Source organism: Acidovorax temperans (genome assembly GCF_006716905.1).
GTDB lineage: Bacteria > Pseudomonadota > Gammaproteobacteria > Burkholderiales > Burkholderiaceae_C > Acidovorax > Acidovorax temperans.
In genome coordinates, this window is the sequence record NZ_VFPV01000002.1 from 886,473 (window position 1) to 1,001,815 (window position 115,343).

At 63.7% G+C, this 115,343-nt stretch carries 94 protein-coding genes and 5 pseudogenes (1 of these 99 only partly in view); 69 read left to right on the top strand and 30 right to left on the bottom strand.

Features of this window, described 5'->3' with window-relative positions; translation table 11 throughout:
* Window positions 1–171, top strand: partial view of a response regulator transcription factor gene (locus BDD18_RS12350; RefSeq protein ID WP_066698448.1) — the end only. The gene continues 741 nt to the left of window position 1, outside the view; only the last 171 of its 912 coding nucleotides appear in the window; its start codon lies off the left edge, out of view; its stop codon occupies window positions 169–171.
* A 46-nt stretch (window positions 172–217) separates the two neighbouring features.
* Here BDD18_RS12350 and BDD18_RS12355 read toward each other — a convergent pair whose 3' ends face one another.
* Window positions 218–1,048, bottom strand: coding sequence for an urease accessory protein UreD (locus tag BDD18_RS12355; RefSeq protein ID WP_142083484.1), 831 nt, complete (start codon window positions 1,046–1,048; stop codon window positions 218–220).
* A 432-nt stretch (window positions 1,049–1,480) separates the two neighbouring features.
* Between BDD18_RS12355 and BDD18_RS12360 the strand changes: the two genes are divergently transcribed.
* The 5 genes and pseudogenes from BDD18_RS12360 to BDD18_RS12380 all read left to right on the top strand — a co-directional run.
* Window positions 1,481–1,963, top strand: coding sequence for a GreA/GreB family elongation factor (locus tag BDD18_RS12360; protein ID WP_142083486.1), 483 nt, complete (start codon window positions 1,481–1,483; stop codon window positions 1,961–1,963).
* Window positions 1,964–2,221: 258 nt separating this feature from the next.
* Window positions 2,222–2,455 (top strand): hypothetical protein, encoded by a 234-nt coding sequence (locus tag BDD18_RS22510; RefSeq protein WP_142083488.1) that lies wholly within the window; start codon window positions 2,222–2,224, stop codon window positions 2,453–2,455.
* A gap of 110 nt (window positions 2,456–2,565) precedes the next feature.
* On the top strand, window positions 2,566–3,129 hold the full coding sequence (locus BDD18_RS12370; RefSeq protein ID WP_244939078.1) for a histidine phosphatase family protein: 564 nt from the start codon (window positions 2,566–2,568) through the stop codon (window positions 3,127–3,129).
* A 244-nt stretch (window positions 3,130–3,373) separates the two neighbouring features.
* Window positions 3,374–4,086 (top strand): annotated as a pseudogene (locus tag BDD18_RS12375) (IS5 family transposase).
* Between the two features lie 15 nt (window positions 4,087–4,101).
* A pseudogene (locus tag BDD18_RS12380) lies at window positions 4,102–4,581 on the top strand (FAD-dependent oxidoreductase); the annotation flags it as partial.
* 71 nt (window positions 4,582–4,652) lie between these two features.
* Here BDD18_RS12380 and BDD18_RS22110 read toward each other — a convergent pair.
* The 4 genes and pseudogenes from BDD18_RS22110 to BDD18_RS12395 all read right to left on the bottom strand — a co-directional run bounded on the left by BDD18_RS22110 (window position 4,653) and on the right by BDD18_RS12395 (window position 7,729).
* Entirely contained in the window at window positions 4,653–4,823 is a 171-nt protein-coding gene (locus tag BDD18_RS22110) for a hypothetical protein (RefSeq protein ID WP_170207405.1), read from the bottom strand.
* Between the two features lie 260 nt (window positions 4,824–5,083).
* Window positions 5,084–5,473, bottom strand: a pseudogene (locus BDD18_RS12385) (IS5-like element ISAav2 family transposase); the annotation flags it as partial.
* Window positions 5,474–5,597: 124 nt separating this feature from the next.
* Window positions 5,598–6,572 (bottom strand): IS5 family transposase, encoded by a 975-nt coding sequence (locus BDD18_RS12390; RefSeq protein ID WP_142081348.1) that lies wholly within the window; start codon window positions 6,570–6,572, stop codon window positions 5,598–5,600.
* 77 nt (window positions 6,573–6,649) lie between these two features.
* Window positions 6,650–7,729 (bottom strand): IS630 family transposase, encoded by a 1,080-nt coding sequence (locus BDD18_RS12395; protein ID WP_005801445.1) that lies wholly within the window; start codon window positions 7,727–7,729, stop codon window positions 6,650–6,652.
* Between the two features lie 302 nt (window positions 7,730–8,031).
* Between BDD18_RS12395 and tnpA the strand changes: the two genes are divergently transcribed.
* A complete protein-coding gene (tnpA, locus tag BDD18_RS12400; protein WP_026437438.1) occupies window positions 8,032–8,463 on the top strand; it encodes an IS200/IS605 family transposase in 432 nt (143 codons plus the stop codon).
* Window positions 8,464–8,747: 284 nt separating this feature from the next.
* Window positions 8,748–10,487, top strand: a complete 1,740-nt coding sequence (locus tag BDD18_RS12405) for a bifunctional aminoglycoside phosphotransferase/ATP-binding protein (RefSeq protein ID WP_244939079.1) — start codon at window positions 8,748–8,750, stop codon at window positions 10,485–10,487.
* On the opposite strand, the gene BDD18_RS12410 is transcribed toward BDD18_RS12405, so the two are convergent.
* Window positions 10,484–10,954 carry a YqaA family protein gene (locus BDD18_RS12410; RefSeq protein ID WP_211360751.1) on the bottom strand — a complete coding sequence of 157 codons (471 nt, stop codon included), beginning with the start codon at window positions 10,952–10,954 and terminating at the stop codon, window positions 10,484–10,486. The two genes, BDD18_RS12405 and BDD18_RS12410, sit on opposite strands and share 4 nt — an antisense overlap.
* A gap of 162 nt (window positions 10,955–11,116) precedes the next feature.
* Between BDD18_RS12410 and BDD18_RS12415 the strand changes: the two genes are divergently transcribed.
* From BDD18_RS12415 to BDD18_RS12450, 8 genes are all read left to right on the top strand, one after another.
* Window positions 11,117–11,677, top strand: a complete 561-nt coding sequence (locus tag BDD18_RS12415; protein WP_142083493.1) for a M15 family metallopeptidase domain-containing protein — start codon at window positions 11,117–11,119, stop codon at window positions 11,675–11,677.
* A 180-nt stretch (window positions 11,678–11,857) separates the two neighbouring features.
* On the top strand, window positions 11,858–12,904 hold the full coding sequence (dusB, locus tag BDD18_RS12420; RefSeq protein WP_142083494.1) for a tRNA dihydrouridine synthase DusB: 1,047 nt from the start codon (window positions 11,858–11,860) through the stop codon (window positions 12,902–12,904).
* Window positions 12,901–13,134 carry a Fis family transcriptional regulator gene (locus tag BDD18_RS12425; protein WP_044398839.1) on the top strand — a complete coding sequence of 78 codons (234 nt, stop codon included), beginning with the start codon at window positions 12,901–12,903 and terminating at the stop codon, window positions 13,132–13,134. Before dusB ends, BDD18_RS12425 begins: the two co-directional genes overlap by 4 nt.
* 93 nt (window positions 13,135–13,227) lie before the next feature.
* Window positions 13,228–14,847 carry a bifunctional phosphoribosylaminoimidazolecarboxamide formyltransferase/IMP cyclohydrolase gene (gene purH / locus BDD18_RS12430; RefSeq protein WP_211360752.1) on the top strand — a complete coding sequence of 540 codons (1,620 nt, stop codon included), beginning with the start codon at window positions 13,228–13,230 and terminating at the stop codon, window positions 14,845–14,847.
* 33 nt (window positions 14,848–14,880) lie between these two features.
* The gene (locus BDD18_RS12435) at window positions 14,881–15,363 is read left to right on the top strand and encodes a c-type cytochrome (protein ID WP_142083498.1); all 483 of its coding nucleotides are present in this window, start codon (window positions 14,881–14,883) and stop codon (window positions 15,361–15,363) included.
* 619 nt (window positions 15,364–15,982) lie between these two features.
* Complete coding sequence (locus BDD18_RS22515; protein ID WP_233099922.1) at window positions 15,983–16,129, top strand: hypothetical protein; 147 nt, start codon at window positions 15,983–15,985, stop codon at window positions 16,127–16,129.
* A gap of 22 nt (window positions 16,130–16,151) precedes the next feature.
* Window positions 16,152–16,421: a translation initiation factor IF-1 gene (infA, locus tag BDD18_RS12445; protein ID WP_066699070.1), complete on the top strand. Its 270-nt coding sequence runs from the start codon at window positions 16,152–16,154 to the stop codon at window positions 16,419–16,421.
* A 65-nt stretch (window positions 16,422–16,486) separates the two neighbouring features.
* Window positions 16,487–16,801, top strand: coding sequence for an RNA recognition motif domain-containing protein (locus BDD18_RS12450; RefSeq protein ID WP_066699068.1), 315 nt, complete (start codon window positions 16,487–16,489; stop codon window positions 16,799–16,801).
* A gap of 244 nt (window positions 16,802–17,045) precedes the next feature.
* Here BDD18_RS12450 and pobA read toward each other — a convergent pair whose 3' ends face one another.
* Window positions 17,046–18,230 carry a 4-hydroxybenzoate 3-monooxygenase gene (gene pobA / locus BDD18_RS12455; RefSeq protein ID WP_142083499.1) on the bottom strand — a complete coding sequence of 395 codons (1,185 nt, stop codon included), beginning with the start codon at window positions 18,228–18,230 and terminating at the stop codon, window positions 17,046–17,048.
* 216 nt (window positions 18,231–18,446) lie between these two features.
* Between pobA and BDD18_RS12460 the strand changes: the two genes are divergently transcribed.
* Entirely contained in the window at window positions 18,447–19,226 is a 780-nt protein-coding gene (locus tag BDD18_RS12460) for an IclR family transcriptional regulator domain-containing protein (RefSeq protein WP_142083501.1), read from the top strand.
* 51 nt (window positions 19,227–19,277) lie between these two features.
* On the opposite strand, the gene BDD18_RS12465 is transcribed toward BDD18_RS12460, so the two are convergent.
* The 3 genes from BDD18_RS12465 to thiD all read right to left on the bottom strand — a co-directional run bounded on the left by BDD18_RS12465 (window position 19,278) and on the right by thiD (window position 23,408).
* Window positions 19,278–20,939: an alkaline phosphatase D family protein gene (locus BDD18_RS12465; RefSeq protein ID WP_142083503.1), complete on the bottom strand. Its 1,662-nt coding sequence runs from the start codon at window positions 20,937–20,939 to the stop codon at window positions 19,278–19,280.
* 221 nt (window positions 20,940–21,160) lie between these two features.
* Window positions 21,161–22,471 (bottom strand): glutamate-1-semialdehyde 2,1-aminomutase, encoded by a 1,311-nt coding sequence (gene hemL, locus BDD18_RS12470; protein WP_142083505.1) that lies wholly within the window; start codon window positions 22,469–22,471, stop codon window positions 21,161–21,163.
* The gene (gene thiD / locus BDD18_RS12475) at window positions 22,455–23,408 is read right to left on the bottom strand and encodes a bifunctional hydroxymethylpyrimidine kinase/phosphomethylpyrimidine kinase (RefSeq protein ID WP_142083507.1); all 954 of its coding nucleotides are present in this window, start codon (window positions 23,406–23,408) and stop codon (window positions 22,455–22,457) included. The genes hemL and thiD overlap by 17 nt, the downstream gene beginning before the upstream one ends.
* Before the next feature lie 94 nt (window positions 23,409–23,502).
* Between thiD and BDD18_RS12480 the strand changes: the two genes are divergently transcribed.
* The 6 genes from BDD18_RS12480 to BDD18_RS12505 are packed head-to-tail and all read left to right on the top strand — an operon-like array spanning window position 23,503 to window position 33,521.
* Window positions 23,503–23,676, top strand: coding sequence for a rubredoxin (locus BDD18_RS12480; RefSeq protein ID WP_142083509.1), 174 nt, complete (start codon window positions 23,503–23,505; stop codon window positions 23,674–23,676).
* 51 nt (window positions 23,677–23,727) lie between these two features.
* Entirely contained in the window at window positions 23,728–24,126 is a 399-nt protein-coding gene (locus tag BDD18_RS12485) for a response regulator (RefSeq protein ID WP_044398823.1), read from the top strand.
* Window positions 24,126–24,491: a response regulator gene (locus tag BDD18_RS12490; RefSeq protein ID WP_066694660.1), complete on the top strand. Its 366-nt coding sequence runs from the start codon at window positions 24,126–24,128 to the stop codon at window positions 24,489–24,491. The genes BDD18_RS12485 and BDD18_RS12490 overlap by 1 nt, the downstream gene beginning before the upstream one ends.
* Window positions 24,492–24,506: 15 nt before the next feature.
* Window positions 24,507–25,034 carry a chemotaxis protein CheW gene (locus BDD18_RS12495; RefSeq protein ID WP_066694658.1) on the top strand — a complete coding sequence of 176 codons (528 nt, stop codon included), beginning with the start codon at window positions 24,507–24,509 and terminating at the stop codon, window positions 25,032–25,034.
* Between the two features lie 21 nt (window positions 25,035–25,055).
* On the top strand, window positions 25,056–27,338 hold the full coding sequence (locus BDD18_RS12500; RefSeq protein ID WP_142083511.1) for a methyl-accepting chemotaxis protein: 2,283 nt from the start codon (window positions 25,056–25,058) through the stop codon (window positions 27,336–27,338).
* A gap of 45 nt (window positions 27,339–27,383) precedes the next feature.
* Window positions 27,384–33,521, top strand: a complete 6,138-nt coding sequence (locus tag BDD18_RS12505) for a hybrid sensor histidine kinase/response regulator (protein WP_142083513.1) — start codon at window positions 27,384–27,386, stop codon at window positions 33,519–33,521.
* 64 nt (window positions 33,522–33,585) lie between these two features.
* Here BDD18_RS12505 and BDD18_RS12510 read toward each other — a convergent pair whose 3' ends face one another.
* Complete coding sequence (locus BDD18_RS12510) at window positions 33,586–34,917, bottom strand: IS4 family transposase (protein ID WP_142083514.1); 1,332 nt, start codon at window positions 34,915–34,917, stop codon at window positions 33,586–33,588.
* A 198-nt stretch (window positions 34,918–35,115) separates the two neighbouring features.
* Window positions 35,116–36,588 (bottom strand): cryptochrome/photolyase family protein, encoded by a 1,473-nt coding sequence (locus BDD18_RS12515; RefSeq protein WP_142083516.1) that lies wholly within the window; start codon window positions 36,586–36,588, stop codon window positions 35,116–35,118.
* 21 nt (window positions 36,589–36,609) lie between these two features.
* On the opposite strand from BDD18_RS12515, the gene BDD18_RS12520 reads away from it, so the two are divergent.
* The 6 genes from BDD18_RS12520 (at window position 36,610) to BDD18_RS12545 (ending at window position 41,450) form a co-directional block, all read left to right on the top strand.
* Window positions 36,610–37,209 (top strand): YqgE/AlgH family protein, encoded by a 600-nt coding sequence (locus tag BDD18_RS12520; RefSeq protein ID WP_044398812.1) that lies wholly within the window; start codon window positions 36,610–36,612, stop codon window positions 37,207–37,209.
* Window positions 37,206–37,643 (top strand): Holliday junction resolvase RuvX, encoded by a 438-nt coding sequence (ruvX, locus tag BDD18_RS12525; RefSeq protein ID WP_142083518.1) that lies wholly within the window; start codon window positions 37,206–37,208, stop codon window positions 37,641–37,643. The genes BDD18_RS12520 and ruvX overlap by 4 nt, the downstream gene beginning before the upstream one ends.
* Entirely contained in the window at window positions 37,640–38,161 is a 522-nt protein-coding gene (gene pyrR / locus BDD18_RS12530) for a bifunctional pyr operon transcriptional regulator/uracil phosphoribosyltransferase PyrR (protein ID WP_142083520.1), read from the top strand. Before ruvX ends, pyrR begins: the two co-directional genes overlap by 4 nt.
* Before the next feature lie 2 nt (window positions 38,162–38,163).
* Window positions 38,164–39,126, top strand: coding sequence for an aspartate carbamoyltransferase catalytic subunit (locus BDD18_RS12535; protein ID WP_044398807.1), 963 nt, complete (start codon window positions 38,164–38,166; stop codon window positions 39,124–39,126).
* Window positions 39,127–39,339: 213 nt separating this feature from the next.
* The gene (locus BDD18_RS12540) at window positions 39,340–40,635 is read left to right on the top strand and encodes a dihydroorotase (RefSeq protein ID WP_044398804.1); all 1,296 of its coding nucleotides are present in this window, start codon (window positions 39,340–39,342) and stop codon (window positions 40,633–40,635) included.
* Between the two features lie 71 nt (window positions 40,636–40,706).
* Window positions 40,707–41,450 (top strand): lysophospholipid acyltransferase family protein, encoded by a 744-nt coding sequence (locus BDD18_RS12545; RefSeq protein ID WP_066788778.1) that lies wholly within the window; start codon window positions 40,707–40,709, stop codon window positions 41,448–41,450.
* Window positions 41,451–41,532: 82 nt separating this feature from the next.
* On the opposite strand, the gene BDD18_RS12550 is transcribed toward BDD18_RS12545, so the two are convergent.
* Window positions 41,533–43,155 (bottom strand): methyl-accepting chemotaxis protein, encoded by a 1,623-nt coding sequence (locus tag BDD18_RS12550; RefSeq protein WP_142083522.1) that lies wholly within the window; start codon window positions 43,153–43,155, stop codon window positions 41,533–41,535.
* A 253-nt stretch (window positions 43,156–43,408) separates the two neighbouring features.
* The gene (locus BDD18_RS12555) at window positions 43,409–44,476 is read right to left on the bottom strand and encodes an ABC transporter ATP-binding protein (protein ID WP_066788782.1); all 1,068 of its coding nucleotides are present in this window, start codon (window positions 44,474–44,476) and stop codon (window positions 43,409–43,411) included.
* A gap of 131 nt (window positions 44,477–44,607) precedes the next feature.
* Between BDD18_RS12555 and BDD18_RS12560 the strand changes: the two genes are divergently transcribed.
* Complete coding sequence (locus tag BDD18_RS12560) at window positions 44,608–46,236, top strand: ABC transporter permease (protein WP_066788787.1); 1,629 nt, start codon at window positions 44,608–44,610, stop codon at window positions 46,234–46,236.
* 160 nt (window positions 46,237–46,396) lie between these two features.
* On the opposite strand, the gene BDD18_RS12565 is transcribed toward BDD18_RS12560, so the two are convergent.
* The 5 genes from BDD18_RS12565 to BDD18_RS12585 form a co-directional block, all read right to left on the bottom strand.
* Window positions 46,397–48,037: a PepSY domain-containing protein gene (locus BDD18_RS12565; protein ID WP_142083524.1), complete on the bottom strand. Its 1,641-nt coding sequence runs from the start codon at window positions 48,035–48,037 to the stop codon at window positions 46,397–46,399.
* Window positions 48,038–48,053: 16 nt separating this feature from the next.
* On the bottom strand, window positions 48,054–50,195 hold the full coding sequence (locus BDD18_RS12570) for a TonB-dependent receptor (protein ID WP_211360790.1): 2,142 nt from the start codon (window positions 50,193–50,195) through the stop codon (window positions 48,054–48,056).
* 274 nt (window positions 50,196–50,469) lie between these two features.
* Window positions 50,470–50,829 (bottom strand): DUF2946 family protein, encoded by a 360-nt coding sequence (locus BDD18_RS12575; RefSeq protein ID WP_142083527.1) that lies wholly within the window; start codon window positions 50,827–50,829, stop codon window positions 50,470–50,472.
* A gap of 54 nt (window positions 50,830–50,883) precedes the next feature.
* On the bottom strand, window positions 50,884–51,633 hold the full coding sequence (locus BDD18_RS12580) for a LytR/AlgR family response regulator transcription factor (RefSeq protein ID WP_142083528.1): 750 nt from the start codon (window positions 51,631–51,633) through the stop codon (window positions 50,884–50,886).
* Complete coding sequence (locus tag BDD18_RS12585; RefSeq protein WP_142084083.1) at window positions 51,630–52,826, bottom strand: sensor histidine kinase; 1,197 nt, start codon at window positions 52,824–52,826, stop codon at window positions 51,630–51,632. The genes BDD18_RS12580 and BDD18_RS12585 overlap by 4 nt, the downstream gene beginning before the upstream one ends.
* 49 nt (window positions 52,827–52,875) lie before the next feature.
* Between BDD18_RS12585 and argH the strand changes: the two genes are divergently transcribed.
* Both argH and BDD18_RS12595 read left to right on the top strand, forming a co-directional pair.
* Entirely contained in the window at window positions 52,876–54,345 is a 1,470-nt protein-coding gene (argH, locus tag BDD18_RS12590) for an argininosuccinate lyase (protein WP_142083530.1), read from the top strand.
* Window positions 54,346–54,394: 49 nt separating this feature from the next.
* A complete protein-coding gene (locus BDD18_RS12595; RefSeq protein ID WP_066693943.1) occupies window positions 54,395–55,390 on the top strand; it encodes a Bug family tripartite tricarboxylate transporter substrate binding protein in 996 nt (331 codons plus the stop codon).
* A gap of 148 nt (window positions 55,391–55,538) precedes the next feature.
* Here the strand turns inward: BDD18_RS12595 and BDD18_RS12600 are convergent, their stop codons facing one another.
* Together BDD18_RS12600 and BDD18_RS12605 are read right to left on the bottom strand one after the other, a co-directional pair.
* Complete coding sequence (locus BDD18_RS12600; RefSeq protein ID WP_142083532.1) at window positions 55,539–56,147, bottom strand: hypothetical protein; 609 nt, start codon at window positions 56,145–56,147, stop codon at window positions 55,539–55,541.
* A gap of 29 nt (window positions 56,148–56,176) precedes the next feature.
* Window positions 56,177–58,303 carry a catalase gene (locus BDD18_RS12605; protein WP_142083534.1) on the bottom strand — a complete coding sequence of 709 codons (2,127 nt, stop codon included), beginning with the start codon at window positions 58,301–58,303 and terminating at the stop codon, window positions 56,177–56,179.
* 234 nt (window positions 58,304–58,537) lie between these two features.
* On the opposite strand from BDD18_RS12605, the pseudogene BDD18_RS12610 reads away from it, so the two are divergent.
* Window positions 58,538–59,610: pseudogene (locus tag BDD18_RS12610) on the top strand (rhomboid family intramembrane serine protease).
* Between the two features lie 859 nt (window positions 59,611–60,469).
* Here the strand turns inward: BDD18_RS12610 and BDD18_RS12615 are convergent.
* Window positions 60,470–61,816, bottom strand: a complete 1,347-nt coding sequence (locus BDD18_RS12615) for a tetratricopeptide repeat protein (protein ID WP_142083536.1) — start codon at window positions 61,814–61,816, stop codon at window positions 60,470–60,472.
* A 335-nt stretch (window positions 61,817–62,151) separates the two neighbouring features.
* Here BDD18_RS12615 and BDD18_RS12620 point away from each other — a divergent pair, with 335 nt between their 5' ends.
* From BDD18_RS12620 to BDD18_RS12635, 4 genes are all read left to right on the top strand, one after another.
* On the top strand, window positions 62,152–68,175 hold the full coding sequence (locus BDD18_RS12620) for an alpha-2-macroglobulin family protein (RefSeq protein ID WP_142083537.1): 6,024 nt from the start codon (window positions 62,152–62,154) through the stop codon (window positions 68,173–68,175).
* An 86-nt stretch (window positions 68,176–68,261) separates the two neighbouring features.
* Window positions 68,262–70,523 (top strand): penicillin-binding protein 1C, encoded by a 2,262-nt coding sequence (gene pbpC, locus BDD18_RS12625; RefSeq protein ID WP_142083539.1) that lies wholly within the window; start codon window positions 68,262–68,264, stop codon window positions 70,521–70,523.
* 239 nt (window positions 70,524–70,762) lie between these two features.
* Window positions 70,763–73,048 (top strand): bifunctional diguanylate cyclase/phosphodiesterase, encoded by a 2,286-nt coding sequence (locus BDD18_RS12630; protein WP_142083540.1) that lies wholly within the window; start codon window positions 70,763–70,765, stop codon window positions 73,046–73,048.
* A 212-nt stretch (window positions 73,049–73,260) separates the two neighbouring features.
* On the top strand, window positions 73,261–74,427 hold the full coding sequence (locus BDD18_RS12635; RefSeq protein WP_142083542.1) for an alpha-hydroxy acid oxidase: 1,167 nt from the start codon (window positions 73,261–73,263) through the stop codon (window positions 74,425–74,427).
* 85 nt (window positions 74,428–74,512) lie between these two features.
* Here the strand turns inward: BDD18_RS12635 and BDD18_RS12640 are convergent, their stop codons facing one another.
* Window positions 74,513–75,079, bottom strand: coding sequence for a DUF3455 domain-containing protein (locus BDD18_RS12640; protein WP_142083543.1), 567 nt, complete (start codon window positions 75,077–75,079; stop codon window positions 74,513–74,515).
* Here BDD18_RS12640 and BDD18_RS12645 point away from each other — a divergent pair.
* From BDD18_RS12645 to BDD18_RS22930, 12 genes and pseudogenes are all read left to right on the top strand, one after another.
* Window positions 75,078–75,278 (top strand): hypothetical protein, encoded by a 201-nt coding sequence (locus BDD18_RS12645; RefSeq protein WP_142083545.1) that lies wholly within the window; start codon window positions 75,078–75,080, stop codon window positions 75,276–75,278. The two genes, BDD18_RS12640 and BDD18_RS12645, sit on opposite strands and share 2 nt — an antisense overlap.
* 79 nt (window positions 75,279–75,357) lie before the next feature.
* Entirely contained in the window at window positions 75,358–75,933 is a 576-nt protein-coding gene (locus BDD18_RS12650; RefSeq protein ID WP_142083547.1) for a sigma-70 family RNA polymerase sigma factor, read from the top strand.
* 13 nt (window positions 75,934–75,946) lie between these two features.
* Window positions 75,947–76,732: an anti-sigma factor gene (locus tag BDD18_RS12655; protein ID WP_142083548.1), complete on the top strand. Its 786-nt coding sequence runs from the start codon at window positions 75,947–75,949 to the stop codon at window positions 76,730–76,732.
* A gap of 104 nt (window positions 76,733–76,836) precedes the next feature.
* Window positions 76,837–77,778: a DUF3034 family protein gene (locus tag BDD18_RS12660; protein WP_142083550.1), complete on the top strand. Its 942-nt coding sequence runs from the start codon at window positions 76,837–76,839 to the stop codon at window positions 77,776–77,778.
* Between the two features lie 32 nt (window positions 77,779–77,810).
* Window positions 77,811–78,266, top strand: coding sequence for a group I truncated hemoglobin (locus BDD18_RS12665; RefSeq protein ID WP_142083552.1), 456 nt, complete (start codon window positions 77,811–77,813; stop codon window positions 78,264–78,266).
* A 107-nt stretch (window positions 78,267–78,373) separates the two neighbouring features.
* A complete protein-coding gene (locus tag BDD18_RS12670) occupies window positions 78,374–78,991 on the top strand; it encodes a cupredoxin domain-containing protein (protein ID WP_244939080.1) in 618 nt (205 codons plus the stop codon).
* An 89-nt stretch (window positions 78,992–79,080) separates the two neighbouring features.
* Window positions 79,081–79,350 (top strand): hypothetical protein, encoded by a 270-nt coding sequence (locus tag BDD18_RS22280; RefSeq protein ID WP_211360753.1) that lies wholly within the window; start codon window positions 79,081–79,083, stop codon window positions 79,348–79,350.
* On the top strand, window positions 79,337–81,319 hold the full coding sequence (locus BDD18_RS12675; RefSeq protein ID WP_211360754.1) for an EAL domain-containing protein: 1,983 nt from the start codon (window positions 79,337–79,339) through the stop codon (window positions 81,317–81,319). The genes BDD18_RS22280 and BDD18_RS12675 overlap by 14 nt, the downstream gene beginning before the upstream one ends.
* The gene (locus BDD18_RS12680; RefSeq protein WP_170207406.1) at window positions 81,316–82,446 is read left to right on the top strand and encodes an ABC transporter substrate-binding protein; all 1,131 of its coding nucleotides are present in this window, start codon (window positions 81,316–81,318) and stop codon (window positions 82,444–82,446) included. The genes BDD18_RS12675 and BDD18_RS12680 overlap by 4 nt, the downstream gene beginning before the upstream one ends.
* 11 nt (window positions 82,447–82,457) lie before the next feature.
* Window positions 82,458–84,812 (top strand): ATP-binding protein, encoded by a 2,355-nt coding sequence (locus BDD18_RS12685; protein WP_142083556.1) that lies wholly within the window; start codon window positions 82,458–82,460, stop codon window positions 84,810–84,812.
* Window positions 84,813–85,286: 474 nt separating this feature from the next.
* Window positions 85,287–85,535: pseudogene (locus BDD18_RS22520) on the top strand (EAL domain-containing protein); the annotation flags it as partial.
* 62 nt (window positions 85,536–85,597) lie between these two features.
* Entirely contained in the window at window positions 85,598–85,738 is a 141-nt protein-coding gene (locus BDD18_RS22930) for a hypothetical protein (RefSeq protein WP_420837327.1), read from the top strand.
* 19 nt (window positions 85,739–85,757) lie between these two features.
* On the opposite strand, the gene BDD18_RS12695 is transcribed toward BDD18_RS22930, so the two are convergent.
* Complete coding sequence (locus tag BDD18_RS12695; protein WP_142083558.1) at window positions 85,758–86,654, bottom strand: LysR family transcriptional regulator; 897 nt, start codon at window positions 86,652–86,654, stop codon at window positions 85,758–85,760.
* A 297-nt stretch (window positions 86,655–86,951) separates the two neighbouring features.
* Here BDD18_RS12695 and amaB point away from each other — a divergent pair, with 297 nt between their 5' ends.
* The 8 genes from amaB to BDD18_RS12735 all read left to right on the top strand — a co-directional run bounded on the left by amaB (window position 86,952) and on the right by BDD18_RS12735 (window position 97,067).
* Complete coding sequence (gene amaB / locus BDD18_RS12700; RefSeq protein ID WP_142083559.1) at window positions 86,952–88,487, top strand: L-piperidine-6-carboxylate dehydrogenase; 1,536 nt, start codon at window positions 86,952–86,954, stop codon at window positions 88,485–88,487.
* Window positions 88,487–89,662, top strand: a complete 1,176-nt coding sequence (locus BDD18_RS12705; RefSeq protein WP_211360756.1) for an NAD(P)/FAD-dependent oxidoreductase — start codon at window positions 88,487–88,489, stop codon at window positions 89,660–89,662. Before amaB ends, BDD18_RS12705 begins: the two co-directional genes overlap by 1 nt.
* Window positions 89,663–89,714: 52 nt before the next feature.
* A complete protein-coding gene (locus BDD18_RS12710; protein ID WP_142083563.1) occupies window positions 89,715–90,632 on the top strand; it encodes an amino acid ABC transporter substrate-binding protein in 918 nt (305 codons plus the stop codon).
* Window positions 90,629–91,855 (top strand): pyridoxal phosphate-dependent aminotransferase, encoded by a 1,227-nt coding sequence (locus BDD18_RS12715; protein ID WP_142083565.1) that lies wholly within the window; start codon window positions 90,629–90,631, stop codon window positions 91,853–91,855. Before BDD18_RS12710 ends, BDD18_RS12715 begins: the two co-directional genes overlap by 4 nt.
* Before the next feature lie 23 nt (window positions 91,856–91,878).
* Window positions 91,879–93,564: a thiamine pyrophosphate-binding protein gene (locus BDD18_RS12720; RefSeq protein WP_142083567.1), complete on the top strand. Its 1,686-nt coding sequence runs from the start codon at window positions 91,879–91,881 to the stop codon at window positions 93,562–93,564.
* A gap of 283 nt (window positions 93,565–93,847) precedes the next feature.
* The gene (locus BDD18_RS12725) at window positions 93,848–95,038 is read left to right on the top strand and encodes a Y-family DNA polymerase (protein WP_142083569.1); all 1,191 of its coding nucleotides are present in this window, start codon (window positions 93,848–93,850) and stop codon (window positions 95,036–95,038) included.
* 93 nt (window positions 95,039–95,131) lie between these two features.
* Entirely contained in the window at window positions 95,132–96,694 is a 1,563-nt protein-coding gene (locus BDD18_RS12730) for a methyl-accepting chemotaxis protein (RefSeq protein WP_142083571.1), read from the top strand.
* 103 nt (window positions 96,695–96,797) lie between these two features.
* Window positions 96,798–97,067: a hypothetical protein gene (locus tag BDD18_RS12735; protein ID WP_066691534.1), complete on the top strand. Its 270-nt coding sequence runs from the start codon at window positions 96,798–96,800 to the stop codon at window positions 97,065–97,067.
* 15 nt (window positions 97,068–97,082) lie between these two features.
* On the opposite strand, the gene queF is transcribed toward BDD18_RS12735, so the two are convergent.
* The 4 genes from queF to BDD18_RS12755 form a co-directional block, all read right to left on the bottom strand.
* Window positions 97,083–97,931, bottom strand: coding sequence for an NADPH-dependent 7-cyano-7-deazaguanine reductase QueF (gene queF / locus BDD18_RS12740; RefSeq protein ID WP_142083573.1), 849 nt, complete (start codon window positions 97,929–97,931; stop codon window positions 97,083–97,085).
* 61 nt (window positions 97,932–97,992) lie between these two features.
* Entirely contained in the window at window positions 97,993–98,889 is an 897-nt protein-coding gene (locus BDD18_RS12745; RefSeq protein WP_066691536.1) for a 2OG-Fe(II) oxygenase, read from the bottom strand.
* Window positions 98,890–98,934: 45 nt separating this feature from the next.
* The gene (gene yaaA, locus BDD18_RS12750) at window positions 98,935–99,711 is read right to left on the bottom strand and encodes a peroxide stress protein YaaA (RefSeq protein WP_142083574.1); all 777 of its coding nucleotides are present in this window, start codon (window positions 99,709–99,711) and stop codon (window positions 98,935–98,937) included.
* Window positions 99,712–99,992: 281 nt separating this feature from the next.
* Window positions 99,993–103,022, bottom strand: a complete 3,030-nt coding sequence (locus BDD18_RS12755; RefSeq protein ID WP_142083576.1) for an Rne/Rng family ribonuclease — start codon at window positions 103,020–103,022, stop codon at window positions 99,993–99,995.
* Between the two features lie 581 nt (window positions 103,023–103,603).
* On the opposite strand from BDD18_RS12755, the gene BDD18_RS12760 reads away from it, so the two are divergent.
* The 4 genes from BDD18_RS12760 (at window position 103,604) to BDD18_RS12775 (ending at window position 106,894) form a co-directional block, all read left to right on the top strand.
* Window positions 103,604–104,614 (top strand): RluA family pseudouridine synthase, encoded by a 1,011-nt coding sequence (locus BDD18_RS12760; RefSeq protein ID WP_142083578.1) that lies wholly within the window; start codon window positions 103,604–103,606, stop codon window positions 104,612–104,614.
* 11 nt (window positions 104,615–104,625) lie between these two features.
* A complete protein-coding gene (locus BDD18_RS12765; protein ID WP_142083580.1) occupies window positions 104,626–105,297 on the top strand; it encodes an HAD family hydrolase in 672 nt (223 codons plus the stop codon).
* 43 nt (window positions 105,298–105,340) lie between these two features.
* Window positions 105,341–105,709 (top strand): Rieske (2Fe-2S) protein, encoded by a 369-nt coding sequence (locus BDD18_RS12770; RefSeq protein ID WP_142083582.1) that lies wholly within the window; start codon window positions 105,341–105,343, stop codon window positions 105,707–105,709.
* A gap of 117 nt (window positions 105,710–105,826) precedes the next feature.
* On the top strand, window positions 105,827–106,894 hold the full coding sequence (locus tag BDD18_RS12775) for a S49 family peptidase (RefSeq protein ID WP_142083583.1): 1,068 nt from the start codon (window positions 105,827–105,829) through the stop codon (window positions 106,892–106,894).
* Between the two features lie 91 nt (window positions 106,895–106,985).
* On the opposite strand, the gene BDD18_RS12780 is transcribed toward BDD18_RS12775, so the two are convergent.
* Together BDD18_RS12780 and BDD18_RS12785 are read right to left on the bottom strand one after the other, a co-directional pair.
* Window positions 106,986–107,810: an SAM-dependent methyltransferase gene (locus BDD18_RS12780; RefSeq protein ID WP_142083585.1), complete on the bottom strand. Its 825-nt coding sequence runs from the start codon at window positions 107,808–107,810 to the stop codon at window positions 106,986–106,988.
* Window positions 107,807–108,406 (bottom strand): Maf family nucleotide pyrophosphatase, encoded by a 600-nt coding sequence (locus BDD18_RS12785; protein ID WP_142083587.1) that lies wholly within the window; start codon window positions 108,404–108,406, stop codon window positions 107,807–107,809. Before BDD18_RS12785 ends, BDD18_RS12780 begins: the two co-directional genes overlap by 4 nt.
* Before the next feature lie 25 nt (window positions 108,407–108,431).
* On the opposite strand from BDD18_RS12785, the gene BDD18_RS12790 reads away from it, so the two are divergent.
* The 8 genes from BDD18_RS12790 to fabF all read left to right on the top strand — a co-directional run bounded on the left by BDD18_RS12790 (window position 108,432) and on the right by fabF (window position 114,774).
* Entirely contained in the window at window positions 108,432–108,983 is a 552-nt protein-coding gene (locus tag BDD18_RS12790) for a YceD family protein (protein WP_142083589.1), read from the top strand.
* 101 nt (window positions 108,984–109,084) lie between these two features.
* A complete protein-coding gene (gene rpmF / locus BDD18_RS12795) occupies window positions 109,085–109,267 on the top strand; it encodes a 50S ribosomal protein L32 (RefSeq protein ID WP_044397881.1) in 183 nt (60 codons plus the stop codon).
* 104 nt (window positions 109,268–109,371) lie between these two features.
* Window positions 109,372–110,424, top strand: a complete 1,053-nt coding sequence (gene plsX / locus BDD18_RS12800) for a phosphate acyltransferase PlsX (protein WP_142083591.1) — start codon at window positions 109,372–109,374, stop codon at window positions 110,422–110,424.
* On the top strand, window positions 110,424–111,401 hold the full coding sequence (locus BDD18_RS12805) for a beta-ketoacyl-ACP synthase III (RefSeq protein WP_142083593.1): 978 nt from the start codon (window positions 110,424–110,426) through the stop codon (window positions 111,399–111,401). The genes plsX and BDD18_RS12805 overlap by 1 nt, the downstream gene beginning before the upstream one ends.
* Window positions 111,402–111,451: 50 nt before the next feature.
* Window positions 111,452–112,396: an ACP S-malonyltransferase gene (fabD, locus tag BDD18_RS12810; protein ID WP_142083595.1), complete on the top strand. Its 945-nt coding sequence runs from the start codon at window positions 111,452–111,454 to the stop codon at window positions 112,394–112,396.
* Window positions 112,393–113,139 carry a 3-oxoacyl-ACP reductase FabG gene (gene fabG, locus BDD18_RS12815; protein ID WP_066696424.1) on the top strand — a complete coding sequence of 249 codons (747 nt, stop codon included), beginning with the start codon at window positions 112,393–112,395 and terminating at the stop codon, window positions 113,137–113,139. Before fabD ends, fabG begins: the two co-directional genes overlap by 4 nt.
* A gap of 103 nt (window positions 113,140–113,242) precedes the next feature.
* The gene (acpP, locus tag BDD18_RS12820; protein WP_044397886.1) at window positions 113,243–113,482 is read left to right on the top strand and encodes an acyl carrier protein; all 240 of its coding nucleotides are present in this window, start codon (window positions 113,243–113,245) and stop codon (window positions 113,480–113,482) included.
* Between the two features lie 47 nt (window positions 113,483–113,529).
* Window positions 113,530–114,774, top strand: a complete 1,245-nt coding sequence (fabF, locus tag BDD18_RS12825; protein WP_066696426.1) for a beta-ketoacyl-ACP synthase II — start codon at window positions 113,530–113,532, stop codon at window positions 114,772–114,774.
* The last annotated feature ends 569 nt before the right edge of the window (window positions 114,775–115,343 follow it).

Genomic DNA, 115,343 nt, shown 5'->3' on the forward strand with positions numbered 1-115,343 from the left:
GAGGTGCTGTCCTGGCTCGCCAAGGGCAAGACCAATCGCGACATTGCCGACATCCTCGGCATGAGCCCGCGCACGGTGAACAAACACCTGGAGCACATCTTCGAGAAGCTGGGGGTGGAAACGCGCACGGCGGCAGCGGCGATCGCGAGCAGCCTGCTGCAGGACGCCTGAGCCGGGGATTCCAGAGCTCCATCGGTCGCATCGTGCCGCAACAAGCTCAGGTCGCCCAGACCCGAGGTGCCACAGCGTCCATCTGCCACAGTGCCTGGCGCCACGCTGCACGGGCCGGGCGCAACAGTTCCAGTACCGGTTCAACCAGCGGAGCCAGTACCCGCAGCACCAGCACCTGTGGATGCGGGCTGGTAGCGCCGGCGCTGAGCCGCAAGGGATGCGCGTCGATCACCCGGCGCACAGCGTCGAGCGCGACGTCGCGGCGCTGACGCTCGATGGGCGTGCCTGCCATGAAAAAAAGCGTGGCCAGGCAGCGCTGGCCGGCCAGGCCCAGCGGGCTATTGAGCAGCCGAAGGTCGTCGGCTGCGATGCGGCCCTGCTCCAGCCAGACGCCCGGCACCTCGAGATGCTGCGTGAAGCAGCCCTCCGCAAAAGGCTGGTCTGCCGCGGGCAGGCCCAGCGCGGTGATATCCCAGCCCAGCAGTTCGGCACCGGGGGCAAGATCAAACACGGCACGGTTTTCAGCCTGGCATTGGTTATAGGCCAGGGCCTCCAGCGGCAGCCACTCTAGCCGTGCGTCAGCCTCCAGCCGGGCGTGCACGCGCTGACGGGCCGGCTCGCCCAACGAGCGGTAGAAACGGGTGGCGCCGGGTGTGGTGACGAGACCGTGCGCGCCGGGCGCCACCGACACCTGGGTCTCCACCGTGTCGCCCCCCACCAGACCGCCCGGCGGATGGACCAGTACGTTGTGGCAAACGGTGTCGCCCTCGGGGTAGAGGCTCCGCAGCACGCGCAGCGGCCCGTCATGGCGATAGCGGGCAACGGTACGCGCTGATTCCAAGCTGTAGTGCAGCTCCAAGCAGGCGCGCCAGCTCATGGGTATCGGGACACCACGTTGGACGGGTGCCGGATAAGTCTCAGGTGGGCGTGATAGGTCGGCATTTGCAAGACCATGCAAGTTTTGCGCCTAACTTGCGATGTGGCTGTTGTGCGCCCGACTGGCACCGCGAGTGGCTCACTCGGGTAACAGCAGGATCTCTGTTAAAAAAGCCAGTTCCTAGTACTCGCGCCTTCATCCCTGTCTCAATCTCGATGAGATATCGCTGGCGCAGGGCGCGGCATTGATGGTGCTGCACTCCATTCGAAGCCTTGAGCTTGCCTCATTGAAGCAGTCGCCCGAAGTTAATGTTCAGCCCTTGGGATAACAGAAGCGTTTCCATCCCAGTCTGCCAACCCAAGTATCGACGGCGGGCGGAGCCCTTCATAATTACGAGTTGCCTTCGCTTTTTTGGGATGCCTATCTTTCATCATGGATAAATTCTTGCTGCGGCAGCAAGTGCTGGAGCGACTAGCCGAGGACCTACTGGAAGTTGAAGAGGCAGTGCGAGTGGCCCATGAGGCGGCTACCCACGAAGAAAACATCGCCGAGAACAAATATGACACGTTGGGACTCGAAGCCGCTTACCTTGCGACCGGCCAAGCTCGGCGCGCAGAAGCCATCCGCCATGCGATGGCCCATTGGCGTCAGTTCCATCCGCGCCCCTATGACGCCAATCAAGGCATACAAATCGGTGCGCTGGTTTGCTTGGTTGATGCAAACGATAAGCAGCTGCAGCTTTTTCTCGGCCCGGAAGGAGGCAGCATGAAGTTGGTGAGAGGGGCTCACCTCGTTCAGGTCATCAGCAGCGAAGCACCTTTGGGCAAGGCCATTCTGGGTAAATGCGAGGGTGATGAGGTCTCGATACAGGTCTCTCCCCACCAACAGCAGTTTGAGGTGCTACGGGTTCACTGAGCCGCAAGGCTGTTTTGCACTGTAGGAGTCTTGACGATTCAGGCAGACCGTGCAGTCCGCCAGCCGAACTTGATGTTGGAAGCATTCCGCTAACGAACGCTATTTGCTGCGCTGTGGCTATTGGGCAGCAACAAGGTGTCACAGGTAAGGTGACGACTTCACAGTGCCCGCGCTCTGGCAGAGCAGGACGCAAGGTCGCATGGATGCGAGCTCGCTGTTTATGAAGTTATTTGGTGCGAACCATTGGAGTTTCTCAAAATGATTGATTGGGTCCCGGTAGCCTTCCTGACGTTCAAGGTTCTCATCTTCGGCGCCTGCATGTTTTTTGCCATCAAGTGGCATTACGACCAGGGCAACAAGGTGATGGACAGGCGCGCCCTGATACGTAGGGGCAGCAAGTTTTTCGCCATTTTCATGCTGGCGCTTTTGGGTGTGTTGGCCTTCACGTTCGGCCTTTCCTGGAAGCTTGGTATGGATTTGCGGCTCCCCTGAGGGCAAAAAATGGTCGGTTGATATCCAATCCTGAGCGGGGCGCTCAATCAGGCAGATGCGGATCGGCGATGCCAGGTTGTTTTGAGGCCCCAACGCTGGAGGCAGGAAAAATGGATCGACGCGCATGGCTGATCGGATCGGGGTTGTGTGTTCTGGGGCGTGCCGCCTTTGGTGCGCCATCGGCGCCGTCTCTTGCCATGATGGCGCGTGAGGGCGGTGTAGTGCTGATTCGCCACACCAGTACCGAGCCCGGGGTGGGCGATCCGCCGGGTTTTATCCTGGGTCAATGCAGTTCACAGCGCAATTTGTCCGAAGCCGGTCGGGCTGAGGCCATCGGCATCGGTGCTTGGTTCAGTCAGCACGGATTGCAGCCACGGGCGGTGTTGAGCAGCCAGTGGTGCCGTTGCCAAGACACGGCTCGGCTGGCCTTCGGCCGTTATGAGGACTGGCCCGCACTGAACTCCACTTTTTCTACACAAGACCAGCAAGCGCAGCAGCTCCAGATGCTGCGCAGGCGCCTACGGCAGCTCCCTTCGGGCGCGCTGGAGGTGTGGGTCACACACCAGGTGATCATGACCGGTCTGACGGGGGCCTACCCTGCGATGGGGGAAGGTTTCCTGGTGGATGCGGGGGGTACGTTGCGGGCTCGCGGGCTGATGCGGTCTGGCAGTTGAGGATGTTGAAGTCCTGCTTCTGAATGGCTTCTGCTTTTTGGGATGCTCGCTGCGCCGCCGGTGTTCCTGGCTGCCAAATGCTTCGGTCAGGCGTCTATGTGCGGGGCTCTAGGGTTGCCCCCCTTCCGCTGACTGCCCAGCTCTGCTAGGGGCTGTTGAGAATCAAGCACAACGGCTCGGAGGGCTGTGATGCAATAGGCGCATGAGCATTCGATGGGTACTGACAGACGAGCAATGGGCCAAGATGGAGCCTCAATGCCTTGGCAAGCCAAGTGATCCTGGACGCAGCGGCACAGACAACCGCCGCTTCGTTGAGGCAGTGCTGTGGATTGCCCGCACAGGCAGCCCCTGGCGAGACCTGCCGCCAGAGTTCGGCAAGTGGAACACGGTGTTCAAACGCTTTAGAGACTGGGTTAAGGCCGATGTGTTCCAACGTCTGTTCGATGCAGTGAGCGAGCAGCCGGACATGGAATATGCGATGGTGGATGCCACGATTGTGAAAGTGCATCGGCACGGCCAGGGGGCAAAAGGGGGACTTCGGGCCAGGCCATAGGCCACTCGAGGGGCGGCATGACCACGAAGATACTGGCGCTGACAGATGCATTGGGCAATCTGGTGAAGTTCGTCTTGATGCCAGGGCAGCGCCACGACACCAAAGGGGTCAGAGAGCTGATTGCCGATGTGCGCTTTGATGCCTTGCTTGCCGACAAGGCCTTCGATGTGAATTGGCTGATTCAGGAGTTGGGTAAGCGCGGGGCGCAGGTGGTGATCTCACAGATGCCCCGCAGGAGAGCGCCACTGGAGATTGACCTGGAGGTCTACAAATGGCGCCACTTGATCGAGAACTTCTTTTGCAAGCTCAAGGAGTTCAAACGTATCGCAATGCGCAGCGACAAGACGGATAGCAGCTTCGCAGCGATGATCTATCTCGCAGCTGGGGTTATCAACTCCCGTTGATTCTCAACGCGCCCTAGCCAACTGGGCGACCGGGTGAATGTGTACCCCGTCAAGGGCTATTCCATCACCGTGAACTTGCTGGACGAGGCCAGCCGCCGAGCCGCACCCACGGTCAGCCTGCTGGACGATGAGACCAAGCTGGTGACCAGCCGTTTGGGTGAAGACCGCTTCAGGGTGGCAGGCACCGCCGAGTTCAATGGCGTCAACCGCGACATCCGCGCTGATCGCATCCGGCCGTTGGTGGACTGGGTGCGGGAGTGCTTCCCAGGCGTGTCCACCCGGCAGGTCGTGCCTTGGGCTGGCTTGCGCCCGATGATGCCGGACATGATGCCGAAGGTAGGCCGTGGCCGCCAGGCCAACGTCTTCTACAACACTGGCCATGGACACCTGGGATGGACCCTCAGCGCTGCGACTGCAGACCTGCTGGGGGAACTGGTTGCAGGTGCCGCCGCCCCGACCGGTGTCCGCTTGCCGGTGACCGCGGCAGCGGTCTGAGGCAATTCCTTCTTGTTAGGTTGAGGGCCCGATGGGCCACTGGCCAGCGGGCAGAGTCATTCAAGATTTCGTCAGCTGGCTCTGCTGAGCCTGGCCGTTGCGGCTGAGGTGACGATGGGCTGGTTGCCGGTACGCGACTGGGCCTGAACCGCCTTGGCCTCGAACGAATACAGCGACATGGGGGCGCTGGTGTCGACGCCCAACTGCGGGGCACGGCTGTGCTGCCTCGCAGGCATTGTCATGCCAGCCATCCACGCGCCTGCCAAGGCACCGATTGGCACTTGAGTTGCGGTATGCCCTGGCCTGGCGCTAGCGGTGTGGCTGTGTGCCGGACGCGGTGGCGGTTGCCTGGCTACAGCTTCTGTTGCCGTTGCGTTCCTGAATACTTTGGCTCAGGCGCTATCTTGAGTATAAAAATTACCAATCGGTAACTTGTTATCCATCAAAGGGCTTTGTTGCATAAATCGGCCATAGGCCAAGGCATCCCCAATCCCAAAAAGATTTACGCAGCAGCGACCGTCTGGGGTGTGCCCAGATCGGTAAATTGATTGAGGATTGAAGCTCGGATGTGCAGCTCGGTCACCTGGCGCTCAAACGTCCTGGCCATGACCTTCTCGCCCAGGCGCTTGAAGCAATTCATCTTGGTCTCCACCAGTGACCTTCGGTGGTAGCTGCTCCAGCGTTTCCAGATAGCCCGCCCCAACTGCCTACACGCCTTGACCGCTTCATTGCGGTGAGCAAATGCCAGCCCTTTGCGCAGCTTCGCTCCTTTGCGCGGCGGGATGATTGGAATGGCTCCCCGCAGGTAGCACGCCTTATGTACATCCTGCGTGTCGTACGCCCCATCACCGGTAAAGCTAGCTATCTCTTCATTGCTTGGAATTTGACCTAGGGCAATGCTGAACAAGTAACGTCATATCCATCGCACAGCCATTTGAATGCCAAATGGCCCGCAAAGATACTGTGCTTTGCCCCACAGGGCCTGTTTCGGGAGCCTTTGAGCCCCTTTCGGACCCTTACGGGCGCACCTGTCCCTGCAGGCGCCCTCGGGCAAGGTAGATGTTGGCCAGCGCCAAGGCCGTGAACGCACGCGTGGCGTTCTTTTGCAGCCCGCGATAGCGCACCTTGGTGAATCCCCACAGGCGCTTTACCACCGCAAAGACATGCTCGACCCGAGCGCGCACCCGTGACTTGTTGCGGTTCTTGGCCCGCTGAACTTCGTCCACCTCGCCCGCACGGCGGGTGCGCTGGTTGGTGAAGTCCTTGGCCCTGGGGGCTTTGCTCGCTATCAGTGTTTTCTGGCTGGCATAGGCCGAGTCGCCGTACACGCGTCGCTCATTGCCATGCAGCAGATCGGGCAGTGGGTGTTTGTCGTGCACGTTGGCCGCCGTCACCACGGCGCTGTGCGCCAGCCCGCTTTGGCTGTCCACCCCAATGTGCAGCTTCATGCCGAAATACCATTGCTGGCCTTTGCGGGTCTGGTGCATGTCGGGGTCGCGCGCCTTGTCGGCGTTCTTGGTAGAACTGGGCGCGGCGATGATGGTGGCATCCACGATGGTGCCGGTGTTGACCTTGAAGCCGCGCTCCTGCAATTGCTGGCCTACCTTGGCAAACAGGGCTTCGCCCAGTTTGTGCTCATGGAGCAGTTTGCGAAACTTCAGCAGCGTGGTGGCGTCGGGCACGCGTTCGCGGCCCAGGTCAATCCCCACAAAGCGGCGCAGACTGGCACTGTCATACAGAGCCTCCTCGCACGCCAGATCGGCCAGGTTGAACCAGTGCTGCAGGAAGTGGATGCGCAGCATGCGCTCTAGGCCAATGGGCGGGCGGCCGTTGCCTGCCTTGGGGTAGTGCGGCTCTATCACCTGACACAGAGCGGCCCATGGCACTATTGTCTGCATGGTCCGCAAGAACTCTTCGCGTCGGGTGGGTTTGCGCGAATGCTCGAATCCGTTGTCTTGATCTGCGGCCATTGCCAGGGTCTGCTGCTTCATCTGCGGATAACGTTTGACCCCTCTCAATGGTGGACCTTAATCAGCGTTGCCCTAGTGTGGTGTCTCAAAAGTAAGCATCAAATAATGGTACTCGCTGCCCGCGCCACAGATGCCAAGATGGTGTCCGCACTTTTATGCCACACGAACGGCTTGGGATCCTCGTTGTGACGATCAATGTATTCCCGTATGGATTGCTCCAGCTGAGCAACGCTGGTGTGGGCGCTGCGCTTGATCCACTGCTCGCTGATCTGGCTAAAGAAACGCTCGACCAGATTGAGCCAGGACGCTGAGGTGGGCGTGAAGTGAACGTGGTAGCGAGGATGGGCTGCTAGCCAGGCCCGCACTGCCTGCGTCTTGTGCGTGCCGTAGTTGTCCATGATCAGGTGGATGTCTTGTTCGCCAGGCACCGCTGCATCGATGGCTTTGAGGAACTGCAGGAATTCCACACTGCGGTGACGGCGCTTGAGCTGTCCTATGACTTTGCCAGTGGCCACATCCAGCGCTGCAAACAGCGACGTTGTGCCATGGCGCTTGTAATCGTGCGTGCGCGTGCTGGGTTTGCCAAACGTCAGTGGTAACCCTGGTTGGGTGCGATCCAGAGCCTGGATCTGGCTCTTCTCGTCCACGCACAGCACCAAGGCGCGATCGGGTGGTGCCATATACAGCCCCACCACATCCCGTACCTTGTCCACGAAATGGGGATCCGTCGATAGCTTGAAGGTTTCTTGCAGGTGCGGCTTCAGCCCAAAGGCATGCCAGATGCGCTGCACCGTCGCGGGCGATACGCCAGCGTGCCGACTCATCTGGCGCACGCTCCAGTGCGTGGCGTTGTCAGGCTTGCTCTGGCGAACCTTGTCCACAATGAGCTGAACCTGCTCGTCGCCCACACTGCGCGGGCGGCCAGCGCGCGGGGCATCGGTCAAACCCGCCAGACGATACGCCCGGTAGCGCCGCCGCCACTTGGAGACAGTTTGCACCGTCGTGCCCAAGCGTTGGGCAATCATGGTGCCCGACTCCCCATCTGCGCAGCCCAGCACGATTCGCATGCGCAGCTTCTCGTCCTCGGGCGCTTTGCGTACGCGCAGTCGCGCATGCAGCTCTGCGCGCTCGGCATCGGTGATCTGCAGCTTCGTGGCGGGGCGTCCAGGGTGGGCCATCAGCGTAGTCTCCTATAAGGAAGCTGATTCGACCAACACCGGTCAAAATAGTTCTATCTATTTTTGAGACACCACACTAGTGATGCACTCGATAAATGTCGTACGTCGAAATCGTCGTTTACAGACGTGCGGCGATTTCCATCACTACTATTCGCTAGAAGAGCCTGAAATTGAGTGCTAGCTACCAAAAGGAGGCCCCCCGGCTCTGCCGGGGAGGCAGTAGAAGTTTGACTTTTCAGGAGGTTGTCCACCGTAGAGACTTTCAATCGTGAGCCGCCAAGCAAACGAAAGGAAGAAACACGATGGACAAGTATGAAAGTTTGAGTCACACGGCCTGGGATTGCAAATATCACGTGGTCTTCATCCCCAAGTGTCGAAGGCGAACGCTGTACAAGCAGCTACGCGAACACCTGGGTGAGGTATTCAGAAAGTTGGCCGCGCAAAAGGAATGCAGGGTTGAAGAGGGGCATCTGATGCCCGATCACGTGCACATGATGCTGTCGATCCCACCGAAGTACTCGGTGTCGCAGGTGGTGGGCTTTATCAAAGGCAAGAGCGCAATCCACCTTGCGCGGGTGTACGGAGAGCGAAAGCGCAACTTCGTGGGTCAGCACTTCTGGGCGCGAGGGTACTTCGTCTCGACGGTGGGACGCGACGAAGCGGTGATACGGGAGTACATCCGAAACCAGGAGAAGGAAGACGAGAGGTTGGACCAACTCGGTCTATGGAGGTGAGTAGCCACCGATAGGTGGCCCCAAGAATGAGGGGCCGCGTTAGCGACCCCTTACAGCCGCTTTGAGCGGCTCACATCCCGAATGCCCCCGGCTTTGCCGGGGGATGGTTACTGCTTATCTAGCAAGCGCAAGGTGCTATTTAATTGATAGCGTTTGACCAGGCTGCGGCAGGTATCGTGTCATCCACTGGCTCCCGGTTGGCGCAGCCGGGTTGACAGCCGCCGCACCACGCGCACACTGGGGGCATCTTGTTGCCTGGCTGCACGGCCTGCGGTCTTTTGCTCGTGTCTGACGTTTCCAACTCAACCCTTATCGTTCCTCCCGACTTCTCTGCGCAGCCGCGCGTTGTCAGGCCCGCATTGGAGGATGCCTACGCCGCTGCGCAACAACGCGTGCATCAACTGCAGCACCACCCGGAGGCCTGGGGCTATGCGGGCTGCACCGTGGAGTGCATCGAAACGCACATCTCGTGGCTACTGCTGGTGGGTGGGCATGTGTACAAATTCAAGAAGCCTTTGGCGCTGGATTTTCTGGACTTCAGCACCGCCGCACTGCGCTTGGCCGCGTGCCAGGAAGAGCTGCGCATCAACCGCCGCACGGCCCCGCACATGTACCTGGACGTGGTGGGCGTGGAGGGTGACGGCAGCGATTCCCGGCCCTGGCGGGTGAAGCCCTGGGCGGCAGGGGATGCCGCAGGGGCGGAGCCCGCGGTGCTGATGCGCCGCTTTGACCAGCAGGCCTTGCTCAGCCGCAGGCTGGAGGCGGGATGCGTGGCAGACGAAGACATGGACGCCCTGGCCGAGCAGGTGGCCAGGCTGCACACGCAGGCGGCTGTGGCAGACGTGGCGCAGCTGGGCGGGGCGCTGGCGGCGCCATCACCCGGGCATGCTGCCACCGCGCCGGTGCGTGAATGCCTGGCCGCGCTGGCCTTGGTGCTGCCGGAGGTGGCACCGGGGCAGATGGGCGACTTGCAGCGGCTGGAAGAGTGGTGCGCCGTGCAGCAGATCGCGTTGAAAGAAGTGTGGGCCCAACGTTGGCGCGGTGGCCATGTGCGCGAGTGCCATGGCGATCTGCACCTGGCCAACATTGCCTGGATTGACGGCCAACCGCAGTTGTTTGATGCGCTGGAGTTCAACCCCGATCTGCGCTGGATTGACTGCATGGCCGACCTGGCCTTTTTGGCCATGGACCTGCAAGCGCGTGGCCGGCCTGACCTGGCCTGGCGCTGCGTGAACCGATGGCTGGAGCACACGGGCGATTACGAAGGCCTGCAGGTGCTGGGCTACTACCGTGTGTACCGCGCGCTGGTGCGGGCCCGTGTGGCGGGCTTGCAGTGGACGCAGCTGCAAGCGCAGCGCGTCGATACCGTAGCACAGGCGGCCCATGCTGCGCTGAGGGATGAGGCGCAGCGCACGCTGCAACGCTACCTGGCGCTGGCCGTGGAGCTGACCCAGCCAAACGCAGTGGTGCTGTGGCTGGCGTATGGCTTGTCGGGCTCGGGCAAAAGCACCCATTCGTTACCGCTGGTGGCTCAGCGTGGCGCGGTGCGCCTGCGGGCTGATGTAGAGCGCAAGCGTTTGTTCGGCCTGCGCGCGGGGCAGCGCAGTGACGGTATTGAAGGCGGCATCTACACCCCCCAGGCTTCGCGGCAGACCCACGAGCGGCTGGCGCAACTGGCCGTGCTGGTGCTGAAGGCGGGCTACCCGGTGCTGGTCGATGCCACCTTCTTGAACCCGGCCACGCGCACTCAGTTCATGGCACTGGCGCGGGCGTTGCAGGTGCCTTGCCGCATTCTGGCTTTTGAAGCGCCGCTGGCGGTGCTGCGCGAGCGCGTGCAGGCGCGTCAGCGCCAGGGCGAAGATGCGTCAGAAGCCGATGTGGCGGTGCTGGATTCGCAATGGGCCCACCTGCAGCCCTTGGCACCCGATGAATTGGCGCTGACGGTGCATGTGGACACCCCACCCAGCCGGTGGACTGGGATGCATTGCTGCCCCGAAGCTGCTGACCTGGGTGCGGGCCCTTAGCCGCCCAACTGCCCCGGCATGAAGTACAGCAGCACGCTCGTCATGACCAGGTAGCGAAAGAACTTGCCCACCGCCATATAGGCCACGCAGGGCCAGAACGGCAGCTTGAGCCAGCCGGCCACGGCGCACAGCGGGTCACCCACACCGGGCAGCCAGCTCAGCAGGCAGGCGGCGGGGCCAAAGCGGCGCAACCAGCTCAGTGCGCGCACTTCGGTGGGGCTGCCCCGGGCGCGGTCCACCGCCTTGTGGGCGCCCAGGCCCATCCACCAGCTCACCGCACCGCCCAGGGTGTTGCCCACGGTGGCCACACCAATCGCGGGCCAGAAAAGATCTGGGTTGAGCTTGACGAGCCCGAACACCGCAGGCTCGGAGCCCAAAGGCAGCAGCGTGGCCGAGATGAACGAGACCACGAACACCGTGCTCAGCCCGAATTGCGGCAGTGCCAGCCAGTGAAGCAGCTGGTGCATCCAGATTTCCATAGCGTTGGAGTGTAGGGCTCTGCGCCCGCGTTTCTCGCTTTGGCGGCCTCGTCCTACAGCGGCGCGGGGCATACGCTTTGGGGACTACAGCCCGTCGCTCGGTACCTTCTCCTCATGCCCACCCTGGAAAGCAAAAACGAGGAGGAACCCATGCCCCACCGCCACACAACTTCGATATTTGCCGACACGGCCCGCCCATCGCGCGCCCGCTGGCAGCACTGGCAGCACTGGCTCGTGGCCGGGTTGTTGGCAGCGGGGTTTGGTGGCCATGCAGCCGTTCACGCTGCCGATGCCGAGGGAGATGTGGATTGGCGGGGCCAGTCGGCAGGCAGTTGCCAGCAAGACCGCGCTGGTCAAGCCGCGTTATCGCGCATTGCGCAGCAGTTGCAGGCGCAAGGCATGGCCTTGAAGGCGCGCTGCCATGGGCCCAGCGGCGCCTGGCGGGTCGAGGTGACCGTGGTGGATGGCCTCAAAGCCAGCAAGGTGGTGCGTGGCCCCTTGGCCGATGGGCATGAGGTGGACATGGGCACACCGGCCGGTGTACCGCTGGCAGCGGCGTCGGTGGATGCGAGCGGCTTCTCGCCCGACGTGCAATTCAACCGCCAGTGGCTGCGCACGTTGATGGCGCAGCACCGCTTCAGCAATCTGCCCGATGCCTGGTGGCACTTTGCCCAGCAAGGCAGCAGCCCTGTGAGTGTGGCTGCCCGCTGAGGTGGGTGATTGCAGTACAAAACAAAAACGGGTTGTGTGCAAAAACGGGTTGCGTGATCCCGCTGCGCAAGGGCTGGGGCCGCACTTGAATCGCGCGGTTGGATATTTCAGTTGCTGAAATTTTGAGCAGGTACAATCCTGCCTCCTTTTTCAGCACCCGCTGCCAACCCCCGTACCCCCATGCACATAGGCCAGTTCTCTTTGGCGAATCGTCTGTTCGTCGCTCCCATGGCGGGTGTGACGGACCGGCCCTTTCGCCAGCTGTGCAAAGCGCTGGGGGCGGGTTACGCGGTGAGTGAGATGGTGACCTCGCGCAAGGACTTGTGGAACAGCCTCAAGACCTCGCGCCGGGCCAACCACGAAGGAGAGCCGGGACCCATTGCCGTGCAGATTGCCGGCACCGAGGCGCAGATGATGGCCGAGGCGGCGGTCTACAACGTAGAGCGCGGCGCGCAGATCATCGACATCAACATGGGCTGCCCGGCCAAGAAGGTATGCAACAAGTGGGCGGGCTCCGCCCTGATGCAGGACGAGGCGCTGGCCGTGTCCATCGCGCAGGCGGTGGTCGAGGCCTGTGCGCCGTTCAACGTGCCCGTCACGCTGAAAATGCGCACTGGCTGGTGCCAGCAGCACAAGAACGCTGTATCGCTAGCGCGCCAGTTCGAATCCATCGGCATCCAGATGCTGACGGTGCACGGCCGCACGCGGGAGCAGGGCTACAAGGGCCAGGCCGAGTACGACACCATCGCCGCCGTGAAAGCGGCGGTGAAGGTGCCCGTGGTGGCCAACGGCGACATCACCTCGCCTGAGAAGGCACGTGATGTGCTGGCCTACACCGGGGCCGACGCCATCATGATCGGCCGTGCTGCCCAGGGCCGGCCGTGGATCTTCCGCGAGATTGGCCACTTTCTGGACACAGGCGAGCATCTGGCCCCACCCCTGGTGGGCGAGGTGCGCCGCCTGCTGCTCGATCATTTGCACGACCACTACAGCCTGTACGGCGAGCTGACCGGCGTGCGCAGCGCCCGCAAGCACATTGCGTGGTACCTGCGTGCCCTGCCGGGCGGCGAGGCCTTCAGGCAGCACATCAACACGATAGAAGACAGCGCTGCGCAGTGGCAGGCTGTGGCCGATTTTCTGGATGCCCTGGGCACCCAGATGGACCGCATGCCCGCCGCTACTGCCGCGCCTGCAGATACAGAAGAACAAGAGGGATTGCCTGCATGAGCAAACAACACATAGAAGAGTGCGTCCGCGAAAGCCTGCAAGGTTACTTCCGCGACCTGGGCGGTGAAACGCCTGACGGCATGTACGACATGCTGGTGCGCGTGGTCGAAAAGCCGCTGCTGGAAGTGGTGATGAGCCACGCTGACAACAACCAGTCCCGCGCGGCCGAATGGCTGGGCCTGAACCGCAACACCCTGCGCAAGAAGCTGGTCGAGCACAAGCTGCTCTGACGCTGCGACAGGTGTTTGCTACATAAAACATAGCTGCTAGCGCTTGGTAGACGTGCGCTAGAGCCAGATTTCACTTCAAACTTTACCTCCACCATGGCCATGAACGCACTTCTTTCCGTATCCGACAAGACCGGCATTGTTGACTTTGCCAAAGCCCTGCACGCGCTGGGCATCAAGCTGCTGTCTACCGGCGGCACTGCGCAACTGCTGGCCAAGGAAGGTCTGCCTGTGACCGAGGTGGCCGAGGTCACCCAGTTCCCTGAAATGCTGGATGGCCGCGTGAAGACGCTGCACCCCAAGGTGCACGGAGGCCTGCTGGCCCGCCGCGAGCTGCCCGCCCACATGGCAGCCCTCAAAGAGCACGGCATCGACACCATCGACCTGCTGGTGGTCAACCTCTACCCCTTTGAAGCCACCGTGGCCAAAGCCGGTTGCACGCTGGCCGACGCCATCGAGAACATCGACATCGGCGGCCCCGCCATGGTGCGCAGCGCCGCCAAGAACTGGAAAGACGTGGGCGTGATCACCGCCGCCGACCAGTACGACGCCGTGCTGGCCGAGCTGAAGGCGAACGGCAAGCTGAGCGACAAGCTGCGCTTTGCCCTGTCGGTCGCTGCGTTCAACCGCATCGCCCAGTACGACGGCGCCATCAGCGATTACCTCTCGTCCGTCACGTTCGAAGAAGAAAAGCTCTCGGAAACCTACGTGCCCACGCGCACCCAGTTCCCCAGCCAGAGCAACGGCATCTTCACCAAGGTGCAAGACCTGCGCTACGGCGAAAACAGCCACCAGCAAGCCGCGCTGTACCGCGACCTGCACCCCGCACCCGGCTCGCTGGTCACCGGCGTGCAATTGCAAGGCAAAGAGCTGAGCTACAACAACATCGCCGACGCCGATGCCGCGTGGGAATGCGTCAAGAGCTTTGACGCCGCTGCCTGCGTCATCGTCAAGCACGCCAACCCCTGCGGCGTGGCCGTGGGGCTCGATGCCCTGAGCGCCTACAGCAAGGCCTTCCAGACTGACCCCACCAGCGCCTTCGGCGGCATCATTGCCTTCAACCGCGTGGTGGACGGCGCAGCTGCTGCCCAGGTCAGCAAGCAGTTTGTGGAAGTGCTGATGGCCCCAGAGTTCACGCCTGAAGCGCTGGAAATTTTCAAGAGCAAGGCCAATGTGCGCCTGCTCAAGATCGCCCTTCCCTCGACATCTTCCGCACACGGGGGCAACACCGACTGGGAGCGAGGCCGCAACGCCATGGACGCCAAGCGCATCGGCTCGGGCCTGCTGCTGCAGACGGCAGACAACCACGAGCTGTCGCTCATCGACCTCAAGGTCGTGACGAAGAAGCAGCCCACGCTGGAAGAAATGGAAGACCTGCTGTTCGCCTGGAAGGTCGCCAAGTACGTCAAGAGCAACGCCATCGTCTTCTGCAAGGGCGGCATGACCATGGGCGTGGGCGCCGGCCAGATGAGCCGTCTCGACTCGGCCCGCATCGCCAGCATCAAGGCTGAACACGCCAACCTGTCGCTGCAAGGCACCGTGGTGGCCAGCGACGCCTTCTTCCCCTTCCGCGACGGCCTCGACGTGGTGGTGGATGCAGGCGCCACCTGCGTCATCCAGCCCGGCGGCTCCATGCGCGACCAGGAAGTGATTGACGCCGCCAACGAACGCGGCGTGGCCATGGTGTTCAGCGGCGTGCGCCACTTCCGCCATTGATCTGCGCATCGCAAGGCATCTCTGGATTTGCACATGCATCCAGACGATGACATCCCACCACCCCGGCCGCGCTGGCTGGGGTGGGCATTGATCGCCTTTGGGCTGCTGGTGGCCCTGGGCATGCTCAACCTGGGCGTGCGCATGGTGCTCTCGGCCAAGCCCCCGCAGACCGAAGCACCGCAGCCACCCAGCGCCGCAACCCCTGTGACTGGGGCTGCCGAAGCACCCCAAACCTCATCCCTGGCCGGGCAGGCCCTGGTACAAGCCAGCGACTGCCTGCGATGCCACGGCATGGACCGGCGCTACGTGGGCCCGTCTTTCCGCCAGATTGCTGACCGTTACCGCGAACAGCCCGATGCCGCCAACTACCTGGCCCGCAAGATCCGCGAAGGCAGTGTCGGCGTATGGGGCCGTACCGTGATGCCACGCCATCCCCAGGTCAATGAAGCGCAATCTTCAGACATGGCGCGGTGGTTGCTGAGCCTGCCGCCTGCGCAGGCAGCGGCTCCCCAGTAGCGCCCCCGGATTTGGTGAATGCCCTTGCCTGTGAGCGGCGCAAGAATGGTGGCGGCGCAAGTGTGGGTCGTCGGACCCCCGCGTTTGTTGGCCACAGTGTGGGGTGTTAGCGCTCTTGGCGATATCCATCGCCCGCTGTGCCAGTTTGCTTGATTGCAGGGGGCTTCGTCTCTATTGGCCGTGCAGCAGAGTGCGGCCACAAGATGTCATGCTTGGCGGACGGTGTTGTCACCGCCCTTTTTAAAAATATTCATAAACCTCTTGCATAGAAGGTCTAGGCACCCTACATTAGGTCTGTTGCAGCAGCTTTTGCTTACTCGCGCTGCAAGCAGGTTCGATCTGGGCAGCGGTACCCCAAAACCGCACACCTCCACTGCACACCACTTCACTGTGGGCTCTTCGGTGGTCTGACTTTTCCCTAGGCAAGCTTCACTTTTACGACTTTTACGCAGTCGTATTTGCCCATGCTTCGTTGCACATCGCGACGACATGAATCCGGGCTACACGCGCCCGCGCACCATTGTTTTTAATGTCATTTGCAAGCACCCATCCGTTCGCCGTCGGCAAATTCCGGATCACACCGCTTAGCCGTTGTCACGGTAGCGATCAGCACACCGCCTTGCTCTCCATCAAGAGTGGGCAAGGCAGCCAGACACATGACCGTGTCTACACCTTTAAGCCCGAGTTCAAGACGCAGGACTGCGCCCTGATGTATGCCGCCGCGCAAGGCCGCAACTGGCTGGTCAACCCCGCCTCACTGGCGTAAACCGCAACTTCAAGGAGGCTCTATGGCCAAGGAAGAACTCATCGAAATGAACGGTAAGGTAGATGAAATGCTGCCTGACACTCGCTACCGAGTGACCTTGGACAACGGGCACAAATTGATTGCCTACACCGGCGGCAAGATGCGCAAGCACCGAATCCGGATTCTGGCGGGCGACAACGTCACGCTGGAGATGTCACCTTACGACCTCACCAAAGGCCGGATCACCTTCCGCCACATCGAAAACCGTCAGCCTCGCGCTGCGGGAGCGCCTGCTTTCAAACGCAAGCACTGATTTCTCTCACACCTGTTTTAACCTGCGCCCCAATTTTGCAGGGCGCTTTTTTTGAAAGGCTCAAAATGAGCAACAAACTTTATATCGGCAATCTGTCTTACTCGGTTCGTGACGACGATCTGCACCAACAGTTTTCTCCCTTCGGCCAAGTCCAGTCGGCCAAGGTCATGATGGAACGCGACACAGGTCGCTCGAAGGGCTTTGGCTTTGTCGAGATGTCCAGCGGCTCGGAAGCCGAAGCAGCGATCCAGGCAATGCATGGCAAGAACATGGGCGGTCGTGACCTGACCGTCAATATTGCTCGCCCAATGGAGGCTCGCCCTCCCCGTAGTGGTGGTTACGGCGGTGGCTACGGTGATGCCCGTCGCAACAGCTATTGATCTTTGACCGATCATCCAAAAAAGAGCCAGCGCAAGCTGGCTTTTTTCATGGTGGTTGCTGAGGAACTCTTTTGCGCCCATTCGTGAAGTAGGTTCTCACCTCAACGGCGGTTGCGGTGTCATGGCTGAGCACCTTGGGTGCATCACGCGCTTCTTTGAAGGTACATTTTTCAATCAAAATAGCCTCTAGCGCCTGCCGATTAAGCGCAGGAAGCTATTATTTTGATAGCGTTTTGGTGTGATATCAGGCACCAAAATTCATCGGCAGTCCCACATAGTTCTCTGCCAGCGAACGTGATGCAGCTTCCGAGTTCACCAGGTAATCCAGCTCCGCCTCCTGCATCTTCTGGCCAAACGCGCCGGTTTCTGGGAAGTGGTGCATCAGCGAGGTGAACCACCATGAGAAGCGCTCGGCGCGCCATACGCGGCGCAGGCACCGGTCAGAGTAGGTGTCGATGCCTGCGCGGGATTGGTCGTTGTAGAAATCGGCCAGCGCATTCCACAGATAGCCCACGTCGCTCGCTGCCAGGTTCAGGCCCTTGGCGCCGGTGGGGGGCACGATGTGGGCGGCATCGCCAGCCAGGAACAGGCTGCCAAAGCGCATGGGCTCGGCCACAAAGCTGCGCAGGGGGGCGATGCTCTTTTCGAGCGAGGGGCCGGTGGTCAGGTGCTCGCGGGCTTCGGGGTCCAGGCGGTTGCGCAGTTCGGTCCAGAAGGCGTCGTCGCTCCAGTTCTCGACCTTGTCGGTCAGTGGCACTTGCAGGTAGTAGCGGCTGCGGGTGTTGCTGCGCATGCTGCACAGCGCAAAGCCCCGGTCTGTGTGGGCGTAGATCAGCTCGTGCGCCACCGGCTTCACATCGGCCAGCAGGCCCAGCCAGCCAAACGGGTAGACGCGCTCGTAGGTGCGGATGGCGGCCTCGGGCACGCTGGCGCGGCACACGCCGTGAAAACCGTCGCAGCCTGCGATGAAGTCGCAGGTGAGGGTGTGGGTCTGGCCGTCTTTCTCATACTTTACGCGCGGCGTGGCGCCGTCAAAGTCGTGCACTTGCACGTTGGCGGCTTCGTACACGGTGGTGAGGCCTGCGGCGGCGCGGGCGTCCATCAGGTCTTGCGTCACCTCGGTCTGGCCGTAGACCATGACGCGGCTGCCGCCGGTCAAGGCATGCATGTCGATGCGGTGGCGCTGGCCCTTGAACAGCAGCTCAAAGCCGTCGTGCGGCAGGCCTTCGGCATGGGCGCGGGCGCTCACGCCCGCCTGGTCCAGCAGGTCCATGGTGACCTGCTCCAGCACGCCTGCGCGGATACGGCTGAGCACGTAGCTGGGGCTGCGCTGCTCAATGATGACGGCATCAATACCAGACTTGTGCAGCAGTGCGCCGAGCAGCAGGCCCGCGGGGCCCGCACCAACGATGGCAACTTGGGTTCGCATGTCTCTCTACCTCGTGATGGAACGTTGATGGGCGTCAATAAACAGTGAGGTGGAGCGTAGGTGCGAGGCTCGCCAGCAGCGAGACGCACCGTGCGATAGCGTGCGATCTTCAAGCTATCTGTGCGATCATCGCGCAGAACTTGATGTGCGTCAGGCTGGCTGATCCACGAACGCAGCGCCATGCGAGGTGCTGTTCTACGCAAAGGAATTCCCTCCATGGCCACTTTTCCGATTGCCAAAGCGGACCTGATTGAAGGCATGGCCAAGGGCATGGCGGTGCTGGAGAGCTTTGACACCGAGCGCCAGCGGCTCAATGCCACGCTGGCCGCGCAGCGCACGGGGCTGACGCGGGCAGCGGCGCGCAGGCATTTGCTCACGCTGGCGCACCTGGGCTATCTGGAGACGGATGGCAGCTACTTCTGGCTGGCGCCCAAGGTGTTGCGGTTTTCGGGCAGCTACCTCGCGTCGGCCCGGTTGCCGCGGGTGCTGCAGCCCACGCTGAACCGGCTGGCGGCGCAGACGCAGCAGTCGTTCTCTGCCGTGGTGCTGGATGGGGATGAGGTGGTGATCGTGGCGCGCAGCGGGGTGTATGGCGCGCCATCGCGCACCATGGCGTATGGCCTGCACCTGGGGGCGCGGCTGCCAGCGCACCCCACGTCTACCGGGCGGGTGCTGTTGGCAGCGCTGCCCACGGCCGAGTTCACGCAGTGGCTGCAGGGCTGCATGCTGCAACGGCTCACGCCCCACACCGTCACGCAGCGCAGCGCCTTGCGCAAGGTGGTGGCCCAGGTGCGACGCGATGATTTTTGCCTGGCGGTGGAGGAGCACGAGCTGGGCGTGCATGCCCTGGCTGTGCCTTTGCGGAATCTGCAGGGGCACACGGTGGCGGCGCTCAACGTGGTCGCATCACCCCAGCAGATGCAGGCGCAAACACTGCAGCGCGACATGCTGCCGCTGCTGCAGGAAGCCGCGCGCGAGGTGCGCGGGCTGCTTTAGCCCCTCGCGGCCTCGCTCACGCAGGCTTATGCGGCCTGTCGCGGCACTGCCTTAGGCCGCGACGATGCGCCCCACGCCTGCGGCGCCAGCCACTACCTTGAGCGACTTGTCGGTGCTGGCGGTGTAGTTGCGGCTGGTGATGGTGTTGACGTACACCCAGTCGGCGCGGCATTCGCTGGCCGTAGCGGTGAGCACCATGTAGCCACGGCGCGAGGTGTCGCAGTACTTCAGTGGCGCAATCAACTGCTGCAGCGCGCCCGCCAGGGTGGCGGGGTTTTCGTTGGGCAGATATTCCTCAAAGCCGGGCGAGGTGACGGACGAGGTGGCGAACTCCACACCCACGGCGTTACCGTTGCGGTCTTGCAGTTCGTTGGCCCAGGCGTTGTGCGTGTCGCCAGACAGCACCACCAGGTTTTTGCCCAGGCTGCGCGAGGTGGCCAGCACGGTTTCGCGCGCGGCCTGGTAGCCGTCCCAGGCGTCCAGGTTGTAGGGGATGGAGGGCTGCGCCAGGATGGCTTGCTCGGCGGGCGTGAGGCTGGCCGGGTTGGTGCGCGCGCGGGCCACCAGTGCGGCGTATTGGCTTACCGTAACGCCCGAGCCGGGCTGGATGGTTTCCATCAGGATCGGCGCAGGAATGTTCATGCGCCCCATCAGCACCTGCTGGCCCAGCACTTGCCAGGTGGCGGCGGATGCGGCCATTTGCTGCTGCAGCCACTGCGTTTGCGTGTTGCCCAGCAACTGGCGGCTGGTATTGCCCACGGCTGCGGTGAAGCTGGCTGCGTCAAAGCCGGTGGCGGTGAAGAACTTGGTGTAGTCCAACTGCTCGTCGCGCGCGACTACGCGGGTGTCGAGCATGTGCAAGGCCACGAGGTTGCCGAACGCAAAGCTGCGGTAGATCAGATCAGGCTGCGCGTTGCGGGTGGGCATCCACTCGTGGTACGCCTGCAGGGCCGCTGCCTTGCGGGTGCTGAAGCTGCCTTCGGTGGCGGCTTGGTGGTTGTCTGCACCGTCGCGCCAAGTGTCGTTGGCGATTTCGTGGTCGTCCCACACGGCGATCATGGGGGCGGCGGCGTGCAGGGCCTGCAGGTCGGCGTCGCTCTTGTACTGTGCGTGGCGCTGGCGGTAGTCGGCCAGGCTGAGGATCTCCTTGGCGGGCGTGGACAGGCGGCCCAGTGCCCCGGCGTTGGCCGATGCGTAGCCGCCCTGGCCGTATTCGTAGATGTAGTCGCCCAGGTGCACGGTGGCGTCCAGGTCGCCGCGCTTGGCGGCATGGGCGTACACGTTGAAGTAACCGGCGGGGTAATTGGCGCACGAGAACACCGCCAGCTTGACCTGCGCGACGCTGCCCGTGGGCAAGGTGCGGGTGCGGCCCGTGGGGGACGTGGCTGCGTAGGCGCGGAAGCGGTAGTGGTAGGCGGTGGCGGCTTTCAGCCCTGTGGCATCGACCTTGACGGTGAAGTCCTTGCTGGCCAGCGCCGTGGTTTGGCCCTGGGCCACAAGGGCGGTGAAGGCGCTGTCGGTGGCCACTTCCCATTCCACCGGAATATCACCCGTGTGGCCCACCGGGGGCGTGACGCGGGTCCACAGCATCACGCGGTCGGCCAACGGGTCGCCACTAGCGATGCCGTGGGCGAACTGCACGGCAGGGGCGTCGTCACCACCGCCGCAGGCCGCGAGGGGCAGCGTGCCCAGGGCGGCGGCTGCCAGGCCCATGTGGCGCACAAAGCGACGGCGGCTGGGGTTGGCCTCGGCCGCGTCGCGGATGGGGTGGGGGAGGAGGAGAGTTTGTCGGTCATGGCTCAGGCAGTAGGTAAAGCACCCAAGACTGCCTTGGCCAGATGACGGTGGTGTGAAGCGTGCAGAGGCGGTGTCGCCTCTGCTACAGATTCAAAGAAAAAAGCCTGCAGCGCTTGTCTATCAAGCGCCAGTAGCTATTATTTTGATAGTGTTTTGAACACTTCGCGTGCTGCCGCCACGGTGGCCGCGATGTCGTCGGCCGTGTGGGCGCCACTGACAAAGCCGGCTTCATACAGTGCCGGGGCGATGTACACGCCGCGGTCAAGCAGGCCGTGGAACAGCTGGTTGAAGCGGGCGCTGTCGGTCTTGAGCACGGCGGGGTAGTTCTGGGGCAGCTCGGGCAACAGGAAGAAGCCGAACATGCCGCCTTCGCAGTCGGCGCTGAAGGGCACGCCTTCGTCCTTGGCGGCCTGGGCCAGCCCATCGACCAGTGAGCGGGTGGAGGCCGACAGAGCGTCGAAGAAGCCGGGCTTCTTGATCTCGCGCAGCGTGGTCAGCCCGCAAGCCGTGGCCACCGGGTTGCCCGACAAGGTGCCCGCTTGGTACACGCAGCCCAGTGGGGCCAGGTGTTCCATGATGGCGCGTGGGCCGCCAAAGGCTGCGAGCGGCATGCCGCCGCCAATCACCTTGCCCAGCACGGTGATGTCGGGCTTGAAGCCGGGGATGCTCTTGGCGTACACGCTTTGCGCGCTGCCCAGGGCTACGCGGAAGCCGGTCATCACTTCATCAAGCACCAGCAGCGCGCCGTATTCGGTGCACAGCTCACGGCAGCGCTTCATGAAGGGCACGCTGGCGCGCACAAAGTTCATGTTGCCCGCGATGGGTTCGATCATCACGCAGGCCAGGTCCTTGCCGTGCAGTGCAAAGGCTTCTTCCAGTTGCGCGACGTTGTTGTACTCGAGCACCAGGGTGTGCTGCACCACTTCGGGTGGCACGCCAGCGCTGGTGGCATTGCCAAAGGTGGCCAGGCCCGAGCCGGCCTTGACCAGCAGCGAATCGGCATGGCCGTGGTAGCAGCCCTCGAACTTGATGAACTTGCTGCGGCCGGTGGCGCCGCGCGCCAGGCGAATGGCGCTCATGCCCGCTTCGGTGCCCGAGCTGACGAGGCGGATCATTTCCATCGATGGCACGAGGCTCAGGATTTCTTCGGCCAGTTCCACTTCGCGCTCGGTGGGGGCGCCGAAGCTGAAGCCTTCGAGTGCGGCCTTTTGCACGGCTTCAAGCACGGCGGGGTGGCCGTGGCCCAGGATCATCGGGCCCCAGGAGCCGATGTAGTCGATGAAACGCTGGTCGTTGGCATCCCAGAAGTAAGCGCCTTGCGCGCGCTTGACGAAGCGGGGTGTGCCGCCCACGGCCTTGAAGGCACGCACGGGCGAGTTCACGCCGCCGGGGATCAGCGCCTTGGCGCGTTCAAACAGGGGAATATTGAGATCAGTGCTTGGTGTCATGGGGTGGCATTACAAAGCCTTCGATGGCCTGTGTTTCGTCAAGGGAATCTGCTTCGCTGTCTTCGGACTCATCGTCCTCGGGCTGGGCCCAGAACATGCGATCGGGAATGATGTGGCCCATGCCTGGGCGAAAGCCTGCGTCCAGGCAGCGGTCGAGGTAGTTGAGGGCTTCGCTGGTGGCTTCGCCAAGGTCATTGCCGCTGCCCACCAGGGCCGTGAGCGCGGCCGACAGGGTGTCGCCCGCGCCGGAGAAGGTGGCATCGAACAGTTCAAACTTGTTGTTGCCCAGCACGGTCTGGGGCGAGGCGAGTACGTTGTCAACAAACTGCTCGGGCAGTGGAATGCCAGTGACCAGGGTATAGGGCACGCCCATCTCGGAAGCCGCGCGGGCAATGTCGCGGGCGGTGGGGCTGCGGTCGCTGCTCCAGTCGGGCAACAGCCAACGCCACAGCGTGCTGTGGTTTCCTACCAACACCGAAGTTTGCGGCAAAAGCAGTTCGCGGAAGGCGTCCAGGTACTCGTCAATCAGCTCTTCACGCCACCAGGAAAGGTTGGGCATGTAAGCGATGACGGGCACATCGTCGTAGTCGGTGGCGATCTCGGCAATGGTGCTGATGTTCTCGGTGCTGCCCACAAAGCCCACTTTGATGGCTTGCACCGGCAGGTCTTCTAGAACAGCGCGGGCCTGCTCTGCCACGGCCTCGTCGTCCAGGCAGAAGTGATCGAAGATCTGCGCTGTGTCTCGCGCGTAGGCGCCCGTCACCACAGCGATGGCGTGGCCGCCCACGGAGGCAATGGTGGCGATGTCGCCTGTCAGCCCGCCAGCGCCGCTGGGGTCGCTGGCGTTGAAAACCAGAATGCAGGCGGGGCTGGATTCATCCGATGGATCACTGTCCAGTTCATCGGTGTTGGGGGGGAGGGGGGTGTGCATGGTCATGATCCAGTTCCTGCGCCAATGGTGGCATAGAAGCAGCAGCCCGCAGAGATGACTAGATACAATCGTTGCATTCTATGTGAAGGCCTATTAAGCTGTGACCGACTCTAAGACGTGGATGTGTTTGATATGCGGTTGGATCTACGACGAGGCCTTGGGTTCGCCTGAACATGGCATCGCTCCCAACACGCCATGGGACCAGGTTCCTATGAACTGGACGTGCCCCGAATGCGGCGCCCGCAAAGAAGATTTTGAGATGGTGCAGATTTGAAGCGCGGCTCCTGCTGCGACATTTACACTTTCCATCGGGAGCGACAATAAATTGACTACAACAGGCGCATCTTTCAAGGTGCTCGTCGTGGATGACAGCAACACCATCCGCCGAAGCGCCGAGATTTTTCTGAAGCAGGGGGGGCACGAAGTCTTGTTGGCTGACGACGGCTTCGATGCACTGGCAAAGGTGAACGACTATCAGCCTCAGCTGATCTTCTGTGACATCCTGATGCCCAAGCTGGATGGCTACCAGACCTGCGCCATCATCAAGCGCAATGCACGTTTTGCAGACACGCCGGTGGTAATGCTTTCGTCCAAAGACGGTGTTTTTGACAAGGCGCGCGGTCGCATGGTCGGCTGCCAGGAATACCTCACCAAACCCTTTACCAAAGACCAGCTGCTGCAGGCTGTGCAGCAGTTCGGCAATTCCCAACTAGGAGCGATGTAATGCCCATCCAGAAAGTACTGGTCGTCGACGACTCGAAGACTGAGTTGATGTTTTTGACAGACCTGCTTCAGAAAAAAGGCATGCAAGTGCGCACGGCTGAGAATGCTGAAGAAGCGTTTCGCCGGTTGGCCGAAGAAAAGCCAGATCTGATTTTGATGGACGTTGTGATGCCCGGCCAAAATGGCTTTCAGCTGACCCGTGCCATCAGCCGCGATCCTCAATATGCTGACGTGCCCATCATCATGTGCACCAGCAAGAACCAGGAAACTGATCGTGTCTGGGGCATGCGCCAGGGAGCGCGTGGCTACATCACCAAGCCGGTCGATCCAGCAGAGTTGCAGTCCAAGATCGACGCCCTCAACTGAGGCTGCTGCGCGTTCATGGCCAATCGTGAAGCTCTCAGAGAGCTCCAAGTGCGTCTTGCTGGCCGATTGCAGGCGGCAAGGGTTGAGGGCTTGTCCGTTTCGTCATGGCTCGCGGTAGAAGCTGCGGGCCAGTCTTATCTGTTGCCGTTGGCGCAGTCGGGCGAAATTTTTCCATGGGTTGCCGTGCAACCCGTGCCATACACCCAGGCATGGTTTTTGGGTGTTGCCAATTTGCGCGGTGGTTTGGTAGGGGTGGTGGACCTGGCTGGGCTTTTGGGCTCGCCGGTGCAACGCACGGAGCAAATGCTCGCCGAGTCTAGCTTGTTGGCTCTCAACACGGCGTTGGAAGTGAACGCCGCTTTGTTGGTGGACCGTTTGGCGGGATTGCGGGGGACGGAGGCGTTTGTCGCGGCAGAAAATCCTGCAAAGGAAGCCCCCGCGTTTTACGGCACCGTCTACATCGACGCAGCAGGCGTCCGCTGGCAAGAACTGAACTTGCAGATCTTGTCCCAACATCCCGCATTTCTGAGCATCAGTGCTTGAGTTTTTCTGTAAGGCTGCACCATGTCTTTCGCTAATCAATTTGGAAAACTGTTCAATCGGAAACCCGCTCCAGCAGAAGCTGAGGCAGGTGCCGAGGGCAACAGCGATTTGCTGTCTGCCGAGTCTCCAGATGCAGGCGCATCGCGCGACCCCTACCAAGTCGAGCCCATGAACAGTGTGCAGGGTGATGTCGATTCCTATGCCCCGGGTTCGGACGACACCGTTGGTGTGGACAGTGAACTGATCACTTTGCCTGTGCTGGGCAGTGCCACAGCTGCTGCGCACCAGCGCCGCCTGCTGGCCCTGCTGGCTGTGGGCGTGGTGGCTTTGGGTGTGATTGCCGCGTGGGTGCTGCGTCAGGCAGATCAATCTGCTCAGCAACTGGCCGCTACGGGCCAGTCGTTGATGCAGTCGCAGCGTTTGGCGAAATCGGTGTCGCAAGCGCTGGTGGGTAGCCCACAGGCGTTCCCGGACGTGGTGGAAAGCTCGGGCGTGTTGGCGCGCAACATCCGCGCCCTGAGTAGCGGAGATGCCGAGCTGGGCGTGCCTGCCCTGGGCGAGCCCTACAAGCCTGAACTGGACGCGGTCATTCCGATGATGGAGCGCGCTGAGCGCAATGCAGGCGTGGTGATGGCGCAGCAGAAGATTCTGACCCAGGTGGGTGACGCTCTGCGTACCATTAACCGCCAGTCTTCTGACTTGCTGGAAATTGCTGAAACGGTTTCGTCCCTGAAGCTGCAGCAAAACGCCCCCGCTTCCGAGATATCTGCCGCAGGCCAGCTGGTGATGTTGACCCAGCGTATCGGTAAATCGGCCAACGAATTCCAGACCATGGAAGGCGTGAGCCCCGAAGCGGTGTTCTTGCTGGGCAAGGACTTGAATTCGTTCAAGGAAATCGCACAAGGCATGTTGGACGGCAGCCCTGAGTTGCGTCTGGCTGCGACCAAGGACGCCCAAACACGCGAGCAGCTTGAAGGCCTTGTGAAGTTGTATGAGCAGACACGTACCCAAGCCAGTGCCATTCTGGGCAATCTGCAAGGCTTGGTGTCTGCCCGTGAAGCGCAGTCCGCGATCATTGCCGACAGCGAACCACTGCGTCGCCAGTTGGAAACCCTCCAGACCAAGCTGTCCGCCCAAACCGGTGTGGGCGCCGGTCAGTTGGCTGCTCTGGTTCTGGCCAGTGCCTTCCTGTTGATTTGCGGCTTCTTCCTGTCGCGTGTTCAGCTGCTGGACAGCCGTAACCGCCAAAAGACTGCTGAAGCGCAGCAAAAAGACGCCAAGCGTCAAGAGCAGGAAGCCAAGCGCGTCAATGACGCCAACCAGGCCGCCATTTTGCGTTTGATGAACGAGCTGCAATCGGTTGCTGAAGGTGACTTGACGCAGGAAGCGACGGTGACCGAAGACATTACCGGCGCCATTGCTGACTCGGTGAACTACACGGTGGAAGAGTTGCGCCAACTGGTGGGTAGCGTGCAAAACACAGCGACCCGCGTGGCCCAAACGACCGCCCAGGTTGACAGCACATCCACTGAACTGCTGGCCGCTTCTACCGAGCAGCTGCGCGAGATTCGTGAAACTGGCCGCTCCGTTCTGGACATGGCGACCCGCATTAACGAGGTGTCCACTCAAGCCCAGGAGTCGGCCACGGTGGCGCGCCAATCGCTGCAAGCTGCTGACTCCGGTCTGCAGGCCGTGCAGAACGCCATCGGCGGTATGAATTCCATCCGTGACCAGATTCAGGACACCTCCAAGCGCATCAAGCGCCTGGGCGAATCGTCGCAGGAGATCGGCGAAATCACGGAGCTGATTTCCGACATTACCGAGCAGACGAACGTGCTGGCTCTGAATGCTGCCATTCAGGCTGCGTCTGCTGGTGAAGCCGGTCGCGGCTTCTCGGTGGTGGCGGAAGAAGTGCAGCGACTGGCTGAACGTTCTGCCGATGCTACACGTCAGATCTCGGCACTGGTGAAAGCCATTCAGACAGACACCCAGGATGCTGTGGCCGCTATGGAGCGTTCCACGCAGGGTGTGGTGGAAGGTGCTCGCCTGTCCGACAGTGCAGGTACTGCCCTGACTGAAATTGACCGCGTGTCACGCCGCCTTGCTGAACTGATTGAGCAGATTTCGTCTTCGACATCGCGTGAAGCTGTGTTGGCCAACGAAGTGGCTGACAACATCCAGCACATTTTCGCGGTGACTGAGCAGACGGGTGAGGGTACCCGCACCACAGCGCAACAGGTTCGTGAACTGTCGCAAATGGCCGAGGAACTGCGTCAATCGGTGGCGCGTTTCAAGATCGCCTGACGCTAGTCATCAACCAGCTGGCTCTTTGCAGCCGGGGACGAATCCATGTCATCTATTGATGTCAACAATGCACCGGCCGCAGACTGGACCCCTGGAGATCAGGATCTGGGTCCTCTGGCCTGGGTGCTTGACGAGTTACGCAAATCGCTGGGTGGCGCAGTCAAATCGATGCGCCGTTTTTTGCGCGAGGCTGAACAGGCTCAAGAATCCGATCTGGCATCTCTGGATGCCGGATCGTTGCGCATAGCAAGGCAACAGTTGCACCAGGCCAGCGGTGCGCTGGAAATGGTGGGTATGGCCCCTCCAGCTCTCGTGCTGCGGGCCATGGAGTCTGCTGTACAAAAATTTGTGCAGCGTCCCGAACTGTGCCAGGACGACTCAGCCGCCATCATTGAACGTGCCAGCTTTGCTCTGATCGAATATCTGGAAGGCGTGCTGGCAGGCAAGCCGGTCTCGCCGGTGGCCTTGTTTCCCCAGTACCGCGACGTTCAAACGCTTGCGGGTGCGGATCGAGTTCACCCTGCAGACCTGTGGCCTGTAGAGCGGCGTTTCAAGGAACCTGATCTGGAGGTGACCGCATCGCCTCTGCTCTATGGCGCAGATGCCCGAGCTCGTCTTGATGCTGCTGTGCTCAAGATTGTGAAGACCGGTGATCGCAAGGCGGCGCGCAGTATGCGTGACACCTGCCTGGGGTTCGTGGCAGCCCAGCAGGACCGCCAGGTACGTGCTTTCTGGAAGATTTGTGCAGCCTTCTTTGAAGCTTGCATGGAAGGTCTGCTGCCGCCAGATGTCTACGTCAAACGCGTTGCCTCACGTGTGCTGATGCAGTACGCCACCCTTGCCAAGGGTGACAAAACGGTGGCAGATCGGCTGGTTCAAGACCTTTTGTTCTTCTGCTCCCAGGCCCAGAACGTTGATGGTGCGCGTACACCTGCCCTGCAGGCTGTGCGGGACGCATTTGCGCTGGATCGTTTCAAGCCTGTGGATTACGAAACAGTGCGTTTTGGTCGTTTCGACCCCGCATTGTTGGCACAAGCTCGCAAGCGCATTGCAGCGGCTACGGAGACGTGGTCTGCCTTGGCAGGCGGAGATCGCAACAAGATCAAACCGGCTGCAGATCAATTCAGCCTGGTTTGCGATTCGCTGCGCAAGCTCAATCCGGGCAGCGAGAGCCTGGCGGTCGCACTGACCAAAACCCTGGATGCCATCACCCGCACGGGCGAGCCACCATCGGCCGCGTTGGCCATGGAAGTGGCGACATCGGTGCTGTATCTGCAGGCAGCCTTTGAAGAGCTGGATGCCGCAGATGACCAGATGATCCAGCGGGCGGCCCGTTTGGCCGAGCGGTTGGATGCGGTGGGATCGGGTGCAGAGCCTGAGCCTCTGGAAGCCTGGATGGAAGAGCTGTACCGCCGTGTCAGCGACAACCAGACGATGGGCAGCGTGGTAGATGAGTTGCGCGCCACCCTCGCTCAGGCCGAAAAGGCGATGGATCAGTTTTTCCGCAGTCCGCAAGAAACCTCGCTGCTGGTGGCTGTACCCGGCTTGTTGGCGCAAATGCGTGGCGTGCTGTCTGTGCTGGGATTGGATCAGGCATCTCTGGCAGTGCTGCGCATGCGCGACACCGTGGAACGTCTGCTCATCAATGAGATTTCTGACGCAGACAAGCCCGGCGCATTCGAAAAGCTCGGTAGCAATCTGGGTGCGTTGGGCTTCCTGATTGACATGCTCAACTACCAGCGTGCGATGGCGCGCAAGCTCTTCGTTTATGACGAAGAGGCAGGTGAGCTGCGCATTCTCACTGCCAAGGGGCGCTCGCGCGTCTCTGATGCTCATGAAGAGGCTCCAGCAGAGTTGGAAGAGCGAGTAGCACAACCCTTGCCTGAGATCGTGCCACGCTTCCAGGTGGAAGAGCCTGACGGCGTGCCGACAGATTTCTCGCCATTCCCCGACATGTCTGCGGACAGCGCCGATGCACAGCCGATCCCAGAAGATCAGTTGGCTCCCGAAATCTCTTTTGATTTCGCTGAGGCAGCGTTGCCCGCCGCATCGCCGGCGCCTGCGTCCATCGAGTTCGCTGTCAAAGAGCAACTGGCTGTTGAAGACGAGTTGCTGGAAGTGTTCCTGGAAGAGGCGCGGGAGGTGGTGGTCAACGGCACCACAGCCATCGCAGCCTTGACTGAGGAGCCTGGCAACCTCAGCGAACAGACCACCTTGCGCCGTGCGTTCCACACGCTCAAGGGCAGTTCGCGTATGGTAGGGCTGAACGACTTTGGCGAAGCCGCTTGGGCCATGGAGCAACTGCTCAATGCCTGGCTGGCAGAGCAAAAGCCCATGCAGCCGCCGCTGTTGCAGCTCTCGTCCGATGCGCTGCAAGCATTTGATCGCTGGGCCAGTGACATTGCCGCAGGCCAAGCCAGCGGATGGCAATCCCAGGCATTCCGTGAATCTGCCGATGCTTTGCGCTTGCAAGGGGCAGTGGTTCCGTTGGTGGTGCCTGGCGGTCAGCAAGCTCCAGAAGCAGAAGCTACAGAGCCCACAGCGGAAGCGCATGTGGATTCAGCCGCTCAGGCTCCGATCGAACTGACCGAAGCAATCGACATCTCTGAGGAGGTGCCGCATGAGGACTTCCAATCCACGGAAATTCCCGAAGGGGAGGCTGAATCTAGTGTTGTGGCGGACGCCTCGTCCCCTGAGTCCATGGGCGGCGCCGTTACAGAAGAGATCGATTTTGCGGAGTTCACCTCGGCTCTCACTGAGTCTGAGCCATCGGTAGCCCCTGCAGAAACCCTGCCTGTGCTGGACGCTGCTGCGCAGCCGGGAGCGGACAGCCCCATCGATCTGAGTTTGCCGGACCTTTCGTTCCTGGATGCAGACGTGCCTGCTGCTGCGGTGGTGGAAGAGACACCACAGCCTGAAGAGCATGCTGTGTTCGAAGAACTGCCAGCGTTGGATGAGGTGCCCGCTTTGGACTTCAGCGCTACCGTTGAGTCTGCACAAGAAGCACCAGCGATGGAGAGCGAGCCTGAAGAGGTGCCGCTCTCGGTCCATGAGCCTGTTGCCCTGACTGAACCCGCGGCTGAAGCGCCGTCTGTCATCACTGACGCGATGGAAGTTGAGGCGACTCTCCCAGAGACGTCGGAATCTCCAGTCGAAGAAGAGCCGGTGAGCGAAGAGGCGGTCAAGGTCATTGAAACCTTGCGCATTGGCTTGCCGCTGTACAACGTGTACCTGAATGAAGCGGACGAGTGGTCGCGTCGTTTGGTCACCTGTCTGCAGGAATGGGCTCTGGAATTGCATGAGCCTTTGCCAGATACCGCAGTCGCGCTGGCCCATTCGTTGGCGGGCAGCTCTGCTACGGTGGGGTTCACCGCCCTGTCCGACATGGCACGAGTGCTCGAACACGCACTGCAGCATGTTCAGTTGGCACCGCAGGGCAACGAGGAGCAGGTTTCGGTGTTCATGGCAGCGGCTGACGACATTCGCCGCTTGCTTCACCAGTTCGCCGCAGGCTTCCTGAAAGAGCCCAGCCCTGAAGTGTTGGATGCCTTGCGCCAGATTCTGGAAACAGAAGTCAGTAGCACGTTGTCGCCGGCTTACGACGATTTGATGGAGGATTCTGGGCCTGAGCCTGAGGGGCTGGAGGCTGCGGAGTCTTTTGCGGAGGCAGAGCAGCCAGAAGAAGTGGCCACGCCTGTTGTTTCGAAGGAGCCAGCAGTGGCTGCCCCAGTGGCTCGCGCCGTTGCGCCCGCGCTATCGGTGGTCAAGCGCGATGCGGCATCCCTGGTGGGTACTGACGTGGACGACGACATTGACGTTGTGGACGTCATTGATCCCGACCTGTTCCCGATTTTCGAGGAAGAGGCTGCCGAATTGCTGCCCCAACTGGGTGGCGCGCTGCGCCAGTGGGCAGCTCGTCCGGACAATCTGGGTGCCCGCAGCGAAGTCTTGCGTGCCTTGCACACACTCAAAGGTAGCTCGCGTTTGGCAGGCGCCATGCGCTTGGGTGAAATGGCGCACCGCCTCGAATCTGCCATTGAGCAGATTGACGTGGAGACGGTCACCGTCGACCAAGTGGAGCCTTTGCTTGCGAGCTTCGACAATCTGGAAGCAAACTTCCAGACTCTCAGCGCCCATGCAGGTCAAGACCCCAGCGCAGGTGTAGAGGCAGAAGCGGTTCAAGGTTTCGTGGAACCAGTCGCTGCGACTGAATCCGTGTCGTCTCAAGGCGGTTCAAGTGCTGGCCCCGCCGTACCAGCTGTGCGTTTGCCTGCTGCGTCGCAACTGGCTCCGCTGCGTGTTGCGGCCAACCAGTCGGTGCGTGTGCGTGCGCAGTTGCTCGATCGCTTGGTCAACCAGGCGGGTGAGGTGATGATCAGCCGTTCGCGTCTGGATGTACGGCTTGGACAGTTCCGCAGCTCGCTCAATGACCTGTCCGGCAACTTGGATCGCCTGCGTCAGCAGTTGCGTGACATCGAAGTACAGGCCGAGTCGCAGATGCAATCGCGCATGGCACTGGCCAAGGACTCTGCCGCAGGTTTCGACCCGCTGGAATTTGACCGCTTCACGCGCGTGCAAGAGTTGACCCGCATGATGGCCGAGTCGGTGAACGACGTGGCGACGGTGCAGCGCAACTTGCAGCGCGCCATGGAAGGTGCGGAAGACGATCTGATTGCCCAAGGCCGCCAGGCGCGGGAGCTGCAGCGCGATCTGCTGCGTACTCGCATGGTGGAGTTCGAAGGCATTGCGGAGCGCTTGTACGCTGTGGTTCGCCAATCGTCCAAGGAAACCGGCAAGCAGATCAAGCTGGACATCACCGGAGGCTCCATTGAAATGGACCGTGGGGTGCTGGACCGCATGACACCTGCCTTCGAGCACTTGCTGCGTAACTGCGTTGCCCACGGTATTGAAGAACCTGACGTGCGGGTCGCCGCTGGCAAGCCAGCCACCGGAACCATCACGGTGGATCTGCGGCACGAAGGCAACGACGTGTCGGTGGAGTTCCGCGACGACGGAGCAGGTCTGAACCTTGCCCGAATTCGTGAAAAAGCCGTTGCGCAAGGTCTGCTGCAAGCAGATGACGAACTCAGCGACGACGCCGCAGCCAACCTGATCTTCATGCCGGGCTTCAGCACCGCGACCGAAGTGACTGGTTTGTCTGGCCGGGGTATCGGCATGGACGTGGTTCGTTCCGAAATCAACGCCTTGGGTGGCCGCATCGAAACGTCTACCCAAACCGGACAAGGCACGGCCTTCCGGATGGTGCTGCCACTGACCACTGCTGTGACGCAGGTGGTGATGTTGCGCGCCGGTGAGTTGGCTGTGGGTGTGCCTGCTAATCTGGTGGAGATCGTGCGCCGCACCTCGGCCCAGGACCTGGAAGAGGCTTACCGCTCCGGTTATTTCGACGACGGTCTGGAGAAGGTTCCCTTTTTCTGGTCGGGAGCGCTGCTGCAGTCTTCCGCCCGCAGCAATGAGCCTGCAGGCAAGACCCGCCCGGTGGTGATCTTCCGAAGCGCTTCGCAGCGTGTGGCCATGCACGTGGATGAAGTGCTGGGCAACCAGGAAGTGGTGGTGAAGAACCTGGGTCCACAACTGTCCCGTTTGCCAGGCTTGGCAGGTATGTCGGTGCTGGCTTCGGGCGCAGTGGTCTTGATCTACAACCCTGTGGCCTTGGCTACGGTGTATGGCGATCAGGTGCGTGCCGCCAGTGCCGGTGTGTCCATGCTGGCGGAAACCGACAGCCCCGATGCACCGAAGGCTCCCACGTCTTCGATGCTGTCGGGCCCCAGCCAGCTTCCGCTGATTCTGGTGGTGGACGATTCCATCACGGTCCGTCGTGTGACGCAGCGTTTGCTGCAGCGCGAAGGTTACCGGGTGTCGTTGGCTGCCGATGGCCTGCAGGCGCTGGAGCGTTTGCAGGAAGAGCGGCCCACTGTGGTTCTCTCCGACATCGAAATGCCCCGCATGGATGGCTTCGATCTGGCCCGCAACATCCGTGCGGACAGTGCGTTGCGCGATCTGCCAATCATCATGATCACCTCGCGTATTGCTGAAAAGCACCGCGAGCACGCGATGGAACTGGGTGTGAACCACTACCTGGGCAAGCCCTACTCGGACGAGGAATTGCTGAGCCTGATCCAGCACTACGCACGCCTGGCGGCCGCTACCGCAGAGGTGTGAAGTCAAGGCTGCCACGTGCAGTCTTGATAACCCAAAAAAAGAGCGCCCCTCAGGGCAATGCCGCTCAGTTAAGTCTGAGCGGCATTTTTTTGACGGGATACTGGGTCTTGGTCATACGAACCTCACGCGGATACCGCCTGTGGGATCTGCGAGGCGGCAGCACGAAGCGGCGGATGTTCTTTTTCATGGCCGCAAGCTTGGCCGGGATGGCCCCAGGGGTGTGTGATCCTGAACTCCACAGCCACTCATCCACGATGTAGCGCAGCGCCGTGATGAAGCTGATGCGACAGGGCTGCACTTTGGCCTCGTCTGCGATGCGCGTGATCTCCAAGCGGATCAGGTTGTACATCAACAAGGTTGCCCACAGCTCTTGCTTGACCCCATCGGGTTGCTGGCTGCGCAACGTCATCGCCTGGCCCAGCATGTCCGTCTTCATCTCTCCATAGGCCAGCTCAATCTCCCAGCGTTCGTGGTACAGCGCGAACACCTCCTCGGCCTTGTAGCGTGCCGGATCCATCAGGGACGTGAACAAGGTTCTGGGTTTGCCATCGAGTTCACGGGTGATGGCGCGCACCTCCCACGTGAGCGGCAAGCCGGGGTCTTTCTTGCGAGCTTGGGGCGAGACCTTCATGCGCAAGCTCACATCGCCAGGGCCATGCGTTTGCACCACCTCGCCCCTGAGTCCGGCACGCGCAGGGATCAGCCAGTGACGTCCCTGGCGGTGTTGCAGCGGCCACAGCAGACTTGCCGAGTAAAACCCTTTGTCCACAATCACCAGCGAGTCAGGCGGCAACTTCGGCCACAAGCGTTCAGCCAATGCGTACTCACTGGTGTCGTAGGCATCCAGGCTGGCATCTACCAATAAACGAGCTCTGGCATCGAGCAAGCAGGCCATGCGCACCAGGGGGAAGGGACTTTGGTGGTCTGCGTGGTTGCGCTGGCAACCAAAGTGCTGGCGGTTGTCTTGTGTGTCGGGGGTACGCCAGACCACGCCATCCAATGCGTACAGCGCCAAGCCTTGCCAGCGGTGGCGAGCGGCCTGCTGGTGCGCCCAATGGGCAGCAGTGTGGCGAAACAGCCATTGCAGGGGCTCACTGCCCAGCCGTTGGCGCGCCTGGCTCAGCGCGCTGGAGCTGATGGGTTCATTGTGCTGCCCAGGCAGTGCCAGCTCCAGTACCTCGGCCACGTTCACGATGGAGCGGTCTCTAAGCAAGGCCACACCCAATACCAGCCAAAGTGCCTGCTCCATGGGCAGTCGCCGCTTGCGCAGCGTGGCTACACCCGTCATCTGCAAGGCCTGTTCAATCCACTGCTGGGGTATGTTGCTTTGAACGACACCCCATTGTTCGGGGCTCGCAAACTCATGGGTATCGTTCAGGTACTCTTGCAGCAGCATTGGCTATCGCTTGACCTCTATGGCCAAAGCTCAATTGATCAAGCCTGCACTGTACAAACAACAAAGACCCCGAAGGGCCTTTGCTTAACTTACTGGCATTGCCCCTCAGGGCGCTTTTTTCATGGGTGGCAGGTACGGGGTGCAAGGGGCGATAGTGCGCGCCACGGGGCGCGCGCTGCGGCCTCACCGGGTGGCGTGCTAGGGCGCTGCTGCCTTCACCACCGCGTAGCGCTCCAGCGTTTTTTTGCGTGCCTCATCGTGTTGCACGATGGGAAGAGGGTAGGTGTGGCCCAAGGTAACACCTGCTGCCTGCAATTCCAGCGGCCTGGCCGCCCAAGGGGCGTGCAGCGCGGCTTTGCTCAGCCCAGCGAGCTGCGGCAGGTAGCGGCGTATGAACTTGCCCTCCGGGTCAAACTTCTCGCTTTGGCTGACCGGGTTGAAGATGCGGAAATAGGGCTGTGCGTCGCAGCCGCTCGAGCTGGCCCATTGCCAGCCGCCGTTGTTGGCGGCGAGATCAAAGTCGTTGAGTTGCTGCGCAAAATACTGCTCGCCCCAGCGCCAATCAATGCCCAGATCCTTCACCAGAAAGCTGGCCACCACCATGCGCAAGCGGTTGTGCATGTAGCCCGTCTGGTTGAGCTGTGCCATGGCAGCATCGACCAGGGGATAGCCTGTTTGCCCGTCGCACCAGGCCTTGAACAGCGCTTGTGCCGCGTCGCCCTGCTCCCATGCGATGGAGTCATAAGCGGGTTTGAAGCTGCGCTCTGCCACATGGGGGTGGTGGTAGAGAATCTGGAAGTAGAAGTCGCGCCAGATCAGTTCATTCAGCCAAGTGGCAGCGCCTGGGTTGCCCTGCTGTGCCAGGGCGTGCGCGGTGCGCGCCAGCAGCCGGGGCGAGATGGTGCCAAAGCGCAGGTGCACGCTGAGGTAGCTCGGCCCTTTCACGGCCGGAAAGTTGCGCGTTTCTTCGTAACGCTCAATGCGCTGCAGGAAGTCATCAAACAACTGCTGCGCACCCCGGCTTCCCGTGGGCAATTTCAGCTGACCCAGAGTGCTTTGTTCAAAGCCGATCGCACCCAGCGTGGGCACGGGGCGCGTGTGTTCTGGCGGCCGCGGCGCCAGTCGGTGTGCGTGGCGCTCTACCGGGTAGCTTTTCAGGAAGAAGGCATTGATTTTGCGCAGCCATGCATTTTTGTACGGCGTAAACACGCTGTAGGGCGTGCCCGATTGGGTAAGCACCTCGTCCCGCTCCAGCACCGTATGGTCTTTGTAGGCGTGCATTGCCACACCATTGCGCGCCAGCTGGGTGCGTACAGCGTTGTCGCGTTGCAAGGCCTGGGGCTCGTCGTCGTGGTTGGTGAAGACGGCATTCGCACCCAGCGCCTGGGCCAGCTGGGGCACGGCATCGACGGCTGCCGCATGCAGCACGATGAGGCCTCCCTGCGCGTGGCCGCTCAACTCACGCAGATGAGTATCCAGCTCTACCAGCGATTCACGGATGAACTCCACGCGCCGGTCGGCGCGGGGCAGGGGGGCGAGGATGTCGGTGTCGAAGACAAAAACGCAATGCACTTGCTGGCATTGGGTCAGTGCGTGGTACAGGGCGGCATGGTCCAGTGCGCGCAGGTCGCGCCGGAACCAGACAAGGCCGGTGGCGTAAGAGGGCTCCATGTTCACCGTTAAAATTGGACAATGTCTTCCGATTCTGCGCCCATCAACCTGACGCATCATTTTTTGATCGCCATGCCCGGTCTTGAAGATGAGTCTTTCGCGCGCAGTGTGGTGTACCTGTGCGAGCACAGCGAACGCGGTGCTCTGGGTCTCATCATCAACAAGCCCTCCGATATCACCCTCAAAGGTCTGTTCGACAAGGTCGATTTGTCCTTGCGCCGCGAGGACCTGACCCAGGAACCTGTGTTCCAGGGTGGTCCGGTGCAAACCGAACGCGGTTTTGTGCTGCATGAGCCCATGCTCGCAGGCACCGAAAAAGCCGACGAATCCGCCTATGCCTCGAGCATGGCGATTCCTGGTGGCCTGGCCATGACCACCTCCAAGGACGTGCTGGAAGCCCTTTCCACGGGCGCCGGGCCTCGCCGGGTGCTGGTCACGCTGGGGTATTCATCGTGGGGCGAGGGCCAGCTGGAGTCTGAGCTGGCCGAAAACGCCTGGCTCACCGTGGGCGCCGACTTGTCCGTGATTTTCGACACGCCCGTGCCCGAGCGCTACGACCGTGCGCTGGGCTTGCTGGGCTTGCAGGCCTGGATGCTCTCTCCTGAGGCGGGGCACGCATGACCGGGCTTCCCGCTCAGCCTACCGCTTCCGTCCAGCCCGCCGTTCCCGCGCAGTTTCAGACTTTTCTTGCTTTTGATTTTGGCCTCAAGCGCACGGGGGTGGCCTCGGGCAACCGCATGCTGCGCACGGCCAGCCCGCAGGCCACCATCAAGGCCGAGGGCGACGCCCGTTTCGCCCAGGTGGCCCAGCGCATCAAAGAATGGCAGCCCGACGCGCTGGTCATCGGCGTGCCCTACCACCCTGATGGTGCCAGCCACGAAAACACGCAGCGCGCCCTGAAATTTGGCCGCCAATTGCGCGGGCGCTTTGGTCTGCAGGTGTTTGAGGTGGACGAGCGCTACAGCACCACCGAGGCCATCGCCAGTGGCGCCAAGGATGCCGACGCCGCCTCGGCCTGCATCATCCTGGAACAGTTTTTGAGGAACCTCCCATGACGACTTCTCCTGCCGGCCAAGCCGGCAGCCTTGTGCTCGACGCCGAGGCCCTGTACCGCGAGCTGCTGCGCGGCGTGCGCAGCATGCTCACCCCCACCACGCGCCTGGCGGGCATCGCCTCGGGCGGAGCCTGGCTGGCAGAGCGCCTGCAAAAAGATCTGGGCCTGGAAGGCCCCGCCGGGGTGCTGTCATCGGTCATGCACCGCGACGACTTTGCCCAGCGCGGCCTGGCCACCGGCGCGCAAACGGCCCTGCCGTTTGATGTGGACGGTGCCGATGTGCTGGTGCTCGACGACGTGCTCTACACCGGCCGCACCATCCGCGCCGTGCTCAACGAGCTGTTTGACTACGGTCGTCCCGCCAGCGTTCGCCTGGCCGTGTTGGTGGACCGGGGTGGGCGCGAATTGCCCGTGCAGGCCGACTTTGCCGCTGCCCGCGTGGCGTTGCCCGGCAGCCAGTCGCTGGCCCTGGCACGCAATGAGCAGGGCACTTTCCAGTTTCAAGTCCAGGAGGCCTGACCGTGCTGCACAAGCGCAACCCCCAACTCAACAAGAACGGCGAGCTGATCCACCTGCTCTCCATCGAAGGCCTGCCGCGGGACATCGTCACGCACATCCTCGACACCGCTGCCAACTTCGTGAGCGTGAACGACCGCGAAGTGAAGAAGGTGCCCCTGCTGCGCGGCAAAAGCGTGTTCAACCTGTTCTTCGAGAACAGCACGCGCACGCGCACCACGTTCGAGATTGCGGCCAAGCGCCTGTCTGCCGACGTGATCAACCTCGACATCGCGCGCAGCTCGGCCAGCAAGGGCGAGTCGCTGCTCGACACCATCGCCAACCTGTCGGCCATGGCGGCTGACCTGTTCGTGGTGCGTCACAGCGAATCGGGGGCTCCGTACCTGATTGCGCAGCATGTGGCGCCCCATGTGCACGTGATCAACGCGGGCGATGGCCGCCATGCCCACCCCACGCAGGGGCTGCTGGACATGTACACCATCCGCCACTACAAGAAGGATTTCAGCAACCTCACGGTGGCCATCGTGGGCGACGTGCTGCACTCCCGCGTGGCGCGCTCGGACATCCATGCCCTCACCACCCTTGGCGCGGCCGAAGTGCGTGTGGTGGGCCCCCGCACATTGGTGCCAGGCGACATGGCGCAGATGGGCGTGCGCGTGTGCCACACGCTGGAAGAGGGCATCAAGGACGCCGACGTGGTCATCATGCTGCGCCTGCAGAACGAGCGCATGAGCGGGGCTCTGTTGCCGTCCAGCCAGGAATACTTCAAGAGCTTTGGCCTCACGCAAGAGAAGCTGCAACTGGCCAAGCCCGACGCCATCGTGATGCACCCTGGCCCCATCAACCGTGGCGTGGAGATCGACTCCGCTGTGGTCGATGGCAAGCAAAGCGTGATCTTGCCGCAGGTGACTTTCGGCATCGCGGTGCGCATGGCGGTCATGTCCATCGTTGCTGGAAATGAAGCCTAACCCCCGCAACGCAATGCCCCCTGTGCCGCTTCGCGTCATCCCCCAAGGGGGACGCCACCCCTGGCCCGGCGAAGCCGGTTCCACGGTGGCACTGGCATTTGGTCGGCTGTGGTGCAAATAGGCGGGCACAATGTTGAGCGATGTAGATGCTATGTATTTAATAGCTGCTTGCGCTTATCCGGTAAGCGCTAGTGGCCAATTTTGCTTGAAATCATGAAAATCCTGATCCAGAACGGCCGTGTGATCGACCCCGCTTCGGGCCTTGACCAGATATGCGACGTGGCCGTGGCGGCCGGGCGCATTGTGGGCCTGGGGCGCGCCCCGGCAGACTTTGCCCCCACTCGCACCATTGATGCCTCGGGCTGCATCGTCTTGCCCGGCCTGGTGGACCTGGCGGCGCGCCTGCGCGAGCCCGGCCATGAACACGAAGGCATGCTCGAATCCGAGATGGCCGCCGCCGTGGCCGGTGGCGTGACCAGCCTGGTGTGTCCGCCCGATACCGACCCGGTGCTCGACGAGCCCGGTTTGGTGGAGATGCTCAAGTTCCGCGCCGAAAAACTCCACCAGTCGCGCCTCTTTCCCCTGGGCGCTCTCACGCGCGGCCTGGCCGGTGAGGTGCTGACCGAGATGGCCGAGCTGACCGAGTCCGGCTGCGTGGGCTTTGGTCAGGCCGAGGTGCCGCTGGCCAGTACCCAGGTGCTGCAGCGCGCCTTGCAGTACGCCGCCACCTATGGCTACACCGTGTGGCTGCGCCCGCAAGAGATGCACCTGGGCAAGGGCGTGGCCGCCAGCGGCCCGCTGGCCACGCGTTTGGGCCTGTCGGGCGTGCCCGTGGCGGCCGAGACCATTGCGCTGCATACCATTTTTGAACTGCTCAAAACCACGGGCACCCGTGTGCACCTGTGCCGCATCAGCAGCGCTGCGGGCGTGGAACTGGTGCGCCGCGCCAAGGCCGATGGCCTCAAGGTCACGGCCGATGTGAGCATCAACTCGCTGCACCTCACCGATGTGGACATCGGCTTCTTCGACAGCCGCGCCCGCCTGTCGCCCCCGCTGCGCCAGCAGCGCGACCGCGATGCGCTCAGCGCCGCGCTGGCCGACGGCACCATCGACGTGCTGGTGTCAGACCACAACCCGGTGGACGAAGACGCCAAGACCCTGCCCTTTGCAGAAGCCGAGCCCGGCGCCACGGGGCTGGAGCTGCTGCTGTCGCTGGCGCTCAAGTGGTCGCAAGACCAAGGCGTGCCGCTGCAGCGCGCCCTGGCCGCCATCACTGCTGAACCCGCGCGCGTGCTGGGCACGGCCCTGGGTACGCTGCAAGCCAGCGTGGGCCAGTTGGTCGAAGGCGGCGTGGCCGACCTGTGCGTGTTCGACCCCCAGGCCGCCTGGACGGTGCAGGCCGACGCCCTGCGCAGCCAGGGCAAGCACACACCGTTTTCGGGCTACGAACTGCCCGGCTGCGTGCGCGCCACCCTGGTGGGTGGGCATGTGGCGTTTGAGCGGGCCTGAATGCGCTTGAAGGGTTCCAGGCCGCCCGAGCAAGGCTCTTGCGTTGCGCTGCGCGACGCGCCGGGGTTCTTGTGAAGTTGCCACGCGCGCTGTGGCGCTGTGCGCGCCTGCTGGGCCATGTGCTGCATGGCCTGTGGGTGGTCACGCTGCGTTTTCCGCGCATGTCGCAAGAGCAGCAATACATCCGCGTGCAGGCGTGGTCGCAGCAGCTGCTCGCGTGTGCCGGTATCTCGTTGCGGGTGCAGGGCACACCGCCGGTGCGCGGCCCGGTCATGCTGGTGGCCAACCACATTTCGTGGCTCGATATTCCGGTGATGCACGCGGCGCGGCATTGCTGCTTCATCTCAAAGTCAGACGTGCAGGGCTGGCCCTTGATTGGCACGCTGGCCACTGCTGGCGGCACGCTGTACATCGAACGCACCTCGCGCCGCGACGCCATGCGCATGGTGCGCACCATGCAAGAAGCCCTGCAGCGCAACGAGGTGCTGGCGGTGTTTCCGGAGGGCACCACGGGCGATGGCCGAGCCATGTTGCCCTTCCATGCCAACCTACTGCAAGCCGCCGTGGCGGCCGATGCGCCAGTCGTACCCGTGGGGCTGCGGTTTGTTGACAAGGCCACTGGTGCCACCAGCTTTGCGCCCAGCTACATCGGTGACGAGACCCTGCTGGGCTCCATCTGGCGCACCCTGAGCGCCCCGGCCATTGAGGCGGTGGTGACGTACGGAGAGCCCGAAACCTCCCAGGGCCGTGACCGCCGCGAATGGGCCATCCACCTGCAGGCTGTGGTGGACCAATTGCGCCAGCAGCAGGGCTGAGCAACGCCGCTGCTGCTGCTCCGCCGTGGTGGGCTTGGCAAATCAGGCGCGGCGATAGCTCCTGGCTCACCGCCTCAGCTCTTCAGGCGCTTGGCAGTGCTGGCATGCGGACAGGGCCCGGCACCGGCAGCGCCTCGTGCTGTGGGGGCAACACAAACTGGCTGATCAGGTGCGTGAGCTCGTTGGCCTGGTGGCGCAGGCCCTCTGAGGCGGCGGCAGACTCTTCCACCAGGGCCGAGTTTTGCTGCGTCATCTGGTCCAGGCGCGCCACGGCCGTGTTGATGTCGTTGATGTCGCGGGTCTGCGAGAGCGTGGTGGTGCTGATGTCGCTGATCATGCTGGCGACGTTGCGAATCGACTCCACGATCTGGCCCATGGTGTGGCCCGCGCCATTGACCAGGGCGGTCCCGGTCTCCACGTTCTGGGCCGAGGTCGCGATCAGCCCCTTGATCTCGCGGGCGGCTTCGCCCGCGCGCATGGCCAGCTGGCGCACTTCGGCCGCCACCACGGCAAAACCCCGGCCTTGCTCGCCCGCGCGGGCGGCTTCCACCGCGGCGTTCAGCGCCAGGATGTTGGTCTGAAAGGCAATGCTGTCGATCACCCCGGTCACTTCCTCCACCTTGCGGGACGACTGCTGGATGTTCTGCATGGTGCGCACCACCTGGGCCATCGCGTTGCCGCCCTCGGTGGCCACGGCCGATGCCTGGCTGGCCATGTGCTCGGCTCGGGCTGCTGTTTCGGTGGATTGGTGCAGGCGTTGCGTCACCTGCTCCAGCGCAGCGGCCGTTTGCTGCAGGCTGGATGCCGTGCCTTCCGTGCGCTCGGACAGGTCGGCATTGCCATGGGCAATCTCGTGGGCTGCCAGGCGCACGCTCTGGGCGGATTGGCGCACCTGCCTCACCAAGGTGCGCAGGGCTTCCTGCATGGTGTTCAGGGACAGCAGCAACTGGCCTGCCTCATCCCGGTTGTGCCCTTCGATGTTCTCGCGCAGGTCCAGGCTGGACACGCGCTGGGCCGTGGCGTTGGCCGCGCCGATGGGGCGCGAAATGCTGCGCACCAGCCACCAGGTCAGCACGCTGCCCAGCAGCAGGGCTGTGGCGCAAAACAGGGTCAGCGCCACCTGGGCGCGTTGGCTGCTTTGTGCAATCTGGGCGCCCGCTGCGTCAATCGCATCGCGCTGCGATTGCGCCAGCTGCTGCAACGACCCGAGCAGGGCGGCGGCACTGGGCTCAAAGCGCTCAGCGAACACCTTGCGGATGCGCTCGGTCAGGCCAAAGTCCCGGGCCGCTACCAGTTCTTTGACGGCGGCCTGGAAGTCTTGCGCCTTGTCGTGTGTGCCGGTGAGCAGGGCTTGCTCTGCAGGCGTTTGCAGGCGCGTGGCCAGCTGGTCCATCAGCTCGCGGTACTGGGTTTGGGTGCGCTCAATGTCGGCCGACAGAATCTCGCCCACTTCAGGCTCGGAACTCAAGGCCATGGCCTTGTAGCGTTCGGCGTTGATGGCTTGCAGGCGGTACGCATCGGCCACCAGGCGTTCGGTGGCCACGTTGTTTTCAATGGCCTGGCGGGTGGCTGCGTCCACGCTACGCAAGGACCATACGCCAATGGCAGAACCAGCCAGCGTGAGCAAAAGTACGGTCACGAAAGTGGCCAGCAGGCGGCGACCAAGGATGTTGGTGGTGCGGGGTGCAGGAGCGGTAGCGATCATGGCAAGTCGGTGGAACCCACCTGCGTTCGCCGGGCCCCTCACTGACGGGGCTGCACTGGCACCTGCGCGCAGGCGGTGGCATTGGGCAATATCACCCAACGCCATTGGGCCTGCAAAGTGTGACAATTTGTTTGCATTGCGGCTGGACTATCGCCACCTGCTGCAACCTTGTCAAATTGCTATGAAAAATATAGCTGCCGCCGCTTTTTCAGCGGGCGCTAGAGGCTGATTTGATGCAAATTGTCCGGTGGCCTCATGCACCTCGCGCAAAGGTCACCACATGGTCCACCTGGGCGCGAATGCCAATCCACTCGCCCACGGCATGGTCGTGGTGGCTGGGCACGTGGGCCATGACCTGCAGGCCGCTGTGCAGCCGCAGGGTGTACAGAAATTCTGACCCGCGAAACGCCTTGCGCACGATCTGCGCCTGCACCGGTGCGTGGTCGTCGTGCACGATGTCGTCGGCGCGCAGCAGCACATCGCATTCGCCGCCGGGGTAGCTGCTGGGCAGTGGACACTCGGCCAGATCGGTCAGGTCGCCCAGGGGGGTTTGGGCCACCACGTTGGTGCCGCGCTGCACCAGCGTGGCCGGGGCAAACACGCCATGGCCGATGAAGTCGGCCACAAAGCGCGTGGCCGGGCGGTGGTAGAGGGTGTAGGCGTCATCCCACTGGTGCAGGTGGCCTTCGTGCATCACGCCGATCACATCGCCAATGGCAAAGGCCTCGAACTGGTCGTGCGTCACGAACAGGGCGGTGGCCCCTGCGGCTTTCAGAATGCCGCGCACCTCGTGCGCCAGCCGTTCGCGCAGGTCTACGTCCAGGTTGGAAAAGGGCTCGTCCAGTAGCATGAGCTGCGGGCGTGGCGCCAGGGCACGCGCCAGGGCCACGCGCTGCTGCTGGCCGCCCGAGAGTTCATGGGGGTAGCGGTTCTCGCTGCCTTCCAGGCCCACCAGTTGCAGAACCTCGGCCACGCGGGCAGCTTGTTCGGCGCGCGGCAGCTGGTGGATGCCGAAGGCGACATTGCGGCCCACGGACAGGTGCGGGAACAGCGCGTAGTCCTGAAACACCATGCCAATGCGGCGCTGCTCGGGCGGCACGCTCAGCGTGGCACTGCTCACCACGCTTTTGGTCAGGCGGATTTCACCGCTGGAAACAGGCTCCAGCCCCGCTACGGCACGCAGCAAAGTGGTCTTGCCGCAGCCAGAAGGGCCAATGAGCACGCCGATGTCGCCCGCATGCAAGCCCAGCGAAACACCATGAACGGCGGCTTGTGCGCGGCCGGCGTAGCGCACATCGAGTTGGGAGACCTCTAGGAACATCCCGCCATTCTAGGTGGCGAATGCTTAAAATTCGCATTTGCATCCCAGCCGCCGCGGCGCGCAAGGGCCGTGCCGCCCTGGCGGGTGGCCCCCTGGCGCTGTGTTCCATCCGCCTCCATAGATTGCCCGTCTTGCGCCGCAGCCCCTTTGCTCTCCGTTCCCTGGCCCTGATTTTGTTGGCGGGCGTGCTTGCCTTGCCGGTATTGGCGGTGCTGGCGTCCTGGCTCCCCTGGGGGCAGGGAGACGCCCAGGCGGGCAGCATCTTGCGCGAGATGGCGGCCACGGTGCTGCCGGGCTATGTGGGTACCACCCTGTGGCTGAGTGTGATGGTGGCCTTGGGCGCGGCCCTGGTGGGCACCGCTGCTGCGGCGGCGGTTACGCTGTTTGATTTTCCGGGGCGGCGCACGTTTGAATGGCTGTTGCTGCTGCCGCTGGCCATGCCCGCGTATGTCACGGCCTATGCGTACACCGACTTTTTGCAGTTCAGCGGCCCCCTTCAGGTGGGCTTGCGCAACATGTTTGGCCTGGAAGGCCGCCTGCTGCCTGAAGTGCGCAGCCTGGGTGGTGCGGTGTGGGTGTTCATCTTCTCGCTCTACCCCTATGTGTACCTGCTGGCCCGCACGGCCCTGGGTGAGCGTGCGGCGCAACTCATGGAGGCAGCGCGGTTGCTGGGTGCCCCGCTGCCGCGCCGCATCCGGGCGGTGGCCTTGCCCCTGGCCCGCCCGGCCGTGGCTGCAGGCGTGGCGCTGGTGCTGATGGAGACCCTGGCCGACTTCGGCGTGGCCAGCTACTTTGGCATTCAGACCTTCACGACTGGCATCTACAAAGCCTGGCTGTCCATGGACAACCGCCTGGCGGCTGCCCAGCTGGCCACCATGCTGCTGGTGGTGGTGCTGGCCCTGTTGCACCTGGAGCACCGCGCCCAAAAGCGCATGCGCTTTGCCGCCGGTGGGGTGGGGCGTGCGGGCTCGTCAGAGGCGCAACCGCTGGTGCTGCGCGGTGGCTTGCGCGTGGCGGCATGGCTGGTGTGCGGCCTGCCGGTGCTGATGGGTTTTGTGGCACCGATTGCTTTCATGCTGCGGCCGCTGGCGGCCGACTGGTCGGTGCTGCCCTGGGGCCGTTTTGTGGAATGGGCCTGGCACAGTGTGCGGCTGGGCGGCATCACTTCTGCCCTGGCTGTGGCCGTGGCGTTGACGCTGGCCTTTGCCGTGCGCCGTCGCCCCGATGGCGTGACACGCGGCGTGGTGCAACTGGCCAGCTTGGGCTATGCGGTGCCGGGGGCCGTGATTGTGGTGGGGCTGCTGCTGCCCGTGGGCTGGCTGCAGGCGGCCGTGCCGCAGTGGGGCATTGGCGCGCTGGTGACGGCCACGGCAGTGGGCATTGTGTGGGCGTACCTGGTGCGCTTTTGTGCGGTGGCCCTGCAGTCGGTGCAAAGCGGCTATGCGCGCATTCCAGCCAGCCTGGATGATTCCGCCCGCATGCTGGGCATGGGAAGCCTGGGGCTCATGGCGCGGGTACATTGGCCGCTGCTGCGTCGCTCCACCGCTGCCGCCGCGCTGCTGGTGTTTGTGGACGTGATGAAGGAGCTGCCCGCCACCATGGTGCTGCGCCCTTTCAACAGCGACACCCTGGCCGTGGTGGCCTACCAGCTGGCCCGCGACGAGCGCCTGGGCGAAGCTGCCTTGCCGTCGCTGGCGCTGGTGGCGGTGGGCCTGGTGCCGGTGATTCTGCTCAGCCGCACCTTGCGCAGCCGCCACTGAGACGGCTGTGCCTTGCAATGAATCACGTCGTTGGTTCGCCTTCCCGTGATACAGCACGGTCTGCCATTTCCTGTCCGGTGATCTGAGGGAATGCAAAACCGTATGAGCTTGCGGCGCGGCGTCGTTGCCGCCTCGCAGCCTGCTCATCCGCTCGGAGCCGTCAGACATTGCCAGCTTGCGGGCTGGCCCTGCCGGTAGGTGCGCTCGCTGCAGCTGCCCGCGCGGTGCGTGGGTGTGCCGCTTTCGCTCCTGACCGCGCCTTGACCCGCAAGCGCCGCCAGCCCACCACCACCCCTGTCACGCTCAGGGCCGTGCCACCCAGGCTCAGCACGATCAGCACCACGTCCCACAGCGGGCGGCGCTCCAGCAGGGGCAGCCAGTCCCAACTGTGCAGCATGGAAAACAGCCAGCGGCTGGTGCGGCGGTGGGTGTCGGTGCGGCCCAGCACGGTGCCCGTGCGTGGGTCGATGTGCACCCAGGTGGCATGCGGGTCGGCAAACACCACCCGCCACACGGGCAAGGGCTTGTCGGCGCCACCGCCCATGGTGTGCGGGGCCCGGTCGTAATAGTGCAGGTCGTACGCGTGCAGCGTTTGCACTTCCTGTACGGGTGCGTCCACCAGGCGTGCGGCTGCGGCGGTCAACTCCTGCGGGGCGATGGCATGGTGCGCCGCGGTGGTTGCGTCCAGCAGCGTGGCCACGCCGCTGGGGTTCCAGGCCTGCACCACGGTGTGGCCCGCCGCGCGCACCCAGCGCAGCTCGCGCACGTTGGGCGTAGCCTGTGCCAGCAAGGCCTGCACGCTGGCCAGGGGTGCCCCATTGGCCAGTTGCAGGGGGCCGCCGTGCATGGCCGCGGTGCGCAGGGGCGGTGCACCGCTGTCAAACAGCTTCCAGGGGTTCATCGACATCAGCCCGCTGAACACCCAGGTGATGGTGACCGCTGCGAACAGCAGTCCCGTGGTGTGGTGCCACTTCATCATGCCGCCGGGGTAGGGCGAGCGTGAACCGCTTTTGTAGCGTGGCCCGGTGAAACGCCAGCGCAGCACGCCCACCACGGTGCCCGTGAGCGCCAGCACGACGCCAGCGATGGACAGCCAGTTCACGATGTCCGTCCAGTACCTGTCGAACATGTTGCCCCGGAAAGGGTAGAGCCAGTGGATCCATGCGCCTGCGTAGTTCCACAGGCGTTCCGTGCGGGTGGCGTCGCGCACCACCTCGCCCGTGGCGTTGGAGACATACACCACCGTGTCGTCTGCGTCACCCAGGGCCACGGTGTGCAAGGGTCGGTGCATGTCCAGCGCCCTGGAATGGGTGAACGCGTCTTCGCTCACCATGCCCAGGTGCTGGGGGTAGGCGTCTGCTGCCAAGGCGCTGTCACGCGACGAGGCGAAGGTTTGGGCCGATGCCAGCGCGTGGGCGGCTGATACGTTGCGGATCAGCTCGCCCGTGGTGGCATCGATGACCACCGGCGCTGTCTTGGAGCGCCGTGCAGCCTTGCTGCCGGGCTCAAGTTCAGTGGCGGGGGTGGCCACATACACGGGGCGACCGCCACTGGCCAGCGCCAGCCGCAGCTCTTGCAGTGGGCCCTGCAAGCCTGCCGCTTGCAGGGCCTGGGCAGGTTGCAGCGCAATGGGCACCCCGCGCAGCGGGGGCAGGTGCTCCAGCCGCTCGGCCGGTGTGAGCTTGGGGTAGCCCACGTACATCATGACGATGCCAGAGATGAACCAGAGGGCGAAGACGCTGCACAGCAGCACCCCCAGCCAACGGTGAACCAGGTAAAGCCAGCGTTTGGCGTGCCGCATGGGGTGCCCTGCCTTTTTAGAACGCGGTGTGGAGTGTCACGTCCAGCGTGCGTGGGGCGCCCAGGTAGACTTGGCCGCTGCCCGCATTGGCGGCGTAGATCCGGTCTGTGGCGTTGCGCAGGCGGGCCGTCAGTGTGGTGGTGTGCCGCAGCTTCCAGGCTACGCCCAGGTCCAGCAGCGTGTAGGCGGGCCAGTGTTGCGTGTTGGTGGCATTGGCATACACCTTGCCCACATGGCGCACACCCGCGCTGGCCGTCCATGTCGGCGTCAGGGCATAGCTCACCCACAGGTTGGCCACCGTCTGAGGTGTGTTGGTGGGTGTTTTGCCGGCCAGCGAAACGCCGCCTTGCACAAAGTTCTCGTAACGCGCCTGCGTGCGCACCAGGTTGCCTTGCAGCTGCCAGCGTGCATGGGGGCGCAGCCCTGCGGCCAGTTCCACGCCTTTGGACGATTGCTCGCCCACCAGCAGTGTCTGGCTGCTGTTGTTGGGGTCTTGGGTGGCGATGTTCTTGCGCGTGATGTGGAAGGCCGCCACGGTGGCCGTGCCTTTGCCGCCCCAGAAGTCCAGCTTGCTGCCTACTTCGTACGAGCGGCCTGTGGTCAGCTCGGTGTTGTCGCGCACGTTGGCAAAGGTGGCAGTGCTCAGAACACCTGCTGGCGGATCGGCCGCCGTGGCGTACTGCGCGTACAGGTTCATGCCAGGGGCCACGTCCCACACCAGGCCCATGCGTCCGGTGGTGGGCTCGTAGCTGCGGGCCATGTGGGCGGGGCTGGCGGCCGTGATGGCGCGGCGATTGGTGAGGTCCAGCGCAATGCGTTCGTGCCGCAGCGCGGTTATCAGCTGCAGTGCGGGTGCCAGGGCGGTGCGGTTTTCCAGGTACACGGCGGTGGTCGTGACCTTGTTGTCGCGGTCAGGCTGGAAGCCGGGCTTCATGCCCGGGATGTTGAAGAAATACTCGGTAGTGAAGTTGTAGGGGTCCACCGTGCTCACGGTGGTGGACAGGCTGTTGGGGAAGCGGGTTTGCCGGTTCACGCTGAAGTCCAGCCCGGCAGACCAGTCGCTGCGCCGGCCGGCCAGGGTGCCTTGGTAGTTGGCTTCCAGGCGGTTGCCAATCACCTCGTGGTCATGCCGTTGCAGCAGCACGCCCGAGCGCGCCACAGCCGTGTTGGTGGCATTGAAGGCGTAGGTTTCGACGTTGCGGTAGTCGCGTAGCGCATCGTAGGCGTACAGGGTGTTGCGCAGCTGCAGTGCGTCTGACACCCTCCATTGCGCCACAGAGCGCAGCCACTGCACGCGCTGTGCGTACAGCCCGTCGGCGCTGTTGTAGTTCTTGTCGCGGGTGCCTGGGTCAATGCGCAGCTCGCCCACGGCCGGTTGCAGCACGGGGGTGCCCCAGTAAGGGCGGTGCACGTTTTCGTTCTGGTATTCGTAGGCCAGCAGGTGGCTCCAGCCGCTGCCCAGGTCAGACAGCAGCGATGTCGCCAGCTGCGTGGCGCGGCGCTCGGTGCCTTCCGTCCAGCTGCCGCCGTCACGGTGGTTCAGATCCAGTCGTGCGTAGTGTGCGGTTCCACCGCCCGCGGCTGTGGCCGCAGAGCCCAGGCGGCGGTTGATGCCGATGGACACTTCCCGCAGCCGGTGCGAGCCAGCACGTACCTGCGCTTCGGTGAAGTCGGTGCGCTCGGGCGTTTTGGTGATGTAGTTGATGGATCCGCCCACCGCGCCCGAGCCGAACAGGAAGCTCGACGGGCCGCCAATGGCTTCCACCCGGTCGTAGATCCAGCTGTCCACGGGGCGCGCCGCAATGCTGTACTGCACCGTGATGCCATTGAACAACTGGCCCAGCGAGCCGCTGCCAAAACCACGGTAGCTCACGCCCACGCTGCCCGGCGCATCGTGTGCGGTCACGCCGGGCACGGCCCGCAAGATTTCCTGGGTGTCCTGGGCGCCCCGTGCCTCGATGGTGGCGCGGTCCACCACGGTGACCGATGCGGGCGTCTCGCGCGCTGTCAGGCCCAGGCGGCTGCCGGTTTCCACGGGTGTGTCGAGAGTGAGCTTGCCGTTGGGGGTGGCAGAGCCCTCGGTCACCTCCACCACCGGCAGGGTGGCGGTTTGGGGTGTGGTGGTTGCCTTCTCCTGGGCTGATGTGCCCAGCGGCATGAACGCCAGTGCAGCAGCCACGCTGGCCACCAGGGTGTGCAGTGCGAATGGCGGTAGCCCTTGTTGGAGGTTAAGAGATGAAAAGACGGAACGGCGCACGGCGGCGCCCACGGCCGCAGTGCGGCCCAAAGCTGGGAATGGCATGAAACATCACTCTGAAAGCGGCAGGCCAGCGCCAGGCAAAACGATGCCGGGCCCACCCTGCTGCACATACGAACAGGCACCGCCAGCCCCAGGGCATGAAGGCACCGGGTGTGAGCGGATCAGGAACGGGTCAGAGTGAGTGCGGTGGGCCGCGCGCAGGCAGCGGCGCAGCCGTGGCGGCCGCAATGCGGGCCGCCTGCACGGGCTGCACGGCATGGGCCAGCGGCTGCGGGGGGGGAGGTGCCCAGGCCGCAGGGGCCGGAGGCGCGCCGGTAGCGGGGGCGCACAAGGGGCAGTCCATGTTGGTAGAGCCCATCTCTACCGCGCCGTCGACGGTCTGCACCATCCACTTGATGGCCCCGGCGCCCGAGCAGATCACTTCGATGGACTGTGGGTGGATGAGCGGCGATGCCACCGACACCCCGAGGGAGGCGACGAACCACGCCAGCACCCAAAGGCGCAGGAGGGAGAGGGTTCGATGGCTGGACATGGCGCGCGATTATGCCCCGTGCCGGTGGTGCGCGGCTTGATCTGACCGGGGTGGTCAGCGCGCCAGTTCTTCGCGCACTGCAGCCACTTGCCTGCGCGAGACCGACAGCACTTCGGTAGAGCCCTGCAAGCGCACGGCCCAGCCTTCGCCCTCGTCGGGGTCGTGGTGCTTTTCCAGCGCTCGCAGCGCGCGGCGCGCCACCAGGGCGTTGCGGTGGATGCGCAGGAAGCGCTCGCCATAGCGCGACTCCAGGTCGCTCAATGCACCATCCATGATGAAGCTGCGGGTGGCAGTGCGCACCGTCACGTACTTCTGCTCGGCCTTGAAATACAGCACCTCGTGCAGCGCAATGCGCTCGGTGCGGCCCCGGTCCTGGATGAGCAGCGTCTCGCCTTCGGGCAGGGTGGAGATGGGGGCAGGCGTGCTGGGGCGCAGCAGGCGCTGCACCTTGGCCAGCGCCTGCTGCAGGCGTTCGCGCCGCACGGGCTTGGTGAGGTAGTCCACGGCGTCCAGTTCAAACGCGCTCACCGCATGGTCGGCATAGGCGGTGACGAACACCACGGCAGGCGGCTGGGGCAGGGCCTGCACGGCGTGGGCCAGGCTCAGGCCGTCCTGGCCGGGCATGTGGATGTCCAGCAGCAGCACGTCAAAGCCGCGCCCGCCGGTGGGGCCCAGCAGCGCCAGCGCTTCGCCCGCGTTGCCTGCTTCTCCCACGGTGGTGCGCTGGCAGTCGGTGCAGTCGCTCAGCAGGGTGCGCAAGCGCTGGCGGGCCAGCGGTTCGTCGTCAACGATCAGGATGTTCATGGCGCTTTCGGCGGTGTGGAAGGTGAGGCTGTGCGTGGCGTGGTCGATGGTTTGCGGCGCCCCTTGGCGGCCCGCTGGGCTTGCAGTGCGCGGCGCATGGGGGCTTCCACCGGCAGCGTGATGCGCACCTGGTAGAGCCCGTCTTGCACCCCCGCCGTGAATTCGCCCTGCACATCGTGCAGCAGTGCCAGCCGGGCACGCACATTGGCCAGCGCAATGCCATGGCCGCGTGGTGCATCGTTCTTGATGTGCGAGGGCGGCAGGGTGTTGGTGATGCGCACCACCACGCGGCTGCCGCGCAGCTCGGTCATCACCTTCAGCTTGCCGCCGCGCGGGCTGGGCTCCACACCGTGCTTGACGGCGTTTTCCACCAGCGGCTGCAGCAGCAGGGGCGGCAGGCGGGCGGCATCGGTGCGCGGGTCCAGGCTCCACTGCACCTGCAGGCGGTGGCCAAAGCGCACCTCTTCTATTGCCAGATAGCGCTGTGCCAGCGTGATTTCCTCGGCCAGCGTCACAGATTCGCCTTGCTCCACCAGCGCGTGCCGGAAGAGGTCGCTCAGGTCTTCCAGCAAAGACTCTGCCTTGGCTGGTTCGGCGCGCACCAGGGCGATGGCGCTGTTGAGGGTGTTGAACAGAAAGTGGGGGCGGATGCGCGACTGCAGTTCCGTCAGGCGTGCCGTGGTGGCCGCGGGGGTGCGGCCGCGCGCGCGCAGCACCAGCGCCGTGACCAGCATGGCTGACAGCAGTGCCCCGCAGGCGGCGCTGGCGAGCCATGGGGGCGAGGGCGGTGCCACATTGGCCAGCTTGAGCATGGCGCAGGCATAGGCACCCGCCAGCGCCCCCAGCACCACGCCCGCTGCATATTGCTGGGCGGTGCTCAGGCGCTGCAGCACGGTCTTGAGGCTGCAGGCCGTGCCCAGCCAGACCAGCGTGGCGGGCAAGGCACCGCCCGTGAGCAGGGCCACCGTGGCCAGCCATTGGTAAAGCGTCTCGGCCACGAACATGGCCCCTACGCCCACCACCGTCTCCACAAACAGCACCGCGCGCAGTACCACCCCCAGGTGGCATGCATCGAACACCAGGGCCCGCCCGGCAGGGGCTTTGGAGCCCTTGGACCATGGCTGCGCCTGCGCAGAAGACGGTGTTTGTCCGCGCTCGGGGGGCAGGGTCGATAAAATTTCGGTGTTTTGCATTGGCATCCGGGCTGTCCGGGTGTCTGAACCATCCAATTATTGCCCTCCCATGTCCTCCAGCCAAGCCAACAACGCCGCGTCTGCGCCATCCCACAACCAGCTTGACACCAAGGCCCAGGCCTGGTCTGCGTTGTTCTCTGAGCCCATGAGCGACCTGGTCAAGCGCTACACCTCCAGCGTGTTCTTCGACAAGCGCCTGTGGCAGGCCGACATTGCAGGCAGCCTGGCCCACGCAGAGATGCTGGCCGCGCAAGGCGTGATCAGCGCGGAGGATCACGCTTCCATCCAGCGCGGCATGGCGCAGATCACACAGGAAATCGAATCCGGCGCGTTTGAATGGAAGCTGGACCTGGAAGACGTGCACCTGAACATCGAGGCCCGCCTGACCCAGCTGGTGGGCGACGCTGGCAAGCGCCTGCACACCGGCCGCAGCCGCAACGACCAGGTAGCCACCGACGTGCGCCTGTGGCTGCGCGGCGAGATTGACCTGATTGGCGACTTGCTCAAAGAACTGCAGATCTCTTTGGTCGATGTGGCCGAGCAGAACGTGGACGTGATCCTGCCCGGCTTCACCCACCTGCAGGTGGCGCAGCCCGTGAGTTTTGGCCACCACATGCTGGCCTATGTGGAGATGTTCAAGCGCGACGCCGAGCGCATGGCCGATGTGCGCCGCCGCACCAACGTGCTGCCGCTGGGCAGCGCGGCCCTGGCCGGCACCACCTACCCGCTGGACCGCGAACGCGTGGCGCGTACGCTGGGCATGGAGGGCGTCTGCCAGAACAGCCTGGACGCTGTGAGCGACCGCGATTTCGCCATCGAATTCACCGCTGCCGCCAGCCTGTGCATGGTGCACGTGAGCCGCCTGAGTGAAGAACTCATCATCTGGATGAGCCAGAACTTCGGCTTCATCAAGATTGCCGATCGCTTTACGACGGGCTCGTCGATCATGCCGCAGAAGAAGAACCCCGATGTGCCCGAACTGGCACGCGGCAAGACGGGCCGTGTGGTCGGCCACCTCATGGGCCTGATCACCCTGATGAAGGGCCAGCCCCTGGCCTACAACAAGGACAACCAGGAAGACAAGGAGCCGCTGTTCGACACGGTGGACACGCTCAAGGACACCCTGCGCATCTTTGCCGAAATGGTGGGCGGCCAGCTGAACCCTGCCACCGGCAAGAAGGAAGGCGGCATCACCGTCAACGCGCCTGCGATGGAGCAAGCTGCACTCAAGGGCTATGCCACCGCCACCGATCTGGCCGACTACCTGGTGAAGAAGGGCCTGCCCTTCCGCGACGCGCACGAAACCGTGGCCCATGCCGTCAAGGCCGCCACCACCCATGCGTGTGACCTGTCGGAGCTGCCCCTGACTGTGCTGCAAGGCTTCCACCCCGCCATCGAAAAAGACGTGTACGAGTGCCTGAGCCTGCGCGGCTCGCTCAACGCGCGCAACACGCTGGGCGGCACTGCACCCGCCCAGGTGCGTGCGCAACTCGCTCGCCACCGCGCACGCCTGGCCTGAGGGCCGCGTGCCTCGCCGTTTTGATTGCCACATCTGCAGGAGCCATGCCATGACATCCCATTCCTCGCGCCGCAGCCTGCTGGCCCGCGCCGTGCGCACCACGGCCGTGCTGGGCGCGGCCCTTACCGTGGGGCTGGCCAGTGCGCAGTCCGCCAAGCCCGTGCGCATTCTGGTGGGCTTTCCGCCCGGCGGCGGCAGTGATGCCATTGCCCGCCTGCTGGCCGAAAAGCTCAAGGACGAACTGCACATGCCCGTGGTGGTGGAAAACCGCCCCGGCGCAGGCGGGCAGATTGCGGCGCAGGCCCTCAAGGCCGCACCGGCCGATGGGCACACGCTGTTCCTGTCGCACGACCACACCATCTCCATCCTGCCCCAGGTGGTGAAGAACCCTGGTTACGACCCGGTGCACGACTTTGTGTCGGTGGGCGGCTTTGCCACGTTCGTGAATGCGTTCGCCGTCTCGGGCGGCACCCCGGCCAGGTCGTTCACCGACTACGTGGCCTGGGTGAAGGCGCAGGGCAAGGGCAAAGGGGCGGTGGGCATTCCGGCCCCGGCCTCCACGCCCGAGTTCCTGGTCAAGCTGGTGGGCGAAAAGTACCAGATCGACCTGGTCTCTGCCCCCTACCGCGGCAGCGCGCCCATGATGGCTGACATGCTGGGCAACCAGATCGCGGCGGGTGTGGGCTCGGTGCAGGATTTCATCGAGAACCACAAGGCAGGCAAGGTGCATGTGGTGGCCGTACTGGGCACCCGCCGCCAGGCCGCCATGCCCGATGTGCCCACGTTTGATGAGCTGGGCCTCAAGGGCTTTGAAGACCTGCCGTATTACGGCATCTACGCCCCCGCAGGCACGCCGCAGAAGTTCGTGGTGGACTTCTCCAACGCGCTGGCCAAGGTGGTCGCGCAGCCGGATGTACACAGCCAGCTCACCACCATGGGGCTCACCGTGGGGTACATGACCCCGCAGCAACTCACCAACCGCCAGAACGCCTACACCCAGGCCTGGTCGCGCATCATCAAGAACAGCGGTTTCGTTGCGCAGTAACCTGCACGGTGCGGGTGGGGCAGGCCAAGGCCTCCGCCTCAGGGTTTGAAGCAAAAATAGCTGCCAGCGCTTATGGATAAAGCGCTGGCAGCTATTTTATTGATAGCGATTGCCGCAGGCGTCTATCCGTCTGCTGGCTGCATGCTGGTCAGAGCATGCTTTCGCGCTGCTGCTCGGCGCGTGATGCGCCAATGGCGGTTTCCACGTTCTTGACCTCCTCGGGCGGCGGCAGCACCGCCGGCAGGCCCAGGGCCTCGATGGCCAGTTCGCGGCACCAGCCCTTGGTGTGGTACAGGTGGTGGTCTTCGTCTTTCTCCACCGCTTCGTGGGCTGCTTTCAGGGCCCGGCCCAGATCGCCCGTGGCCACTTCGGCCACCTTGCCCAGCAGTTCCCAGTTGGCGTGGTCTTTGGTTTCTGCGTGCACCACACATTCACAAGCCACCAGCTGGGCGGCGGCGGGGTTGCCCCCTTGCTTGGCCAGCTGCATGGCTTTGACCAGCGACTCGCCAATGTGTTTGACCACCCGGCGCGTGGGCGACTGGGTGTCAGGGTCCAGCCCCAGGGTGTCGCACAGGCTGCGCACCACGTCCTGGTGGGTCAGGGTTTCTTGCAGATAGCCTTCCCATTCTTCCTTCAGGTCGGGATTCACGGCGCAGGTGAGTGCGGTGCGGTACACCTGCTCGCCGCCGAGTTCGGTTTCCATCATTTGCAGCACCATGTCGTTGAGCTGCTGGCTGTCGTAACGGGCTTTGGACATGGTTTCTCCTTCAACGGGTTGTTGTTGGGTTAAGCAAGGGTGCGCACTTTGGGTTCGCGGGCCCATTGGCGGGTTTGTGCCGCGGCAATGAAGCCCTCGGCATCGGCGGGGGCCACAACGCCCGCATCGGGCTCGATGCCACCGGCCTGCAAGATGGCCTGCGTGCCCTTGCACGCGGCAATGGCCTTGAGGTGGCCGAAGGCGTCGCGAAACCAGTCCACGGCTGCGGCTTCTTTGGCCAGTTGCTCGCCCATCTCGGGCGACAGGATGGACGCCACGGCGTCAAACACCACCGACGGCGTGCCCTGCAACTGGCTATCAGCGGGCAGCAGCGTGCCGTCTTTCAGCACCGCGCCGCCCACCTTGGGCGCAACGATCTTGACCGTGGCGCCTGCTTTCTCCAGCGCCTTGCGCAGGTTGGCTACGGTGGTGCCGTTCGAGCCATCGGCCACCAGGATGCCGATGCAGCGGCCCTGCAGCGTGGGCTTCATGCGGTCGATGATGCGCAGCGCGGGCGACAGTGGCAGGTCTTGCACCGGCTCGGCAGCGGGTGGGGCCGGGGGCAGCGCCTGCAGGCCCAGGCCGGCTGCCACGCGCTGGGCCAGTTCAGGGTCCACATGCAGCAGCTGGCCCACCACCGCCTCGCGCACATGCGGTGTCTCCACCTTCGACAGCTCAAACACCAGCGCCGACGCCATGTGCGCCTGCTCCAGCGGGCTTTGGCTGCGGTAGAACATGCGCGCCTGGCTGTAGTGGTCGGCAAAGCTTTCGGGGCGGATGCGGCCCTTGCCCCGGCCACTGCCATCGTCGCCCTGCGCAAAGTGGCGGAAGCCCCGCGCCAGCGAAGCGCGCGGCGTGTCGCCCTGCAGGCTGCTGGGCTCGTAGTTCACGCGGCCCTTGGGCACCTGCATCTGCATGTGGCCATCGCGCTGCATGTGGTGGAAGGGGCACTTGGGTGCGTTGATCGGGATCTGCGCAAAGTTGGGCCCGCCCAGGCGCGAGAGCTGCGTGTCCAGGTACGAAAACAGGCGGCCTTGCAGCAATGGGTCGTTGCTGAAGTCGATGCCCGGCGGCACGTTGGCGGGGCAGAAGGCCACCTGCTCGGTCTCGGCAAAGAAGTTGTCGGGCCAGCGGTTGAGCACCATGCGGCCGATGGGTTGCAGCGGCACCAGCTCCTCGGGGATGAGCTTGGTCGGGTCCAGGTGGTCGAAGGGGAAGCGCTCGGCGTCTTCCTCGGTGAACAGCTGCACCGACAGCTCCCACTCCGGGAAGTCGCCGTCCTCAATCGCTTCAAACAGGTCGCGGCGGTGGAAGTCGTTGTCGGCCGCCTGCAGCTTCATCGCTTCGTCCCACACGGTGGACTGGATGCCCAGCTTGGGCCGCCAGTGGAACTTCACGAACGTGCTTTCGCCCGCTGCATTGATGAGGCGGAAGCTGTGCACGCCAAAGCCCTCCATGGTGCGCAGGCTGCGCGGCAGGGTGCGGTCGCTCATGGCCCACATCACCATGTGCATCGACTCAGGCATCAGCGAAACAAAGTCCCAGAAGGTGTCGTGCGCGCTGGCGGCCTGGGGGAAGGCGCGGTCCGGCTCCATCTTTACGGCGTGCACCAAGTCCGGGAACTTCATTGCGTCCTGGATGAAGAACACCGGAATGTTGTTGCCCACCAGGTCCCAGTTGCCCTCGGGCGTGTAGAACTTCACGGCAAAGCCGCGCACGTCGCGCGGTGTGTCCACCGAGCCTGCACCGCCCGCCACGGTGGAAAAGCGCGTGAACACAGGCGTCTGCACGCCCACTTCGGTCAGCACCTGGGCTGTGGTGTATTTCTTGAGCGAATGCGTCAGCTCGAAAAAGCCATGCGCGCCCGAGCCACGCGCGTGCACGATGCGCTCGGGGATGCGTTCGTGGTCAAAGTGCGTGATCTTCTCGCGCAGGATGAAATCTTCCAGCAGCGCGGGCCCGCGTGGCGAGGAGCGCAGAGAGTTCTGGTTGTCTGCCACCGCAATGCCCTGCTGCGTGGTCAGCACCGGGTGTTTGCCACCGGCTTGCTGTTGCAGCTCACCGGCGTTGCCGCGAAAGGTTTCAGACTGGGTGGAAGAGGGCAGTGCAGACGGCGACTTTGGTGCCGCGCCGCGCGAAGTGGGGGTTCGTGCCATGGGCGCTCCTGAAGGTTGGGGTATCAGAAAAAGAACAGCCCTCATCGTTGGATCCCAGCGCTTTGCCACGCGTAGGACACAGCCCCATGTGCGCGTCGTCGTGCTCAGGCAATGGCCGGTGGGCACCGCAACGCACGCCGGCTGGTGTTTGCTACGCTTGGCGCCCACCGCGTTGATTGCGGCGGGCCCTTGCGGCTGGCGCCATCGACATTTCTGCCCTTGCTCTGCTGACCCATGTTCTACGCCATCCCCCTCGAAAGCCGGCCCACCTGGCGCAACCCGCCGTGGATGACCGTGCTGCTGATCTTGGTGAACATGCTCGTGTTCTGGGGCCCGCAGCGCACCGAGGTCTCTTCCTGTTCGGCTTCTCGGTCGAGCTGGCACTGGGGCGCACCACCTACCTCGCGTTCTACCTGCTGGGCGGCCTGGGGGGCTCGGCCCTGTCGGCCTGGGCGTATGGCGGCACTGGCAGCTATGGCCTGGGCGCTTCGGGGGCGGTGTCTGCGTTGATGGGCATGTATGCCGTGCTGTACCGGTTGCGGCGTGTGCGGTTTTTCTACCAGCTGTTTTTCTATTTCAACTACGTCACGGCGCCAGCGTTGCTGCTATTGCCCACGTGGATTGCGAACGAGTTGCTTCAGCACTGGCTCAGCGGCCGAGGCGTGGCCTACATGGCCCACTTGGGTGGCTTGCTCGCAGGGGCTTCGCTGATGGCCCTGGTGATGCTGGTGCGCCGCCGCCCCCTGGAAGTGCCCACGGCGCAGGTTGCCGTGCCCGATGACGGTTTTGACACCCATGTGGCCAACGCCCAGCGCCTGGCCCAGGCCATGAAGTTTGAGCAGGCGCTGCCCCAGTGGCGCGCCGCCGCCAAGCTGCGCCCGCAGGATCAACAGGTGCTCAGCGCCTGGTTCAAGACCGCATCGCTGTGGCCCGACAGCGAAGACTTTCACCGCGCCGCGCGCCGCATCTTCCGGCTGCGCGCCCATGACGAGCAGACGTTGCAGTTTCAGCACGCCAGCTACCGCACCTACTTCGACAAAGCCAAGCCCGGCGCGCGTTTGCTGCCGGACGACATGGCCCGCCTGTCCCGGCGCTTTGCGCGGGCGCAGCAGTGGGGCGATGCGGAAAAGCTGTTCAACGCCTTGCACAAGACAGCGCCTGCGCACCCGGAGCTGGGGGAGACGCTGGGCATGTTGGTGGCTGCGCTGTGCCATGCGGGGCGGCGGGAGCAGGCGGCTGTGTTCCGGCCGCAGTTGCAGCAGTTGGCGCCGGGGAGTGCGGCGTTGCAGGTGTTGGGTGGGGTTTAGGTTTTGATTGAATTGGGCTATGGCGCTTGTGGGGTAAGCGCTGGTAGCTATTGAATTGATAGTGGGCTGATTGGTCGTTCGTCTTTCGGGATTGGTTTGCTGATCTTGCGGCTTGCCTGTGCGGAGGGCGGGAGCCGGGTGTTCGCCCCGGCGGGCGCCTCACTTTCTTTTGCTTCGCCAAAAGAAAGTAAGCAAAGAAAAGGCGACCCCCAGTCTGCGACCCCTTCGCTGCGCTACGGGGTAAACCTGCGGCGGTGCGGCTGCGGGGTGCGCTGCGGAACTCACTGCGCTGCGTGGCAGCTCCGTTCGGACAGCCGCAGCGAGTCAGTTCACGAAGCACGCGCGCTCCGACGCGCGTGCCACCCCGCAACCGCCCCGCAGCAGGCGCAGCCAGCAGGGGGTGAACACCCCAACAGCCATTCGGGTCTTCGCTGCGCTCGACCCGGCACAGGCTGCGTCCTGTGCAAGGCGCTTGTGCCCACAACACAGGGCCGAGCGAAGCAATGGCCCGAGCGGCTGTTCGGCTCCCACACCCCTCTGTATGCGCCGAGGAGCGCAGCGGCCAGCGGATCAGGGCTCGCGATTGTCTGAGCGCAGCGAGTTCGAGCGAGACCCCGCTGGACGCGAGCACCGCAGGTTGCCCCGTAGCGAAGCGCAGGGGACGCAGACAGTGGGGTCGCCCTTTCTTTGGTGACTTTCTTTCGGCGAAGCGAAAGAAAGTTACTGCGCCGCCGGGCGCACTCCCCGGCTCCCGCCCTTGGCAAAGGCATGCAGCCAAAAGACTGGCGACGAACCAGATCACTATGAATTCAATAGCTACCAGCGCTTGCCCCACAAGCGCTAGAGCCCCATTAAACCCTCAACCCCCCACCGCCCCCTGCGGCACATGGTTCCGCAGCAACCACCGTGTCTCCCGTGCCGCCTCGGTATCCGGATGGCGCGATTCCAGTGTGGCCAGCACACGCAGCGCCATGTCTGCGCGGTTCAGACCCTGCAGCAGCACACGGGCCACCAGCTCATAAGCGGCGGGCACAGCGTCGTGGCCCTTGAAGCGGCGGTCAAAACCTTGCAGCAGGGCCAGGGCGTCTTTCGCGTCGCCCGTGTTCCACGCGGCCTTGGCCAGGGCCAGGGTGGTGGGGGCGTCCTGCAGCGCAAACTGCGCGTCTTTGGCGCGGCAGGTTTGGAAGGCCTTGAGGGCTTCGCCGCTCTGGCCCGAACGCAGCAGCAGCGGGATATAGCGCTGCGCATGGTCCAGCAACGTGGCGGTCTTGCCATCGGCCAGCGCCAGCACGCGGTGGTAGCGGCGCTGCGCAGCCACTTCATCGCCGCGCATGCGCTGCTCCTCATAGGCCAGGGCCACGGCGGCAGTCATGTCGCCAGCGGTGACCAGCTGCGCCACCTGTGCGTCGATGGCGTCTTGCTCAATCTGGCGTGACGTGCGGCGGTCCACGGGGGCCTTGTCATCGTCCAGGCCTGCGCCGGGCAGCAGGTCAATGCCGAAGGCTTGGTGGTTCTGGTACATGGCGTAGCCCAGCAGGCTGGCCATGACCCAGCTGAAATAGATGAGCACCCAGTTGACGATGGGCAGCAGAATCCAGCCCTTGAAGAGCGGCAGCAGCAGGCCCAGCGCGATGAAGGTGCCCTGGCTCAGCAGGAACAGGAAGACGCACAGCAGCAGGTACGGCCAGCCAATGGTGCGCACGGCGTTCCAGGCGTTGGCGGGGTTCAGGGTTTCGACAAAGCTGCAGGTCTGCACCAGCACGATCTGCGTGGCGGGCAGCAAAAAGCACATGGCCAGCCAGGCCAGGGTGCCCAGGGTGGGGCTCACGCTCTGCAGCCAGCCCACCACCATGGATTGCGCAATGACGATGGCGAACAGCTTCCAGGGCAGGTTCTTCCAGTCGGGGTCCAGCTCAGCCGGGTAGTCCTCGGCGTTGTAGATGCCGCGCGAGCCCAGGGCGGTGATCTTGAAGCCGTAGCGCGATGCAGCCAGCAAGATGCCGATCTCCACAATCAGGATGCCCAAGGCATCCGGCAGGAAGAAGATCACCTTGAACAGCATGCTGGACAGCGCCAGGATCAGGCTGTACATCAGCGGCTTGGATTGCAGCGGGAAGGTGAAGAAGGTGTTGAGCCGGTGCCAGAACGGGGCAGGCCGTTTGGCGGGCTGGGCAGTCTGGTCGAAGCCCGTGGGTCGTGTGGCCATGGTGTTGCTCCCGCCTCCCTGCGCGGGGTGCGCTGCCCGGGCGTTTTTCGCTTGGATGGGAGGCAGCGCCAATAGATTGCGCGGGAGTATAGGTGGGGCACACAGGCGCTTGGCGGCTGCACTTTCTCACACATTCCCGGTCTGGACAGGCGGCGCGCGGTAGCGCCTGAGCGGGCGCATCGGCTACGCTCAGAGCCTGTTTACGGTTTCGCAGGGGATTGCGCTCCAACCCTTCGCGCAGCGGTCTTTGCGGGCGCCCGCAAAGACCGCTGCGCGACCCCTGGGAGACCGTAAACAGGCTCTCATACCCCTTGCAGGCAAGAGTGATAAACACAATGAAAACACTTTGGAGGAATGCCCGGGCCACCACGGCGCTGGTGGGCGGGTTGCTGTTGGCCGCACAGGCGCAGGCGTTGCAGATCGTCAGCTTCAGCCCGCAGGGCGAGGTGGCGCGGGTGCGCCAGGCGGTGGCCAAGTTCGATGCGGCGGCCGTGACCTTTGGCGACCCCAAGGCCCCGGCGCCGCTGGCCATCAGTTGCAACGACGCGGCAGCCTCCAAGGGCACGGGCCGCTGGACCAGCGAGCGCGAATGGGTGTTCGACTTCGAGGCCGACCTGCCCCCGGGCATGCGCTGCACGGCCACCGTCAAGCCTGAGTTCAAATCAGCCTCTGGCGCTTTGTTGACGGGCGCAAAAAGCTATCAATTCAATAGCGGCGGACCCTTTGTGCAAGGCGTGCGGCCCAACACCTACCAGCAACTCGACGAAGAGCAGTTCTTTGTGTTGCAGCTCAACGGGCCCGCCACTACCGAGAGCGTGCAGGCCAATGTGTGGTGCGCGCTGGAAGGTGTGGGCGAGCGCGTGCCGGTGCGCATGATTGAAGGCGCCCAGCGCACCGATCTGCTCAAGGCCCTGGGCCTGGAAAAGCGGGCGGCGAAAGAGCCGCTGCAGTTCCCCAGCTTTGCCTGCAACCGCCGGCTTACCTCCGGCTCGCAACTGCAACTGGTGTTTGGCAAAGGCGTGGCCACGCCCAGCGGGGTGGCCAACAGCGTGGAAAAGCGCTTCACCTACCGGGTGCGCGAAGCGTTTGCGGCCGAGTTCAGCTGCGAGCGTGAAAACGCCCAGGCGGCCTGCATGCCGCTGCGCCCGCTGTCGCTGTCGTTCAACGCCCCGGTGCCGCGCAAGCTGGCCATGGCCATCCGGCTCAAGTCGGCCAACGAGACCTTCAAGCCCAGGATGGATGGCGGCGAGGACGGCGGTGATGCTGATGCCGTGATCAACGGCGTGCAGTTCGACGCGCCCCTGCCCGAGCAGACCAGCTTTACGCTGGAGCTGCCCAAGGATTTCAAAGACGCCTCGGGCCGCACCCTGCGCAATGCCGCGAGCTTTCCGCTGAGGGTGGCTACGGCGGGCCTGCCGCCGCTGGCAAAATTTGCTGCTGCGCCGTTTGGCGTGGTGGAACGATTTGCCGAAGGGCCGGACGGCCCCGCGCTGCTGCCGGTGACGCTGCGCAATGTGGAAGCGGGCCTCAAGGTGCAAGGCCTGCAGGCGGGCGCTGCGCCAGCGCCCACACCGCCTGTACCGCCCACAGGCAAGGTGAGCACGCTCAAGCCATCGACCGATGCCGACATCATTGCCTGGTTCCGCAAGGTGGCGCGTTACGACGACTACCACGTGCCGCGCCGCGTGGCCGCGCGCGATGTGAAGGGCCCGCTGCCCAAGGTGATCGACGACGAGCGCGACCATGTGCAGACGCGCATGCTCTCGCTGCTGGCGGGGCAGGGCGGTGTCAAGACGCTGGACTTGCCCCAGGTCACCGGCAAGGAACTGCGCCCGTTCGAGGTGGTGGGCATTCCGCTGCCGCCGGGCTTCCATGTGGTCGAGATCGCATCGCAAAAGCTGGGCGCTTCGCTGCTGGATGGACGCCACGGCGAGGGCCGCACCATGTACGTGCGCACCTCGGCGCTGGTGACCAACCTGGGCGTGCATTTCAAGCTGGGGCGTGAAAACGCGGCGGTGTGGGTCACCTCGCTGGACAAGGGCAAACCGGTGGCCGGAGCCAAAGTGCGCGTGTCGGACTGCCGAGGGCGTGAACTGGCGCAGGCCATCACCAACGAGCAGGGCGTGGCCATGATCGAGGGGCTGTCGCCCGATGCGCCGTCGTGCCACAGCAACGATGACTACGGGCAGGGTTCGTCGGCCTATTTCGTCAGCGCACGCCATACGCAAGCCGGGGTGGAAGACATGGCCTTCACCTGGAGCGACTGGCAGCGGGGCATTGAGCCCTGGCGCTTTAACGTGCCCACCAGCAGCGAGGTCCAGCCCGATGCACGGGCCCACACGGTGTTCGACCGCACCCTGCTGCGCGCGGGCGAGACGGTGTCGATGAAGCACTACTACCGCCTGGAAAACCGCAAGGGCTTTGACGCCCCCGCCGCAGGCCCGGGCACCTTGCTCATCACCCATGTGGGCAGCGGCCAGCAGTTTGAACAGCCGGTGCAGTGGCGCAAAACTCCCACGGGCGGGCTGAGTGCCGTGAACAGCTTTGCCATTCCGCCCGCTGCCAAGCTGGGGGAATACAGCGTGGAGCTGCAAGGCGCTGGCGCAGAGCGTGGCGCGATCACCACCGGCCAGTTCCGCGTGGAAGAGTTCCGCCTGCCGGTGCTGGAAGGGCGCATTGCCCCGGCCGACAGCAAGCCCCTGGTGCGCGTGCGCTCGGTGCCTACCGATGTGCAGGTCAATTACGTGGCGGGCGGTGGCGCGGCGAACTTGCCGGTGCGCGTGTCGGCCCTGGTGCGCAGCAAGTACCTGCAGTTTGCCGACTACGACATGTTCAGTTTCACGCCGCCCCGCCACAAGGGCGCAGTCAACGCGCAAAGCGACGATGAAGAAGCCAGCGCTGGCCAGGACGCGCGTGTGGTGGCCGACAAGCTGCCCCTGACGCTGGACCGCAACGGCACCGGCAAGGTCACCATCGACAACCTGCCCCAGTCCCGCCGCCCGCGTGAACTGCTGCTGGAAGCTACCTATGCCGACCCCAATGGCGAAGTGCAAACCCTGCGCAGCACCCACACGCTGTGGCCTGCGGGCGTGGTGGCGGGCATCAAGACCGAGGGCTGGGCATCGGCCAGCCAGAAGATCCGCTTCCAGGCCCTGGCGCTGCAGCACAACGGCCAGGCAGCCCCCAATACGGCGCTGCAGGTGCAGGCCATTGCGCGCATCACCACCACCACGCGCAAGCGCATGGTGGGCGGCTTCTACAGCTACGACAACCAGACATCCACCAAAGACCTGGGCACGGTGTGCACCGGCAAGAGCGACAGCCGGGGTCTGCTGCTGTGCGACGCCAAGCTGGACGAGGCCGGTGAGGTGGAACTGGTGGTGACCGCCACCGACCGCGATGGCAACACCAGCGAGGCTGCTTCGTCCGTGTGGGTGACTCGCCAGGGCGAACTGTGGTTTGGCGGTGAAGACCATGACCGCATCGACCTGCTGCCCGAGAAGAAGAGCTACCAGGTGGGCGAGACCGCCAAGTTCCAGGTGCGCATGCCGTTTCGCTTTGCCACTGCGCTGGTGGCGGTGGAGCGCGAGGGCATCATCGAAACCCATGTGCTGCAGCTCAATGGGCAAGACCCCACGGTGAGCCTCAAAGTGCAGTCCGACTGGGGCCCCAACGTCTACGTGAGCGTGCTGGCCCTGCGTGGTCGGCTGCGTGAGGTGCCTTGGTACAGCTTCTTCACCTGGGGCTTCAAGGCGCCGGGCGAGTGGTGGAACGCCTTCTGGTACGAGGGCAAGGAATACCAAGCACCGTCAGCGCTGGTCGATTTGTCCAAACCCGCCTTCCGCCTGGGGCTGGCTGAAATCCGCGTGGGCACGCAGACCCACCAGATCAATGTGAAGGTGGCGGCCGACAAGGAAAGCTACCCGGTGCGTGGCAAGGCCCAGGTCACCATCACCGCCACGCTGCCCGGCGGCAAGCCCGCGGCCAACGCTGAAGTGGCCGTGGCCGCCGTGGACCAGGCCCTACTGGAGCTGATGCCCAACGCCAGCTGGAACCTGCTCGAAGCCATGCTGCAGCGTCGCAGCTGGGGCGTGCAGACCTCCACCGCACAGATGGAAATCATCGGCCGGCGCCACTATGGCAAGAAGGCGGTGCCTGCGGGCGGCGGCGGCGGCCGTGCGCAAACACGCGAGCTGCTCGACACGCTGCTGCTGTGGAACCCTACCGTGCAGCTCGATGCCAACGGGCAGGCCAAGGTGACGGTGCCGCTGAACGACGCACTCACCACCTTCAAGATTGTGGCGGTGGCCGATGCGTCGGCAGGCTTGTTCGGCACGGGCAGCACCAGCATCCGCGCCACACAAGACCTGCAGATCATCAGCGGGCTGCCGCCGCTGGTGCGCGAGGGCGACCAATTCCGTGCACAGATCACGCTGCGCAACACCACCAAGGCGGCCATGAAGGTGGAAGTGGCACCGCGTGCCACGCTGCTGGAACTCAAGCCCCAGCAGGTGGACATCCCCGCCGGTGAAGCGCGTGAAGTGGCGTGGGACGTGACGGCGCCAGCGCAGTTGGCGCAGACCCGTGCCGAGGCCATCCTGTGGGAAATCCAGGCGCGCGACACCGCTTCGGGCGCTACCGATGCCCTCAAGGCCCGCCAGCGCATCGTGCCTGCCGTGCCGCTCACGGTGCAGCAGGCCACGCTGGTGCAGGTGGATGGCAAGTTCGCCATCGATGCGGCGCCGCCCGCAGACGCCATCCCCGGCCGGGGCGGTTTGAAGATGTCGCTGCAGCCCAAGCTGGGAGGCTCGGGAGATGGGGGCCTGCCCGGCGTGCGCGACTGGTGGGCGGCCTACCCGTTCAGCTGCCTGGAGCAGCAGACCAGCAAGGCCGTGGGCCTGCGCGACGGCAAGCTGTGGCAAACCGTGGTGGCCAACCTGCCCACGTATCTGGACAGCGACGGTCTGGCCAGCTACTTCCCGCCGCGCAGCGGAGATGCCAACACGGGCAGCGACACCCTCACGGCCTACCTGCTGGCTGCCACGCACGAGGCTGCCGCCATCAGCCCCGCTTTTGCGCTGCCCGACGAGGCCCGTGCGCCGATGGAGCGCGCCCTGATCGCGTTTGTGGAAGGCCGCATCCAGCGCAGCCACTGGAGCCCGCGCAAGGATCTGGACATGCGCAAGCTCGCCGCCATCGAGGCCCTGTCGCGCTACGGCAAGGCCCAGGGCCGCATGCTCAGCAGCATCACCATTGCGCCCAACCAGTGGCCCACGCACTCGGTGATTGATTGGGTGAATGTTTTGAAGCGCGTGGCCGATGTGCCCGAGCGCGACAAACGCCTGGCCGAGGCGATGCAAATATTGCGCGCGCGCCTGTCGTTCCAGGGCACCAAGCTCATCTTCAGCACCGAGCAGGACGACTACTGGTGGTGGCTGATGCAAAACGGCGACGTGAACACCGCGCGCCTGATGCTGGCCGTGATGGACGACCCCACCTGGAAGGACGACATGGGCCGCCTGGCCAATGGCTTCATCAGCCGCCAGCAGGCCGGTGCGTGGCACACCACCACCGCCAACCTGTGGGGTGGCCTGGCGCTCGAAAAATTCAGCGCCAAGTTTGAAGCCACCCCCGTGGCGGGCGCTACCAAAGCCACGATGGGGGGCAACAACGCCAGCGTGGACTGGAGCAAAGTCGAGCGCGTCAAGACCACCGACGCCAGCGGCGCCGCCCACCAGACCACCTGGTTTGGCGCGCCTGCCGCACCGGGCAACCTGAAGAACAACAGCATGTTCCTGCCCTGGGGCAAAGCCGGTGGGAAGGAAGCGCTGGAAGTGACACACCAGGGCACCGGCAAGCCCTGGCTCACCTTGCAGTCGGTGGCAGCGGTGGAACTGAAGGCGCCGTTCGCAGCCGGCTATTCCATCAAGAAGACGGTGACCCCGGTCGAGCAGGCCAACAAGTCGCTGCCCGCAGGCCAGTACACCCGTGGCGATGTGCTGCGTGTGAAGCTGGAAGTGAATGCCAGCGCCGACATGACCTGGGTGGCCATCACCGACCCCATCCCGGGCGGCGCCACCATTTTGGGCAGCGGCCTGGGCCGCGACTCGGAAATTGCCACACAGGGTGAAAAGCAAAGCGGCAGCGGCTGGGCCGCGTTTGAAGAGCGCAGCTTTGAGTCCTTCCGCAGCTACTACCAGTACCTGCCCAAGGGCACGGTGACCATGGAATACACCGTGCGCCTGAACAACGTGGGCGACTTCGCCTTGCCGCCCAGCCGGGTGGAAGCACTGTACGCGCCCGAGATGTTTGGTGAAGCGCCAAATGCACGGGTGAAGGTGGGAGCGGCCGCGCGTTGAGGGCATTGAACGCCTTGCTTCACGCCCCGCCGCCACGCAGCGCCTGGCGGCAATGCGCTGTGGTGCTGCTTGCCGGTACAACGGCCATGGCTGCCCACGCCCTGCCCAGCTACGAGGAGGTGCGCGCCGACTTTCGCCCGTCTGACACGCTCATCCTCTCGCGTGAAGGGGAGGTGGTGCAGCGCCTGCGCACTGACGCCACGGTGCGCCGCGGCCAGTGGGTGCCGCTGGCCGATGTGTCGCCTGCGCTGCGCATGGCGCTGGTGCTGAGTGAGGACAAGCGCTTTTACGAGCACAGCGGGGTGGATTGGCGCGCTGCCTCAGCCGCTGCCTGGGGCAACCTCTGGAACCAGCGCACGCGGGGTGCCAGCACCATCACCATGCAACTTGCGGGGCTGCTCGACGGTGACTGGCGCCAAGGGCCGGGCGGGCGCTCGGTGGTGCAAAAAATTGGGCAGACGTTGGCCGCACAGGTGCTGGACCGGCGCTGGCGCAAAGACCAGATCCTGGAGGCGTACCTGAACCTCGTGCCGTTTCGCGGCGAGGTGGTGGGTATTGATGCGCTGAGCCGCACTCTGTTTGGCAAGGCAGCCCATGGCTTGCAAGACCGCGAGGCAGCCGTGGCCGCCGCCCTGGTGCGCGCCCCCAACGCCAAGCCGGCCCTGGTGGCGCAGCGTGCCTGCGGCGTGTTGCGGGCCATGCAGCCGCCAAAAGCCGCAGTCGATTGCGATGCGCTGGAGCTGTTCACCACCGCCGCCGTGCAGCGGCGCGCGTTTGATGCCACCGAAGGCGCAGCGCCGCACTTTGCGCGCTATGCCTTGCGCCAGCAGGCAGAGGCGGCGGCAGCGTCACCAGCCGCCCCATCCGCCGCCAGCAATGGCACCCCGCAGCTGCGCACCACGTTGCGCGCACCCTTGCAGCGCTTTGCCACCCAAACCCTGCAGCAGCACCTGCGTGAACTGCGCGGGCGGAATGTGGAAGACGGCGCGGTGCTGGTGCTGGACAACGCCACGGGGGCTGTGCTGGCGTGGGTGGGGTCGTCAGGCGCATTGAGTCAGGCCAGTGAGGTCGATGGCGTGCTGGCCGCGCGCCAGCCAGGCTCAACGCTCAAGCCGTTTCTGTACGCGCAGGCGATTGCCGAGCAGCGGCTCACGGCGGCTTCGCTGGTGGATGACTCGTCGGCCCAGATCGCCACGTCCAGTGGCCTGTACATCCCGCAGAACTACGACCGCCAGTTCAAGGGCTGGGTGTCGGTGCGCACGGCGCTGGCCGCGTCGCTCAATGTGCCGGCCGTGCGCACGCTGGTGATGGTGACGCCCGATGCCTTCCACCGCCAACTGGGGGCGCTGGGCCTGCCGTTGCGCGAAAACGGCGATTACTTTGGCTATAGCCTGGCCCTGGGCAGTGCCGAGGTGCCCTTGCTGCACCTGACCAATGCCTTTCGTTCGCTGGCCAACGGCGGGCGCTTCAGCCCGGTGGTGGTGTTGCCGACGCGAGCGCGCCCGGCGTTCACCCAGGCGCTGGATGCGCGCGCTGCCTTCATCGTGGGCGACATCCTTTCAGACGGCAACGCCCGCGCCCGCACCTTCGGCACCGACAGCGTGCTGGCCACCCGCTTCTGGTCGGCCGTGAAAACAGGCACCAGCAAAGACATGCGTGACAACTGGGCGGTGGGCTGGTCCGAACGCTACACCGTGGGCGTGTGGGTGGGCAATGCCAGCGGCGCTGCGATGCACGATGTGAGCGGCACCAGCGGGGCCGCGCCCGTATGGGCTACCGTGATGGGCTTTCTACATGCGCGCGAGCCCAGCCGCCCGCCGCGCCCGCCGCAGGGGCTGGTGCAGTGGCCTGTGCGGTTTGGGCCTGCGGGGGGCGATGGCGACAGCGCCACGGCCTCACTCCCGCTGGAGGCTGCGCGCACCGAGTGGTTTGTGCCAGGCACGCAGCAGTCTGTGTTTGCTATCAATAACGTAGCTGATGGCGCTTTATCAGTAAGCGCTGGAGGCCAAAAACGTTCAAAACCCGCAGAACCCCAGGCTGACCTGGGGCCTGCGCGTATCCTGATGCCGGTTCACGGCACGGTCATCGCGCTGGACCCGGACATTCCGCCCCAGTCCCAGCGCTTGCGGCTGCAGGCCGCCGACCTTGCAGCCCCCCGCCTGGCATGGCGCATGGACGGCAAGCCCCTGGGGCGGGGGGCTGTGCTGGAGTGGCTGCCCTGGCCGGGCCGGCACACGCTGGAACTGGTAAACGCCCAGGGGGAGGTGCTGGACACGGTGCGTTTTGAAGTGCGCGGTGCCGGGGTGGCGCCGGGGGCCGTCCCCGGCACCGCCTCGAAGCCCCGATGAGGCAGGTGACCCGTCGGTCATTGCCCCTGATGCCGTTGTGGCGATCACTACAATGGTGTGCAACTCTATGCATATGTTGTCCATACATGCTTATTCCCCCGCGCATTTCACGCCACAGCGGCGCTGAAATCCACCGCGACGTCACCTTAGCAGCCGCTTCACGGCCCAGTGTGGGGCCTGGCCGTCGTTCTGTGGGCAGTGCGCGGGCCCGTGGAGCCGGCTTCGATCAATAGCCACGCATGTCTGCCGTCCGTTCCCTTCTGTCTCAGCGGTTTCTCTGGATGGCCTTGCTGCTGTCCCTCGGGATCGGCGCCTTGTCAGTGCGTGCTCTGTGGACGTTGCGCAACGACGAGTGGACCTACGCACTCAAAGCCAATGCCAACCTGGTGGGCACGCTGGCGCATTCGCTGGAGTGGACGCTGGATTCGGTGGACCAGTCTTTGATCACGGTGGTGGAGGGGATTGAGAGCGCTGGCGAGTTGTCCTCTTCAGCCCATATGCGCGATCGCCTGCGGGAAGTCGTTCGCTTTGAAAGCGTGGTGCGCCTGCATGCATTGGGCAATGTGGTGGTGATCAATGCCCAGGGCGATGTGATTCTGGATTCTGGCTCGCAGGAGCCTCGCAAGGCCAACGTTGCCGACCGGGATTATTTCCTGGCGTTCAAGGAGCGGGGGCATGAGGGCCTGTTTGTGGGCCGGCCGGTGCCCTCCCGCATTACCGGGGTCATGTCGCTGCCCCTGGCGCGCGGCTTTCGCACACCCCAGGGCGAGTTTGGCGGCATTGTGCTGGGCGCGGTGCGGCTGAGCTACTTCAACGAGCTGTTTGCCTCGGTGGATCTGGGCGAGAGCAGCGGCGTCAATCTGTTTCGTAACGATGGTGTCATCGTTTCGCGCTTTCCCTATGGTGACGCGGACGTGGGCAAGAGCATTGCGGGCACGCCCAACATGATCCGCTTTCAGCAGGAGAAAGAAGGCAGCTTTGTGGGGCGTGCGGCGCTGGATGGGGTGGAGCGCTCGTATTCCTTCAAGCACGTGGGGCGCTTTCCGCTGATCCTGAACTTGGCCCAGGCCAAGGCCACCATTTTCAAGAAGTGGAACCGCTCGGCTTGGGGGCTGGGGCTGTTCACCTTCGCGCTCATGCTGGCGTGCATGGCGCTGGCGGTGCTTTTCAACCGCGAGTTGCATCGCCGCCAGGCGGTGAGTGCGCAACTGCAGCGCGCCGAGCGCGACTTGAGCAATATCTTGCACAGCATCCCTTCGCTGGTCGGCTCGTGGGATGTGAACCTCTACAACCGCTTTGGCAACCAGGCCCACGAGACCTGGTTTGGCGTGCCGCTCGAAAAGCTGCACGGAATGCACATGCGCGATCTGCTGGGGCCCGAGCGCTTCCAGCAAACCGAGTTGCTGCTGGCCAAGGCTCTGGAGGGCGAGGTGCAGGTTTTTGAGACCCGGCTGACGGATGCTCAGGGCATACGGCGGCACATCATCGTGTCGTACACCCCCGAGCGCGATGGCGACAAGGTGCTGGGCCTGTTCATCCAGGCCACCGACATCAGCGAGCGCAAGCGCATGGAAGACCTGCTCTTTGAAGAAAAAGAGCTGATGCGCCTGACCCTGCAGTCCATTGGCGATGCCGTGGTGTGCTGCGACGCGCAGGGGCAAGTCACTTACCTGAACCCGGTGGCTCAGCGGCTTACAGGCTGGCAGGGCTTCGACGCCGCCGGCTGCGATGTGGATGAAGTGATTCGGCTGGTTCCATCGGAGGTGGGCGCTGATCTCAAGAGCCCGCTGCGCGCTGCCATGCGGGACGACCGTGCCTTGCCGCCCACGCGCGGTGCGATCTCCCATCGCACCACCCACCAGCGGTTTGATGTGGAACTTTCAGCCAGCCCGATTGCCGATCGCCATGGCCATGTGACGGGCGCAGTGGCCGTGCTGCGCGATGTGACCCAGGCTGTGGCCATGCAGGCGCGTATGGCGCGGCTGGCCCATTACGACGTGCTGACTGATCTGCCCAACCGCGTGTTGCTGCAAGACCGCGCCCAGCAAGCCATTGCCCAGGCCCAGCGCGAAGGCAAGTGCGTGGCGGTGATTTACCTCGACCTCGATGGTTTCAAGCAGGTCAACGACGCCATGGGCCACGACGTGGGCGACCAGCTGCTGGTGCAGTGGTCACGCCGCCTGCAGGCCGTGGTGCGGCAGACCGACACGGTGTGCCGCCAGGGCGGGGACGAGTTCGTTTTGCTGCTGCCAGCCATTGGCGGCGCCGAGCAGGCAGGCGTGGTGGCGCGCAAACTCATGCAGCAGTGCGTGGAGCCATTTGTGCTGCAGGGCGTGACCCTGTCGCTGGGGCTCAGCGGGGGCATCAGCCTGTACCCACAGCATGGCCAGAATCTGGACGAACTCACGCGCCATGCCGACGCTGCGATGTATGCCGCCAAGCAGGCCGGGCGCAACCAGATCCGCCAGTATCAAGGCCCCGCAACGCCGCCCAGTCTGGTGGTGCAGAAGGACGAACTGGCCTGAGGCCCTGAACGGGTGCGCGCAGCGCATGACGTTCCTTTCGCACCCGGTTGGCGGCGAGGATGGCTGGCCATGCGCTTCGCCCGCAATGGGCCGAGCAGCGTGCCACGGCACGGAATGGAAATTTGTTGCAAGCCCGCGCAAATAATTTTGATGGTCTGGCGTTTTGCCAGGGCCTACCATGCAGCGCTGTATTTCAAGAACGGAGCGAGAGCGTGCCAGACCTGTCCAAAATCACCTGTATCGAAGACCTGCGTGTCATTGCCCAGCGCCGCGTGCCGCGCATGTTCTACGACTATGCAGACTCGGGTTCGTACACCGAGGGCACCTACCGCGCCAACGAAAGCGACTTCCAGCGCATCAAGCTGCGCCAGCGCGTGGCGGTGAACATGGAAGGCCGTACCACCCGCACCACCATGGTGGGGCAGGACGTGGCCATGCCGGTGGCGATTGCGCCCACGGGCCTGACAGGCATGCAGCACGCCGATGGAGAAATTCTGGGTGCGCGCGCCGCCAAGGCGTTTGGCATTCCGTTCACGCTGTCCACCATGAGCATTTGCTCCATTGAGGACATTGCCGAGCACACGGGCCGCCACCCCTTCTGGTTCCAGGTGTACGTGATGCGCGACCGCGACTTCATCAACCGCCTCATCGACCGCGCCAAGGCCGCCAACTGCTCGGCGCTGCAGCTCACGCTGGATTTGCAGATCCTGGGTCAGCGCCACAAGGACATCAAGAACGGCCTCTCGGCCCCGCCCAAGCCCACCATCGCCAACCTCATCAACCTGGCCACCAAGCCGCGCTGGTGCCTGGGCATGCTGGGCACCAAGCGCCGCAGCTTCGGCAACATCGTGGGCCATGCCAAAGGGGTGGGCGATTTGTCATCGCTGTCGTCGTGGACGGCGGAGCAGTTCGACCCGCAGCTCAACTGGGGCGATGTGGAGTGGATCAAAAAGCGCTGGGGCGGCAAGCTGATCTTGAAAGGCATCATGGACGCCGAAGACGCGCGCCTGGCCGTCAACAGCGGTGCCGATGCACTGATCGTGAGCAACCACGGTGGTCGCCAGCTCGATGGGGCGCCTTCCTCCATTGCTGCATTGCCTCACATTGCCGAAGCGGTGGGTAAGAACATCGAGGTGTGGATGGATGGCGGCATTCGCAGCGGGCAAGATGTGTTCAAAGCCCGTGCTTTGGGCGCGCAAGGCACGCTGATTGGACGCAGCTTTCTTTATGGCCTGGGTGCGTTTGGCGAGGCGGGCGTGACCCGCGCCTTGCAGATCATCCAGAAGGAGCTGGACATCACCATGGCTTTCTGCGGCCACACCAACATCAACAACGTGGACCGCTCTGTACTGTTGCCGGGCACCATCCCCACGCTGTAACCCCGCTGTGCTGATGGCGCCCCGGTGAACAAAGCCCCGCAAATGCGGGGCTTTGTGTTTTGGCAGGGCGTGCGCTAGCCCGCTTTCAGGAAGCAGCCTTCCAGATGATGTAGTCGGCCTGGTACTTCACCACCTGTTTTTGCCCTGCGTTGGCCGCAGTGCAGGCCGCGGCAGGTGCCACGCCGCCCTGGGTGGCCACGCGCTGGATATAGGTCACGCCCTGCATCGCGCCCATGCCCGTGGCAGGGTTGGCCTTGACCAGTTGCAGCGGAATGTTGCCCGCGCTGGCGGGCGCCACCGCCAGTTGCGTGGCAGTGACCTTGGAGCCGTCGTTGCTCTCCCAGGTGGCTGGTGGGCCGTAGTAGCGGCCCACCACCTTGCCCGAGCGGTCCATCAGCTTCGCATCGGGGCCCACAAACACCCATTCAAAGGCGCTGGGCATGTCTTTTTTGGCGCGGCATTCGTAGGTGATGTCGCCCGCGCCCACGGTTTCCATGGCGATGCGCTGGCCGGCAGGCACCTGCACAGTGGCGGGCAGGCTGCTTTGGTTGAAGGCTGGAGCGGCTGGCGAGCTCATCGAGCCGCAGGCCGTGAGGGCAGCGGCAGCGCCCAACAGGGCCAGGGTGGTCAAAGAGGTGCGGATCGTAGGCATGGTGCTTCCTTGGTTGCGGGTTGAAAACCAGAGGGTGCTTTGCGCCGCAGCAAAGGCGGTAGGGGCACCCGTCATTCCTCTGTACGGAGCCATCGCCACACTGGATTCAAAAAGTTTTCAGATTTTTTTGAAATGGCCTGAAACCATCGGTTTGCATGGGTTTGAATCTGCCGCGCCCGCGGCTGCGTATTTGTGTTGACAAACGTTGCGCGGCGTTGAAAGCCCCAGGGTATTTCCAACCTTGTGCGCAACCCGCAGGCATCCCACACAATCGGTGCATGAGCACCCTCGACCCAGACCGCGAACTCATGGAACTCCTCGACCGCGTAGCCATGCAGAACGACAAGGCCCTCAAAGCCTTGTACGACCGCACCTCGTCGAAGCTGTATGGCCTGGCGCTGCGCATCGTCCGGGAGCGGGACGCGGCTGAAGATGTGCTGCAGGAGGCGTTTGTCTCCATCTGGCGCGGTGCGGGCAGTTACCGCGCCTCGCTGAGCCCGCCCCTGGCCTGGATGGGGCTCATCGTGCGCAGCCGGGCCCTGGACGCCCTGCGCAAACGCACGGCCGACCGCGCAGGCGTGACGGACGAGCTTGACGAGTTGCTGGCCGACACCCTGGAAGGCGACAGCCCCAACCCCATGGACGTGAATGACGCCAGCCAGCAGGCTTTTGCCCTGCACCAGTGCCTGACGCGGCTGGAAGCCAAGCAGCGTGAGGTGGTGAGCCTGGCCTATCTGCGCGACCAAAGCCATGGCGAGCTGGCCGAGCAGCTCCAGCTGCCCCTGGGCACCGTCAAGACCTGGATACGGCGCGGGCTGGAGCAGTTGCGCCAATGCATGGCCCGGTACGCATGAGGGCCCACACGCCATGAACATCACCCAACACCCTGAACTGCTACAGCGCCTGGCTGCCAGCTACGCCCTGGGCACACTGCGCGGTGGTGCCCGCCGGCGTTTTGAAACACTGGCCCGCGAACATGCCGCCGTGCGGGCCGCTGCACTGGTGTGGCAAACGCATTGGTCGGGTCTGGCTGAATTGCAGCCCGGCACCACGCCTGACCCGGCCGTGTGGCTGCGCATCCAGAACCTGGTGCAAGCGGACCAAGCCCAGCACCGCATGGAGCTGGCCCGTGCCCAGGCTGCGAGCGCGTCAGGCTGGTGGCGCAGCCTGCGTTGGTGGCGCGGCGCGGCGGCAGCGGGTGCGCTGGCCACCGTGGCCGCCGTGCTGGTGGGGTGGCAGGCGCACGGGGGGCTACAGGCTGCCACTAGCGCCCAAATAGCGGCGCTGCAGCAGCAGTTGCAAGCCACACCCCAGATCCAGTATGTGGCCGTGCTGGCCGATGACCAGGCCGCGGCCTCGATGCTCGTCACCTTTGACCCCAAGAACCAGAAGCTCGTGCTGCAGCGCGTGGGCGGCTTCCAGGAGGGGGATGACAAATCCCTGCAACTGTGGGCCTTGCCGCCTGCGGGCGGGCCGCGTTCGCTGGGGGTTTTGGGGCAGGACAAGCTGCTCACCCTCACGGCAGCCGAACAAGAGGTGAAGCAGGTTCCCACCCTGGCCATCAGTCTGGAACCCAAGGGTGGCGTGCCCAGCGAAGGGGGTCCCACCGGCCCTGTGCTGTTCAAGGGTGCACTCATCCAGCGCATGCTGTGAAAAAAATGGGGATGCGTGAATCCAGCAGGCTGGGCGGCGCGTACTAGGTAAGGGTCAGCACATCTGGTACTGACAAATACACAACCTTTGGAGGAGATACCCCGATGACCTCACCCTTACGACCGATTGCACAGTGCGCCGCCCTGGCGGCCTTCCTGGCCTGCGGCGCGGCCCACGCCGACACTGGCAAGCTGGTGTTGACCGGGGGCGTCAGCTCCATCACCGGCAGCGCCGGGGGCGGTATCACCCCCTGGGCGGTGATTGGAACCCAGGCCACGGAGGGTGAACTGGGCTTCAGCGCCTATGGCACCCGCGCTGGCACGCACGACTACGCACTTTCCAGCTACGGAGCAGCTATCGGTTGGCAGGACAGGGTGGAGCTGTCACTGGCGCGGCAGGATTTTGATGCGGCCCCGGCCTTCGCCCTCAACGGCATCGCGCCTTTTGGCGTGGCGCCCGGCCAGCACATCAAGATGGACGTGCTGGGCCTGAAAGTGAAACTGCTGGGCGATGCCATTCTGGATGCCGACACCCGGGTGCCACAGGTGGCGCTGGGGCTGGAGCACAAACAGGTGCGCCCCGGATCACTGCAGTCGGTGCTGGATTTTCTGGGTACCAAGACGAGCGGCACCGATCTGTACCTGAGCGCTACCAAGCTGCTGCTGGACAAGAGCCTGCTGCTCAACACCACCCTGCGCTACACCAATGCCAACCAAAACGGGTTGCTGGGCTTTGGCTCGGCCGCGCCTGGCAAGAACCGCCGCAGCCTGCAGCCCGAGTTTTCGATCGCCTACCTGCTGCGGCACAACCTTGCCGTGGGGGCCGAGTACCGCTTCAAGCCCAACAACCTGCAGGCCTTGGGTGCGGCAGCCGGCCTGGGGGCTGCCCTGCGCGAGGACGACTGGAAGGATGTTTTCGTTGCCTGGGCGCCCAGCAAAAATGTCTCGCTCACGCTGGCGTGGGTGGACCTGGGCCGCATCGTGCCGGGCGTGACCCGGGACCGGCGCCAAACCGGTTACTACCTCTCGGCCCAGGTCGCGTTCTGACCGAGCCGGTTTTCACCTTCTGGAGCTCCACCATGACCACCCAACTCTGCGCATGGGCCGTGGCCGCAGCCTGCCTGCTGGCCCTGCCCGCCGCCGCCCAAACAGCCCCGACCCCTTCATCCACCGCGCCCGCAGGCCTGTACCAGGCGCTGGGCGAAAAGCCTGGCATCACGCGCCTGGTCGATGATTTTGTGAACCGCGCTGTGAAAGACCCGCGCATCGGCAGCCACTTCAAGGACGCGAAGCTCCAGGCCCTCAAGGAAAGCCTGACTGACCAGATTTGCCAACTCAGCGGTGGCCCTTGCCAGTACGAAGGCGGTGACATGAAGTCTGCCCACGCTGACATGGACATCACCAAAGCGCATTTCAACGCGCTGGTGGAAGTGCTGCAGGCGGCCATGGCGGCCCAGGGCATTGCGTTTACGCAGCAAAACCGCCTGCTGGCGCTGCTGGCCCCCATGCACCGCGACATCATCACCGTGCGCTGACCATGCAATCCATTGTTGCTACATTATTGATAGCTGGTTGCGCTTATTCCATAAGCGCTAGCGCCGGAAATGTTCAAATTCAGGTGCTAGGCCGTGACGGAAAGCCCGTGCCCGAGGCCGTGGTGGTGCTGTACCCCAGCGCAGCCAACGCGGCCACAGCGCCCAGCCTGCTGCAAGCCAGCCCCACCATCGAACAAGAACGCATGCGCTTTGTGCCCGCGCTCACAGTGGTGGCGCCGGGCACCACGCTGCGTTTTACCAACCAGGACCGCTGGGACCACCATGTGCGCGGCACGCCGGTGGGCCCCGCAGCCACGGGCGGGGCAGGGGGCAATGAAGGCTTTGAGATGCGGTTGGCGGGCAAGCAAGACGGGCAGGCCGCCCAGGCAGCCGAGACCACCGTGCGCCAGCCTGGCGTGCTGCTGCTGGGCTGCCACCTGCACGGCTCCATGCGCGGCCATGTGTTTGTGACCGATTCGGCCTGGACGCTCAAAACCGATGCCGACGGCATTGCCCGCTTCACCGCGGTGCCCGACGGCGCGGCCCAGCTGCGCGTGTGGCACGCCGAGCAACTGGTGGACTTGCCCCGCAAGAATCTGCAGGTGCAGCCCACCCCGGTGCTCGACACCATGCAACTGAGCGTGGTGCCGCGCCCCCGCCGCCCTCTGCCCGCTTCAGCCCCTGCGCCAGCCAGAGCGGGCAGCGCGCCGCATATCCACTATTGATTGCTACGGTACTGCAGAGGAGGCTAAGCGCAGCGTCAGAATTCACGTCTAAGATGCAGTTAGTAACAAGCTGAGGGCGAGGTACTCGCATGGTGGCATCGCACGATGATTTGGTATTCCTGGACGACAGCGAAGATGGCACGGGGGATGCCGCAAATTTGCAGCCCTGGCGCGTGTTGGTGGTGGATGACGACCAGGATGTGCACGAGGCCACCCGTTTCGCGCTGGCGCACCTGCTGATCCTGGGGCGGCCGCTGGAGTTGCTGCACGCGCATTCGTGCCTGCGAGGCGCTGGAGCTGCTGCAGCGCGAGGGGGACATCGCCGTCATCCTGCTCGATGTGGTGATGGAAAGCGATGACGCTGGCCTGCGCACCGTGGGCGTGATCCGTGAGCAGCTCAAGATGCTGAACACGCGCATCATTCTGCGCACCGGCCAGCCCGGCCATGCGCCGGAAGCAGACACGATTGCACGCTACGACATCAACGACTACAAGACCAAGAGCGAGCTCACGCAGAACAAGCTGTTCACCACCCTTACGGCTGCCATTCGTTCGTACGACCAGTTGCTGCGGCTGGACGCCAACCGGCGGGGGCTGGAAAAAATCGTCTCTGCCAGCAACCAGTTCAGTGCCGAAAAGGGCCTGCGCACGTTTGCCGAAGGCGTCATCACGCAGATTGCCAGCCTGATCGGCGTGGCCCCGGAGGGTGTGGTCTGCGCGGCCTCGGAAGAATCCACCAGCCCCCACCTGCCCGGCGATTTCCGGGTGATTGCGGCGGCGGGCGATTTTCGTGACCTCATTCAGCAACGCCTGCAGGATATTGACAACCCCGCCATCATAGGCCCGCTGATGCAGTCGCTGGAAAGCCGCCGCAGCGTCATCCTGCCGCGCAGCATCACCCTGTACTTCCGCAAGTCAGAAGACGAAGGGTTTGCCGCTTACATCGCTTCTGCCACCCCGATTCGGCAGGTGGATGAGGAACTGCTGCAGATTTTTTGCACCAACATTGCGCTGTGCGCCAAGAACATCGATCTGGTGTCTGAGCTGCGCCGCGATGCGTTTGTAGACCGCCAACTGTCCTTGCCCAACCGCACGGCCCTGGTGTGCGAGCTCAATGAGCGCATCCAGGCCGGGCGTGAAAAGGGCCAGTGCCTGGTGGTGCTGGACCTGGACCAGTTTGCTGCCGTGAACGACGTGCTGGGCCATGACCACGGCGACGCTCTGCTCCGTAAAGTGGCCCAGCGCCTGCGTGAAGGTCTGCCGCCCGACACGTACATTGCCCGACTGTCGGGGGATTCGTTTGCCGTGGTGGGCTCTTGCGATGCAGTGCATCGCGATTCCGTGCAGGCCTGCTTTGCCACCCCCTTTGTGATTCATGAGGCGCGTCAGCCTGTGTCGGCCTGTCTGGGGATTGTGCGGCTGGGGACCCCCAACGCCTCCGGGATTGAATACATCAAGGACGCTTTTGTGGCGCTCAAGCGCGCCAAGAGCCAGGGGTTGGGCAGCGCGGTGGAGTTCTCGCAAGACATTGACCTGCAGGAGCGCGAACGCTCGCACTTGCTGCGCGACCTGCGCATGGCGTTAGATGAGTCTCAGTTGTTCCTGACCTACCAGCCCCAGGTGGAACTGGCCACGGGCCGCGTGGTGGGGGCCGAGGCCCTGCTGCGCTGGCGGCGCGACGATGGTTCCCTGGTGCCGCCCGACCGCTTCATCCCGGTGGCAGAGCAGTCGGGCCTGATTGTGGGCATGGGCAGCTGGTTGCTGCAGATCGCGTTGCTGGCCTTGCAGCGCTTTCGTGCGGCAGGTTTCCCGAACATGCACATGGCGGTGAATGTGTCGCCCGTGCAGCTGCGGCAGACGGGCTTTTTGGCGGTGGTGCAGGAGGCACTGCGGCAAACGCAAAGCGAAGCATCGGCGCTGGAGATCGAGATCACCGAGTCCGTCGCCGTAGGGGGGCTGGAGCCTGTGATTGACATCCTCACCCGCTTGCGCGAAATGGGTTCGACCGTGGCCATCGATGACTTTGGCACCGGGTACTCGTCGCTGTCGTACCTGGAGCGCCTGCCGGCCGATCGCCTCAAGATCGACCGCAGCTTTGTGCAGTCGCTCGAACGCGATGACAAAGGCTCGCGCATTGCCCGCACCATCATTGCGCTGGGCCGTGAGTTGGACTTGACCATCTTGGCCGAAGGGGTCGAGAACGAAACCGTGGGCCGCCTGGTGACGGCGCTGGGCTGCGCCGAGGCGCAGGGCTATCACTACGGCCGCCCGATGAGCGAGGAGCAGTTCCTCGAATGGCTGCAAGTGCATCAAAAAGGAATCGCATGAAGTCGGGGGTCAAAGCCATCGCATGGGTGGCTGTCGGTGCTGTGGTTGCCGCTCTGACAGCAGGCGGGTTGGTGTTATGGAATAGCTCCACACCCGCACCGGTGCGCATCGGCATTCTGGGCGAGATGACAGGGCGCTCCACGGACATCGGCATTGCTATGCGCAACGGGGTGTTGATCGCCATCGACGAATACAAAACCAAAGGCCTGCTCAAAGGCGCCGAGGTGGAAGTGCTGGTGCGGGATGCTGGCGACACGCGAGAGTCGGCCGAGCAGGCAGCCCGCGAACTGGCCGCCGCGCGGCCACTGGTGGTGGTGGGCCCTGTGAGCACCGTGACGGTGGAGGCGGCCTTTCCGCCTCTGGACGCCGCCGGCATCGTGGTCATGGCTCCGGTCGCATCGGCCCTGCATTTGAGCGGGCGCGACGACCAACTGTTTCGCGGCAACTGGACGACCAGCGAAAACGGCAGCAACTACGCCCGGCACTACTTCGATGCAGGCATCCAGACGGTGTCGGTTGTCATCAATCTGAACAACCGCGCCTTTACTGACAGCTGGTTCACTGAATTCCGCAGCGCGTATGAGGCACTGGGCGGCAAAGTGCTGGCCCATGAATACTTCGATTCGGCCGACTCCAGTCTGGAGGGCGTGCTGCAAAAGCTGCTGGCACCAAAACCTGCAGCGCTGGTGCTGATTGCCAATGCATCAGATGCTGGCCGCCTCGCTCAGCAGACCCGCAAGCTCAATGCCGATGTGCCCCTGATTGCTTCGGCGTGGGCGGCAACGACGCACCTCATCCAGCAAGGAGGCAAGGCGGTGGAAGGGCTGCGCATTGTGCAAAACGTCTTCCGCGACGATACCTCGGTTGCCTACCAGTCGTTCATTGCCACCTATCACGAGCGCTTCAACCGGGAGCCTGAGTACATCAGCATCCTGTCTTATGACATGGCCGCCGCTGCGTTGCAGGCGCATATGCGGCGCACCGATGGCATGGGCCTGAAGCAGGCTCTGCTGACCCATGGCCCGTTTGATGGCCTGCAGCAGAAAATCCGCTTCAACGCCACGGGCGACAACGGACGCGCCGCCTATTTCATGGTGGTGCGCGACGGACGCTTTGTGCGCGAGTAACAAGGCACGGCATGAACGCCCCCTCGCCGGACACCAGCCCCGACCCGCCAGGGCCTTCGCGCAAGCTGGTATTCGGGCTCAAAACCTACCTCAGCCTGATGCTGGCGGCCGTCTCGACGCTGAGCTTTCTGGTGTCGGGCATGGTGCTGTTCATCTACCGGGTGCCGCAGATCACCGAAGCCACCCGGGCCGGGCTGATTACGGAGGCGCAGAACCTTGCGCTGCGCACCGAGCTGGTACTGGCGGGCATGGAGACCCAGTTGGAGCTGGTGTCTTCTTTGCTGCTGGCGGACGCCGACGAGCAGAACCTGCAGTTCATTCTGTCCAGCACGGCCGGCAAAAGCAGTCGGTTTTCCGCCGTCTACCAGCTCGACAAGAACGGCACCGTGGTGCGTGCTGCCGTAAAGCCGCTCATCGATGAGCGGCGCCGACAGGAATTGCTGGGCAACGACTACTCGCGCGTGCCGCACGTGATCAACTTGCGCGAGAGCGTGACACCCGTCTGGAGCGAACAATACATCTCCAACATCAGCGACTCCGTCACGGTCGCCGTCGGCGCCCGCGTGGGTGAGGGGGCGTTGATTGCAGAAGTGCCGCTTGAGCACATCCTGGAGTCATTGCAAACATCCAAGGGAGCGGGCGAGGCGGCGGTCTGGCTTCTGGACAACAAGGGCGAAATGCTGGCCGACAGCGAAGACAGCTCCCGGGTGGGCGTGGTCAATGTGAGCAGCGAACCCTTGTTTCGCGAGGCTTCCTCCCGCTGGTCGCTGGCGGGGCAGATGCGTTTTGAGGGGCGTAACTTTGATGCGGCTGTAGCGCGCACCCGAGCCGTGAACTGGTTTGTCGTGACCCGATTGCCTGCGGGGCTGGCCAGCCCGGCGATTGCCTCCACGCTGGAACTGGTTTTTGCCGTGACGGCGGGGGCCGCCCTGTTGGGCCTGTTGCTGTCGCCGCTGCTGGCGTTGTGGGTGGCGCGGCCCCTGGCCACCTTCACCCGACAGGCACGCCGCGTGGCCAATGGCGAGCTGCCCGGCCCCTGGCCCGAGGGGCGTTCACTGGAGCTCAACAACCTCTCCGCCGACCTGGACCGCATGGCTCGCAGTCTGCTCGCCCGCGAGCGTGAGTTGGAGGCCATCTTCAACGCCTCGCCCATCGGGATCGCCGTGACGAGCCTGGGTAGGCAGCCGCGCATCATCAAGGTCAACGACACGCTGCTGCAGCTTTTTGGCCATCCTCGCCAGGCGCTCATCGGCCGCAGCAGTGCCGATCTGAACATGTGGGCCGATCCCCGCGATCGGGAGCGCCTGTTTCAGGCGGTGGAGCAAGGCCAGGAGGTAGAGATGGAGACTTGGGGCCTGCGGGCCGATGGCGGGCGCTTTTTGGCGGCGCACACCGCGCGTACGTACACCGACGCCTCAGGTCAGGATAGGTTCGCAGTCATCGTGTTGCGTGACATCACCGAGTTGCGCCGCATTGAAGACGAAATCCGCCATCTCAACGCCGACCTGGAGCGCCGCGTGCAGGAACGCACCCAGGAACTGGTACAGACCAATGACCGCCTCTCTACCACGCTGGAATCCTTGCAGCGAACGCAGGACGAATTGGTGCGCGCTGAAAAGCTGGCCTCGCTGGGGGCGCTGGTGGCCGGCATTGCCCATGAGCTGAACACCCCGCTGGGCAATGGCGTGATGGCTGTGTCCACGATGCGCGCAGCCCTGAGCAGCTTTCAGGTGGAAAGCGCCCAAGGCCTCAAACGTTCCTCACTGGATCGGCTCGTGGCCGCCATGGAGATGGGCAGCGACATTGCACAGCGCAACCTGCAGCGCGCCGCCGAGTTGGTTACCAGTTTCAAACAGGTGGCTGCCGACCAGACCAGCGCCCAGCGCCGCCGTTTTGACCTGCGCGAAGTGTGCGATGAAATCGTGCTCACGCTGCGCCCGGTGCTCAAACAGTGCGATGCACAGGTGGTGATGAGCGTTCCAGAAGGTCTGGTGCTGGACAGCTACCCCGGTGCGCTGTGGCAGGTGCTGACCAACTTGGTGACGAATGCCATCACGCACGCCTTTGAAGGGCACACTTCCCCTCGCATCACCATCACCGCCGCAGCCCTCGGCCCTGACCGCGTGGCGATGAACGTGGCCGATAACGGCCAGGGCATTGCGCCAGAGCTGCTGCCGCGCATCTTCGACCCCTTCGTCACCACCCGCATGGGGCGTGGTGGCACAGGGCTCGGTCTGCACATCGTGCACAACCTGGTGTTTAACACCCTGGGCGGTAGCGTGAGTGTGAAGAGCCAGGTGGGGGAGGGCACGGAGTTTCAGCTGGAGTTGCCACTCATTGCCCCGGCGCAGGCCAAGCCAGAGTGAGTGCTCTGGGGGCGTCCCTTTGGCTGTAGCGTGGCTTGAGTCAGCCGTCATGCCGATGGTCACCTCCAGGTGAAGCTTGGCGGGCGCGCACCTTGTCTTCGGACGTCGCGTTTGTGGGCAACACCCGCTCTCGTCTTTTATGCCCCGGTGTACGTTCCCGTACCCAAGCCAGTCATTTCCTTGGACACACCATGTTGACTGGCTTGTGCGTGTCATCCCCCCCGCCTGCGTGCAGAATGTCACAACTATTGCCCGCACGCGGGTGGCCCAGGCGGTTTGCAGCCCTTCCAGGGCTGGTTCTTACTCTTCAGGTGCCCTCATGACCCAAGTGATCAACGTCAACCCTTCTTTCCCCATCGGCTTCCAGCCCTTGGCGGGCACCCGCGCTGATTGCGATGCTTGTGGCAATGCAGAGCGCGTCGGTTTTCCTTTGAATTTGCCTACCAGCCCATTGTGGATGTGCAGACGCACCAGGTGTTTGCCCACGAGGCGCTGGTGCGCGGCCCGCAGGGCGAGGGGGCGGCCAGCGTGCTGGCGCAGGTGAACGAACTCAACCGCTACCGGTTCGACCAGGCCTGCCGCGTCAAGGCGATCAAGGGGGCGAAAGAGCTGGGCATGACCGAGCACCTGTCCATCAACTTCCTGCCCAACGCCATCTACAAGCCCGAGCTGTGCATTCGCACTACGCTGGAGGCCGCACGGGTGAATGGCTTTCCGCTGGATCGCATCATTTTTGAAGTGACCGAAGGCGAGCGCATTGAGGACGGCCCTGGTTTGCGCAGATCTTGCGCGAGTACAAGCGCAGCGGCTTCAAAACGGCTATTGACGACTGTGGTATCCGGCTCATGCAGGGCTATTTGTTTGCCAAGCCCGCGCTGCGTGCGATGGCGCCGCTGCGTGAAGAAGCCTTTGCCCCCGCGCGCTGAGCGGCCCTGCGGGCGTGTTTCAGGGGCTGTGGCACTCGGCCACCAGCCAGTCCCGAAAGGCCTTGACCAGAGGCGACTGCGCGCGCGCCTCGGGGTACACCAAGTAATACGCATCGGTGCTGGTCAGCACCAGGTCTGACAGCTCTACCAGGCTGCCTGCGGCCAGTTCCTGCTCGATCAAGAAGCGCGGCAGCAGCGCCGCACCCAGGTGCGACACCGCAGCTTGCGCAATCATGGCGAAGTGCTCCGACTGGGGGCCACGCAAGGCCAGCGCCGTGGGGGCGCCCGCCAGTTCAAACCATTCAGCCCACTGCGTGGGGCGGGTGCTTTGCTGCAGCAGCGCCACGCGGGTCAGATCTTGCGCCGTGCGGATGTGGTGACGGTCGCGGTAGGTGGGGCTGCACACGGGCACGGTTTCTTCGTGCATCAGGTATTCGCACACCGCCCCGGCCCAGTGCGGTGCACCGAAGTGGATGGCTGCGTCAAACGGCGTGCCAGCAAAGTCAAAAGGCTCGGTGCGTGCTGAGAAATTGACCATGGCCTCAGGGTGCAGGGCCATGAAGCCCCCCAGGCGCGGAATGAGCCAGCGGGTGCCCAGCGTGGGCAGCACGGCCAAGTTGAGCAGGCCGTCGGTGCTGGCAAACGCCATGGTTTTTTGGGTGCTGGCCGACAGTTGCTGCAGCACGGCCTGCACATCGGCCGCGTAGATGCGGCCTGCATCGGTCAGCACCACGCGCTGGCGCACGCGGTGAAAGAGGGCGGTGCCCAGTTGCTCCTCCAGCTGGCGAATCTGGCGCGATACCGCGCTTTGCGTCAGGTGCAACTCTTCAGCCGCCCGCGAGATGCTGGTGTGCCGGGCAGCTGCCTCAAAGGCCAGCAAGTCGGCAATCGGCGGCAAAAAGGTCTTGCGGAACATGGTGGTGCGGCACTGGGGTTAATGCTGATAGGGAATGAGCTGGCAGCGCTGCGTGCTCACCGTTTCGGTGCGCTAGCGCTTGCTATTTGAGCGCCAGCTACTCCTGAATTTGCACCCCATTTTGCGGTACTTCATTCTGATCGGGTATGAAGTTGTTCCAATTTTTTGCTATGCACTGCCCGGTGCAGGGTGGATAGTGGCACCATCTTTGCTGCTGAATTACCCGCGCCGGGGCGCCTGGGCTGTTGGCCCCTCTGCCCCATGTTTTTTCATTGAACACCTCACCGGTTGATTGCCATGTCTGACACCTCTGTTGCTTCCAGCGTTGTTTCTGAAGTCCATGCCCTGCTGCAGCGCCTGGGCGTACCCGCGTCTGCTTACCAGGGGGGCGACCTGACCGTGCGCTCGCCTCTCACCGGTGAAGTGGTGGCCCATGTGCCCCAGCACACGCCTGCCCAGACCACCGAGGCTATTGGTCGTGCCCACAGTGCCTTTGCTGCCTGGCGCACCGTGCCCGCGCCGCGCCGGGGCGAGCTGATCCGCCTGCTGGGCGAAGAGCTGCGCGCCGCCAAGGCCGACCTGGGCCGCCTGGTGACCTTGGAAGCGGGCAAGATTCCCTCCGAAGGCCTGGGCGAAGTGCAGGAGATGATCGACATCTGCGACTTTGCCGTGGGCCTGTCGCGCCAGCTCTACGGCCTGACCATTGCTACTGAGCGCCCCGGCCACCGCATGATGGAAACCTGGCACCCGCTGGGCGTGTGCGGCGTCATCTCGGCCTTCAACTTCCCCGTGGCCGTGTGGTCGTGGAACGCCGCGCTGGCCGTGGTGTGTGGCGACCCGGTGGTGTGGAAGCCGTCTGAGAAAACCCCGCTGACGGCCCTGGCCACGCACGCCATCGCCCAGCGCGCGCTGGCCCGTTTTGGCAGCGACGCGCCCGCAGGCCTGCTGGAGCTGATCATTGGCCAGCGCGACATTGGCGAGGTGCTGGTTCAGGATGCCCGCGTGCCCGTGCTGTCGGCCACCGGCTCCACCGCCATGGGTCGCGCCGTGGGCCCGCGCCTGGCAGCCCGCTTTGCCCGCGCCATTCTGGAGCTGGGTGGCAACAACGCTGCCATCGTTGCCCCGTCGGCCGACCTGGACCTGGCGCTGCGCGGCATCGCCTTTGCGGCCATGGGCACGGCAGGCCAGCGCTGCACCACGCTGCGACGCCTGTTTGTGCACGAAAGCGTGTACGACCAGCTCGTGCCCCAGCTCATCAAGGTATACGGCAACGTGCAGGTGGGCGACCCGCGCACCGAAGGCACGCTGGTGGGCCCGCTGATCGACCGCATGGCGTTTGACGGCATGCAAAAGGCGCTGGAGCAAAGCCGTGCGCTGGGTGCCAAGGTGCACGGCGGCGCCCGCGTCGAAGGCCTGGGCGGCCCTGATGCGTACTACGTGCGCCCCGCGCTGGTGGAATTGCAAAAGCATGAAGGCCCCGCGCTGCACGAAACCTTTGCGCCCATCCTGTACGTCACCCGCTACAGCACGCTGGACGAAGCCATCGCCATGAACAACGCCGTGGGCGCAGGCCTGTCGTCGTCCATCTTCACGCTGAACATGCGCGAGGCCGAGCAGTTCATGTCGGCCTCGGGCTCTGACTGCGGCATTGCCAACGTCAACATTGGCCCCAGCGGCGCGGAGATTGGCGGCGCGTTTGGTGGCGAGAAAGAAACCGGCGGCGGCCGCGAGGCGGGCTCCGACAGCTGGAAGGCCTACATGCGCCGTGCGACCAACACGGTGAATTATTCGACCGCGCTACCGCTGGCCCAGGGCGTGAAGTTTGACGTGTGATGCCCATCGTCATCATCGGCGGTGGCGTCATCGGCAGCGCCATTGCCTACTTTCTTACCCTGCAGCAGCCGGGCTGTGATGTCGTGGTGGTGGAGCGCGACCCGACCTATGCGCGGGCCTCGTCGGCCCTGTCAGCCAGCTCTATCCGCCAGCAGTTTTCTACTGACATCAATATCCAGATATCGGCCTACGGCATTGGTTTCTTGCGCAACGTGGGCACGCTCTTGGCTTGCCATGGCGACGCGCCCGACATCGGTCTGCATGAAGGCGGCTACCTGTACCTGGCCACCCAGGCGGGCGAGGCCACGCTGCGCGAGAACCACGCGCTGCAAAAACAGCATGGTGCCGACGTGGCGCTGCTGAGCCCGCAGCAACTGGCCGAGCGCTTTCCATGGCTGGCACTGAATGATGTGGTGCTGGGCTCGCTGGGCCTGTCGGGCGAGGGCTGGTTTGATGGCTACCTGCTGTTGACGGCACTGCGCAAAAAGGCACAAAGCCAGGGCGTGCGTTACGTGGCCGATGAGGCCGTGGGGTTCGACACAGCGAGCAGCGATGGCGTGCTGCACGTGAACGCGGTGCGCCTGCACAGCGGCGCTGTGCTGCCATGCCGTTATGCGGTGAATGCCGGTGGCCCGTGGGCCGCTGCCATTGCGGGCTGGGCGGGCATTGACCTGCCCGTGGCGGGCAAGCGCCGCACGGTGTTCAACCTCGCCAGCCCTGCGGCGCTGCCAGGTTGCCCGCTGCTCATCGACACCAGCGGCATCTGGTTGCGGCCTGAGGGCAAAGGCTTCATCTGTGGCTTTGCGCCGGATGCAGGCAACGATGCCGACTTCGCTCCGCTGGAGCCTGAGTACGCAGCGTTTGAGGAGCACATCTGGCCCCTGCTTGCCGAGCGCATCCCCGGCTTTGAGGCCCTGCGCATGCAGGGTGCCTGGGCGGGTTACTACGAGATGAACACCTTCGACCACAACGCGCTGGTGGGCCTGCACACCGCTTGCGACAACCTGGTGTTTGCCAACGGCTTCTCGGGCCATGGCCTGCAGCAGTGCCCTGCCGTGGGGCGCGGCCTGGCTGAGTGGATGTTGACGGGTCGCTACCAAAGCCTGGACCTGTCGCCGCTGTCCATTGAACGCATTGCACAGAACCAGCCGCTGCAGGAAAAGAACGTGATCTGAACAGCCCCGCTTTTTTCAACCTGCCAACGACAACACACAAGGAGACAACGACATGGCATCTTTTTGCAAGGCAACGCTCACGGCACTCGCGGCCGGGCTGACCCTGGCATGCGCGGCATTTGCGCCAGCCCATGCCCAGGCCCCAGCCACCAGCACGCTCGACAAGATCAAGGCATCGGGCAAGGTGGTGCTGGGCGTGCGCGAGACCTCGCCGCCCATGGCCTACGCACTGGGCGCCAACGAGAAGTACGTGGGCTACCACGTGGAACTGTGCGAGCGCGTGCTAAAGGAAATCGTGCCCCAGGCCAAGCTCGAATACATGGCCGTGACGGCGCAGAACACACTGCCCCTGGTGCAAAACGGCACGCTCGACATTGGCTGCGGCCCCACCACCAACAACACCGCACGACAGCAGCAGGTGGCCTTTGCCGTGACCACCTACGTGAGCGAGGTGCGCATGGCCGTGCGCAAGGATTCTGATCTGAAGTCCATCAGCCAGCTGGGCAACCGGACCATTGCGGCGTCCACCGGCACCACCGCTGTGCAACTGCTGCGCAAACAAGAGCGCACGCTGGGCGCGCCCATCAAGACCGTGCTGGGCAAGGACCACCATGAAAGCTTCATGCTGCTCGAATCGGGCCGCGCAGATGCGTTTGTGCTTGACGACAACCTGCTCGCCGGGATGATTGCCAATTCCAAAGACCCCTCGGCCTACCGCATCGTGGGTGAACCGCTGGGGGCCGAGCCGATTGCGCTGCTGTTCCGCAAGGACGACCCGACCTTCAAGGCCGCGGTGGATGGCGTGCTCACCAAGCTCATGCAAAGCGGCGAGATGGAAAAAATCTACACCAAGTGGTTTGTGAACCCCATTCCACCCAAGAACATGAGCCTGAACCTGCCGCTGGGCACCACGCTGCGCCAGCTGTTTGCCGCGCCCAACGACAAGCCTCTGGAGACTTACCAGCAATGAACGCTCCCATCCCCGTCACAGCCTTTCGCGCGGCCGATCGCCTGGGCGCCATCGGCGTCTCTGAAATCGTGCGCCTGACGCAAGAGGCCAACCAGCTCAAGCGCCAGGGCCAGCCCGTGATCGTGCTGGGCCTGGGCGAGCCGGACTTCGACACGCCCGCGCACATCCTGGAGGCCGCGCAAAAAGCCATGGCGCGGGGGGAGACGCACTACACGGTGCTGGATGGCACGGCCGAACTCAAGGCCGCCATCCAGCACAAGTTCCAGCACGACAACGGGCTGGACTTTGCGTTGAACGAAATCACTGCGGGTGCCGGTGCCAAGCAGATCCTCTACAACGCGCTGATGGCGTCGGTGAACCCGGGTGACGAAGTGATCCTGCCTGCGCCGTACTGGACTTCGTACGCCGACATGGTGCTGATTGCGGGCGGTGTGCCCGTGGTCGTGCCTTGCACCGAGGCCAACGGCTTTCGCATCACGCCCGAGCAGCTGGAGGCGGCCATCACGCCGCGTACGCGCTGGGTGTTCATCAACTCGCCCTCCAACCCCAGCGGCGCGGCCTACAGCGCTGAGCAGTTGCGCCCCGTGCTGGAGGTAGTGGAGCGCCACCCGCAGGTGTGGCTGCTGGCGGATGACATCTACGAACACATCCTGTACGACGGCCGTGCGTTTGCCACGCCTGCAGCCGTGCTGCCGTCACTGCGCGACCGCACGCTGACGGTGAACGGTGTCTCCAAAGCCTACGCCATGACGGGCTGGCGCCTGGGCTACGGCGCAGGCCCCAAGGCGCTCATTGCGGCCATGGCCGTGGTGCAGAGCCAGGCCACGTCGTGCCCCTCGTCCATCAGCCAGGCGGCGGCCGTGGCGGCGCTGACCGGGCCGCAAGACGTGGTGCGCGAGCGCTGCCAGCAGTTCCAGGCCCGGCGCGATCTGGTGGTGGCCGCGCTCAACGCCTCACCCGGCCTGCACTGCCGTGTGCCCGAGGGCGCGTTCTATACCTTTGCCAGTTGCGGAGGCGTGCTGGGCCGCACCACGCCCGGCGGCATGCTGCTGCGCACCGATGCCGACTTTTGCGCCTACCTGCTGCGCGAACACCATGTGGCAGTGGTGCCCGGTGGCGTGCTGGGGCTGGCACCGTACTTCCGCATTTCGTACGCCGCCTCTACCGCCGATTTGCAGGAAGCCTGCGCACGCATCCAGCGCGCCTGCCAGGCCCTGTTTTGAATTTTTGAACCGATACCGTTGATATGAAAACGATCACCCTCACCCCCCGCACCGGCGGCCAGATTTTGGTGCAGCAGCTCATCACCCATGGCGTGAAACAGCTTTTTTGCGTGCCTGGCGAAAGCTACCTGGCCGTGCTCGATGCGCTGCATGATGCCGACATCGGCGTGACGGTGTGCCGCCAAGAGGGTGGTGCGGCCATGATGGCCGAAGCGCAGGGCAAGCTCACGGGCCAGCCCGGCATCTGCTTTGTGACGCGTGGGCCTGGTGCGACCAACGCTTCCGCCGGTATTCACATCGCGCACCAGGATTCGACGCCCATGATCCTGTTCGTGGGTCAGGTGGCCCGCAACGCCATGGGGCGCGAGGCGTTTCAGGAGCTGGACTACAGCGCCGTATTCGGAACCATGGCCAAGTGGGTGGTTCAGATTGACGACCCGGCCCGTGTGCCCGAGCTGATCTCGCGCGCCTTTCACGTCGCCACCTCCGGCCGCCCTGGCCCTGTGGTGGTGGCGCTGCCCGAAGACATGCTGACCGAGGCCGCCACGGTGGCCGATGCCTTGCCCTACCAGGTGACGGAAACGCATCCCGGCGCTGCGCAAATGGCCGAGCTGGCCCAGCGCCTGCAAGCCGCAAAGAACCCTGTGGCCATCCTGGGCGGCAGCCGCTGGTCTGAGCAGGCGGTGCGCGAGTTCACCGCCTTTGCCGAAGCGTGGTCCATTCCCGTGTACTGCTCGTTCCGCCGCCAGATGCTGTTCCCGGCCACGCACGCTTGCTACGGTGGTGACCTGGGCCTGGGCGTCAATCCCAAGCTGCTGGCGCGCATCAAGGCGTCGGATCTGGTGCTGGTGGTGGGCGGGCGCTTGTCGGAGGTGCCATCACAGGGCTACGAGCTGTTCAACATCCCCACGCCTGCGCAGCCCCTGGTGCATGTGCATGCCGATGCGGATGAACTGGGCAAGCTGTATCGCCCCACACTGTCCATCCACGCCACGCCACAGGCGTTTGCTGCAGCGCTCAATACGGTGCGCCCCACGACCGCTGTACCCTGGAAGGCGCACACCGAGGCAGCGCATGCCGAGTACCTGGCCTGGAGTGACCCGGCGCCCATCCGCATCCCCGGTGATCTGCAAATGGGTCAGGTGATGCAGCACCTCAAGGAAGTGATGCCCGCCGACACTATTTTCTGCAACGGCGCTGGCAACTTTGCCACCTGGATTCACCGCTTCTGGCCTTTCACTCACTACGCGAGCCAGCTGGCACCCACCAGTGGGTCGATGGGCTACGGCCTGCCTGCAGGTGTGGGCGGCAAGCGCCTGTGGCCCCGGCGTGAAGTGATGGTCTTTGCGGGCGACGGCGACTTCCTCATGCACGGCCAGGAATTTGCGACCGCCGTGCAGTACGGCGTGCCCATCATCGTGGTGATCCTGGACAACGCCATGTACGGCACCATCCGCATGCACCAGGAGCGCGAGTACCCCGGCCGTGTCAGTGCCACGCAGCTCAAGAACCCCGACTTCAAGGCCTACGCCCAGGCCTTTGGCGGCCACGGCGAGCGCGTGGAGCGCACGGAGGACTTTGCCCCGGCCCTTGCCCGCGCCCGCGCCAACGGCTTGCCCAGCGTGCTGCACTGCCTGATCGACCCCGAGGCCATCACGCCTACGGGCACGTTGCAGGGCATTCGCAGCGCAGCGCTGGCCAAGAAGTAAAACGTTGCGCCTGCTCAGGCGGTGCCAAGGTACCGCCTGATTGGCCGAAGGTTTGTATCTGCCGCGTTCGCAGGCTGCTCACTGGTCTTGATGCGCCTGCCTCAGAGCAGGAGTTGTTGGCGGTGTCAGAGCCCGGCGCAAAGGGCAGCGTTCCTTTGCCCTAATGGCGGGATGACCACGCACAATACGGGGTGTGGCCGTTACCGAGACTGATCCAACCGACCCTGCGTTAGCAAATGCGCCTGCTTGCGGTAGCAAGCAGCGCCGCATTGCGCATCTGGACATGGATGCGTTCTACGCTTCTGTGGAGCTGCTGCGCTACCCCCAGCTCAAGGGCTTGCCCGTGGTGATTGGCGGTGGCAGGCGCAAGGTGGACGATGCCTTGTTGCAGCACCCCGATGGCTCAGGGCCGCGGGAGCCTTGCTTCATTCCTGTGTCGGAATTTCCCTTGCTCAAGGACTACGTGGGCCGGGGCGTGATTACCACGGCCACTTACCCGGCGCGGCGGTTTGGGGTGGGCTCGGCCATGGGCATGATGAAAGCGGCCAAGCTGTGCCCGCAGGCCATTGTGCTGCCGGTGGATTTTGAAGAGGTGCGCAAGTATTCGCGCATGTTCAAGAACGCCATTACCGAGATCGCGCCGGTGACGCAGGACCGGGGGGTGGACGAGGTTTACATCGACTTCACCGACGTGCCCGGCGGCCAGCGCGAAGGCGGGCGGGTGCTGGCGCGGCTCATCCAGAAGAGCATTTTTGAAAAGACGGGGCTGACTTGCTCCATCGGTGTGGCACCGAACCGGCTGCTGGCCAAGATGGCGAGTGAGTTCAACAAGCCCAACGGCATCTCCATCGTTTACGAGGAAGACCTGCAGAGCACGATCTGGCCGCTGCATGTGCGCAAGATCAATGGCATTGGCCCCAAGGCGGGCGAAAAGCTGGCGCGGCTGGGCATTGAAACCATTGGGCAACTGGCCGCGCAGGATGAGCGCTGGCTCATCAGCCACTTTGGAAAATCCACCGGCGCCTGGATGCACCGCGCGGCCTGGGGCCGAGATGACAGCCCGGTGGTGACTGAAAGCGAGCCCGTGAGCATCAGCCGCGAAACCACCTTCGAGCGCGACCTGCACGCCGTGCACGACCGCGCCGAGCTGGGCCGCATCTTCACGGCCTTGTGCGAGCAGGTGGCGCAGGACCTGCAGCGCAAGGGCTATGCGGGCCGCACCATCGGCATCAAGCTGCGCTATGCGGACTTTCGCGGCGCCACGCGCGACCAGACCATTGCCCAGGCCACGCAGGACGCCGCCATGCTGCGCCGCGTGGCGGGCCAGTGCCTCAAGCGCGTGCCGCTGCAACAGCGCTTGCGCCTGCTGGGTGTGCGTGTGGCCTCGCTGGTGCCGGTGGCCGAGGCGGCTTTGCACCCTGCCGCTGCGCACTCCCCCGGCCCGGCGCAGGGAGACACGCTGGGGCTGTTCTGACCATCAGGGTTATCACGTAAATCTTTGTGTCAGCAAACCACGGCACAATGGTTTGCACCGTTTCCGTGCGGAACCTTTCGGCAGGACTTACCTATGCGCGTCAACCTTCCCGTCACCAACAACGAATACGACTTTCCGGCCGACGAGCTGCTGATGTCCACCACCGACACCAAAGGGTTGTTGACACACTGCAACGCGCCCTTTGCCCGTGTGAGTGGCTTCACCATGGAAGAACTCATGGGCCAGCCGCACAACCTGATCCGCCACCCGGACATGCCGCCCGAGGCCTACAAGGACATGTGGTCCACCATTGGCCGGGGGCGCAGCTGGACGGGCTTTGTGAAGAACCGGCGCAAGGACGGCGACTTCTACTGGGTGCAGGCCCACGTCACCCCCATCATGCGCCAGGGCAAACCGGTGGGGTACATGTCGGTGCGCACCAAGCCCACGCGCGAGCAGGTTCAGGCCGCCGAGGCCTTGTATGCGCGCGTCAAGCAGGAGCGCGAGTCCGGGCGCCAGACCATCCGCATCCATGCCGGTGGCGTGCGCAGCACCAGCATGTGGGACCATCTGCGCAAGCGCTACCGCACGGGCCCCACGCTGCGCCTGGCGGCCATGCTGCTGCCGCTCATGCTGGTGTCGCTGGTGCCAGGCTGGATGGGCTGGAACGATGGCATGGCCCTGGCCCTGCACACCCTGGCCTGGCTGGTGACGGCGGGCCTGGTGCTGGCGCGCTACCACGTGGGCATGACCCTGCCCATCCGCAGCCTGCGCCGCCTGCTCAACGGCATGGCCGCTGGCGACCTCACACACCGCGAGCCCGAGCTGCCCATGACCCATGTGCTGGGCAAGGTCATGGCGCGCGTGCAGCGTCTGCAACTCAACATCCGGGCCGTGGTGGGCGACGCGATGGAGGAAATGGAGCGCTTCAGCGGCATCTCGGCGGAAATCGCCCAGAGCGCGCAGGATCTGTCGGGCCGGGCCGAGTCGCAGGCCAGCAGCCTGGAAGAATCGGCCGCCGCCATGGAGCAGATCTCCGCCACGGTGGAAAACTCCAACGAGGCCGCACAAAAAGTGGTGCGTGAGAGCCGCCACAGTTCCGAGCTGGCGACCCAGGGCGGGCAGGCGGTGGCCCAGGTCAGCCAAGTGGTCAGTGCCATCGAGCAGTCTTCGCGCAAGATGGGGCAGATCATCTCCACCATCGAGGGCATCGCCTTCCAGACCAACATCCTGGCGCTCAATGCGGCCGTTGAGGCCGCGCGTGCGGGTGAGCAGGGGCGTGGCTTTGCCGTGGTGGCAGGGGAGGTGCGCAGCCTGGCGCAGCGCTCGTCCGAGGCCGCCAAGGAAATCCAGGCGCTCATCAACGAGTCGGCCGGCAACATCGGCCGCGGTGCGGGCCTGATGCAGTCTGCCAGCAAAACCATCGAACAGGTGGTGCAGTCGGTGGCGCACGTCAATACCCTGATGGGCCAGATGGGTGTCGCAGCGCGCGAGCAGGCCGAGGGCATCTCACAGGTCAACGAGGCCGTCACCTTGCTCGATCGGGATACCCAGCAGAACGCCGCGTTGGCGGAGCAATCGGCCGCAGCATCCCGCGTCATGAGTGACAGTGCTGCCGTGCTCGGGCGCACGTTGGAAGTGTTCCGCGTGCGCTGAGGGTGGTGTCATCCCGATACGGTGTGCCGGGTGGCACACCGGCATCTTGACGAAAACTTACGTCAGACTTTCATTGGAGTCCCCGTCGCGCCGGGAGATTCCAATGACCCTCGAAGAACTGCAACGCATCAAGCAATGGCATGTGGATCACAAGGCCGACCACCCCTTGGAATACCACTTGTGGGATGCGGTCCTGACCTTCTGGCTCAGGGGTTGGGTGGGTTGGTTTCCCACCTACCTGTTTGACCAGTGGTGGGGCGCACCCCTGTGTTGTGTGGGCATGCTGTTCCCCAGCCTCTATGTCACCTGGCGCGGTAGCGAGCACCGGCGCCATAAGCTGCGCTGCGACTGGCTCGATCTGCGCCGTTCCTGACAGCGCAACCCACCCTCACTGCCGCGCGGTGCGCACATTGGCCGGCAGCGCGTGAGGGTGGCTGGTGCGCAGGGGGTTGATGTCCAGCCCGCCGCGGCGCGTGTAGCGGGCGTACACCATCAGCTTGATGGGTTTGCAGTGCGTCCACAGGTCCATGAAGATGCGTTCCACACACTGCTCATGGAATTCGTTGTGGTTGCGAAAGCTCACGATGTACTGCAGCAGCCCTTCCTGGTCGATCTGCGGGCCGGTGTAGCGGATCTGCACGCTGCCCCAGTCGGGTTGGCCGGTGACCAGGCAGTTGCTCTTGAGCAGGTTGCTGGTCAGCACCTCGGTCACCGGGGCTTCGTCAAACTGGGCTTTGAGCAGATCGGGCGCAGGCTGGTAGCGGGTGCATTCCACGTCCAGGCGGTCCAGGCTCAGGCCGTCCAGCTCGTGCACGGGTTCCTGGTCAAACAGCTCGGGTGCAATCAGCTTGACCCCCACCGTGGCGGGGTGGGGCGCGCCGCGCCACACGGCTTCGCTGATGTCGGCACGCAGGCGGGACTGCACCTCGCTGGCATCGCCAAAGCGGGTGTTGTTGAAGCTGTTGAGGTAGAGCTTGAAGGACTTGCTCTCGATGATGTTGGGCGACTCGCACGGGATGGTGAAGTGCACCAGCGCCACCTGGGGCTTGCCGCGCAGGTTGAGCCACGACACCTCGAACGCCGTCCACAGATCGGCCCCGAAAAAGGGCGGAACATCGGCAATGCCGATCTCGGCACGCTTGCCCGCGCGCGGGATGGGAAAGAGCAGCGTCGGGTCGTATTGGTCCGTGTAGGCCGAGGCTTTGCCCAGCTGCGATTGTTCAGGGGTATTGGTCATTTGCTATAAAAATAGTAGCTGCTTGCGCTTATATATAAAGCGCTGGAGCATGATTTGATGCTTATTTGAACTCCCGCTCGCGCAGCCACTTGGTGGCGATCCATTTCTCGCCCGCAATCACCGGTGCGCCGCCGTGCAGCGTCTGGGTGGAAGGGTGGGGGCGCTCGTAGCTGAAGAACACCGCATTGCCGCGCTGGGGTGCCACTTCGAGGAACACATCAGGGAAGGTGGTGCCACCGCCTTTTTCGGGGGTGTTGAGGTACATCACCAGCGTACCCACGCGCTGCCCGCCGCGCTTGACGATGGTGGGCGTGCCGGGCTCGTTCGGGTCAAAGTAATCGTAATGCGGCTTGTATTCGGCGCCGGGGCGGTAGTGCAGCACCTGCAGGCCTTCGCCGTTTTCGATGGGCCATTGCAGCAGCTTGGCAATGCGCTCTTCAATGGTCTGCACCAGCGCGCTTTCGCCGCGCTGGAAGAACATGCCGTCGCTGGTGCGGTCGTCGTTCACCTCTTCGCCGCCGGTTTGGGTAGCCACGGTGAGTGAGCGGGCCATGCGCGGGCGAGCGGCAGCAATCAGGGCATCGCATTCCTCGGGCGAGAGGAAGTTGCCAAACACCACCACGCGGGGTTTGGCGAGCTGCATCAGCACCTGCACTTGGCGGTCGCCTGCGTTCAGCAGGGCGGGGGAATCGCCCAGCAGGGGCTCGGGCACAGGCACGGCGCTGGGTTGGCCCTGTTGCACGGCCAGCCCGTTCAGGTGCTCCTGCAGCGTGGTCTCCATGGCGTCGGCGGCCACGTCTTCGTCCCAGCCCGCATCGCGCATGGATTGCAGCACTACCGGGGCCGAAAAGCCCGCCTGGGCTTGCTCGATGATCCAGCGGCGCAGCTCTGGCGTGATGGACTGGGCGGAAGGCTTGCGGGTGCTGGTGGCGCTTTGCTGGGTGGGAGACAGGGCCATGTTCAAAACCTCAAACGTGTGCAGGTGTGGACAGAGGGGAAGACATCAGTCGGGCTTGCGCCGGAATACCAGGCGCTCGGGCTCGGATGCTAGCTTGTCATACGCATAGCCTTCCAGGTCAAAGCCTTCGAGCTGGTGCGGCGTGGTGGCTCGGTGGGTGATGGCATAGCGCGCCATCAGCCCCCGCGCGCGCTTGGCGTGGAAGCTGATGATCTTGTAGGCGCCACCTTTCCAGTCTTCAAACACGCATTCAATGACACGCGCCTTGAGGGCCTTGCGGTCTACCGCCTTGAAGTATTCCTGCGAGGCCAGGTTCACGATCACGGGCGTGGTGTCTGAGCGCAGCTGGGTGTTGAGGTACTCGGCAATCTGGCTTCCCCAGTACTGGTACAGGGTGTTGCCCGCCGTAGTGGCCAGCCGCGTACCCATTTCCAGGCGGTAGGGCTGCATGCGGTCCAGCGGCCGCAGCACGCCGTACAGGCCACTCAAAATGGCGATGTGGCGCTGGGCCCAGTCCAGGTCTTCTGCGCTCAGGCTGCGGGCCTGCAGGCCCTCGTACACATCCCCATTGAAGGCCAGCACCGCCTGGCGCGAGTTGCTGGCGGTGAATTGCGGCTTCCAGACCTGGTAACGGGCCACGTTCAGCGCCGCCAGGGTGTCGCTCAAGGCCATGAGGGAGGCAATCTCCTGCACAGACTTCTCGCGCAGCACCTCGATCAAGGCGGTGGACTGGGGCACAAACTGCGGCCGGGTGTGCGGCAGGCTCTCTGGCACAGGGGTGTCGTAATCCAGCGATTTGGCGGGGGACAGCAGAAACAGCATGGGGTTTTCAATTGGAAAAGCGGCGGGGTTGTGCGGTGGTGTTGAGCATTCGTCAGCGCACCGCGCAGGGCGGCTCTATTTTGAGCGATGCATTCAGGCATCGCCCCTGGGGGCACCAGAGGCCCTGACCATCGATGCGAATTGCCACCATGGTCAGCACGTGCGGTTCAGTGCAAGACACCTGGTTTGCCAAGGGTGTGTTCGCGCCACCCATAAAGCACAAAGGCGGCCAGGGCCGCCTTTGTGGATGGCCCCGGCGGGGCACACGCTCACTTCTGCTGTCAGGCAGAAGGTGTCTGCTCAAACGGCAGCGTCATGGCAGCCAGGTCGCGGCGGGTTTCCACCAGCACCAGCGGGCCTTCGTCCAGCACCACCACGGGGGGGCGTTCGCGCGGCACATGCACGGGCTTGGGTTCTGCCGCAATCGCAGCTTGCACAGCAGCGATCTTCTCGCTGTCGGAATTCACCCATTGCAGGCCAGAGGCTGCTGCCACTGCCTGCAGGGCTTCCACCGGCAGCGTGAAGGGTTGCACGCGGGGCATGCCTGCGGATGCCGCTTCAGGGGCTGCCGCTACGGGCTTTGCCACCGGAGCCGCCACCACGGGCGCCTCAACCGGTGCTGCCACCGGTGCGGGCGCCTGCTCGGCTGCAGCAACAGCGACCGGTGCCGGGGCTTCTGCGGCGGGCGCTGCAAAGTAGCTGCGGCGTGGGGCTTCGTCCTGTACCACCTCGGCTGCTGGCGCAGCGACTGCGTTGTCTTGCGGTGCAACGTCAGCGTTGGTGTCGGCGCCCTCGCGCGGAGCACGTTCGCCGCGCTCGCGTCGGTCGCGGCCGTAACGGTCGCGTGAGCGACGTTCACGGCGCTCTTCGGTGGCAGGTGCGGCCGTTTGCTCTGTGACTTCGTTGCCGGTCAGGTCCAGGTCGGGCAGCGATGCCATGGGCGATGTGTCCGCAAAGTCCATGGGGGTGGCATTGCGCTCCTGGCCTTCGCCGTTGCGTGGGCTGCGCTCGCGGCGGCCACCTTCGGCGCGCTCACCACGTTCGCCACGTTCACCGCGCTCACGGCGGGGGGCACGTTCGCTGCGTGGCTGTGCTGCGCCATTCGCATCCGGTGCGGCGGCGCTCACGTTGGCCAGTGCTTCTGCGGGTGCGGCGTTGGCATCGCCGTTCAGCGCCGCATTGCTGCGGTTTTCGGCGTCGCGGCGGCCACGGCCATTGCGGCCTTCACGCGCCTCACCGTTGCGGTTTTCACCTTCGGGGCGGCGGTCGCCATCGCGGGGTGCGCGCCCTTCAGTGCCGCGTTCGTTGCGGCGGCCACGGCCTTCGCTGGTGCTGCCTGCGGCGTCACGGTTGCCTTCGCGGGCGGGGTCGCGCGCACCATCGCGGGCGCCATCCCGTCCGCCGCGTCGGCCACGTCCTTCACCGCCTCGGCCATCACGGCGGCCATCGCCGCGCGCATTGCCTTCAGCCGGGGCTGCTGGCGCAGGGGCTGCCACGGGGGCTGGAGCCGGTGCCGCGCCAAAGCCGAACAGGCTCTTGAGCCAGGCGAAGAAGCCCTTTTCTTGCGGCACGGGTGCTGGTGCCGGTGCCGGTGCCGGTGCCGGTGCGGGCGCAGGGGTTGCAGCGGCGCCATTGCGGGCACCCTGGCCGCTGCCATTGCGGGCGGGGCGGGCTGCGCCTTCAGGGCGGGGCTCGGCCACGGGGGCGGGTGCGTCAGGCAGCACGCCCTTGATGACCGGAGTCTGCTTGTTGGTGGGCTCTTGCGAGCGGCGTGTCACGGCCGTGGGGTCTTCCACATCTTCGGCCAGCTTGTAGCTGGCTTCGATGTTGTCCAGACGAGGGTCGTCGTGCTTCAGGCGCTCGAGCTTGTAGTTGGGTGTTTCCAGCGTCTTGTTGGGCACCATCAGCACGCTTACGCGCTGCTTGAGTTCGATCTTGGCGATCTCGGTGCGCTTTTCATTGAGCAGGAACGAGGCCACTTCCACCGGCACCTGGCAGTGCACGGCGGCCGTGTTGTCCTTCATCGACTCTTCCTGAATGATCCGCAGGATCTGCAGGGCCGACGATTCCGTGTCGCGGATGTGGCCCGCGCCGCCGCAGCGTGGGCAGGGGATGGAGGAGCCTTCGCTCAGTGCAGGCTTGAGGCGCTGGCGGCTCATTTCCATCAGGCCGAACTTGCTGATGGTGCCGAACTGCACGCGGGCGCGGTCTTGGCGCAAGGCGTCGCGCAGGCGGTTTTCCACTTCGCGGCGGTTCTTGCTCTCCTCCATGTCGATGAAGTCGATCACGATCAGACCACCCAGGTCGCGCAGGCGCATCTGGCGGGCCACTTCGTCGGCGGCTTCCAGGTTGGTGCGCGTGGCGGTTTCCTCAATGTCGCCGCCCTTGATGGCTCGGGCTGAGTTCACGTCCACGGACACCAGTGCTTCGGTGTGGTCGATCACGATGGCGCCGCCCGAGGGCAGTTGCACGGTGCGGGCGTAGGCCGATTCGATCTGGTGCTCGATCTGGAAGCGGCTGAACAGGGCGGCGTCGTCGCGGTAGCGCTTCACGCGGGCGGCATGCTCGGGCATGACGTGCGCCATGAACTGCTGCGCCTGTTCGTAGATGTCGTCGGTATCGATGAGGATGTCACCGATGTCGTTGTTGAAGTAGTCGCGGATCGCGCGGATCACCAGGCTCGATTCCTGGTAAATCAGGAAGGCGCCCTTGCCACCCTTGGCGGCGCCGTCAATGGCGTTCCACAGCTTGAGCAGGTAGTTCAGGTCCCACTGCAGCTCGGGCGCGGTGCGGCCAATGCCAGCGGTGCGGGCAATGATGGACATGCCGTTGGGGTATTCCAACTGGTCCATGGCCTCTTTGAGCTCGGCGCGGTCTTCACCCTCGATGCGGCGCGACACGCCACCGCCACGGGGGTTGTTGGGCATCAGCACCACATAGCGGCCGGCCAGCGAGATGAAGGTGGTCAGGGCAGCGCCCTTGTTGCCGCGTTCTTCTTTTTCGACCTGGACCAGCAGTTCCTGGCCTTCTTTGATGACTTCGTTGATGCGCGCCTGGCTGGGCGAGACGCCGGGGGCGAAGTACTGGCGCGAGATTTCCTTGAAGGGCAGGAAGCCGTGGCGGTCTTCGCCGTAGTCCACAAAGCAGGCTTCCAGCGAGGGCTCTACGCGGGTGACGACGGCCTTGTAGATGTTGCCCTTGCGCTGCTCGCGCCCTTCGATTTCGATTTCGTAGTCGAGGAGCTTTTGTCCGTCGACGATGGCCAGGCGGCGTTCTTCGGGCTGCGTGGCGTTGATGAGCATCCGCTTCATGATGCGATTCCTTTTCGTTTTTCGTGAATGGCAGCGGCGCAGCTCAGTTGCTGCAGCGGGCTGCCACCCACAGTTCCAAACCAATGACAAGCTCTATAGGAGCTGTAAATGCCTGGACTGACGGATCGAAACGAAGGGAATTGCCGGGGATGACTCAGGCTGCCGAGGGTGGGCTCAGCACAGGAGGCAAAGGCGCGTGGATGGGGGCGAGTGGGATTGGCGCAGATATGCTATGCTTTTGATAGCTGCTTGCGCTTGCTGGTAGGGCGCTGGCGGCAGTTGGATGCGCATGGCGGGGGGCAAGAGCCGCCGCCATAAAGTCGCCATCCAAGCCATCAACAACCACATGCTCGCTTTGATCCGCCGGCAGACCTGTCCCTGGTAGGGAGCATCTGCCGGTTTGGGGGATTCCGTATCGGTGTTTCAATTTGTCAGCCCGCCGACTGCCGCCCAGGCCATTGCGAGCATCTGGCCCGCAATCTGCGTGTGCGACACCCGCTGGCATCGACCTGCCTGCGCAAGTAGCAAGGCTGAGTGGACTAAACTCCAGACAAATCAACCACTTACAAAACAACGCGCAGGTGAAACACATTATAGGGGGCAAACCACCGCTGGACGGGGCCCCGGCTACCAACCCTCCTGCAGTCCGCTTGGTCGAAGTCGATGAAGATTCCGCTGGCCAGCGGCTCGATAACTTCCTGATACGCCATTTGAAGGGCGTACCCAAGACCCACGTGTACCGCATCATTCGCAGCGGCGAAGTGCGCATCAACAAAGGCCGCGCCAGTGCCGACACCCGCGTCGAGCAGGGCGACATGGTGCGTCTGCCGCCCGTGCGCGTCTCCGACAAGGTGGCCGAGAAGGCCGAGCGCCCGGCACCGGCGCGCGAGTTCCCGGTTCTTCTGGAAGACGAGCATCTTCTCGCCATCGACAAACCCGCTGGTGTGGCCGTGCACGGGGGCAGTGGCGTGAGCTTTGGCGTCATCGAGCAGTTGCGGCAAGCCCGTCCCCAGGCCAAGCTACTGGAACTGGTGCACCGGCTGGACCGGGAAACCTCGGGAATTCTGCTGGTGGCCAAGAAAAGGTCAGCGCTGACCCACTTGCAAGACCAGTTTCGCGAGCGCGAAACGGGTAAGACCTACCTGGCGTTGGTCACGGGCCAATGGGCGCCCAGCAACAAGGTCATTGACCTGCCCCTGCACAAATACCTGCAGGCCGACGGTGAGCGCCGCGTGCGCGTCACCACTGCAGACGACCCGGACGGCATGCGCTCCATCACCTTGGTGAAGGTGCGGCAGACTGTGCCTGCGCGGCCCTTGCAGGGGCGGCCCGCCATGACGTTGCTGGAAGTCACCATCAAAACCGGGCGCACCCACCAGATTCGGGTTCACCTCGCCAGCCAAGGCCACCCCATCGTGGGCGACGACAAGTACGGGGACTTTGACCTGAACAAGCGGTTGCACAAGCTTGGGCTCAAGCGCATGTTTTTGCACGCCTGGCGGTTACAGTTCAGTCACCCCGCCACCGCCGAACGCATCACCTTGAACGCGCCGCTGCCTGCCGAGTTGGCAGAATTCATTCCCTCCGCCTGATTGCCCCAGCCATGCCGTCCCCCGCCCGTTCGCGCCGTTTTGACCTGATCGCCTTCGACTGGGATGGCACGCTGTACGACTCCACCGCCATCATCGTGCGCTCTATCCAGGAAGCGGTGCGGGATGTGGGTGGCACTGTGCCTTCTGACAAGGAAGCTGCCTATGTCATTGGCATGGCGTTGATTCCGGCGCTGGCACATGCCGCGCCTGATGTGCCGCCAGAAAAGTACCAGGAGCTGGGCAACCGCTACCGCTTTCATTACCTGCAGCACCAGAACGACCTGAGCCTGTTTGCCGGGGTGTTGCCTATGCTGAACGACTTGCGCGAGCGCGGCCATCTGCTGGCTGTCGCCACCGGGAAGAGCCGGCGCGGCCTGGACGAAGTGCTGCATTCCGTGGACTTGCGCGGCATGTTCGACGGCTCCCGCACGGCAGACCAGACGGCTGGCAAGCCCCACCCGCTGATGCTGCAGGAGCTGATGGCCGAGTTCGATGTGCCGCCCGAGCGGCTGCTGATGATCGGTGACACCACCCATGATCTGCAAATGGCTCTGAATGCGGGTTGTGCCAGCGTGGGGGTCAGCTACGGCGCCCACGAGCCGGATGCTTTTCATGAACTCAAGCCGTTGTTTGTTGCGCACTCAGTGGCGCAGTTGCATGGCTGGCTGTTGGAAGAGGCCTGAGCGATGTGGCAGCGCAATATTGGTTTCGATGCAAAGGGCGATCATGTCTGAGCCTGTGATCGCTCTGTGCGCCAGCGCCGATCTGCAGGAGGGCGGCTTGGCCGTGCCCTTCGACGTGCAATACAGCGGGCAGACCTGCCGGGCTTTTGCCATTCGCTACCAGGGCGTTGCCCATGCGTATCTGAACCGCTGCACCCATGTGGCCATGGAAATGGATTACCAGCCCAACCGTTTTTTCGATGATTCCGGAAAATGGTTGTTGTGCGCAACCCACGGTGCTGCGTATGCGCCCGATACGGGGTCGTGCGCTGGCGGCCCGTGCCGTGGCGGTTTGGTGAAAATTCCCCTATCGGAAAGCGATGGCGTGGTGCGCTGGCATACTGCTTACAACCTACAACCCGTGGTGTTCTAGGGCGCAGGCTCTGCCCCATGGTGTTGTGATGTGTACTTTGCGTCGTATCTTGATTTTTTTGTCCGCTGTGCTGTCCAGCGCTTTTCCTAGGACTGGTCAGGCAGCGGGAGGCTTTGCATGACTGAACCAAATACCCCTCCATCCCCTACCCCTGGCGGTGCGCCAGATTCGTTGCCTGCGTCTGATCTGTGGGCTGCGCAGGCCACAGCGCCTGCACCCGCCGCGGCAGGCCCTAAAAACGCCCCGGTGGGTGAGCCGGGCTGGGAGCGTGCAGTGCTGGAAAAGCTCGCTATGGCGTCCCTGGCAGAGCAACGGGCTGCCAGGCGCTGGAAGATCTTCTTCCGGTTCACGTGGCTGCTATTGGTGGGCGCCATTTTCTGGGGAGCGATGCTGCAAGGGTCGCCCAGTGCCAACAAGAGCGCACCGCATACAGCGGTGGTGGACATCAAGGGTGAAATTGCCTCGGGTGCAGAGGCGAGCGCCGAGTTTGTGGTGGCTGCCATGCGCAGTGCCTTCGAAGACGAGGGCTCCAAGGCGGTGGTCTTGCTGATCAACTCCCCAGGGGGCAGCCCGGTGCAGGCGGGCATCATCAATGACGAAATCACCCGCCTCAAGGCCAAGCACAACAAGCCGGTGTACGCGGTGGTGGAAGAAACCTGTGCCTCGGCGGCTTACTACATTGCTGCCGCTGCTGATGAAATCTTCGTGGACAAGGCCAGCATCGTCGGCAGCATTGGTGTCCTCATGGATGGTTTCGGTTTCACCGGCACCATGGAAAAGCTGGGCGTGGAGCGTCGCTTGCTCACGGCCGGGGAAAACAAGGGTTTTCTGGACCCGTTCAGCCCCCAGACTGAGCAGCAGCGCACCTATGCACAAGCCATGCTCAACCAAATCCACCAGCAGTTCATTGCCGTGGTGAAGGCCGGTCGGGGCGACCGACTGAAGACAACGCCTGAAACGTTCAGCGGGCTGTTCTGGACTGGGCAGCAGGCCGTGGAAATGGGCTTGGCAGACAAGCTGGGCAACCTGGACTATGTCGCGCGTGAAGTGGTCAAGGCGGAAGACATCATCGACTACACCCGCCGCGATAACGTGGCAGAGCGTCTGGTCAAGCGCTTTGGCGCGGCCATGGGGGCAGGCGCAGCCAAAGCTGCGACTTCTATAGCCGCACCGCAATTGCGTTAAGCGCCTCGACACGGGTTTTGAGAAAGCCCCGACAGCCCCTCCAAGAGGCTGCCGGGGCTTTTTTGTCGGGGTTGGGTGGGTGTCGCGAGGATTACCGGCCGATGAGGAACACCGTCGGAGTGCGGTTGTCCACGGGTGCCTCTCGTTGTCGCCACTGCTTCACGGGCAAGCTACACAGCTTGGCGGATTCCAGCGTGAGCCCTGCGGCCATGGCCAGCCGGGTGTTGGTCTGCAGTGTTTGGGTTAGCGCCTGCCAGAGTGCTGCATTGCGGTAAGGCGTCTCGATGAACACCTGTGTCTGCCCGGTTTTGAGGGCAAATGACTCCAGCTCGCGGATGCGTTGGGTGCGTTCCTGTCCGCTCTGGGGCAGGTAGCCCACAAAGGCGAAGTTTTGTCCGTTCATGCCGCTGGCAGCCAGGGCCAGTAGCAGCGAAACCGGGCCGACCAGCGGAACTACCGGGATTTCCAGGTCGTGGGCTGCCCGCACGATGGAGGAGCCAGGGTCGGCCACTGCGGGCATGCCCGCTTCGCTGACCAGGCCCATATCGTGCCCTTGCAGGGCTGCCGCCAGCAACGGGCGTGCGTCAAACACCGGGGCGCCTTTGTCACCATGGTCTCCCTTTTTGTGGACTTCGCGGGGAAGTTCAGTGATCTGCTGGGCTTGAATGGGGGTGGCTAGCGCCTGGATGGCGTCCACGCGTTTGAGGTACGCGCGGGTGCTTTTGGCGTTTTCGCAGATCCAGTGGCTGAGCTGGGCTGCTTGCCCAATCGTGGCGCGCGGCAGGGCATCTTCCAGCGGCGCTTGCTGTTCGCAGCCAAAGTCGAGCGGTGCGGGCACCAGGAACAGTCGGCCCCGTTTTTGATCGGAAGAGGCTGTGACCGCAGCGACCGGCGAGGGGGTGGTGGCTTCGCTCATGGCAGCACCAGCCCGGCGGAGCGCAGCATGCGGCAGGTGCGAATCAAAGGCAGGCCGATCAAAGCGGTGGGGTCGTCACTCAGGATGGCATCCAGCAGACTGATGCCCAACCCTTCGCTTTTGGCGCTGCCTGCGCAGTCGTAGGGCTCTTCTGCGCGCAGATACCTTTCAATTTCTGCGGAGCTGAGGGCGCGAAATTTCACCTCCACCGGCGCCAGATCCACCTGTTCAAAACCCGTTTCCGCGCAAACGACAGCAACTGCCGTTTGAAAGATGACGGTTTGGCCGCTCATGGCCTGGAGTTGCTGCGTGGCTTTTTCATGGTTGCCCGGCTTTCCCAAGGGGCGCCCCGCCAAATCGGCCACTTGGTCGGAGCCAATGACCACAGCGCTAGGGTGGAGTGCTGCGACCGCCCGCGCTTTGGCCAGTGCAAGCCGAAGGGCAAGCTCTTTGGGGGGCTCTCGGTCGTGAGGGGTTTCATCGACTTCGGGGGCGGCCACATCGAAAGGCAGGTTCAGGCGCGAAAGCAGTTCGCGCCGATAGCGGGAGGTGGAGCCCAATACCAGAGGGCGTGGCAGGGTGGGGGATTCATGCATGCGCCAATTCTCTTACACTGCCGCCATGACCAAGGAATACTCCCCCGACCGGCTTGACATCAAGGCTTTCGCCCAAGCGGGAGGCCATCTGTCAGGTCATGATTCGCTCCTGAAATATGAGCGCTTGGCGCAAGAGGCCAAAGGCTTGCACCCAGATCTGCTCGTGGACTGGAAAGCGGTTTCCGAAATCCGACCCGAAGCAGGAGGTCCAGGGCAAATCTGGCTTCACCTGTCTGTGCACGCCAGCTTTCCCATGGAATGCCAGCGCTGCCTTACCCCGGTCGATGTTCCGCTGGACGTGGAGCGTTCGTTCCGGTTTGTGGCAGACGAAGCCACGGCCGAAGCTCTGGATGAAGAGTGTGATGAGGATCTGTTGGCTTTGAACCGAGAGTTCGACTTGCGCGAGCTGATCGAGGACGAACTGCTGATGGCGTTGCCTGTAGTGCCGCGCCACGAGGAGTGTCCTACGTCTGTTCCCCTGGCTTCCTCCGACGACGACTTTGAGGTGGCCAATTCAGAAAAACCCAACCCGTTCGCTGCGCTGGCTGCTCTGCGCAAGGACGGAAAAGGGACATAAATTTTTGTTTGGGCTATAATCGAGGGCTTCTCGCGAATCCCCCTCGTGTCTTATTGGGCTGATCGCGTTTTTACCAACCCTATTCAAGACCAGGAGCCATCATGGCAGTTCAGCAAAACAAAAAGTCTCCCTCCAAGCGCGGCATGCACCGTTCGCACAATGCACTGAATGTGCCAGGCACCGCTGTGGAACCCACCACCGGTGAAACACACCTGCGTCACCACATCAGCCCCAACGGTTTCTACCGTGGTCGCCAAGTGCTGAAGAACAAGTCTGAAGCCTGATTTCAGCTGCATTCAAGGCCCGCAACTACATTTTGTAGTGCGGGCCTTTGTTTTGACCGTCGTATTTATCTTCCGGCCAAGGCCGTTGGCTGGACAAGTCGCCCATGATCACACTGGCTGTTGACTGCATGGGGGGCGATCACGGCCCCCGCGTCACGCTCGCGGCGTGCCGCCAGTTCCTAGAAACCCATTCCCAGGCGCGTTTGTTGTTGGTGGGCTTGCCTCAAAGCCTTCAATCGTTCGCGCATGACCGTGCCACCATCGTGGCTGCCTCTGAGGTGGTCGCTATGGACGACCCCGTGGAAGTGGCCTTGCGCAAGAAGAAAGATTCTTCCATGCGCGTAGCCATCCAGCAGGTCAAGGATGGCGCTGCTGCCGCCGCGGTATCGGCTGGTAACACGGGCGCTTTGATGGCCATCGCCCGTTATCTGTTGAAGACGCTGGATGGCATTGATCGCCCAGCCATCGCCACGCAATTGCCCAACGCCCAGGGAGGCGCCACCACGGTGCTGGATTTGGGTGCGAATGTGGACTGCTCCGCAGAACACCTGCTCCAGTTTGCCGTGATGGGTTCTGCCCTGGTTTCTGCGTTGCAAGAGGGGGGCGAGCCCACTGTGGGGTTGCTCAACATCGGCGAAGAAATCATCAAAGGTAGCGAAGTCATCAAAAAAGCGGGCGAATTGCTGCGAACAGCAGCAAGCTCCGGTGATTTGAACTTCTACGGCAATGTGGAAGGCAACGATATCTTCAAGGGCACCGTGGACATTGTGGTGTGTGACGGTTTTGTGGGCAATGTGGCCCTCAAGGCCAGCGAAGGTGTTGCCTCCATGGTCATTGGTGGCTTGAAAAACGAGTTTTCTCGCAATATTTTGACCAAAGCTGCTGCGATCATTGCCTATCCGGTTCTAAAAGCGTTGATGAAGCGTATGGACTACCGTCGTTACAACGGCGCAGCGCTGTTGGGCCTGCGGGGTCTGGTCTTCAAGAGCCACGGATCGGCAGATGTTCTCGCGTTCGAGCAGGCTTTGAACCGGGCGTATGATGCAGCCCGCAACAACCTGCTCGACCGTGTCCGGATGCGGATTGCGCATGCAGCGCCCCTTCTGGCGCCCGCAGATGCGCAAGCCAAGACCGGTGTTTCGGCGACGACACATTGATGAGACGTTATTCCCGCATTACCGGCACCGGCAGCAGTTTGCCCCCTCGCCGCCTGACCAATGCCGATCTGGTGGCCGAGCTCGCGCAGCGCGGCATCGAAACTTCTGACGAATGGATTGTGGAACGCACCGGCATTCGTGCCCGGCACTTTGCCGACCCCGCGGTGGGTAGCAGCGACCTGGGTCTGGAAGCCGCCCGCAACGCCTTGGAAGCTGCTGGTGTTCAGCCCCAAGACATTGACCTGATCATTGTTGCGACGTCCACACCAGACATGGTGTTTCCTTCCACGGCCTGCATCTTGCAAAACAAGCTGGGTGCCAACGGATGCCCGGCTTTCGATGTGCAGGCGGTGTGCAGCGGCTTTGTCTATGCGCTGTCGGTGGCCGACGCCATGATCCAGTCAGGCGCTGCCAGCCGGGCCCTGGTGGTGGGCGCTGAAGTATTCAGCCGCATTCTCGACTTCAACGACCGCACGACCTGCGTGCTGTTTGGCGATGGTGCAGGCGCTGTGGTGCTGGAGGCGTCTGACACGCCCGGTATTTTGTCCAGTGACCTGCACGCCGATGGCAAGCACGTGGGCATTCTGTGCGTTCCCGGCAATGTGTCGGGTGGACAAGTCTTGGGTGATCCTCTGCTGAAGATGGACGGTCAGGCAGTGTTCAAGCTGGCGGTGGGGGTGCTGGAAAAGGCGGCCCATGCAGCGCTTGCCAAGGCTGGTTTGACGGAGTCGGACATCGATTGGCTGATTCCGCACCAGGCGAACATCCGCATCATGCAGGGTACGGCCCGCAAGCTGAAGCTCTCCATGGACAAGGTCGTGGTCACGGTGGACCAGCATGGCAACACCTCCGCGGCATCGATCCCTCTGGCGCTGGACCATGCGGTACGCAATGGTCAGGTCAAGCCCGGTCAGACGGTGCTGCTGGAGGGCGTGGGCGGGGGCTTCACCTGGGGTGCTGTGCTATTGAAAATGTAGCTGCTAGCGCTTGCTGTGTAAGCGCTAGAGCATGTTTTGATTAGAAAATTATGAAGTCATTCGCATTTGTTTTTCCGGGGCAGGGCTCGCAGGCTGTGGGCATGCTCGACGCCTGGGGCGACCATCCTGCTGTGCAGCAGACGTTGCAAGAGGCCTCTGAGGCCTTGGGCGAGGATGTGGCCCGTTTGATCCACGAAGGCCCCAAGGAAGTGCTGGCCCTGACGACCAATACCCAGCCCGTGATGCTGGTGGCTGGTGTGGCAGCCTGGCGCGTGTGGTGTGCGGCTGGCGGTGCCAAGCCCGCAGCTTTGGCGGGTCATTCATTGGGTGAGTATTCGGCGCTGGTGGCAGCAGGTGTTCTGACCCTGGCGCAGGCTGCGCCTTTGGTGCGCCTGCGCGCGGCCGCCATGCAGGAGGCTGTGCCGGTCGGTGCCGGCGCCATGGCTGCCATCCTGGGGCTCGAGGCTTCAAAGGTGATTTCTGGCTGCGCGGAGGCTGTGGCCTCTCTGGGCGGCGCCGAAGTGGTCGAGGCGGTCAATTTCAACGACCCTGCCCAGACGGTGATTGCAGGTACCAAGGCCGGGGTTGAGAAGGCTTGTGAGGTGCTCAAGGCTGCGGGTGCCAAGCGTGCGTTGCCACTGCCGGTGTCTGCGCCATTCCACTCCAGCCTGATGAAGCCGGCCGCTGAAAAGCTGCGCGTGGCTCTGGAATCTGTTGTGTTGGCTGAGCCGCAAATTCCTGTTGTCAACAACATCGACGTGGCGGTTCGCACAGATGCGGCACAGATTCGCGACGCTCTCTATCGCCAGGCGTTTGGGCCTGTGCGCTGGGTCGAGTGTGTGCAGGCCTTGAAGGCGCGTGGCATCACCCATTTGGTGGAAGCGGGGCCGGGCAAGGTATTGGCAGGGCTGACGAAGCGGATTGACGCTGAACTCACAGGCCTGCCTTTGTTCGACCCTGCCACGTTGGCTGAAGTGATGGAGGCATTGAAATGACGGATTCGACAAAGACATCCCAGGTGGCTCTGGTAACCGGTGCCTCGCGCGGTATCGGTGCCGCCATCGCCCTGGAATTGGCCGTGCGCGGCTACCAGGTGGTAGGTACCGCCACCACTGACGAAGGCGCTGCGCGCATCGGTCAGGCACTGGCCGCTTACCCTGGTTGCCGGGGTGCCAATCTCAATGTGAACGATGCCGCCGCGGTGGAAGCCCTGATCGACGGCATCGTCAAGCAGCAAGGCGGCCTGCATGTGCTCGTGAACAACGCGGGTATCACCCGTGACACGCTGGCCATGCGCATGAAGGATGAGGACTGGGATGCGGTGCTGGATACCAATCTCAAGGCCGTATTCCGAGTAAGCCGTGCTGCCATTCGCCCCATGATGAAACAGCGCTTTGGTCGCATCATCAGCATCACCAGCGTGGTGGGCGCCTCGGGCAACCCAGGGCAAGCCAACTATGCGGCCGCCAAGGCAGGTGTGGCGGGCATGACCCGTGCGCTGGCTCGCGAACTGGGGAGTCGCAACATCACCGTCAACTGCGTGGCGCCCGGTTTTATTGAGACCGATATGACCTCTGTGCTGCCCGAAGACCAGCAAAAAGCCCTCAATGCGCAGATCCCGTTGGGCCATATGGGCAAGCCGCAGGACATCGCGCATGCAGTGGCCTACCTGGCTTCCAATGAGGCTGGCTATGTGACGGGGCAGGAATTGCACGTCAATGGCGGCATGTACATGTAATTGAGACAAGTTAACGCCGGTTCATCCGGACGGCGGGCTGCTAAGGGGGAATCTCCTTAGCGGCTAGAATCGCGGATTCATTCACAACCCCCAGAGGGAAACCATGAGCGATATCGAAGCACGCGTCAAAAAAATCATTGCCGAACAACTCGGTGTGGAAGAGTCCCAAGTTACCAACGAGAAGTCCTTCGTGGCTGACCTCGGTGCTGACTCCCTCGACACCGTGGAACTGGTGATGGCACTGGAGGACGAGTTTGGCATCGAGATCCCCGACGAAGACGCGGAAAAGATCACCACTGTGCAAAACGCCATCGACTACGCCAACAATCACCAGAAGGCCTGAGCGGCGCCCTGCGCCTGACTCGAGCGATCAGTAGAAGGTTTTCACGCATGAGCCGTCGTCGCGTTGTCGTGACCGGCCTGGGTTGCGTCAGCCCCGTGGGTAACACGGTGGCTGATGCCTGGGCCAACATCCTCGCCGGAAAATCCGGCATTGACCTCATCACCAAGTTCGATGCGTCGAACTTCGCCTGCAGGATTGCGGGTGAGGTCAAGGGATTTGACCTGGAGTCGTACATCAGCGCAAAAGATGCGCGTGCGATGGACTCCTTCATTCATTTTGGGATCGCTGCGGCAGCGCAGGCTGTGCAGGATGCGGGCTTGCCCACAGGCGAGGCGCTCGACGATGAGTTGGCCACCCGCATCGCCTGCGTTATCGGTTCTGGAATCGGCGGGCTTCCGCTGATCGAGAACACCCATATCGAGTACGCCGCCCGGGGCCCCCGGCGAATTACCCCATTTTTTGTGCCAGCCTCCATCATCAATATGGTGGCTGGTCATGTTTCCATGCGTTTTGGCTTCAAGGGGCCGAATCTGTCCGTCGTGACTGCGTGCACCACCGGTTTGCACTGCATTGGCGAGGGCGGACGCATGATCGAGTACGGCGATGCCGATATCGTCGTTGCTGGTGGCACTGAATCCACCGTCTCTCCGTTAGGCATTGGCGGCTTTGCGGCCATGCGTGCGCTTTCAACGCGCAATGATGACCCGCAGACGGCCTCTCGCCCCTGGGACAAAGACCGTGACGGTTTTGTGCTCGGCGAAGGCGCTGGTGTCATGGTGCTGGAAGAGTACGAACACGCCAAGGCGCGCGGTGCCAAGATTTACGCTGAAGTCGGTGGCTTTGGCATGAGCGCTGACGCAGGGCACATGACCGCTCCCAATATGGATGGTCCTCGCAGAGCCATGATCAGTGCGATGCGCAATGCGGGTGTCAACGCTGATCAGATTGATTACCTCAATGCCCACGGCACTTCAACGCCCCTGGGCGATTTGAACGAAACCAACGCCATCAAGGCTGCGCTGGGCGATCACGCCAAACGTACGGTGGTGAGTTCGACCAAGTCGATGACCGGTCACTTGCTCGGCGGGGCCGGCGGCATCGAAAGCGTCTTCACGGTGCTGGCTTTGCATCACCAGAAGGCACCTCCAACGATCAACCTCTTCAACCAGGATCCAGAGTGCGATCTGGACTACTGCGCCAACACGGCGCGTGATATGAAGATTGATGTGGCCCTCAAAAACAATTTTGGTTTTGGTGGCACCAATGGCTCTTTGGTATTCAAGCGGATCTGAACGAGCTAGCGCGGCGTTTACATTGCCGTACTGGCTTTGTTAGATTGCTAGTCTTTACGGGCTTCGGTGTGCGCAGGGTAATGCTTGATGACAAAGTGGTCAGCATTCCCGGTGCTCCCCAGCAAGTTCCAAGTCACATAGTGCCCCCGATAGCAGCCTTGATCGCTGAATTTTCTCGGTGCAGGTTAGCTTTGGCTTCCCAAATCCTGCAGCTCTATCCTTTCTGTCGATGACAGGCTTCGTCAGATATACCGCTCCTGCGGTGCGCTATCCATTCGCGCGCAGCGTGGTACTTGCCATCTTGGTTTTGCTGATATCGGCTGCTTCTGGTGCTGGTGTGTTTGCCTTTGCGGTAGCGCAGGGAAGGGCTGGCGCAGGGCTCCAATGGACTGGCGTGTTGGCACTCGCTGCCTGGGTGATAGCTTCTCTCTGTGCACTGCGGTACTGGTGGTGTGCCCCTTCGGGTGAGTTGGTGTGGGATGGTCAGGGTTGGGCAATTCATTTTGTCGCCGACGAAGAACCTCTTGCTTTGAGGGGCGCGCCTCAGGTCTTGGTGGATATGCAAGCTT

Bases quoted from the DNA above. Each gene is read 5' to 3' on its own strand.
- BDD18_RS12355 (WP_142083484.1), bottom strand. From the start codon at position 1,048: ATGAGCTGGCGCGCCTGCTTGGAGCTGCACTACAGCTTGGAATCAGCG.
- BDD18_RS12360 (WP_142083486.1), top strand. From the start codon at position 1,481: ATGGATAAATTCTTGCTGCGGCAGCAAGTGCTGGAGCGACTAGCCGAG.
- BDD18_RS22510 (WP_142083488.1), top strand. From the start codon at position 2,222: ATGATTGATTGGGTCCCGGTAGCCTTCCTGACGTTCAAGGTTCTCATC.
- BDD18_RS12370 (WP_244939078.1), top strand. From the start codon at position 2,566: ATGGATCGACGCGCATGGCTGATCGGATCGGGGTTGTGTGTTCTGGGG.
- BDD18_RS22110 (WP_170207405.1), bottom strand. From the start codon at position 4,823: ATGACAATGCCTGCGAGGCAGCACAGCCGTGCCCCGCAGTTGGGCGTC.
- BDD18_RS12390 (WP_142081348.1), bottom strand. From the start codon at position 6,572: ATGAAGCAGCAGACCCTGGCAATGGCCGCAGATCAAGACAACGGATTC.
- BDD18_RS12395 (WP_005801445.1), bottom strand. From the start codon at position 7,729: ATGGCCCACCCTGGACGCCCCGCCACGAAGCTGCAGATCACCGATGCC.
- tnpA (WP_026437438.1), top strand. From the start codon at position 8,032: ATGGACAAGTATGAAAGTTTGAGTCACACGGCCTGGGATTGCAAATAT.
- BDD18_RS12410 (WP_211360751.1), bottom strand. From the start codon at position 10,954: ATGCACCAGCTGCTTCACTGGCTGGCACTGCCGCAATTCGGGCTGAGC.
- BDD18_RS12415 (WP_142083493.1), top strand. From the start codon at position 11,117: ATGCCCCACCGCCACACAACTTCGATATTTGCCGACACGGCCCGCCCA.
- dusB (WP_142083494.1), top strand. From the start codon at position 11,858: ATGCACATAGGCCAGTTCTCTTTGGCGAATCGTCTGTTCGTCGCTCCC.
- BDD18_RS12425 (WP_044398839.1), top strand. From the start codon at position 12,901: ATGAGCAAACAACACATAGAAGAGTGCGTCCGCGAAAGCCTGCAAGGT.
- purH (WP_211360752.1), top strand. From the start codon at position 13,228: ATGGCCATGAACGCACTTCTTTCCGTATCCGACAAGACCGGCATTGTT.
- BDD18_RS12435 (WP_142083498.1), top strand. From the start codon at position 14,881: ATGCATCCAGACGATGACATCCCACCACCCCGGCCGCGCTGGCTGGGG.
- infA (WP_066699070.1), top strand. From the start codon at position 16,152: ATGGCCAAGGAAGAACTCATCGAAATGAACGGTAAGGTAGATGAAATG.
- BDD18_RS12450 (WP_066699068.1), top strand. From the start codon at position 16,487: ATGAGCAACAAACTTTATATCGGCAATCTGTCTTACTCGGTTCGTGAC.
- pobA (WP_142083499.1), bottom strand. From the start codon at position 18,230: ATGCGAACCCAAGTTGCCATCGTTGGTGCGGGCCCCGCGGGCCTGCTG.
- BDD18_RS12460 (WP_142083501.1), top strand. From the start codon at position 18,447: ATGGCCACTTTTCCGATTGCCAAAGCGGACCTGATTGAAGGCATGGCC.
- BDD18_RS12465 (WP_142083503.1), bottom strand. From the start codon at position 20,939: ATGGGCCTGGCAGCCGCCGCCCTGGGCACGCTGCCCCTCGCGGCCTGC.
- hemL (WP_142083505.1), bottom strand. From the start codon at position 22,471: ATGACACCAAGCACTGATCTCAATATTCCCCTGTTTGAACGCGCCAAG.
- thiD (WP_142083507.1), bottom strand. From the start codon at position 23,408: ATGACCATGCACACCCCCCTCCCCCCCAACACCGATGAACTGGACAGT.
- BDD18_RS12490 (WP_066694660.1), top strand. From the start codon at position 24,126: ATGCCCATCCAGAAAGTACTGGTCGTCGACGACTCGAAGACTGAGTTG.
- BDD18_RS12495 (WP_066694658.1), top strand. From the start codon at position 24,507: ATGGCCAATCGTGAAGCTCTCAGAGAGCTCCAAGTGCGTCTTGCTGGC.
- BDD18_RS12500 (WP_142083511.1), top strand. From the start codon at position 25,056: ATGTCTTTCGCTAATCAATTTGGAAAACTGTTCAATCGGAAACCCGCT.
- BDD18_RS12505 (WP_142083513.1), top strand. From the start codon at position 27,384: ATGTCATCTATTGATGTCAACAATGCACCGGCCGCAGACTGGACCCCT.
- BDD18_RS12510 (WP_142083514.1), bottom strand. From the start codon at position 34,917: ATGCTGCTGCAAGAGTACCTGAACGATACCCATGAGTTTGCGAGCCCC.
- BDD18_RS12515 (WP_142083516.1), bottom strand. From the start codon at position 36,588: ATGGAGCCCTCTTACGCCACCGGCCTTGTCTGGTTCCGGCGCGACCTG.
- BDD18_RS12520 (WP_044398812.1), top strand. From the start codon at position 36,610: ATGTCTTCCGATTCTGCGCCCATCAACCTGACGCATCATTTTTTGATC.
- ruvX (WP_142083518.1), top strand. From the start codon at position 37,206: ATGACCGGGCTTCCCGCTCAGCCTACCGCTTCCGTCCAGCCCGCCGTT.
- pyrR (WP_142083520.1), top strand. From the start codon at position 37,640: ATGACGACTTCTCCTGCCGGCCAAGCCGGCAGCCTTGTGCTCGACGCC.
- BDD18_RS12540 (WP_044398804.1), top strand. From the start codon at position 39,340: ATGAAAATCCTGATCCAGAACGGCCGTGTGATCGACCCCGCTTCGGGC.
- BDD18_RS12550 (WP_142083522.1), bottom strand. From the start codon at position 43,155: ATGATCGCTACCGCTCCTGCACCCCGCACCACCAACATCCTTGGTCGC.
- BDD18_RS12555 (WP_066788782.1), bottom strand. From the start codon at position 44,476: ATGTTCCTAGAGGTCTCCCAACTCGATGTGCGCTACGCCGGCCGCGCA.
- BDD18_RS12565 (WP_142083524.1), bottom strand. From the start codon at position 48,037: ATGCGGCACGCCAAACGCTGGCTTTACCTGGTTCACCGTTGGCTGGGG.
- BDD18_RS12570 (WP_211360790.1), bottom strand. From the start codon at position 50,195: ATGCCGCTGGGCACATCAGCCCAGGAGAAGGCAACCACCACACCCCAA.
- BDD18_RS12575 (WP_142083527.1), bottom strand. From the start codon at position 50,829: ATGTCCAGCCATCGAACCCTCTCCCTCCTGCGCCTTTGGGTGCTGGCG.
- BDD18_RS12580 (WP_142083528.1), bottom strand. From the start codon at position 51,633: ATGAACATCCTGATCGTTGACGACGAACCGCTGGCCCGCCAGCGCTTG.
- BDD18_RS12585 (WP_142084083.1), bottom strand. From the start codon at position 52,826: ATGCAAAACACCGAAATTTTATCGACCCTGCCCCCCGAGCGCGGACAA.
- argH (WP_142083530.1), top strand. From the start codon at position 52,876: ATGTCCTCCAGCCAAGCCAACAACGCCGCGTCTGCGCCATCCCACAAC.
- BDD18_RS12595 (WP_066693943.1), top strand. From the start codon at position 54,395: ATGACATCCCATTCCTCGCGCCGCAGCCTGCTGGCCCGCGCCGTGCGC.
- BDD18_RS12600 (WP_142083532.1), bottom strand. From the start codon at position 56,147: ATGTCCAAAGCCCGTTACGACAGCCAGCAGCTCAACGACATGGTGCTG.
- BDD18_RS12605 (WP_142083534.1), bottom strand. From the start codon at position 58,303: ATGGCACGAACCCCCACTTCGCGCGGCGCGGCACCAAAGTCGCCGTCT.
- BDD18_RS12615 (WP_142083536.1), bottom strand. From the start codon at position 61,816: ATGGCCACACGACCCACGGGCTTCGACCAGACTGCCCAGCCCGCCAAA.
- BDD18_RS12620 (WP_142083537.1), top strand. From the start codon at position 62,152: ATGAAAACACTTTGGAGGAATGCCCGGGCCACCACGGCGCTGGTGGGC.
- pbpC (WP_142083539.1), top strand. From the start codon at position 68,262: ATGGCTGCCCACGCCCTGCCCAGCTACGAGGAGGTGCGCGCCGACTTT.
- BDD18_RS12630 (WP_142083540.1), top strand. From the start codon at position 70,763: ATGTCTGCCGTCCGTTCCCTTCTGTCTCAGCGGTTTCTCTGGATGGCC.
- BDD18_RS12645 (WP_142083545.1), top strand. From the start codon at position 75,078: ATGGTGCTTCCTTGGTTGCGGGTTGAAAACCAGAGGGTGCTTTGCGCC.
- BDD18_RS12640 (WP_142083543.1), bottom strand. From the start codon at position 75,079: ATGCCTACGATCCGCACCTCTTTGACCACCCTGGCCCTGTTGGGCGCT.
- BDD18_RS12650 (WP_142083547.1), top strand. From the start codon at position 75,358: ATGAGCACCCTCGACCCAGACCGCGAACTCATGGAACTCCTCGACCGC.
- BDD18_RS12655 (WP_142083548.1), top strand. From the start codon at position 75,947: ATGAACATCACCCAACACCCTGAACTGCTACAGCGCCTGGCTGCCAGC.
- BDD18_RS12660 (WP_142083550.1), top strand. From the start codon at position 76,837: ATGACCTCACCCTTACGACCGATTGCACAGTGCGCCGCCCTGGCGGCC.
- BDD18_RS12665 (WP_142083552.1), top strand. From the start codon at position 77,811: ATGACCACCCAACTCTGCGCATGGGCCGTGGCCGCAGCCTGCCTGCTG.
- BDD18_RS22280 (WP_211360753.1), top strand. From the start codon at position 79,081: ATGGTGGCATCGCACGATGATTTGGTATTCCTGGACGACAGCGAAGAT.
- BDD18_RS12675 (WP_211360754.1), top strand. From the start codon at position 79,337: ATGGAAAGCGATGACGCTGGCCTGCGCACCGTGGGCGTGATCCGTGAG.
- BDD18_RS12680 (WP_170207406.1), top strand. From the start codon at position 81,316: ATGAAGTCGGGGGTCAAAGCCATCGCATGGGTGGCTGTCGGTGCTGTG.
- BDD18_RS12685 (WP_142083556.1), top strand. From the start codon at position 82,458: ATGAACGCCCCCTCGCCGGACACCAGCCCCGACCCGCCAGGGCCTTCG.
- BDD18_RS12695 (WP_142083558.1), bottom strand. From the start codon at position 86,654: ATGTTCCGCAAGACCTTTTTGCCGCCGATTGCCGACTTGCTGGCCTTT.
- amaB (WP_142083559.1), top strand. From the start codon at position 86,952: ATGTCTGACACCTCTGTTGCTTCCAGCGTTGTTTCTGAAGTCCATGCC.
- BDD18_RS12705 (WP_211360756.1), top strand. From the start codon at position 88,487: ATGCCCATCGTCATCATCGGCGGTGGCGTCATCGGCAGCGCCATTGCC.
- BDD18_RS12710 (WP_142083563.1), top strand. From the start codon at position 89,715: ATGGCATCTTTTTGCAAGGCAACGCTCACGGCACTCGCGGCCGGGCTG.
- BDD18_RS12715 (WP_142083565.1), top strand. From the start codon at position 90,629: ATGAACGCTCCCATCCCCGTCACAGCCTTTCGCGCGGCCGATCGCCTG.
- BDD18_RS12720 (WP_142083567.1), top strand. From the start codon at position 91,879: ATGAAAACGATCACCCTCACCCCCCGCACCGGCGGCCAGATTTTGGTG.
- BDD18_RS12725 (WP_142083569.1), top strand. From the start codon at position 93,848: ATGGATGCGTTCTACGCTTCTGTGGAGCTGCTGCGCTACCCCCAGCTC.
- BDD18_RS12730 (WP_142083571.1), top strand. From the start codon at position 95,132: ATGCGCGTCAACCTTCCCGTCACCAACAACGAATACGACTTTCCGGCC.
- BDD18_RS12735 (WP_066691534.1), top strand. From the start codon at position 96,798: ATGACCCTCGAAGAACTGCAACGCATCAAGCAATGGCATGTGGATCAC.
- queF (WP_142083573.1), bottom strand. From the start codon at position 97,931: ATGACCAATACCCCTGAACAATCGCAGCTGGGCAAAGCCTCGGCCTAC.
- BDD18_RS12745 (WP_066691536.1), bottom strand. From the start codon at position 98,889: ATGGCCCTGTCTCCCACCCAGCAAAGCGCCACCAGCACCCGCAAGCCT.
- yaaA (WP_142083574.1), bottom strand. From the start codon at position 99,711: ATGCTGTTTCTGCTGTCCCCCGCCAAATCGCTGGATTACGACACCCCT.
- BDD18_RS12755 (WP_142083576.1), bottom strand. From the start codon at position 103,022: ATGAAGCGGATGCTCATCAACGCCACGCAGCCCGAAGAACGCCGCCTG.
- BDD18_RS12765 (WP_142083580.1), top strand. From the start codon at position 104,626: ATGCCGTCCCCCGCCCGTTCGCGCCGTTTTGACCTGATCGCCTTCGAC.
- BDD18_RS12770 (WP_142083582.1), top strand. From the start codon at position 105,341: ATGTCTGAGCCTGTGATCGCTCTGTGCGCCAGCGCCGATCTGCAGGAG.
- BDD18_RS12775 (WP_142083583.1), top strand. From the start codon at position 105,827: ATGACTGAACCAAATACCCCTCCATCCCCTACCCCTGGCGGTGCGCCA.
- BDD18_RS12780 (WP_142083585.1), bottom strand. From the start codon at position 107,810: ATGAGCGAAGCCACCACCCCCTCGCCGGTCGCTGCGGTCACAGCCTCT.
- BDD18_RS12785 (WP_142083587.1), bottom strand. From the start codon at position 108,406: ATGCATGAATCCCCCACCCTGCCACGCCCTCTGGTATTGGGCTCCACC.
- BDD18_RS12790 (WP_142083589.1), top strand. From the start codon at position 108,432: ATGACCAAGGAATACTCCCCCGACCGGCTTGACATCAAGGCTTTCGCC.
- rpmF (WP_044397881.1), top strand. From the start codon at position 109,085: ATGGCAGTTCAGCAAAACAAAAAGTCTCCCTCCAAGCGCGGCATGCAC.
- plsX (WP_142083591.1), top strand. From the start codon at position 109,372: ATGATCACACTGGCTGTTGACTGCATGGGGGGCGATCACGGCCCCCGC.
- BDD18_RS12805 (WP_142083593.1), top strand. From the start codon at position 110,424: ATGAGACGTTATTCCCGCATTACCGGCACCGGCAGCAGTTTGCCCCCT.
- fabD (WP_142083595.1), top strand. From the start codon at position 111,452: ATGAAGTCATTCGCATTTGTTTTTCCGGGGCAGGGCTCGCAGGCTGTG.
- fabG (WP_066696424.1), top strand. From the start codon at position 112,393: ATGACGGATTCGACAAAGACATCCCAGGTGGCTCTGGTAACCGGTGCC.
- acpP (WP_044397886.1), top strand. From the start codon at position 113,243: ATGAGCGATATCGAAGCACGCGTCAAAAAAATCATTGCCGAACAACTC.
- fabF (WP_066696426.1), top strand. From the start codon at position 113,530: ATGAGCCGTCGTCGCGTTGTCGTGACCGGCCTGGGTTGCGTCAGCCCC.